Consider the following 96,343-nt stretch of genomic DNA (forward strand, 5'->3'; position numbering starts at 1 on the left):
CTTGAACTGCGGGTTGTCCCGCAGCTGCTGAGACGCCAGGTCCGCGAGCATCCGCGGGCTGAGGTGCAGCCGTTTGCCTGCCGCCAGCGTGCCGAGCGCGAACGCCAGCTTCGCCTTCTTCGTCCGTCCGAGGACGTATCCGGCCCCTAGTGCGAGGCCCAGTCCCATGCGGTTCATAGGTGTGTCCCCTTGTCAGTGCCCGCGCCTCGGCGCAGGGCGATCTCCAGCCGGTCGAGGAGTCCGTCCTCGAGCCGGTCGAACTCGTCCTCATCGATCTCCCCCGCCTCCAGCCGCTGTTCGAGGGCGGCCAGTTCGGCCCGGACCGCGGCGGGGTCGTAATAGATCCGCTCCGCCTCCTCCAGCACCTGTCTGATCACCCATCCGGCACCGCGCACGGGTGCCAGCGGGAGGAGCACCACCTCTCCAAGCAGCCCCATGTCATTGCTCCGATCCGTTCTGTGCGCCGCCCGCCGTGGTGCCCGCCGGTGCGGCCGGGCCCGGCTCGACGAAGCTGTACGGCGGCAGCGGCCCGTTGGCGCGCACCTCGAGGTGCGGGTGCCCGGCCCGGAACCGCTCGACGGCGGCCAGGAACGTCTCGGCCGAGTCCTTGGCCACCAGGAACGACACATTGGCCAGCCAGCCGGTGGACTCGGGGCCCGCGCTCACGGCGGCGGCCTCCGTCTCCAGGGCTTCGCGCAGTTCGACGGCGTCCTGGGCCTCGCGAGCCCGCACCGCGGCCACCACCATTTCACCGAGCTGCAGCCGCTGTTCGTAACTGCCGCCGCCCGCCTTGCGGTTGGCCTCGGCGAGGGCCCGCAGTTCCGGGTTCCCGGCCATCACCTGGTGCAGGACGGCCTCTTCGACGTGCGAGGCCTTGATGTTGTACTCGACCTTCCCGTCGAGCGTCCGCAGGCGCTCCGCGTAGTGGTCGGCGCGCTCGGCGAGCACACCGGTGACACTGTCGTCGTCGGGGGCGACGCTGCCGAACCGCATGGGCAGCACGGAGCCGGCCCCTCCGGTCTCGGCGAGCACGCTCTGGTGGGCGAGCAGTTCCTTGCGTTTGGGGCGCAGTTCCTCGGGGGCGTCGCTGACGACGGCCGCCAGGTCGCCCTCCTTCAGGATGCGCACCGGCCGCGGCGGGTCGCCGACGCCGCCCATGCCCTCGGGGAGGGAGGGGTGCGCGGCGGCCGTGATGCCGTAGACGTATGTGCTCACTCCTGTTCCTCCTTCCTGCGTGCGGTCCTGCGGGGCCGCGGCCGTGATTCGGCCTCGGCCTCGTCGCCCGAGCGTTCGTCACGTGCCTGCTTGAAGGCGTCGGAGACGGTCTGGGCGGCACCGGACAGCGCGCCCTTGGACTTGCCGCGCGCGCCGGATTCGGTGATCTCGCCGACCAGGTCGGGAAGGCCGGGGCTCTTGCGCGGGCCCGCCTCCAGGTCGAGCCGGTTGCACGCCTCGGCGAAGCGCAGGTAGGTGTCGACGCTGGCCACGACGACCCGTACGTCGATCTTCAGGATCTCGATGCCGACCAGGGAGACCCGTACGAACGCGTCGATCACGAGTCCTCGGTCGAGAACGAGTTCCAGCACGTCGTAGAGGCCGCTGCTGCCGCCTCCACCGCTGGCTTGTTGTGCGGGGACGACTGTCATGCCGACTGGTCCTCCTTGTCCGGGAAAGTGTCGGTCGCGGGCGGCTCGGCTAGCGGCCGCCCGGCCTATGTGCGTCGGACCGCCCCCGTTCGTAGCGGCGGGTCCGGTGATATCCGGTGAGCAGGCCCTTGGGGTCGAGGTCGACCTGGTAGCTCGCCATCAGGCTCATCGTGTCGGGCACGCGGGCGAGTTCGAGGACCTCCACCTCCAACGACCAGCCGTCCTCCGTCTGTTCGAAGGACGTGACAGACTCGGCGGCCATGCCCGTGAGCTCTGCGAGCTGGGCGCGCGCCTGGCGCAGCACCTCGACGGGGCTCGGCCGGCTGTCCGTACGGTCGGTGTCGGTGTCTTTTCGCGACTCCTGGGCGTTGTGTACGTTCCGTGAAGGCTTGGCGCTTTCTGTATCTTTTGTGTTCGTCGTGACCACCTCTTGCACCGGGTGGCCATCGAGCCGTGGACCAAACCTTTACGGGCGCTCTCAATCGCGCAGTGCCCCGAGACGGCGCCGCGCCGGTCCCAGCGCACGCCCCCGCCTCAGCACGCCCGCCCAGGGGTCGCTGCGTGCCTGGTCGGCGGCGTCCTCGACGGTCCAGCGGCGTGGGCCGAGGTCCGGGTCGTCGAGCTGCTCCCAGGAGACGGGCACGGCGACGGGGGCGCCGGGCCGGGCGCGGATGCCGAAGGGGGCGACGGCGGTCTGTGCGTAGGCGTTGCGCTGCACGTCGAGATAGAGCCGGTCGTCGCGGTCCTTCTTGCGGGCCGCGGTGGTGAGGCGGTCGGGGTGCTCGGCGGCGAGCAGCTCGGCGACGTCCCCGGCGAATGCGCGTACCTCGTCGAAGTCGTGACGTCCGTCGACCGGCACGACGACATGCAGTCCGCGCGATCCGGTCGTCATGAGCGCCGAGGGCACCTTCAGCTCGTCGAGCAGTTCGCCGAGCCACCGGGCCGCACGGCGCACCGCGCCGAAGTCGTCGCCGGCGGGGTCGAGATCGAACACCATCCGGTCCGGCCGGTCCGGGTGGCCGGTGCGCGAGAGCCAGCGGTGCAGGGTGAGGCAGGCCTGGTCGGCGAGGAAGACGAGGGTGGCGGTGTCGTCGCAGACGACGTGCGTGACCGTGCCGCCCTCCTTGGCCACCTCGGCGCGAGTGATCCACTCCGGGTAGCCGTCGGGAGCGTTCTTCTGCATGAATCCAGGGCCGTCGAGGCCGTCGGGGTACCGCTCCAGCATCAGCGGGCGACCCCGCAGATGCGGCAGCATGAACCGGGCGACGGCCCGGTAGTACTCGACGATGTCGCCCTTGGTGTACTCCTTCGCGCCTCCACCGCCGGGAATGAGGACCTTGCCGGGGCGGTGGACGGGCACCGTACGGCGGCCCGCCCGCACCCTCCGCTCGCCGTCGTCGCTCAGCGTACGACCGCCTCCTCCACCAGCAGCCGGCCGGCCGCCGCGATCGCCTCGGCGTCGATGCCCGCCGCGTGCAGCTGCTGGTCCGGCGCGGCCGAGCCCGGCATCGTACGGACGGCGAGCCGGACCAGGCGCGGCACGGGCCTGCCGTCGAGGAACGCATCGAGAACGGCGTCCCCGAGGCCGCCCTCCTCGCGGTGGTCCTCGACGGTGAGCAGACAGCCCGTCTCCTCCGCCGCCTGCCGCAGCGTGGGCCGGTCGACCGGCTTGACGGAGTACAGGTCGACGACCCTGATCCGGATGTCCTCGGCCTCGAGCGAATCGGCGGCGGCCAGCGCCTCGTGCACGGTGACACCGGCGGCGACCACGGTCAGCCGGTCCTCTTCCGAGGAGCGCAGCACCTTGCTGCCGCCGACCGGGAACTCCTCGTCCGGGTGGTAGACGACCGGGCTCTCGCCGCGCGAGGTGCGCAGATAGCGGATGCCGTCCAGGCCGGCCATGGCGCCCACGAGCTTCGCGGTCTGGTTGCCGTCGCACGGGTACAGCACGGTCGAGCCGTACACCGCCCGGAACATCGCCAGGTCCTCCAGGCCCATCTGCGAGGGTCCGTCCTGACCGATCGCCACGCCCGCGTGCGAGCCGACCAGATTGATGCCGGCGCCGCTGATCGAGGCCATGCGCACGAAGTCGTACGCGCGCGTGAAGAAGGCGGCGAAGGTCGAGGCGAACGGCACCCAGCCGCGCGCGGCGATGCCGACGGCGCAGGCGACCAGCTGCTGTTCGGCGATGTAACACTCGAAGAAGCGGTCGGGGTGCTCCTTGGCGAAGAACTCGGTACGGGTGGAGTCGCCGACCTCGCCGTCCAGGGCGACGACGTCGCCGCGGGCGGTGCCGAGCGCGGCGAGCGCCTTGCCGAAGGCGTCCCGGGTGGCGACCTTGTCGCCCCTGTCGTAGCGCGGGAGTTCGAGCGCCTCGGTGCTGACGGAGTGCAGCATCCGGGCGCCGGGCGGCTCCTGCACCCGGACGTGGAGGTCGCGCGGGCCGCCCAGCTCGGCGACCGCCTCCTCGGGGTCGGGCAGCGGCTTGCCGTGCAGTCCCTCGCGGTCCTCGACGGAGGCGACACCCTTGCCCTTGAGGGTGCGGGCGAGGATCACGGTGGGCTGCCCACTCGTGGACTCCGCCTCGCGGTAGGCACGGTCGACCGCCTCCAGGTCGTGACCGTCGATCTCCACGGTGTGCCAGCCGAAGGCCTGGAAGCGGCGTGCGTAGGCGTCCAGGTCGTGGCCGTGCCGGGTGGGCCCGCGCTGGCCGAGCCGGTTCACATCCACGATCGCGATCAGATTGTCCAGGTGCTCGTACGCCGCCTGCTCGGCGGCCTCCCAGACGGAGCCCTCGGCCAGCTCGCTGTCGCCGCACAGCACCCATACGCGGTATTCGGTGCGGTCCAGCCGCTTGCCCGCCAGCGCGATGCCGACGCCGACCGGCAGGCCCTGGCCGAGCGAGCCGGTGGCCGTCTCCACCCACGGCAGCCGCCGTGACGTCGGATGCCCCTCGAGCCGGCTGCCGAGCCTGCGGAAGGTGAGCAGTTCGGCGTCGTCGACGACACCGGCCGCCTTGTACATGGAGTACAGCAGGGGCGAGGCGTGTCCCTTGGACAGCACGAGGCGGTCGTTGCCCGGGTGGGTGGGGCGGTCGAAGTCGTAGCGCAGATGGCGGGCGAGCAGCACCGCCATCAGATCGGCGGCGGACATGGACGACGTCGGGTGCCCGGACCCCGCGGCTGCGGCGGCCCGCACACTGTCCACACGCAACTGCTGGGCGACTTCGGCGACTTCGGCGGTGTTCATGAGTCTCCTTCCGCGGGGATGTCGGCGCGCTTCACAGGGCCGGGGGCGAGGTGGTGCTCCGGACCGCCGGGTACCCGGGCCAGTTCCGGAGAGGCTGTGTCGAGGGGCACCGACCAGGACCGTACGAGCCCCAACTGGGTTCCCTGGCGCGGCAGTACGGCGTCCAGCAGCCAGTCGGCGGCGACGCGGACGCGGTTGGCGGGCATCGCCGCGAGGTGGTAGCCGCGGGTGACCGCGGCGGCCGGCAGACCGGAGAGGGACACGCCGAGCGGGTCGGCGGCGGCCTCGGTGCCGCCCAGATCGACCAGGAAGCCCAGGTCGCGATGGCGGTAGGGGCGGCTTTCACCGATGCCGAGCGACGCGGCCACATTGTTCGCGGCGACCTTTCCCTGCCGCCAGGCGTGCTGTGCCGTCATCGGCGTGAACGTCCCGGGGTTGTTCAGATCGGGTACGGCGGCCGCGTCCCCGCATGCGAACACCCCCGCCCCGCCCGGCACTTGCAGGTAGGGGTCGACGATGAGCCGACCCCGCTCCAGCGGCCGCCCCGTGGCCTCGACGAGCGGATCGGGCCGCACGCCGACGCACCAGACCAGGGACCGCGTCTCGACGAACTCGCCGTCGCTGAGCAGGACTCCGTCATGGGTGGCCTCCTTCACGGAGGTGCCCGTGCGGACCTCCACGCCCCGCCGCCGCAGCACGCGGTCGGCGGCGATCGAGAGCCGCTCGTCCATCCCCGGCAGCACATGCGGCGCCACGTCCAGGAGCAGCCAGCGCGGCCGCACCCCGGCCGGCAGCGGATGCCTGCGCGCCAGATCCTTGGTGAGCAGCTGCATCTGCGCGGCCACCTCGGTACCGGTGTAGCCGGCGCCGACCACCACGAAGGTGCACCGGGCCGCGGCGCTCTTCGGGTCGTCGGAGGTGGCGGCGAGCTCCATCTGCCGGGTCACGTGGTCACGCAGATACAGCGCCTCGGGCAGGCCCCGGAAGCCGTGCGCGTGCTCGGCGACGCCAGGGACCGGCAACAGCTTGTTGACGCTGCCGACGGCGAGCACGAGCCGGTCGTAGGCCAGGGTGCCGACGCCGCCCTCCGGGTCCGTGTAGTGCACGGTGCGCCCGTCGAGGTCGACGTGGTCCGCCTCGCCCAGCACCGGGCGCACATCGCGCAGGGTGCCGCGGAGGGAGACGGTGACCCGGCGCGGCTCCAGGATGCCCGCGGCGACCTGGGGCAGCAGGGGGAGATACAGGAAGTAGTCGGTCGGGTTCAGCAGGGTGACACCGGCCCGTTGCCTGGTCAGCCGGGAGAGGATGCGGGCCGTGCGGTACCCGGCGAAACCGGCGCCGACGATCACGATGCGGGGTCGACTCACGGTACGCCTCCGGCGGTGTGGCTCGTCCGAGGCATACCGCGTCCCCCTGACCGGGGCGCCCAAACGTGCGCACGTCGGCGCCCCGGGTGGTGCGGGCGAGGCGCCCGGCCGGTCTCACGCCCGGTGGTGCGGCGCCTCGGGGTCGCTGCCGGGCCAGTTCGGCGCCTCCGGAGGCATGGGCGGGTACTGCGTGATGCCGAGGCCGCCGGGAGGCCCGGCGGGCGGGGTGCCGCCGACCACGCGGGACGGGGGCGCGGGGTGCGGGTGCCTCGGCCTGGCCATGCCGCGCAGCGCGTAGGCGATCACGCCGAGGATCGCCGCGGTGATCAGCGCCGCCGCCCAGCCCGGCAGGCCGGTCGCGAGGGCCAGCCCGAGGGCGAGGGCGAGGGCACCGCCCGCGTACAGGGCGACGGCGCCGGACGCGCCGTACAGCATGGCCGTACGGCGCTGCTTGCGCGTCTGCTCGCGCAGCTCGTCGCGCACGGTCTCGCGTGCCACCTGCGCCAGCTCGTCCACCAGCTGCTTGTCGAGGTGTTCAAGATGATCCAAGGGCTCCATGCGGCTGCGGGTACCCGTACCCGCGGGACCGTAACGCGGCCACCGGGCGCGCCGTCGCCGCGCGGCCGATCAGCCGAAGCGATCTCCTCCCCGGGCCGCCGGAACTAGGCCCTGTCGTCAAATCCCCGCCTGCCCGGCGACGCCATGCACGCTCCCCCGAGCTCTCGGCTTCGCTCGAGCAGGGGGACCCCCATGACGCCTCCGGGCCCGCCCTCCGGGCGGACGACGGGGATTTGACGACAGGACCTAGGCTCGTGCGCATGGAGATTCTGGGCGCCTCGCTGCGCATCTGCGTCGACGACCTCGAAGCCGCGATCCCGTTCTACGAACGCCTCGCGGACGGCAGAGCTCTCCGGTTCGAGCGCGGTGGCGTCCAGGTCGCCGCGGTCGGCTCCTTTCTGCTGATGAGCGGCCCCGAGGCCGAGCTGGAGGTGCTGCGCAAGGTGGCGGCGACGATAGCCGTCAAGGACGTCGAGGACGCCCGTCGGACGCTGACCGAGCTCGGCGCCCGCATCGTCGCGGGGCCGGTGGCGACGCCGGCGGGCCGCAATCTGATCGCGATGCATCCGGACGGGGCGATCTTCGAGTACGTGGACCACGGGAGCTGAGCCACACCGGCGCCACCGGTGGGTCAGGACGCGTCCGGCCGCATGCGGAAGTCGTGGCGGCCGGGCAGCGGATCGTCGCCGAGGCGGGCCCACAGCCGGCCGATCGCCTCTTCCCCCTCCCGCAGGTCGGCCACCTCGAAGCCGTCGTCGAAGACGGCCCGGGCCTCCTCCCGCCGGCCCTCCACGAGCAGCAGCTCGGCCTCCAGGAGCCGGAACCGGCCCCGCTCGCGGACGGCCGGGAGCAGCCGCTCCCAGGCGGCACGCGCCTCGGCCGCCCGCCGGACCCTGAGCAGTGCCTGCAGGGTCTCGCGGCCCAGCGCGGCGGTGGCGGCTGTCCACTGGTCGCCGTCGTCGCGCCGCTCGTGGCACAGGTCGTCGAATGCCTCGGCGTACCGGTCGGCGGCCCGCTCGTGGTGGCCGGACTCCTGGTCGGCCACCGCCAGACAGCGCAGCAGCGGCCACAGCGAGGGCGCGAGCGGCAGGGCACGCTCCCAGCTGCGCACCGCCTGCGCCCGGTCACCGGCGTGCCACTGGGCGACACCGAGGTGGTACTCGGTGAGCGGGGTGGCGGGCGCGGTCTCCAGCATGTCCCGCCAGTGCGGTGCGACGAGGGTCTGGCCGGGCGGCTGCACCCGGCGCGGTTCGGGCAGGGAGCCGGAGCGCAGCAGCTCCAGCCAGGGCGACTGGGCGTCGCCGAGCGTGACCTCGTCGAACGGCGTGCCGGGCAGCTTCAGATCGCCGCGCAGCACCTCGAGCGCGCCCCAGCCGGAGCCGGTGGCGAGTCGCTCGCCCGGTTCGGTGTCGGCGCACCGCTGCCAGGCGGCGTACGCGGCATCCACGTCCGCCCGCGGCAAGGCCGCCTCCAGCCGCGCCTCCGCCGTGCGCAGCACCGAGGCCCACTCCCCCTCCGGCGGTGCGTCGAACGGGCCGTACGCCTCCAGCCAGGACACCTCGCTCTCCGCCTCCAGTCGGACATGCTCCAGCTGGGTGCGGGCGAGCCCGGCCTGGATCTCGCAGTAGCCGCCGGTACCGGGTTCGGTGAGCCACTCCTGCCAGCGCCGGCCGCCCGGCCCCGAGCCCCACACGAACAGCTTGCGGCCGCGCAGCCCGTCGGTCGACGTCTGCACGAGCCCGTGTCCGTCCGCGTCGAGCGCGGCGATCCAGCGGCGCCGCCCGTCCGGCACCTCGTAGAAGTAGTCGGCGGCGTACGGGCTGTTGAGCGGGTACGTGCGGTCGACTCCGTCGTACGAGGGGACCGGGACCCGGCGCAGTCGCCGCTCATGGCCGATGGGGGTACCGCCCACGCCCTCAAGGCAGTCGGGGAGCCAGGCTTCCTCCGCCGGGGCGAGCACCCGACGCTCCTCGGGCACGGCGATGTTGGACCACCAGTAGGCGGGCACGGGCCGCTCGTGAGGGTTGCGGATCCGGACGCCGACGAACAGGAAGTCGGAGCCGTCGGGCAGCCACAGGTCGACCTGGAAGGGCAGGTCGCGCAGCCTCTCCCATTCCCACAGGCGCAGTATCTCTCCCCCACTGCCTGAACGGCGTGGGTGGTGCCCCCATCCGTCGGGGGCGGGGACGCGGGCGGCGTGCAGGGGTGCGCAGGAGAGGGTGGTGTGGCCGGTGGCACCCGTGTTCCACTCGATGCCGCCGGAGTACCAGGCACCGTTGAGGGCGAAGTTCGCGGGCTGGAACACCGGGTTGCGGTAGAGGAGTTCACGGCCGGACGGCAGCTGGACCAGTGACACGACGCGGCCGCCGAGGCCGGGCAGGACCGTGGCGCGCAGCCGGTCGTTCTCGATCACGAGCGCGTCGACCGCACGGGGCTCGCGCGCCCTGCCGTAGCCGTCCCGGACGCGCACGGGCAGCAGGCTGCGCAGCGGCTCGTAACCGAGCTGCCGGGCCATGTCCCGGGGCAGGCCCCCCCGGTCACGGTCCTCGATGCGGTGCTCCCCCACGGCCTCAAGTGCGTGGGCGGTGCCCCCATCGGCGAGCGGCCGCAACGGGGGCAGCGGGTTGTCCGGCCCCAACTCCGCGGCGGGCAGCGTCAGTACCTCACGTCGGATCGTCGTCACGATCACCATGGAACCCGCCGACCGCCGAACCGGCCAGGGGACCTGCCGGTCAGAATTCCGCAAAGGCCGCCACGAGCCCGGGTTGGAGGGGCGACGGGCGCCGCGAAATTCCGTATGCGGGCGATCCTCGCCGACGTACAGTCGGTCGTTCATCGGGGTCGACGAGGGACGGAACGGCGCAATGAGCGAGCAGCACACCTACCGGGTCATCGTGCGGGGCACCTGGGACGGGCTGACCGACGGGAGCCGGGAGCGGCTGCTGGCCGAGGCGGCCGAGCACGGGCTGACCAGCATGCGGTTCACCGAGGAGGGCACGCTGTCGTACGAGCCGTCACCGCTGAAGCACTTCTCGATGCGCTACGTGGTGGTGTCGGACGCGGCCGACGGGGAGGAGATGGCGGGGGCGATCGCCGAGGACCGCGCCGAGGCCACGCTGCGCGGCCTCGGCCACGGCTTCACCGGTCTGAAGTCGACGGTCACCGACCTCGACACCATGAAGATCAACCGGAGGCCCGCATCTCGGCGGTGATCGCCCACCGCTCGTGGTCCCGCCAGGCGCCGTCGATGTAGATCATGTTCGGCGAGAAGCCCTCGAGCCGGAAGCCTGCGCCGCGGGCGAGGGCGATGGAGGCGGCGTTGCCGGGCTGTGCGTTGATCTCCAGCCGGTGCAGCCGCATCGGGCCGAAGGCATGCCCGATCACCAGGTCCAGGCCCTCGCGCATCAGCCCGCGCCCGGCCGCGTGGGCGAAGGCGCCGTAGCCGAGGGCCCCGCACTGGAAGCCGCCCCCCACGATGTTGTTGATGTTGATGAACCCGGCGATGGCCCCACTGTCCTTCTCGCAGACCAGGAAGCCGGCCTTGGTCGGGTCCTCGATCAGCCGCCCCGCATAGGCGGCGTACGCCTCCTCCGTGGCCGGCGGGAACAGCCACGGGTGGTGCAGGTCCTTGCTCTCCCGGACACGGGCCGCGAACTCCGGACCGTCGTCGTAGGTGAAGTGGCGTATACCGACGCGGGGGCCTTCGGCGAGATAGCGGGGTGCGGTGTGCGGCATCTCGCCACCCTACGGCCTGACCGGGGACCGCGCCGCCCGATGCGGCCTTCCGGGTGAGGGTCAGCGCAGGGCGGGCTCGTCCAGGGTCAACGTGCCCGCGTCCGCGTCGAGTTCGGCCGCGGAACCGAACGGGATCGTCAACGCCCCCTCGCAGTGGCCGAATCCGAACTCCTCCAGCACGGGAATCCCGAGGCCGCCGAGCCGGTCGGCGAGGACGGCCCGCACCCGCTCATAGGGGCCGCACCCGCTCCAGGACCCGAGCCCGATCCCCGCGACACCGTCCAGCCAGCCGGTGCGCAGGAGTTGGGTCAGCAGCCGGTCGATGCGATACGGCTGTTCACCGACGTCCTCGATCATCAGCAGCCCGCCCCGGGTACCCGGGTGGGCGTGCGGCGTGCCGAGGTCGCCGGCGAGCACGCTCAGACAGCCGCCCAGCGTGACCCCCCGGGCCCGCCCCGGCACGAGGGCCGTGCCGGGGGAGGTGAGGGTGCGGACCGTCTCCGGGGCGAAGAGGGTGGCCCGCAGATGCTCGCGCGCCCGCTCGTTCTTGATGAAGTCGACCCCCGCGGCCGCCGGGCCGTGCAGGGTGACCAGGCCCAGCCGGGTGGCGAAGGCCTGGTGCAGGGCGGTGATGTCGCTGAAACCCACGAACACCTTCGGACCGGCGGCGCGCATCGCCTCCCAGTCGAGGAGGTCGACCATGCGCTGTGCGCCGTATCCGCCACGGGCGCAGAACACGGCGTCCACGGACGGGTCGCACCAGGCGCGCTCCAGGTCCGCGGCGCGGTCGGCGTCGGCGCCCGCCAGGTGGCCGAGGGCCTCGTGCACGTCCAGGGCGTGGGGGGCGACCACCGGTTCCAGATCCCACCCGCGCAGCAGGTCGAGGCCGGACTGCAGGCGCTCCTCGGCGACCGGTCCGCTGGGAGCGACGACGGCCACCCGGGCGCCCGGGGCCAGCCGGGACGGCCGTAGGAGTTGTTTCACTTGGCCAGCTCCAGCTTCGGTACTCCGGGCGGGTTCAGCCCGAACACCTGAGCGTACAGCGAGAGCTCCGCCTCCAGCGCGCGCACCAGGGTGTCGGCCCGCCGGAACCCGTGTCCCTCCCCCTCGAAGGCGATGTACGCGTGCGGCACCCGCCGCCCCTCGATGCGGGCGAGGAAACGCTCGCACTGCGCGGGCGGGCAGATGACGTCGTCCAGGCCCTGGAGCAGCAGGAAGGGCGCGGTGAGCCGGTCGGCGTGCTCGACGGGCGAGCGCTCCGCGTACCGGCCCGGGACCTCGGCGAGCGGCCCGACCAGGCTCTCCAGATACCGGGACTCGAAGTCGTGGGTCTCCCCCGAGCCCCAGGACGCGAGGTCGAGCACGGGATAGCGGATCGTGCCGCACGCGTACACGTCGGTTCCGGTCAGGGAGACCGCGGTGGTCCAGCCGCCGGCGCTGCCGCCCCGGATCGCGAGCCGGGCCCGGTCGGCGGTGCCCTCGTCGGCGAGGGCCAGCGCCACCGCCGCGCAGTCCTCGACGTCCACGACGCCCCACTGCTCGCGGAGCCGCTCGCGGTACGCGCGGCCGTACCCGGTCGAGCCGCCGTAGTTCACCTCGGCGACCCCGATGCCGCGAGAGGTGAAGTAGGCGATGTCCAGGTCCAGCACCAGCGGCGCCCTGCCGGTGGGTCCGCCGTGCGCCCGGACGACGTACGGCGGCAGCTCGCCGGCGGGGGCGACGCAGCCGGGATGGTGGGGCGGGTAGATGTGGGCGTGCACCTCGCGTCCGTCGGGTCCGGTGAAGGTGCGGATCTGCGGTTCGGGGTAGTAGGCGGGGTCCACCGGGTCCTGGTGCGGGGCACCGGCCGGCCGGGCCCGGCCGGTCCGTATGTCCAGCTCCACGACCTCGTACGCGCTGCGCGGGCTGGCGCCGACGCCGACGACCCGCTCGCCGTGCACGGCGAGCGTGGGCGCGAACTCGGTCCACGGCCCGGCCGCGTCGACGACCTCGCCGGTCTCCGGGTCCAGTATCCCGAGGGCGGTGGTACCGCGGCCGTGCACGACGGCGATCAGGCCGCCCCGCAGCGGGGCGAACCAGCGGTGGCCGAGCATCCACAGCGGTCCGCCGAACTCCTCCTCGCGCGGGCACAGCGGTTCGCCGTCCCGGTACAGATTCCACCAGCCGCCGCGGTCGCTCGCGTACAGCAGCCGGCCGTCCGCCGACCACTCGACCTGGGCGACGGCCTCCTCGGGTCCCCCGGCCACCGTCCGCGCCCCGCGCAGCGTGCCGTCGTCGCCGATCTCGGCCACGACCAGCTCCGTCCCGTCCCACGGCATGCGCGGATGGTCCCAGGCGAGCCAGGCGGCGCGCCGTCCGTCGGGCGAGATCCGGGGACCGGTGACGAACCGGTGGCGTTCCTCGGTGAGTTCACGTACGGCACCCCGGTCCGCCGCCGCCGATCCGTCCAGCGGCACCGCGGCCAGGACACGGCGCACATCGCCGGGACCCTCTCCGGTGAACTCCTCGAGCACGCCCCACACTTCGCCGCGCTGCAGGTCCAACTGCGGCTCCGCCCAACGCAGTCCGCCTCCCACCGGGGATACGGGGGTCAGCGGGCGCGGCTCGCCGCCGGGCTCGTACCCGTACAGCCGCTGGTCCGCGAAGTGCGTGAACACCACGAACGGCCCCTCGCCCCGCACGGTCCCGGCCCACGGCCGTCCGCCGTACTCCATCACCCGGCTGCGCACGTTCCACGGAGCGGCCAGAACGGACTCCTCCCGGCCGTCCGCCCGCCGGCGCACCAGCGTCCGCCGGCCGTCCTCCTCGGGCCGCGGCTCGGTCCACCACATCTCGTCCCCGACGAAGTCCACCCACTCGGGGGATCCGTCGTGCGCGGCGGCCAGGGCCGCGTCGACGGGCGAGGGCCAGGAACCGTACGCCAGGGTCCGCACGTCGTCTCCCACCGCCTCTAGGCCGTCCGCAGGAAGCGGTCGAGGACCCGGACGCCGAAGTGCAGCGCCTCGACCGGGACGCGTTCGTCGACCCCGTGGAACATCGCCTGGTAGTCGAAGCCCTCGGGGAGCCTCAGCGGTGTGAAGCCGTACCCGGTGATGCCCAGCCGCGAGAACTGCTTGGCGTCCGTGCCGCCCGACATGCAGAACGGCACCACATGCCCCTCGGGCGCGAACTCCCGCACGGCGGCGCGCATCTTGGCGTACGTCGGCGAGTCCACCGGGGCCTGCAGGGCGACCTCCCGGTGATGGAACTCCCACTCCACGTCGGGTCCGGTCAGCCGGTCGAGGGTCGTACGGAACTCGTCCTCGCCGCCGGGCAGATACCGCCCGTCCACGTACGCGACCGCCTCCCCGGGGATGACGTTGACCTTGTAACCCGCCTCCAGCATCGTCGGGTTGGCGCTGTTGCGGACGGTGGCCTCGACGAGCTTCGCGGCCGGGCCGAGCTTCTCCAGGAGCCGGTCCACGCCGCTCAGGTCCGCCTCGATGCCGTACAGGGCCGCGAGTTCGGTGAGGGAGGCCCGCACGGTCGGGGTGAGCCTCAGCGGCCACTCGTGCTCGCCGATCCGGGTGATCGCGGCGGCGAGCCGGGTCACCGCGTTCTCCCGGTTGACCTTGGAGCCGTGCCCGGCCCGGCCGCGGGCGGTGAGCCTCAGCCAGCCGGTGCCGCGCTCGCCCGCGGCGATGGGGTAGATCTGCCGTCCGGTCCCGTCGTGGAAGGTGTACGCGCCCGACTCGCTGACGCCCTCCGTACAGCCCTCGAACAGCGCGGCGTGCCGGTCGGCCAGGAACCCGGAACCGTCCTCGGCGCTGGCCTCCTCGTCGGCGGTGAACGCGACCACGATGTCGCGCCGGGGCCGTACGCCCGCCCTGGCCCAGGCCCGTACCACCGCGAGGATCATCGCGTCCATGTTCTTCATGTCGACAGCGCCCCGGCCCCACACGACCCCGTCGCGGATCTCCCCGGAGAACGGGTGCACGCTCCAGTCCTCGGCCCGCGCCGGCACCACGTCGAGGTGTCCGTGCACGAGCAGCGCGTCGGCGGACGGGTCGGTGCCCTCGATACGGGCGACGACGTTGGTCCGTCCGGGGGTGCGCTCCAGCATCAGGGGCGCCGGCCCGGCCCCGGCCAGTTGCTCGGCGACGTACTCGGCGGCCGGCCGCTCGCGGCAGTCCCCGCCGCCCCGGTTGGTCGTGTCGATCCGGATCAGGTCCGAGGTGAACCGGACGACCTCGTCCAGCGCCTGCGCGTCAGCCATACTGCTCCTCCACCGCGGCCGAGACGATCGTGGTGACCGCCTTGAACGTCCGGATCCCCTCGTACATGGTGCCGCTGGTGTACGCCACCTTCCGCTCCCCGACCCGTGCGACGCCCGGTACGACGGTCGCGGCCTGCGCCAAGTGCTCGGCGTCGAATTCCAGCGCGATCGTGAACGGCCCGCCCCTCACGGGCTCGTGACGCACCGCCAGCGCGGCCGCCTCCTTGGCCGCGGCGCGGATGTCGGCGGCGGTCCTGGCCGGGGTGCGGCACACGGCCGCATACCGCGACACATGGTCCTTGACCGCGACCTTGAGCGCCTCCGGGGCGTATCCGAGCGCGTCCTCGCAGGCCACGTCGTCGCCGGTGACGAGCACGACGGGCACCCCGTATTCGGCGACGACATGCGCGTTCAGCAGTCCCTCACTGGCCCGTACGTCGCCCAGCCACACCCCGGTGATGGAGTTCGCGAGGTAGGTGTGCGCGAGGACGCCCTCCATGCCGGCGCCCGAGTGGTATCCGACGAACGCGATGCCGTCCACGTCCCCGTGCTGCACGCCCTCCACCATGGACAGCGACTTGTGCCGCCCGGTGAGCATCCGCACGCGCTCGTCCAGCCGCTCCAGGAGCAGGTTGCGCATGCTCCAGTGCGCCTCGTTGACGATCACCTCGTCCGCGCCGCCGTCGTAGAACCCGCGCACCGCGGCGTCGACGTCCGAGGTGAACATCGCCCGGCACCGCTCCCACTGCGGTGTCCCCGGCAGTACGTCCGCCGGCCAGGTGACACCCGTGGCGCCCTCCATGTCCGCACTGATGAGGATCTTCATGCTCCGTCACGTTACGCGCCGGAGGGGGAACCGGCCAGGAACCCGGCGGCCACCCTGCGGTATGCCGGGTGCGCCGCCACGGAGTCCCCGCCCCGGTCACCGCGTCCGGCCGGCCACCAACCACTTCGAGGGCAGCTCGATCCGCGTTCCGTCCGGTCGGAACTCGGCGGTCGTCAGCGGGAGTTCACCGCTCGCGAGGACGGTGAGCCCGGCCGACCGCAGATACTCGGGCACCGCGTCGTCCGCCACCTCGCCGGGAGCGATGCCATGGCGGAAGATCGGGGCCAGCTTGGGCGGCGGGCCCGACGGGCTCTGGGCCAGGCCGAGCAGGACGGGGCGGGCGGCCTCGGCGAGTTCGACGAGGAAGGCGCGGCCGCGCTCGCCGACCAGGGCCGCGATGCCGTCCACCAGCGGCTGGCGGTCGTCCGGCTCGCACTGGTGGAGCACACCCCGCATATAGACGTTGGCGTCGCCGAGCTCCGCGTGCAGCGTCTCGGTCTCGCTCTTCTCGGCGGCGTTCAGCAGCCGGTAGCTCGCCTGCCCCGCCCGGTCCGCGTGCCGGGCGTGGTCGAGGGCCGCGGCTGCGATGTCGGCGCCCACGACATGCGGGAAGCGGTCGGCGAGGAACCGGGTCTGGGTGCCGTTCCCACAGCCGAGGTCGAGCAGCGGCAGACCGGGATCCGTCAGGTGCGGCTCGAACAGGGCCAGATGGATTCCGGCCGACAGCGCGGGCTCCGCGTCCCAGAAGACGGCCCCCTGCTCGTCCGGCGCCTCGCGCCAGAAGCCCTCCCATGCCTCGCGGTACCGACTCGTCACGCTCATGCCCAACTCCCCAGGGTGCGACGCCGATCCGCCCGTAAGTGACGGGCCAGTACGGTTTATCGCGCCGGGGTTCCGGCGACAAGCGCGTGGCGCGTTCCTTCACTCCGTATTCGATACGAGTACGCCCTCGGGCGTGCGTCAGCGGCGCCTCAGGGTCAGTTCGAACCAGACGGTCTTCCCGGCACCCGTACGGCTCGTGCCCCACTCCCGGGCCAGTGTGCTGACCACGCGCAGCCCGCGCCCGGACTCGGCGTCGGGACCGGCGCTGAGCAGTGTCGGCAGAGTGTGGTCGTCGTCCTCCACCTCGCACAGCAGTGTGTCGCCCCGCACCAGCCGTAGCTGGACATGACGGCTGCGGGCGTGCCGTACGGCATTGGTGACCAGCTCGCCGGCCATCAGCTCGGCGTTGTCCGCCAGCCGGGCCAGCCCCCACTCGTACAGCTGCTCGCGGACCACCGCGCGGGCCCGGCCCGCCTCGGCCGGGTCCAGGGCCAACCGCCACTCGGCGACGTCCTCCGGCTCGATGCCGTTCAGGCGCGCCATCAGCAGGGCCACGTCGTCCTTGCGGCCGCCGCGGGTGTTGAGGGCACGGATGATGGTGTCGCAGGCGTCGTCCATGGAGGCCGCCGGGTGGGCGGCGGACTCGCACAGGGTCGCGAGGCCCACGCCGATGTCCTCGCCGCGCACCTCCACCAGGCCGTCGGTGCACATCACCAGCCGGTCACCGGGTTCCACGCGCACGCGAACCGCCTCGAAGGGGACCCCGCCGACCCCTATCGGTGCGCCCGTGGGCAGATCGAGCAGCTCGCTGCGGCCGTCCTCCGCCCTCACCAGCACCGGTGGGACGTGGCCCGCGTTGGCGATGTGCAGCTCGCTCTCGATCGGGTCGTAGACGGCGTACAGACACGTCGCCAGATAGGTGTCGCCGAGCCGCTGGGCCAGGTCGTCGAGATTGCGCAGCAGCTGGGCGGGCGGCAGGTCGAGGGCGGCCATGGTCTGCACGGCGGTCCGCAACTGGCCCATCATCGCGGCCGAGTTGAGGCCGTGGCCCATGACGTCGCCGACGACGAGGGCGGTGCGGGCGCCGGGCAGCTTCACCGAGTCGAACCAGTCGCCGCCGACCCGGCCGAGGAGGGTGCCGGGGAGGTAGCGGGTGGCGATGTCGCAGCCCGGCATGCGCGGCGGAATGTGCGGCAGCATGCTGTCCTGGAGCGTCTCGGCGACGCTCTCCTGGTACGTGTACATGCGCGCGTTGTCGAGCACGAGGCCCGCGCGGGCGGCGAGTTCAGCGCCGGTGACCCGGTCCATGTCGTTGAACTCGGCGCGCTCGGGATGGCGCAGCAGGATCATGAAGCCCAGGACCACGTTACGGGCCTTCAGCGGTACGACGAGCATGGAGCGGCCCGTGATCAGCGGCCGGATGTCGCGCTTCTCGAACTGCGAGGCGATGGCGTGGCCCATCTGCTCACTGATGCGCGGCACCAGGACCGGCTCGCCGGAGGTCATGCACTGGAAGAACGGGGTGTGCGCCGGGAACGGCATGGCCTCGCCGACGGGGACGACGTCGTCCCAGCGGCCGGGTTCGTCGGTGTGCTCGACGGCGACCCGGTGCCACATGGTGGTGGTGTCGGGCACACCGTCGGGGAACCCCTCGCCGGCGACGACCTGTTCGCGCAGATAGGTGCCGGCGACATCGGTGAAGCGCGGTACGACGGCCCTGCTGACCTCGATGATGGTCCGCGACAGATCGAGGGAGGTGCCGATCCTTCCGCTGACCTCGTTGAGGAACTCCAGGCGTTCGCGTACGGCGGTGTACTCCAGGTCCTCGACCTCGTCGCCGGCGAGTTGCTCCGGTACCGGCAGGCCCTGGGCCACGGCCCGGGCGGCCCGCTCCCGGCGTGCCTTGCGCTCGGTGCGCCGGGCGACACCCCAGTCGGGGGTGACGGGCACCCGGTCGTTCTGGCTGAACTCCAGCACGGGATACCCGAGTTCGAGGACCTGCGCGACGATACGGGCGCCCTCGCCGACGCTCATGCTGGGCAGGATCTCGGGCAGCCGGCGGGCGAGTTCCTCGGCACCGGGGAAGTCGGTGTGCAGGGCGAAGCCGGGCGCGATGCGCTCGAAGGCCGCGGTTCCGTACCCGCCCTCCGGCTCGCCGGGGTGCAGCCGGTCCGCGTCGGCGGCCAGCACCAGCAGCCGCTCACTGCCGGGTCCCACCAGGGGGTAGGCCCACCACAGCACGTCCACGCGGCCGCGGTCTCGCTCGGGCACGGTGATGCGGGCGCGGCCCGCCGCGGGGTAGTTCAGCCGTCCGTCGAGGGAGGACTCCAGGTTGGGGCCGAGGCCGTCGTACGCCGAGTAGGCGCCGTACGGGGTGATCTCGTCGTTCTCGGGGAGCGCTCCGGAGACGGGCAGTAAATCGAGGACGGACCGGCCGACCGCGTCCTCCTTGGGGGCGCCGAACAGCCTCCGGGCACCCGTGCTCCAGTGGGAGACGAGTCCGTCGCGGTCGACGACGACCACGGCCAGCGGGATGCGCCCGGCCGCGACGGTGTCCGCCGCGCCGCCCCCAGCTCCGCGGCTGGGAGGTGCGTCCCTCTCGGTGCCACGGTCCATGGCCAAGGCCCTCTCTCCCCACGGCTCCGCATAGATCTGTGCCGCCCGCCACTACCGTACGGGGACGGCTCGTCGCGATGTGTGGCAATTCTGGAATTGGTTTCACTTGATCGCCCGGGCGCCCGCCCGACGGTGCGTCAGTCCTCGTGTCCCAGCTGGAGATCTCGCTCCGTCCGTCCCCCGCCGGCCACTTGGAGCACGGTGGCAACCGGCGGGTAACCGGCCGCGATGACGGTGTATTCACCGGAGGAGAGGTCGACGAACCGGAACGTTCCGTCCGGGTCGGTGGTGAGGGTGTCCACGACGTTCCCGGCCGCGTCGAGCAGGGTCACGCGCGCGTCCTCGACGGGCCGTCCGTCGCCGGCCCGCACGGTGCCGCGCAGCAGGGCACCGCCCGCGAGCTCCACGTCCTGCCGGGTCTCCCGGGAGGCCTGCACGCTGACGGGGAGCGCGGCGGGCCGGAAGGCGGGCGCGCTGGCGGCGAGGGTGTACTCCCCGGCCACCAGCTCGCTGATGACGTATCCGCCCTCGCGCCCGGTGCGGGTGCTCGCGACGACCTCGCCGTGGACGTTGGTGAGCGTGACCGCGGCGTCCCGCACGGGAGTGCCGTCCGCGGTCAGCACGGTGCCCGCGAGGCGTCCGGCGCCGCCGAGGACCACGTCGAGTTCGACGGGCCGCTCTCCGACGGTCACGGACACCGCCTGTGGCTGGTGGCCACCCGCCGCGGCGATCAGCACGTACGCCCCCGAGCCGGGCGTGGACAGCGCATACCGTCCGTCCTCCCCGCTCGCGCCCCGGCCGATCTGCTGTCCCGCCACGTCGATGAGGGTGAGCGCGGCCCGGGGCACCACGGTCCCGTCGGAGTGCTGCACCGTGCCGCAGACGGGGACTCCGGCGGCGTACGGCGAGCGAAGCGAGATGGGGGTCCCCCCGGCCGAAGGCCGGGGGCGGGCCTGCGGGATCGGGGCGTTCACCGGTGCGGCCTCCTGGTGAGTGGCGGGGGCGTTGTGGGACACCAGCGGTTTCTCCTTGAGGAAGAAGGCGATGAGCAGGCCGAGGACGAGCACCGGGACGAGGTAGAGGAAGATCCGGGGCATCGCGTCCGCGTAGGCGCGGACGTAGGCGTCGCGCAGCTCCGGGGGCAGCGCGTGCACGAGCTGCGGGGTGAGGGACTCCGGGTCGGGGAGCCGGGCGCCCGCGTGCGCGGGGAGCCGCCGGTGCAGGGCGTCGGCGAGCCGGTCGGCGAAGAGGGTGCCGAAGACGGCGGCGCCGACGCTGCCGCCGATCTGCCGGAAGTAGTTGTTGGCGCTGGTGGCGGTGCCGAGGTCGGCGGGGCGCACGGAGTTCTGCACGGCGAGGATCAGCACGGGCATCACCATGCCGATGCCGGCGCCGAGGACGGCCATCCAGATGCTGTAGTGCAGCCGGGGCGTGTCGACGCCGAGCCGGGACAGGAGCCACATGCCGACGACCGAGAAAAGGCCGCCGAGGACGGGGAAGAGCTTGTAGCGGCCGGTGTGGCTGATGAGCTGTCCGGCGAGGATCGAGGCGCCGACGATACCGGCCATCATGGGCAGCATCAGCAGGCCCGACTCGGTGGCCGAGGCGCCGTCGACCATCTGCAGGAAGGTGGGCAGATAGCTGGCGGCTCCGAACAGGGCGACGCCGATCACCAGGCCGACCAGGCCGCTGACGTTGAAGACGGAGTCCTTGAACAGCCGCAGGGGGATGAGGGGTTCGGCGGCGCGGAGCTCGGCCACGAGGAAGAGGACGGCGGCGGCCACCGCGCCCGCGCCGAGGCCGAGGATCTGTCGCGAGCCCCAGGCGTATTCGGTGCCGCCCCAGCTGGTCAGCAGGACCAGGCAGGTGGAGACCGTGGCGAGGAGCAGCGCGCCGAGGACGTCGAGGCGCGCCCGGACCTGCGGCTTGGGGAGCCTGAGCACCACGGTGACGACGGCCAGGGTGAGCAGGCCGAAGGGCACGTTGACGTAGAAGCACCAGCGCCAGGAGAGATGGTCGGTGAAGTAGCCGCCGAGCAGCGGGCCGGCGACGGAGGCGAGGCCGAAGGCCGCGCCGATGAGGCCCATGTAGCGGCCGCGCTGCCGGGGCGGCACGATGTCCGCGATGATCGCCTGCACGCCGATCAGCAGGCCGCCGGCGCCGATGCCCTGGACCGCGCGGAAGGCGATCAGCTGGTCCATGCTCTGCACCCGGCCGGCGAGCGCCGAGCCGATCACGAAGACGGCGATCGCGAACTGGAAGACTCCCTTGCGGCCGAGGAGGTCGCCGAGCTTGCCGTAGACGGGCAGGCCCACGGTGGCGGTGAGCAGATAAGCGGTGATCGCCCAGGACATCCGGTCCAGGCCGTGCAGTTCACCGACGATCCTGGGCAGCGCCGTGGCGACGATCATCTGGTCCAGGGCCGCCAGGAGCAGGGCGAGCATCAGCCCGCAGAACACCAACCGGACGCGGTGCGGGCCGAGTTGGGCGACCGGACCCGGAGGCGGGACGGGCGCCTCCGGAGGTGCCACGGCCGGCTCGTCCTGCACCAGCGTCCCGCCCACGTACCGCTCCCCTCGTCGCGCTGCCGCACGAATTCCGCGTAAATCCACGCGTAAATCGACAACTGCGAGCAAGCGCGACGAGTTACGGCCACACAGGGCGGCGAAACGGAGATCCACTCGAACCGGTGAGGGATCAACCCGCCTTCCCCGTTTGCCCTTTGGGCTACTTCTCGACCTCGGCGGCGAGCTTGGCGAGGACCGCGTCGTAGATCCGGCCGAGACCCTTGGGCGCGAACGTCCTCTCGAAGAAGCCGCCGATGCCGCCGGCACCCTTCCAGGTGGTGGTCACCACGACCCTGGACCTGCCCTCGCCGGCGGGGGTGACGCGCCAGGTGGTGACCATGGAGGAGTTGCGGTCCTTCTCGACCAGCTCGCCGTCGGCCGGCTCGCCGACCTCCAGGAGGCAGTCGCGGACGCGCTTGCTGGTGGCCTGGAGCTTCCAGTGGACGAGGGTGCCCTCTCCGTCGCCGCCCTCGCGCACCTCGTACTCGCTGAAGTGCTCGGGCAGCAGCCGCTCGCGCGTGCCGGTGTAATCGGCGAGGGCGTCGAACACCTTCTCCGCGTTCGCCGCGACGATCCGCTCCGTAGTGGCCTCGACCTGCGCCATTGACTTCCTCCAGGACCTGAATTCTCGGGGTGGGGGAAAGCCAACCACCCCGGTCCCCGGCCGCCCAAATCGGGGTGCCTCCGACTGTCCGAAGCGATCGGAAAACACCCTTGCACGATCATGCGAACAGGTGTTCTATTCTGTGTGCAGCACTATCGAGGAGGCGTCATGCGCTGGGAGAACCTCACAGTCGAGCCCGAACACGGCCGGGCGGCCGATGCCGCGCTGTTCGGCGCGGACGCGGTGACCACCCGCACCTTCGACACGCCCGAGTTCCGCGGGATCACCTTCCACGAGATCCGGGCCCGCTCGATCCTCAACCGGGTGCCGGGCGCCTCGCGCATGCCGTTCGAGTGGACGGTCAATCCGTACCGGGGCTGCACGCACGCGTGCGTGTACTGCTTCGCACGCAAGACGCACAGCTATCTGGACCTCGACACCGGGATCGGCTTCGACACCCAGATCGTGGTCAAGGTGAACGCGCCGGAGCTGCTGCGCCGCCAGCTCGGCTCCCGCCGCTGGCAGGGCGAGCACATCGCGATGGGCACGAACGTCGACTGCTACCAGCGCGCGGAGGGCCGCTACGGCCTGATGCCGGGCATCATCTCCGCCCTGCGCGACCACGCGAACCCCTTCTCCATCCTGACGAAGGGCACCCTGATCCTGCGCGACCTCGACCTGCTGAAGCAGGCGGCGGAGGTCACGGACGTCGGCATCTCGGTCTCCGTCGGCTTCACCGACCCCGCCCTGTGGCGCACGGTCGAGCCGGGCACGCCCGCGCCCGAGCGGCGCCTGGAGGTCGTGCGGACGCTCGGCGAGCACGGCATCGGCTGCGGTGTGCTGATGGCGCCCGTGGTCCCGTTCCTGAGCGACGACCCGGCCCAACTGCGCGCCACAGTAAGGGCGATCGCGGCCGCCGGGGCCACCTCCGTGACCCCGCTGGTACTGCATCTGCGGCCGGGGGCCCGTGAGTGGTTCATGTCCTGGCTCTCGGCGCACCATCCGCATCTGGTGCGCCGCTACGAGCGGCTGTACGCGGAGGGCTCCTACGCGCCGAAGTGGTACCAGCGCCGGATCACCCGTCAGGTCCACGACCTGGCACAGGAGTACGGGATCGGCCCCACGCGCGCGGGGATGCCGCGCCGGATCCGCCCGCCCGAGCCCGCCGCGGCCGGGACCCCTGAGGCCGGAATGCCCGAACCGACCCAACTCACTCTGATTTGAGGGCGTTCGAGGGCAACATCCAACCCAATTGGGTCAATTATTGCCATAACATGTTCTTCCGGGCTCCCACTCCGGGACGATGCGGCGAGGACCGTGGCCCTCGCGGTCCGCACACCCTCCGTCCCGGGAGGACCCATGGGAACACGCGCAGCCGTGCTGTGCGCTGCCGCGGTCGTGCTGGCCGGTTCGTTCACAGCCGTCCCCGCGCAGGCGGCCCCGGCCGCGAAACTCAGCTGGAAGAAATGCGGCACCGCCGACTATCCGACGCTCGAGTGCACATCCGTGAAGGTGCCGCTCGATCACACGCACCCGTCCGGACGACAGATCACGCTCGCCATCTCCCGCGTCCCGCACACCGCCCAGACCTACCAGGGCCCCCTGCTGGTCAACCCCGGCGGCCCTGGGGCCAGCGGTCTGATGCTCGCCGGGTTCGTGGCGTCCGCGCTGCCGAAGACGGTGGCCGCCCAGTACGACGTCATCGGCTTCGACCCGCGCGGCGTCGGAGCGAGCACTCCCGCCCTGAACTGCGAGCCGGGGTACTTCAAGCCGGTGCGCCCGGACTCCTCCCCGCGCACGTCCGCCCTCGAGCGGGCGGGCGTCACGCGCGCGATGGGGTTCGCCGACGCCTGTGCCAAGAAGTACGCGGGCGTCCTGCCCTACATCGACACGGTCAGCTCCGCACGGGACCTGGACTCGATCCGGCAGGCGCTCGGCGAGAAGAAGATCAACTACCTCGGTTACTCGTACGGCACCTACCTCGGCGCCGTCTACGCCAAGCTCTTCCCGGAGCGGGTGCGCCGCCTGGTCCTGGACTCGATCGTGAACCCGAAGGGCGTCTGGTACGACGACAACCTCGCCCAGGACTACGCCTTCAACGACCGCCACCGCGCTCTCATGGCCTGGATCGCCAAGTACGACTCGACCTACCGGCTCGGCACCGACCCGGCGAAGGTCGAGGCCAAGTGGTACGCGATGCGGGCGGCGCTCGCCAAGAAGCCGGCCGGCGGCAAGGTCGGTGCCTCCGAGCTGGAGGACACGTTCATGCCCGGCGGCTACTACAACGGCTACTGGCCCTACCTGGCCGACGCGTTCGCGGCCTACGTGAACAAGAAGAACCCGGACCTGCTGGTCGCGGTGTACGGCAAGCTCGCCGCAGTCGACTCCTCGGGCGAGAACAACTACAGCGTCTATGCCGCGGTGCAGTGCCGTGACGCCTCCTGGCCGCGCACCTGGGACCGGTGGCGCAGGGACGGCTGGGCGGTGTACGCGAAGGCACCCTTCATGGTCTGGAACAACGCCTGGTACAACGCACCGTGCGCGTTCTGGCAGACGACCTCGCTGAAGCCGGTGAACGTCGCCAACGCCCAGCTGCCGCCGGCGCTGCTCTTCCAGGCGACGAACGACGCGGCCACCCCGTACGAGGGCGGTGTCACGGCCCACCGTCTGCTGGTCGGCTCCAGCCTGGTGGTCGAGGAGGGCGGCGGGAACCACGGCGTCACGCTGAGCGGGAACAACTGCCTGGACAAGCACCTGGCCACGTATCTGACCAACGGCAAGGTCCCGCGCGGCACCGGCGAGGCCGACGCGGTGTGCCGCAGGACACCCGACCCGAAGCCGCTGACCACCAAGGCGGCGTCCATCTCGTCCGGCGGCTCGGCCCTGCACGGCCTGCTCGGCGTCCGGCGCTGAGCGGCCGACGCCCCCGGTAATCCGCCGGGGGCGTTGTCAGACCCATGGTCCACCATGGACCCATGAGTGAGCCGACCAGGATTCCCGCCCCCGAAGGCGTCGCGCCCGCGGCCCAGTACAGCCATGTCGTGCTGGGCACAGGCCGTTTCGTCGCCGTCTCCGGCCAGCTCGCCCTGGACGAGGAGGGCAGGCTCGTCGGCGAGAGTGATCCCGCGGCCCAGGCACACCAGGTGTTCGAGAACCTGAGGCGCTGTCTGGCCGCCGCCGGGGCGACCTTCCAGAACGTCGTCAAACTCACCTACTTCGTCACGGACATGGCGTACTTGCCGGCGATCCGGGCCGCTCGCGCCGCGCACATACCCGACGACCTGCTCCCGGCGGCGTCAGCCGTACAGGTGGCCGCGCTCGTGGGGCCGCAGTTCCTCATGGAGATCGAGGCGTTCGCGGTCGTGGACGGATAATCACGGCCGGTGCGGCCGACCGCTCCCTAGAGTGCGGCCATGGACGGCACACCTCCTCCCATCCGCCCGATGACGCTCGCCGACTGCGACCGCGTCTCCGAGATACGCATCCGTGGCTGGCAGAGCGCCTACCAGGGGCTCATGCCGCAGACCTACCTCGACGGGCTCAGCGTGGCGGAGGACGCCGAGCGGCGACGCGCCCGCTTCTCCCCGCATGCCGTGGACGGGGTGGTGAACCTGGTCGCCGAGCTGGGCGGCGAGATCGTCGGCTGGGCGGCGCACGGGCCGTACCGCGACGGCGAAAGGCGCACCGGCGACGGCGAGTTGTACGCGATCTACGTCGACTCCGAGCATCTGGGGAGCGGGGTCGGACGGGCGCTGCTGGAGAGCTCGGTGCGGCAGTGCGCGCCCGTCCACGCCCGTATGTATCTGTGGGTGCTGAAGGAGAACAAGCGCGCCCGGCGCTTCTACGAGCCGGCGGGCTTCCGCGCTGACGGCACCGAGGAGCCCTTCGAGGTGGACGGCGTCGCCGTGCCCGAGGTGCGGTACGTGACGGAGCTGAGCCGGCCTTCGGTCACCTCGGCTTCGGGATCCGGGCCAGCGCGTGCACGGCCGCCTCGGCGAGCGTCGGGTGGGCCAGTGCCTCGCTGAGGACGCGTCTGGCCCGGGCGTCGCCGAGCGTGCCGAGGCCCTCCACACAGGCGAGGGCGACCCGGCGGTAGGGGTCGTGCGGACGCAGTCGGCGTTCCAGGGTGGTGATCAGCGCGGGCACGGCCTCCGGGGCGCGCAGCTCGACCAGGAGCCGCACGGGGTGCAGGGCATAGGCGACGCGCAGTTCGTTGGTGGCCAGAGCGGCGGCCGCGCGGGCCGTGCGGGGGTCGTCGAGCCGGGACAGGGCGTAGGCGGCGGAGGCGCAGCGCGGCGGATCGCGGTGGTTGAGCAGCAGCACGAGGGACTCGAAGGCCCGCCGGTCGCCCGCCACCCCCAGCCGGAACGCGGCCAGTTCCCGGGCCCACAGCGGCTGTCCGGGCGCGGTGAGCACGTCGGCCAGTTCGTCGTGGTCCTCGGTCGCCAGCAGACGCTCGTACGCCGCCGTGCCGCGCGACTCCTGTCGTAGACGCTCCGTGAGCGATCGCAACTCTTCGTCCACGAAGCCCACATTAGGCGGGTCGTGCGGCGGTGGGGACCTACATCACAAACTCGGGGGCTGGCGCGCTCGTTACCCCCCGGTTAAGCTCATACGAGCGAGTCACCCACTCGCACATCTGCTTACGACGGTTTGGTGACGCAGCCGTCGTGAGTGCAGGTCGGTTCGGTACCTCACGTACCACCAGTACGACTCGGCTTCGGGACAGAGCCGGTCGGTTCTCAGCCGCTCCCCGGGCGTGTGCACGCCCGTGGCGGCACCGGGCGTGTGCGCTTGCAGCCCGGCTACACCCGCACTCCTTTCCGCACCCGGTGCGCCCTTCGGCGCACCTGGGCGCGTTTACCAGTCGTCACCCTCATCTCCAGGAGTCCCGCGATGGCCACTCCCCTGTCCGACACCCCTCTGTCCCCGCTCAACACCATTGCCGTCGTCGGCCTCGGCACGATGGGCACCGGCATCACCGAAGTCCTCGCGAAGGCCGGCCGCCAGGTCATCGGCATCGACATCAGCGAGGCCGCCGCCGCCCAGTCGCTCGCCGCCCTGGAGTCCTCCACCGCCCGCGCCGTGCAGCGCGAGCGGCTCACCGAGCAGCAGCGCACGGAGCTCCTCGCCCGCGTCCGCACCTCCACCGACCTGCGCGCCGCCGCCGACGCCGACCTCGTCATCGAGGTGGTCCCGGAGTCGTACGAGATCAAGCAGCAGATCTTCCGCGAACTGGACGGCATCGTCCGCCCGGAGACGATCCTCGCGACCGGCACCAACGCGCTCTCGGTGACCCGGCTCGCCGCCGACTCGGCGCGCCCCGAGCGCGTGCTCGGCCTGCACTTCTTCAACCCGGCCCCGGCGATGCGGCTGGTCGAGGTCGTCTCCTGCGTGCTGACCGCGCCGCAGGCCGTCGCCGCGGTCACGGACCTCGCCATCGAGCTCGGCAAGGAACCGGTCGCCGTCGGTGACCGCCCCGGCTTCGTCGCGGACGGGCTGCTGTTCGGCTACCTCAACCAGGCCGCCGCGATGTACGAGGCGAAGTACGCCTCCCGCGAGGACATCGACGCCGCGATGCGGCTCGGCTGCGGTCTGCCGATGGGCCCGCTGGCCCTGCTCGACCTGATCGGCATCGACACCGCCCGTACCGTCCTGGACGCGATGTACGCCGAGTCCCGCGACCGGCTGCACGCCCCCGCTCCGATCCTCAAGCAGCTCAGCGAGGCGGGCCTGACCGGCCGCAAGTCCGGCCGCGGTTTCTACACCTATGAGGCGCCGGGCAGCGCCACGGTCGTGCGGGACGCGCTGACCCCGCTGGAGGGCGGCACCCTCACGCAGGGCCGTTCCGTCCGCTCGGTCGGTGTCGCCGGTTCCGGCACCATGGCCTCCGGCATCGCCGAGGTCTTCGCCAAGGCCGGCTACCAGGTGGTCCTCGCCGCGCGCAGCGAGGAGAAGGCGCAGACCGCCAAGGCCCGGATCGGCAAGTCCCTCGCCCGCTCCGTCGACAAGGGGCGCATGACCGCCGAGGCAGCCGCGCAGACCCTGGACCTGATCACCCCGGCGGGCTCCTACGAAGCCTTCGCCGAGGTCGACCTGGCCGTCGAGGCCGTCGCCGAGGACCTGGAGATCAAGCAGCAGCTGTTCGCGACGCTGGACAAGGTCTGCAAGCCGGGCGCGGTCCTGGCGACCACCACGTCCTCGCTGCCCGTCGTGGCCTGCGCCCGCGCCACCTCGCGTCCGCAGGACGTGATCGGCATGCACTTCTTCAACCCGGCGCCGGCCATGAAGCTCGTCGAGGTCGTCCGTACGGTGCTGACGGCCGACGACGTCCACGCGACGGTCCGCGAGGTGTGCGGCAAGATCAAGAAGCACGCCGTCGACTGTGGCGACCGGGCCGGATTCATCGTCAACGCGTTGCTTTTCCCGTACCTCAACAACGCGATCAAGATGGTGCAGGAGCACTATGCATCTCTTGACGACATTGACGCGGCGATGAAGCTGGGCGGCGGCTACCCGATGGGCCCGTTCGAGCTTCTCGACGTGGTCGGGCTCGACGTCTCCCTGGCGATCGAGAAGGTCCTGCACCGCGAGTTCCGCGACCCGGGCCTCGCTCCGGCGCCGCTCCTGGAGCACTTGGTGGCCGCGGGCTGCCTCGGCCGCAAGACCGGCCGTGGCTTCCGCGAATATGCCCGCCGCTGACCGCGGCGGCGACTGGTCCGAAGAAGACAGCGAGTGGGGCGGACTGCTCGGCCCCACGGGAGCACCCCCGCCCCTCCCGGGCGGGGGAAACCCCGGACATGCGCATCGAGCTGCGCACATGCAGTACGTTCGGGTCATGTCCCAGCCCGCCAAGTCCTCACGTACACCAGCTACGCCCGACGCGCCGGAAAGTGCCGCAGGCAGTCGCGCGGCCGCCCAGCGGCTCAAGATGCGCCGAGAACTGGCGGCCGCGGCGATGGAGCTGTTCGCGACCAAGGGGTACGAGGCGACCACCGTCGACGAGATCGCGGCCGCGGCCGGGGTCGCGCGCCGCACGTTCTTCCGCCACTTCCGCTCCAAGGAAGAGGCGATCTTCCCGGACCACGACGACACATTGATCCGCGCCGAGGCGGTGCTCAATGCCGCCCCCGCGCACGAGCATCCGCTCGACACCGTGTGCCGCGGGATCAAGGAAGTCATGAAGATGTACGCGGCCCGGCCGGAGATCTCGGTCGCCCGCTACAAGCTCACGCGCGAGGTGCCCACCCTGCGCGAGGCCGAGATCGCGTCGGTGGCCCGCTACGAGCGCCTCTTCACCCGCTATCTCCTCGGCCACTTCGACGAGCACGCGCACGACGACGACGCCAACGACGACCCGCTGCTCGCCGAGGTCGCCGCATCCGCGGTCGTCACCGCCCACAACCACGTCCTGCGACGCTGGCTGCGGGCGGGCGGCCAGGGGGACGTCGAGGCACAGCTCGACCACGCCTTCGCGATCGTGCGGAAGACGTTCGGCACCGGGATCGGCGCCGGGCGCACCTCGGTGCCCAAGCCGGCGGCCGTCCGGGCGGCGGTCGCCGCCCAGGGCGAGGTCCTGGTCACCGTCGCGCGTACCGACGCACCCCTCGACGAGGTCATGCGGACCATCGAGGAGGCACTCCGGGACCGCTGAGGCCTCCGCGCCACTGTGATGACGGCCACCCCACGGGGTGGCCGTTTTGGCATGTCAGGGGAGCTTTTCGAGCGGATTTCAAGAGCCGTTCGATCGATCATCGCTCATTTGTTACGTAAAGATTTCATCTGAGTTCAAGTTCTGGCACTCAGTGCCTTGCCGGATGACACGCGGTGTCATACGTTGATGTTGTCCGGGCGGCCGGCGCGCAGAGACCTTTCGTGCGTCGGCTGTCCCAGCAAGCCAGTGGCTTGCCCGCCCGGACGCCTGCGTCACAGGCAACCTCCCGCGCCACAAAGCGCTGCCGAAGCACCATCCCGCCGAACCGACGGCACTTCTCACCAAAACCCTCAGCAGCACAGACGAACCCTCAGCGCCCCTCCCTCAGGGCGCTCACCGCCGGAGGCAACACCGTGACCGTGAAGGACATCCTCGACGCGATCCAGTCGCCGGAATCGACGCCGGCCGACATCGCCGCCCTGCCGCTCCCCGAGTCCTACCGCGCGATCACCGTGCACAAGGACGAGACGGAGATGTTCGCGGGTCTGGAGACCCGCGACAAGGACCCGCGCAAGTCGATCCACCTCGACGAGGTCCCCCTGCCCGAGCTCGGCCCGGGCGAGGCCCTGGTGGCCGTCATGGCTTCCTCGGTCAACTACAACTCGGTGTGGACCTCGATCTTCGAGCCGCTGTCCACCTTCGGGTTCCTGGAGCGCTACGGCCGCACCAACGAGCTGGCCAAGCGCCACGACCTGCCCTACCACATCATCGGCTCCGACCTCGCGGGCGTCGTCCTGCGCACCGGCCCGGGCGTCAACGCCTGGAAGCCCGGTGACGAGGTCGTCGCGCACTGTCTGTCGGTCGAGCTGGAGTCCAGCGACGGCCACAACGACACGATGCTCGACCCCGAGCAGCGCATCTGGGGCTTCGAGACCAACTTCGGCGGGCTCGCCGAGATCGCCCTGGTCAAGTCCAACCAGCTGATGCCGAAGCCCGGCCACCTGAGCTGGGAGGAGGCCGCCGCCCCGGGCCTGGTCAACTCGACCGCCTACCGCCAGCTGGTCTCCCGCAACGGCGCCGGCATGAAGCAGGGCGACAACGTCCTGATCTGGGGCGCGAGCGGCGGCCTCGGCTCGTACGCCACCCAGTTCGCGCTGGCCGGCGGCGCCAACCCGATCTGCGTCGTCTCCAGCGACCAGAAGGCGGACATCTGCCGCTCGATGGGCGCCGAGGCGATCATCGATCGCAACGCCGAGGGCTACAAGTTCTGGAAGGACGAGAACACCCAGGACCCGAAGGAGTGGAAGCGCTTCGGCAAGCGCATCCGGGAGCTCACCGGCGGCGAGGACATCGACATCGTCTTCGAGCACCCCGGCCGCGAGACCTTCGGCGCCTCGGTCTTCGTCACCCGCAAGGGCGGCACCATCACCACCTGCGCCTCGACCTCGGGCTACATGCACGAGTACGACAACCGCTACCTGTGGATGTCGCTGAAGCGGATCATCGGCTCCCACTTCGCCAACTATCGTGAGGCCTGGGAGGCCAACCGGCTCATCGCGAAGGGCAAGATCCACCCGACGCTGTCGAAGGTGTACTCCCTGGAGGACACCGGCCAGGCCGCGTTCGACGTGCACCGCAACCTCCACCAGGGCAAGGTCGGCGTGCTGTGCCTCGCCCCCGAGGAGGGCCTCGGCGTGCGCGACGAGGAACTGCGCGCCAAGCACATCGACGCCATCAACCGCTTCCGCAACATCTGAGCGCCCCCCGAGCACCCCGAGGTCACAGATGACTGAGCGTCAGCCCGCCGAGGCGAAGCGGGAGAAGGACCGGCCGTGGCTCATGCGCACGTATGCCGGCCACTCCACGGCCGAGGCGTCCAACGAGCTGTACCGGCGCAACCTCGCCAAGGGCCAGACCGGCCTGTCGGTCGCGTTCGACCTGCCGACGCAGACCGGCTACGACCCCGACCACATCCTCGCCCGTGGCGAGGTCGGCCGGGTGGGCGTGCCGGTCTCGCACCTCGGTGACATGCGCCGGCTGTTCCAGGACATCCCCCTGGAGCAGATGAACACCTCGATGACGATCAACGCCACCGCCATGTGGCTGCTGGCGCTCTACCAGGTCGTGGCCGAGGAGCAGGGCGCGGACATCACCAAGCTCCAGGGCACGACCCAGAACGACATCGTCAAGGAGTACCTGTCCCGGGGCACCCATGTGTTCCCGCCGGGGCCGTCGCTCCGCCTGACGACGGACATGATCGCGTACACGGTCTCCCACATCCCGAAGTGGAACCCGATCAACATCTGCAGCTACCACCTGCAGGAGGCCGGGGCCACGCCGGTGCAGGAGATCGCGTACGCGATGTCCACCGCGATCGCCGTGCTCGACGCCGTGCGCGACTCGGGCCAGGTGCCGCAGGAGCGCATGGGCGACGTGGTCGCGCGCATCTCCTTCTTCGTCAACGCGGGCGTCCGCTTCGTCGAGGAGATGTGCAAGATGCGCGCCTTCGGCCGCATCTGGGACAAGATCACGCTCGAGCGGTACGGCATCGAGAACCCCAAGCAGCGCCGCTTCCGGTACGGCGTCCAGGTCAACTCCCTCGGCCTGACCGAGGCGCAGCCGGAGAACAACGTCCAGCGGATCGTGCTCGAGATGCTGGCCGTGACCCTCTCCAAGGACGCACGCGCGCGTGCCGTCCAGCTGCCGGCCTGGAACGAGGCCCTGGGCCTGCCGCGCCCCTGGGACCAGCAGTGGTCGCTGCGCATCCAGCAGGTGCTGGCGCACGAGAGCGATCTGCTGGAGTACGAGGACATCTTCGAGGGTTCGCACGTCATCGAGGCGAAGGTGGCCCAGCTGGTCGAGGACTCCCTCGCGGAGATCGACCGGATCCAGGAGATGGGCGGCGCGATGGCCGCCGTCGAGTCCGGCTACCTCAAGTCGCAGCTGGTCGCCTCGCACGCCGAGCGCCGGGGCCGGATCGAGTCCGGCCAGGAGAAGATCGTCGGCGTCAACATCTTCGAGACGACCGAGCCGAACCCGCTCACCGCCGACCTGGACACCGCGATCCAGACGGTCGACCCGGCCGTCGAGGCGCAGGTCGTCGAGGCGATCGGTCGCTGGCGCGACACGCGCTACCAGCCGCCCTTCAACCACCCGCGCCCGTGCAAGGCGCTGGAGCGGCTGAAGGAGGCCGCCAAGGGCACCGACAACCTCATGGAGGCCACCCTGGAGTGCGCCCGCGCCGGGGTCACGACCGGCGAATGGGCAGGCGCGCTCCGAGAGGTCTTCGGCGAGTTCCGCGCCCCCACGGGCGTCTCGTCCGCGCCGGTGGCCGTCCCCGTCGAACAGGGCTCGGCCCTCGCCGAGGTCCGCGCCAAGGTCGACGTCACCGCCCGCGACCTGGGCTCCGGCAAGCTCCGCTTCCTGGTCGGCAAGCCCGGACTGGACGGACACTCCAACGGCGCCGAGCAGATCGCCGTACGGGCCCGGGACGCCGGCTTCGAAGTGGTCTACCAGGGCATCCGGCTGACGCCCGAGCAGATCGTGGACGCGGCCCTCGCCGAGGACGTGCACGCGGTCGGCCTGTCCATCCTCTCCGGCTCGCACGCCCAGCTCGTTCCGGACGTGCTGGAACGCCTCCGTGTGGCCGGTGCCACAGATATACCGGTGATCGCCGGTGGCATCATCCCGAATGGTGACGCCGAAGAGCTCCGGGCCGCCGGAGTGGCCGCGGTCTTCACCCCGAAGGACTTCGACATCACCGGCATCATCGGCCGCATCGTCGACGAGATCCGGAAAGCGAACAAGCTCGACCCCCTGGAGGTCCCCGCATGACCACGCCCGTCAACCGTCTGCGTCCGCGGCGCTCCTGCCTCGCGGTCCCGGGAAGCAACCCCCGCTTCCTGGAGAAGGCGCAGGGCCTCCCGGCCGACCAGGTCTTTCTGGACCTGGAGGACGCGTGCGCGCCGCTCGCCAAGCCCGAGGCGCGGCACACCATCGTCAAGTTCCTCAACGAGGGCGACTGGACCGGCAAGACCCGGGTCGTGCGCGTCAACGACTGGACGACCGAGTGGACGTACCGCGACGTCGTGACGGTGGTCGAGGGCGCGGGCCAGAACCTCGACTGCATCATGCTGCCGAAGGTCCAGAACGCCGAGCAGATCGTCGCGCTCGACCTGCTGCTGACGCAGATCGAGAAGACCATGGGCTTCGAGGTCGGCAAGATCGGCATCGAGGCGCAGATCGAGAACGCGCAGGGCCTCAACAACGTCAACGCGATCGCGCAGGCTTCCCCGCGCGTCGAGACGATCATCTTCGGCCCGGCCGACTTCATGGCGTCCATCAACATGAAGTCGCTGGTCGTGGGCGAGCAGCCGCCCGGCTACCCGGCGGACGCCTACCACTACATCCTGATGAAGATCCTGATGGCCGCCCGTGCCAACAACCTCCAGGCGATCGACGGTCCCTACCTGCAGATCCGCAACATCGACGGCTACCGCGCGGTCGCGCAGCGCGCCGCCGCGCTCGGCTTCGACGGCAAGTGGGTGCTGCACCCGGGCCAGGTCGAGGCGTCCAACGAGATCTTCTCGCCCTCCCAGGAGGACTACGACCACGCCGAGCTGATCCTGGACGCGTACGACTACTACACGTCCGAGGCAGGCGGCAAGAAGGGCTCCGCGATGCTCGGCGACGAGATGATCGACGAGGCCAGCCGCAAGATGGCCCTGGTCATCTCGGGCAAGGGCCGGGCCGCCGGCATGCAGCGCACGAGCAAGTTCGAGACCCCCGTCAACTAAGGAGCCCTGAGCGCGATGCAGTTCGGACGCACCTACGAGGAGTTCGAGGTCGGGGCGACGTACAAGCACTGGCCCGGCAAGACGGTCACCGAGTACGACGACCACCTGTTCTGTCTCCTCACCATGAACCACCACCCGCTCCACATGGACACCAACTATGCGGAGAAGACGACGGACTTCGGCAAGAACGTCGTCGTGGGGAACTACATCTACTCCCTCCTGCTCGGCATGTCCGTGCCGGACATCTCCGGCAAGGCGATCGCCAACCTGGAGATCGAGTCACTCAAGCACGTGGCGCCGACCTTCCACGGCGACACGATCTACGGCCAGACGACCGTGCTCGACAAGTGGCCGTCCAAATCGAAGAACGACCGCGGCATCGTCTACGTCGAGACCAAGGGCTACAAGCAGGACGGCACCCTGGTGTGCGTCTTCCGCCGCAAGGTGATGGTGCCGACCGAGACCTACATCAAGGAGCGCGGCGGCGAGCAGCCCGGCCGCCCGGAACTGAACGCACCCACGGAAAAGACGGAGAAGTAGGCCATGGCCCGTCTCGCCCAGACCGCCGGTCTGACCGACATCCAGCAGGAGATCATCTCCACCGTTCGGGACTTTGTCGACAAGGAGATCATTCCGGTCGCGACCGAGCTGGAGCACCGCGACGAGTACCCGCAGCAGATCGTGGACGGCCTGAAGGAACTCGGCCTCTTCGGTCTGATGATCCCCGAGGAGTACGGGGGCCTGGGCGAGTCGCTCCTCACCTACGCCCTGTGCGTCGAGGAGATCGCCCGTGGCTGGATGTCGGTCTCCGGCATCATCAACACGCACTTCATCGTCGCGTACATGCTCAAGCAGCACGGCACGCAGGAGCAGAAGGACCACTTCCTGCCGCGCATGGCGGCCGGCGACATCCGGGGCGCGTTCTCGATGTCGGAGCCGGGCCTCGGCTCGGACGTGTCGGCGATCACGTCGAAGGCGGTCAAGGACGGCGACGAGTACGTCCTGAACGGTCAGAAGATGTGGCTGACCAACGGCGGCACCTCGTCGCTGGTGGCCGTCCTGGTCCGAAGTGACGAAGGCCACCCCGAGGGCACGGCGCCCCACAAGTCCATGACGACCTTCCTGGTGGAGAAGGAGCCCGGCTTCGGCGAGGTCCGCCCGGGTCTGACCATCCCCGGCAAGATCGATAAGATGGGCTACAAGGGTGTCGACACCACCGAGCTCATCATGGACGGTCTGCGCATTCCGGCCGATCGGGTGCTCGGCGGCGTCACCGGCCGAGGTTTTTACCAAATGATGGACGGAGTCGAGGTCGGCCGGGTCAACGTGGCCGCCCGCGGCTGCGGTGTCGCCCAGCGTGCCTTCGAGCTCGGCGTCCGGTACGCCCAGCAGCGTCATACTTTCGGCAAGCCGATCGCCCAGCACCAGGCCATCCAGTTCAAGCTCGCGGAGATGGCCACCAAGGTCGAGGCGGCGCATGCCATGATGGTCAACGCGGCTCGGAAAAAGGACTCCGGGGAACGAAACGACCTCGAGGCCGGTATGGCGAAGTACCTCGCCTCCGAGTACTGCAAGGAGGTCGTGGAAGATGCCTTCCGGATCCACGGCGGCTACGGCTTCTCCAAGGAGTACGAGATCGAGCGCCTCTACCGCGAGGCCCCGATGCTGCTGATCGGTGAAGGTACCGCCGAGATCCAGAAAATGATCATCGGGCGCAGGCTGCTCGAAGAGTATCGGTTCCAAGGCTGATTGTCCGGGTACGGGGTGTTTTCTTCGAGAAGAAGATCACACCCCGTCAACGCTCTTGGGCTGCCGACTCGGCTTCCTCGCTTGCCCAGTTACGGCCCGCGCCCGGTACGATCCCGGGAAAGCCGCCGTCCCCCGTTACAGCGCGGCATCATCCGCTACGAAGGTCATCCATGCCCCACAGCCAAACCTCTGCACATCGAGACAGCCTGGCCGGCGTACGCCTCGCGCGCGGAGCATCGCCGTGGCTCCTCCCGACCGTCGCCACCGCAGCCGTCAGCCTCCTGCGTGCCCGCCGCTCCGGCGCCGCCAAGGCCGTCGCCGTGCCCGCCACCGCGCTCGCCGCGGGCATGCTGTGGTTCTTCCGCGACCCCGAGCGCGAGATCGCCCCGGGCCGCGTCATCTCGCCCGCCGACGGTGTGGTGCAGAGCATCATGCCGTGGAAGGACGGGCGTACCCGCGTCGCAATCTTCATGAGCCCGCTCAACGTCCACGTGAACCGTGCGCCGCTCTCCGGCACGATCACGTCGGTCGAACACGTCCCCGGTGGCTTCGTTCCCGCCTTCAACAAGGAGAGCGAGAACAATGAGCGCGTAGTCTGGCATTTCGACACCGAACTCGGCGACATCGAGATGATCCAGATCGCCGGCGCGGTGGCCCGCCGTATCGTCCCGTACGTGCCCCAGGGCACGAAGGTCGAGCAGGGCGACCGTATCGGTCTGATCCGCTTCGGCTCGCGTGTCGACCTTTACCTGCCCGAGGGCGTGGAGGTCGCGGTCGAGGTCGGCCAGAAGACGGTGGCTGGGGTGACTCGCATTGACCGTGATTGATCCGGAGACACAGGCGGGCTGGGTGCCCGAGGCAGACGAGGTGGACGACGAGGAGGAGATGCCCCTCTCGCTCCGCCTCTCAATAGCGGACACCCTCACCCTCGGTAACGCCACGTGCGGCTTCATGGCGGTGTACTTCACCACCACCGGCATCCTGATCCCGCACCTGACGGGCAACGACGAGTCGGCCGGCATGGCTCGCCACTCGGCCGCCACCGCAGTCATCCTCATGCTCTGCGCGGCGGTCTTCGACCTGTTCGACGGCCTGGTGGCGCGCAAGCTGCGCAGCTCGCCGATGGGCGCGGAGCTGGACAACCTCTCCGACCTGATCAGCTTCGGCCTGGCGCCGGCGTACTTCGTCCTCGTCTACGGCATGGTGGCGGACGACGCGCACCAGAGAGTGGCGGCGCTCGGGGCAATCGTGGTGCTCTTGGCCGTCGTGCTCCGTCTGGCGCGCTTCTCGTGCGTGACGCCGAGGAACGGCGTGTTCCAGGGCATGCCGTCCCCCTTCGGCGCGCTGACGGTGGTCTCCATCGTCCTGCTGGAGCTTCCCTTCGTGGCGACGCTCCTGGCCATCCTGGGCACGGCGTGGCTGATGGTGAGCCGGGTGGAGTACCCGAAGCCGCGCGGCCGCCTGGCCGTGGCCATGCTGTCCTGGATCGTCCTGTCGATGGGCCTCCTGGCCGCCTGGGCCTTCGACGCCCCGAGCGGCCAGCTCCTCCTCCAGACGGGCTGCGCGCTGCAGCTGGTCATGGGCGCGGTGATCCCCCTGTTCGCCACGGCTCGCCGGGTGAACAACTTCCGCGACAATCGGCGGGAGGCGCGGGCGGCGCAGTTGCCGTGACGCGTAGCGCTTGCCACGGAGGGCCCCGGACCTGGGTTGGGTTCGGGGCCCTCCGCTTTCCGGTCACCCGGCGCTGATGCTGCCGTCCGCTGGGGGCCGCGCCCCCAGACCCGCTGTCGGCGTTTACGGCCTCGTCCTCAAACGCCGGACGGGCTGGGTTGTGCCGGCCGGATTCAGTTGCGCGGGATGGGCTCTGGGTTGTGCCGCGCGGACTGGACCGGGTTGTGCTGGACAGGCTGGAGTGTGGCGGGCGGGCTGGATGCTGCCGGACTGCTCAGGGAGCGGGGGCTGCGGTCTCCGCCGGGGACCGGGACGGAGCCCCGCGACGGCCACCGCTCGGACCACCGAGACGGACGGGCGGCTGCGAAACGCGGGTGGGAAACAGGGGATGCAGGGAACGCAGTCCCCGCCAGGGACCGGGACGGAGCCCGCGACGGCCACCGCTCGGACCACCGAGACGGACGGGCGGCTGCGAAACGCCGGGGGAAACAAGGGATGCAGGGAACACAGTCCCCGCCAGGAACCGGGACGGAGCCCGCGACAGCCACCGCTCGGACCACCGAGACGGACGGGCGGCTGCGAAACGCCGGGGGAAACAAGGGATGCAGGGAACACAGTCCCCGCCAGGAACCGGGACGGAGCCCCGCGGCGATCACCGCTCGGGTCAGCGAGACGGACGGGCGGCTGCGAAACGCCGGGGGAAACAAGGGATGCAGGGAACGCAGTCCCCGCCAGGGACCGGGACGGAGCCCCGCGGCGATCACCGCTCGGGTCAGCGAGACGGGTGGGCGGGGCCCCGGCGAAACCTCAGCGCAAGAAGTCCTCGGCGATGAGAGACGCGACCCGCTCGAGAATCGGCCCCGCATCCGCGATGCACTTCGCAACATCCGGCTCGACAGAGGTCAGCGGATAGGCCCGCGCAATCCCCGCACCCTCCAGCACCGCAGGAGCAAGCCCAAGCCTCCCGCACACAGCGACAACCTCTTTGCCCGCAGCCCGCGCAGCCGCAGCAACCCCCGCCGGAGCCTTCCCGTGCAGCGTCTGCTCATCCAGGGAACCCTCCCCGGTGATCACCAGCGACGCCCGCTCCAGCGCAGGCGCGAAGCCCAGCACATCCAGCATGACCTCGATACCGGGCCGGAACCGCGCCCCCAGCAGCAGCGCCCCGTACCCGATGCCACCGGCCGCCCCGGCTCCCGGCGACGCCGCGTACTCCGCCGCCCGCGGCCCGACCGCAGCCTCGACCACCTTCGCAAAGTGCCCAAGCGCTACGTCCAGCGCCTCCACGTCGTCCGGCGAAGCCCCCTTCTGCGGGCCGTACACCGCCGGCGCACCCTTCGACCCCGTCAGCGGATTGTCGACATCGCTCGCAAGCACCAGGTCGACCGAGGCCAGCCGAGAATCCAGACCGGACAGGTCCGCCCGCGCGAGACCGGCGAGTCCACCCCCGCCCGGCGGCACCGGCTCCCCGTCCTCGTCCAGAAAGCGCGCGCCGAGCGCGGACAGCATCCCCGCCCCGCCGTCCGTCGTGGCACTGCCCCCGACGCCGTACACGATCGTCCGCGCCCCCGCGTCCAGCGCGGCCCGCAGCAGCTCTCCCGAGCCGTACGTCGATGCCGTGAGCGGCGCGAAGACCCCGGCAGGCAGCCGCTGCAGCCCGCTCGCCTCCGCCATCTCCACGACCGCGGTGTCGCCGCGCAGCGCGAACGCGGCGGTGACCTCCTGCCCCAGCGGCCCCGCGACCCGGATCTCCCGCCGCTCGAAGCCGGCTGCGACCGCCGCGGCCACCGTCCCGTCGCCGCCGTCGGCCACCGGCAGCGACTCCACCTCCAGGCCCGGCACGACCCGGCGCAGTCCCGCCGTCACCCGCTCGGCCACCTCGACGGCCGTCAGTGAGCCCTTGAACTTGTCCGCGGCGATGAGCACCCTTCGGGTCTCGTTCACAGCAGCGTCCGCCACCTTGCATTCCCCTTGCTCTCCGGGCCCTCGCACAGCAGGGCCAGTCGCGCCGCTGCGACCATAACCGGAGGACGCCCCCGCCGTCATGCTCCGCCCGAACCCTGGGAAGCGCCTGGGAATCCCCTGGGAAGCCACTGGGAACCCCCTTTGCCACTCGCACCAAACAGCCCCCAATACGGCACGCCCGCCCTCGAAATCGGGTAAACCGGAGCCATGACCCCTGTGGGCACTGAGCCAGAGCTCGCCGACCGCATCCTCGGGGGCTGGCTCGGCCGGATCGCGGGCAACATGCTCGGTAAACCGGTCGAGCAGGGCGACCTGTGGACGCGCGACCGCATCGACCGCTACCTCCGGCAGGCCGCCGCCCTGCCCCTCACCGACTACCTCCCCGAGCCCGCCGACGACATCGACGGCCTCGAGCTGCGCCCGGAGTGGCGCCAGTGCGTCCGCGGCCATATCCACGGCAGCTGCCGCGACGACGACGTCGACTACGCGATCCTGGGTCTGCACCTCCTGGAGACCCACGGCTTCGAGTTCAGCACCGAGCAGGTCGGCGACCTGTGGCTGCTGCGGCTGCCGTATCTGCAGACCTTCACTGCGGAGCGGGCGGCCTATCGCAATCTCGCCAACGGTCTGAAGCCCCCGCTGACGGCGACGTACGAGAACCCGTACCAGGAGTGGATCGGCGCCCTGATCCGCGCCGACGTGTACGGCTGGACCTGCCCGGACGCCCCGCAGCGCGCGGCCTCCCTGGCCCGCCGGGACGCCGTGCTGTCCCACACCGGCAACGGTGTGTACGGCGCGATGTGGGCCGCGGCGCTGGTCTCGGCGGCGTTCACGGCGCCGACGGTGCGGCACGCGATCGACACCGCGCTGACCGTGGTTCCGGCGACCTGCCGCCTCGCGCGTACCGTACGCCGGGTCATGTCCCTCCACGAGACCCGCCTGACCTGGGAGGACACGCTCACGACCGTCTCCGAGGAGACCTCGGGCCTCGGCTGGATCCACACCATCCCGAACGCTGCCGTACTCACCGCCGGGCTCCTGTACGGCGACGGCGACTTCACCCGCACCATCACGCTCACCGTCCGCGGCGGCCTGGACACCGACTCCAACGGCGCGACGGCGGGTTCGGTGGCCGGGGTGCTGACCGGCGCGGCGGCCATCCCGGCCCAGTGGAAGGACCCGCTGGAGGACACCGTGCGCAGTGCGGTGTTCGGCTTCGACGGCGTCCGGATCAGCGACCTGGCGGAGCGGACGCTGCGCCTGGCCGGGGCGGCGGTCCAGCCGACCCATACGGCGGTCTAGCCGAGGTCCGGCAGACGGGTACGGCGGCCTACCCGCCCAAAGGACGACCGCCGAGGGTCACCCCCTCCCCGACCCGGCGCTCGTGCTCGACCGCTGCTTCGCGGCAGCAGGCGGCGTACGAGCCGGACAATCCGCGGTTCGCCGAACCGGTCGACGAACTCCTCGCCCCGTGCCCCGAGTTCGCCCCACTGTGGAAGGAAACGCCTGCGGAGGCTGGTTACCCTTCCTCGAGTGACCACCACTCAAGACTTCGCCACGTACATCGCGGGCCTCCCCCGCGTCCTCGCCGGGGCGGCCGCCCTGTTCCGCGACGCCGAGGGACGGGTGCTGCTCGTCGAGCCCAACTACCGCGAGGGCTGGGCGCTTCCGGGCGGCACCATCGAGTCCGACGACGGGGAGACACCACGCCAGGGCGCCCGCCGTGAGACGGCCGAGGAGATCGGCCTCGACCGCGAGCTCGGGCGACTCCTCGCGGTGGACTGGGTGCACGGCACGGGTCGGCCGCCGCTGGTGGCGTATCTGTACGACGGCGGTGTCCTCGCCGAGTCCGAGTTCGCGGCGATCAAACTCCAGGAGGAGGAGCTCCTGTCCTGGCGCCTGGTCCCCCGCGAGGAGCTCACCGCCCATCTGCCCGGCGCCCTGGGCCGCCGTGTCCTTGCCGCGCTGGACGTCCTGGCACAGGCGTCGGGGACGGCAGAGCTGGAGAACGGCCACCGGGTGACCTGACGACGCCCCCGCGGCTGTGCCGGTCGCGGGTCAGGCGGGCGGCAGGGGCTGCTCCGTCCAGACGGTCTTGCCGTCGTGGGTGTAGCGGGTGCCCCACCGCTCGGTGAGCTGCGCGACCAGGAAGAGCCCGCGTCCGCCCTCGTCCGTGCTTTGGGCCCGTCTGAGGTGCGGGGAGGTGTGGCTGGTGTCGGACACCTCGCAGATCAGGTTTTGCGTACGGATCAGGCGCAGTGTGACGGGGCCCTCCGCGTACCGGTAGGTATTGGTGACCAGCTCGCTGGCGACCAGCTCGGTGGTGAAGGCCAGCTCCTCCAGCCCCCACTCGGTCAGTTTCGCCGTCGCCAGCTCCCGCGCGCGGGCAGCGGCGGTCACTTCCAGGGGCAGCTGCCACGAGGCGACGTTCTCCGGCGGCAGCACCCGGGTCCGGGCGATGAGCAGCGCGATGTCGTCGCCGGGGACGTTGCCGACGGGCAGCAGCGCTTCGATCACGGCGTGACAGGTGTGCTCAAGGGGATCGGCGGCGCGGGCGAGACATGCGCGCAGGTTCTCCAGCGCGGCGTCGATGTCGCCGCTGCGCGCCTCCAGGAGGCCGTTGGTGTAGAGGGCGAGCAGGCTGCCCTCGGGGAGGTCCAGGTCGTACGTTTCGAACGGCAGGCCGCCGAGGCCGAGCGGTGGCCCCGCGGGCGGGTCGAGCACGGTCACCTCGCCGTCCGGCGTGGACGCCAAGGGGGCCGGGTGGCCGGCGCGGGCCAGGGAGCAGTGCCGGGAGACCGGGTCGTAGACCGCGTAGAGGCAGGTGGCCCCGAGCACCTGCTCGTCCGCCGACCCGTGGCCGTCGGCGTTCGCCTCCAGCTCGGTGGCCAGCAGACTGACCAGATCGTCCAGCCGGGCCATCACCTCGTCGGGTTCGAGGTCGAGGCTGGCCAGGGTGCGCACGGCGGCCCGCAGGCGGCCCATCGAGGCCGCGGCGTGAATCCCGTGGCCGACCACGTCCCCCACGACGAGGGCGACCCGGGCTCCCGACAACGGGATCACGTCGAACCAGTCACCGCCGATCCCCGGTTCACCGCTCGCCGGGAGGTATCGGCAGGCCACCTCGACCGCCGGCAGGTCGGTCGCCGCGCTCGGCAGCAGACTGCGCTGGAGGGTCAGCGCGGCGTTCTGCTGCTGGGTGAAGCGGCGCGCGTTGTCGATGCAGACCGCCGCACGCGAGGAGATCTCCTGGGCCACCGCGGCATCGTCGTCCTCGAAGGGCTCCGAATGGCGTGATCGCCACAGGCTCACCACGCCCAGGATCAGGCCGCGCGCGACCAGGGGCACCGCGATCAGCGAATGAACGCCGAGACCCGAGGCGACCTCGATCCGTCGCCGGTCCATGACGTACCACTCGGGGCGCAGGGACAGTTGCCGTTCGAGAACCGTGCGCCGCTCGGCCAGGCACCGCGCCTGCGCGGATTCCGGAAGGAGCGGGACCACCTCGCCCTCCTGAAACGGTATCCGGCGCTCCGGGGGCGAGAGAGCCACTCGGAGCAGCGGACCCGTCACACCGGGGGGTGGTTCGTCACCCAGTGTCACCGGCTTCAGGAGGTCCACGGAGCAGAGATCGGCCAGGCCGTCGACGGCCACCTCGGCCAGTTCCCGTGCGGTCCGGATCACGTCCAGTGAGTTTCCGACCCGGGCGCTCGCCTCGTTCAGCAGGGCGAGCCTGCGCTGAGCCCGATAACGGTCGGTCACATCCTCGATCGTCTCGGCCACGCCGAGAACCCGGCCCGAGGGGTCTTCCATCCGGAACGCGGAGACGGACACGATCCGTTCCCGACCGGGATCGTGGCGTGCCCGGGCGGACTGCTCCGTGAAGATCAACGGCTCGCCGGTCTCCAGGACGTGCCGTACCCGCTCATCGGCCGGACCCGCGTCCTCGTCGACCATGAATTCCCGGGGGCGATGGCCCACCGGCGCCTCGGCCGGTACGCCGCTCGCCTTTGCGACCGCACGGTTGACCCGAAGCACTTTCCGGTCCGGGCCGTAGGTGACCAGACCGATCGGGGACCGGCGGTACAGGCCGTCCAGCAGCGCACGGTCCCGCTGCCAGGCAATGACCTCCGCGGCAGGGGCTCCGACCAGCACCCACTCCCGGCCGTCACCGTCCCGGGTGACCGCACGGGCCCGGAAACCCACCTCCACACGCCGTCCGTCGCGGTGCCGGACGGGCAGGACCCCGAACCAGCCCCCCATCCTCACGGCATCCACGACGACGGACCGCGCGGCAGGCAGATCACGGGCGTCGATCAGGACGTCCCGCCACGCCCGCCCGATCACTTCCTTGGCCGAATAGCCCAGCAACTCCTCTGCACGCGCACTCCAGCCGACCACTGTGCCGTGATCGTCGAACACAGCCGAGGCGCCATGCCCGAGAGCGAACGGATCCTCCGGACTCTCACTGAAAAGCATCGACGGCGTCCCCATTAGCCACCACCTTGCCTCCGTGACTCCGATGTTCCTCCCCCCGGTCTCCGTCCGCGACTCCCGGCCCCTCCCGGTTCCGCGGTTCCCCGCCCCGAATAAATCGGTCACGGCCGGTGGCTGGGGTTGCTTCACGTGACGTACAAGACCGCGAACGGTGAGGCCGGAGTTGCGTCGACAGGCGGCTGACCCATGGAACGTTCACGGGCGGCCGACCTAGGGAAAGGGCCCGGCACACGGCCCGTTACTCGTGGGGTCAAGCTGCCTTGGGACGCGCCGCACGCGTGCCCGACGCGGGCTCCTGTGCATCCTCGAGCGGGAAGGTCTCGGCTTCCCCGAAGTCCGGGGCCTGGAAGGGGTTCGTCGCCGGAGGCGGCGACGCTGCAGTGGAGCAGCGGGGTTGTTCTTCCAGGGCGGAGAACAGCGACGTCGAATCGATGAGAGGTCTCTCTTTCGTTACAGGTCCCTGAAGGGGCCTGGAGTGCCGTGACCGGGCACAGCGGTCCTACAGCTTGGTCATCTTGGCGTAGGGGCTCAAGATCCGCATCTGCGCTGAGCCGAAATCCACGAGCGCCGCGATTCCGTCCTCGATGCCGATCACCCGGCCGAGGCCGTACGTGTCGTGTGTGACCTGGTCGCCCATGGCGAAGTGCTTGGGAGCCGGTGTAACCGGGGCCTTGAAAGGGCTGGTGGGCAAATGACGCTTCGGTGCCGCAGACTTTGTCATGGCTCAGTATGAGCCCACGTGCATCCCGCTCGCTGTGGCCGTCGGCACAGATCCAGACGGGACCAACCGCGTCACGCCGCTGACCTGGGATTTCGAGACCTGGTGAGGCGAAAACTCGACCAGGTCTCCTTCGCTCGACAGAACTCGGGACTCCACGGAAGATCACTGGTCGACAGCCGACAAGTGAGTGGCCCGCCCCGATATCCGCTCGCTCCGAGCAGGCAAGCGTCCTACTCTCGGGCCCATGAACAGGCCACTCGTCGCCATCCTCAGTGGCGCAGGGATCTCCACCGATTCCGGCATACCTGATTATCGCGGTCCGAACGGACTGTGGCGGCGGGACCCCGAGGCCGAGAAGCTCGTGACGTACGAGTACTACATGCGCGATCCCGAGATCCGGCGCAGGTCATGGCAGATGCGGCGCAAGAACCGCGCCCTGAAGGCCGAGCCCAACGCCGCGCACCTGGCCGTCGCCGAGCTCGAGAAGTCCGGGATCCCGGTGCGGGTGATCACGCAGAACGTGGACGGGCTGCACCAGCTCGCCGGGATGCCCGCCCGCAAGGTGCTGGAACTGCACGGCACCGCACGCAGTGTCGTGTGCACGAAGTGTCACGCCCGCGGACCGATGGAGGACGCCCTGGCGCGGGTCGAGGCCGGCGAGGAGGACCCGCCCTGTCTGGAGTGCGGCGGGATCCTGAAATCGGCGACCGTCATGTTCGGGCAGCGGCTCGACCCGGTGGTCCTCGGTGAGGCGCTCGCCATCACCAAGGCCTGCACCGTCTTCATCGCCGTCGGCACCAGCCTCCAGGTACAGCCCGCCGCCGGACTCGCAGGCGTCGCCGCCGACAACGGCGCACGGCTCGTCATCGTCAACGCCGAACCGACGCCGTACGACGACCGCGCCGACGAGGTGATCCGCGAACCCATCGGCACCGCCCTGCCCGAGCTGCTGCGCCGGCTGCGCTGATGACCAGCCCTTCCCGGGCGGACGACGACGGCCGCCGGAGGCGCGGCAGCCCGGGATGGGTCTTGGGCGGTTGGGCCCACCGCCCTGCCCGGCGCCTACTTGCCGCGGGCCTCTGCGAGGGTGTGGGCGACCAGGGCGTTGGCGTGGCCGTGGCCCAGCCCGTGTTCGGCCTTGAGCCAGTTGACGAGCTCCATGTGCTTGGTCAGCGGCGAGGAGTGGATGAGGTCCTTCCACTCCGCTATCGGGCGGCCGTACTTCTTCTCGATGGAAGGGAAGTAGCTGGCAGGGCCCTTGACGGTGTCGGTCATTTCGGCAGTGTCCCCTCTGTCTCTGCTCGATGTTGTCGCTCTTGAGACCGATGGGCGTGCCTGGAGTCATCGGTCGGTGAAGGTGTGCTGCGTCACACTTGCCTCTCCAGCCGGACCACTCCCGCTTCGGCGACGAGGAGGCTGAAACAGCGGCGTTCCCCGTTCGAGGTCCAGCAGTCGTCGCTTGCGGTCCAGGCCGCCGCCGTAGCCGGTGAGGCTGCCGGTGGAGCCGATGACGCGGTGGCAGGGGACGATGATGCCGATGGGGTTGCGGCCGTTGGCGAGGCCGACCGCGCGGGACGCCCTGGGGTTGCCGAGGGCGTCCGCCAGTTCGCCGTAGGTGCGGGTCTCGCCGTAGGGGATGGCGGTCAGCTGCTGCCAGACGCTGCGCTGGAACGACGTTCCCTGCAGGCGAAGTTGGAGGGTGAACTCCTTCAACTCGCCTGCGAAGTAGGCCGACAGCTGCTCCTCCGTCTCGGCGAACGGTGTGTCGTCGCGATCGCCGAAGGTCTCCTCCGGTGGACGGTGGCGCTGGTCGGTCATGTAGAGGCCGCACAGGACGCCGTCGTCGGCGACGAGCGTCAGGGGGCCGTACGGGCTGTCGATCACGGTGTGCTGTTTCTTGGTGCTCATCGTGTGTCCTACGTCCTTACACAGGCAGGAAGTTGATCGGGTGGCTGTCCGTCGCCCACAGGTACTGCACCGCGTAGGCCCGCCACGGCCGCCAGGCCGCCGCGCGCGCGGTGAGCGCTGCGGGGGTCGAGGGCAGGCCCAACTCCTGTGCAGCACGGCGGATTCCGAGGTCGGTGGGGAGGAAGGCGTCGGGGTCGCCGAGGGCGCGCATGACGATGACATCGACCGTCCAGGGGCCGAAGCCGGGCAGCGACAGCAGCTTGGCTCGGGCCTCCGCCCAGTCGCTCTCCACACCCAAGTGGAGGTCTCCGTCGGCCAGTTGACCGACCAGTGTGGTGAACGTGGTGCGGCGGGTGCGTGGCATCGCCAGCTGCTCCGGGTCGAGGGCGGCGAGCGCCTCGGGGGCCGGGAAGAGGTGCGTCAGGCCGCCCTCCGGGTCGTCTACCGGTTTCCCGTACGCGGTGACCAGGCGGGCCGCATGGGTGCGGGCTGCCGCGGTGGAGACCTGCTGGCCGAGTACGGCGCGGACGGCGAACTCGGCCTCGTCGACGGTGCGCGGCACACGCCGGCCCGGAGCCTTGTCGACCAGGGGCGCGAGGAACGGGTCCGTACGCAGCTGGTCGTCGACCGCGACCGGGTCGGCGTCCAGGTCGAGCAGACGCCGGCAGCGGCTGATGGCGACGGTCAGATCGCGCAGGTCGCTGAGGGTGAGGCGGCACGCGATGTGGTCGGGCTTGGGGGTCAGGGCCACGATTCCGTGGCCGTACGGCAGGCGCAGTGTCCGTCGGTAGGCGCCGTCCCGCCACTCCTCGACGCCCGGTACGGCGGTGGCGGCGAGGTGGCCGAAGAGGTTGTCGGGGTTGAGGGGCGCGCGGAAGGGCAGGCGCAGGGACAGCGCTCCGGGGGCGCTTGCGGCGTGCTTCTTCGGTGCGCGGGCGCGCAGCTCGCTCGGGGAGAGGGCGAAGACCTCGCGCACGGTGTCGTTGAAGGTACGGATCGAGGAGAAGCCGGCCGCGAAGGCGATGTCCGCCATCGGCAGCGGGGTCGTCTCGACGAGGATCCGGGCGGTCTGGGCGCGCTGGGCGCGGGCGAGCGCGAGGGGACCGGCGCCCAGTTCGGCGAGCAGCTGGCGTTCGACCTGCCGGGTGCTGTAGCCGAGGCGGGTGGCGAGTCCGGGCACGCCCTCGCGGTCCACCACACCGTCGGCGATCAGCCGCATGGCGCGGGCGACCAGGTCGGCGCGCTGGTTCCACTCCGGGGAACCGGGGCTGGTGTCGGGCCGGCAGCGCTTGCAGGCCCGGAATCCGGCCTGCTGACAGGCGGCCGCGCTCGGGTAGAACGTCATGTTCTCCGGCTTGGGCGGTACGACCGGACAGCTGGGCCGGCAGTAGATGCGTGTCGTCAGTACGGCCGTGAAGAACCATCCGTCGAACCGCGCGTCCTTGGACTGCACGGCCCGCACACATCGGTCCCGATCGAGGTGCATCCCTTTCTGCATGCGTCCAGCATCGGCCACGGGCCGGACGACCGCTGGCGAGAATCCGACACCTACCTTGCCCGACCAGGAGAGCAGGTCGGGCCGGGCCGTGTCCCGTGGGTAGGATGCGCGCCATGGGTGCAGCATCCGCCCCTCGGCGGCAGTGACACGGCCGAGCAGCGCGCCGCCCGGCCGGCCCCCGGCGCGCATGTGGCCGCTGTACGCGGCCGGTTTCACCACCGCGTTCGGCGCGCACGGCGTCGCGGCGAGCCTGGGCGCCCGCTCCGTGGACGCGGTCACCTCGCTCCTGGTCCTCGGCGGGCTCCTCGCCCTGTACGACGGTGCCGAGGTGATCCTCAAACCCGTGTTCGGCACGCTCGCCGACCGGATCGGCGCGCGTCCGGTGCTGCTGGGCGGCCTCGCCGCCTTCGCCGCCGCCTCCGCGCTGTACGCCGTCGCGGGCAGCCCCGGCTGGCTGTGGGCGGCGCGCCTCGGTCAGGGCGCCGCTGCCTCCGCGTTCTCGCCTGCCGCCTCGGCGCTGGTGGCCCGGCTCAATCCGGCGGCCAAGCGCGGGCGGGCGTTCGGGAGTTACGGCTTCTGGAAATCCGTCGGCTACACGCTGGGCCCGCTGCTGGGCGGGGTGCTGGTGTGGGCGGGCGGCCTGCGGCTGCTGTTCGCCGTGCTGGCGGGGCTGGGCACGGTGGTGGCGGGGTGGGCCCTGGCCGCCGTACCGCAGGTACCGCCGCTCCCCCGGGCCCGGCAGACCCTGCTGGACCTGGCTCGGCGCCTGGCCGACCCGTCCTTCCTGGTGCCGACGGGCGCGTTGGCCGGGGCGACCGCCGCGCTGGCCGTCGGCGTGGGCTTCCTGCCCGTCTCGGGAGCGGCGGCCGGGCTCGGTACGGTGGCCACCGGTGCGGCGGTGTCGGTGCTGGCCGCCTGTGCGGCGGTGGTCCAGCCACGTGCCGGGCGGGCGCTGGACGCGGGGCGGCTGACATCGCGCACCGGCCTGGGCTGCGGGCTGCTGCTCGCCGCGACGGGGCTGGCCTGCGCGATGCTGCCCGGTCTGGCCGGTGTCCTGCTCGCCGCCGCCCTGATCGGCGTCGGCACCGGCCTGATCACACCGCTGGGCTTCGCCGCCCTGGCCTCGGCGACCCCCGAGGAGCGGCTCGGGCAGACGATGGGCGCGGCCGAGCTGGGGCGCGAACTCGGCGACGCGGGCGGGCCGTTGCTGGTCGGCGGGGTCGCCGCGGCGGCGAGCCTGTCGTACGGCTTCGCGGCGCTCGCGGTGCTGCTCGCCACGGGACCGGCCGTCGCGGTGCTGGCCGGTGCCGTCAGGAGCAGGCGTAGCTGAAGGTCGCTTGCGCCTCGACCGGCTTTCGCTGGTGCGCAATCCGCAGGTCGGCGGTGCCCCGGAAGCTGCCGGGGCCGCGGACCGTCCAGCGCAGGTGCACGGTGACACGACGGTCTCCGCGGTGGGCCATGTGCACCAGCTCGCCGGAGTCATGGCCGTCGCTGCGCAGCCAGTGGTACGTCACCGGGCCGCCCCGGCCGTCGGTGGTCACGACGCCCACCAGATCGGCGGTCTGACCGCAGTGCAACAGCCCGGCGGGCGCCTGGACCCGGACGGCCGTGACCGTCGGGGCGGGACTCGGGCGCAGAAGCAGCCAGAGCAGGACCGCCGCGATCGTCAGAACGGCGGTCGTGGCGATCCAGCCCCGGCGTCTTCGGCGTTGGCGGCGGTCGGGCGGCAGGTGCGCGGTGCGCCACTGCGCGCGGAGAGCGTCCTGGGACTCGACGGGGATGCCGGGGCCGAAGCGCAGGAGGATCTCGCCGTCGTCCTCCGAGGGCGGGAACGGTGCGGTCGCCGGGGATTCGGCCGGGCCGCGGTTGCGTCTGCCGAGGACGGTGGCCTGGTCGTCCGGGGCGGCGGTGGGGTGGGCCCGGTACGGAACGGCGCGGGATTGGGCGCGGCTGGGCATGGTGAGCTGCTCGTCCGGCACGGGACGGCGATCCGCCACGGCACGCTGGTCCGCTTCGGGTGCCGCGGGCTCGGAGGCGGTGGAGGCGGTGGAGGCGGTGGAGGCGGTGTGGGTGGGGTCGGAGTCGGCGTCCCGGGGCTCCGCGCCCGCGGGTCGCGTTGCCCGGCTGTCCGCCCCCGCCCCCGCGCCCTCCGCCGATGGCGATGGCGATGGCGCCGCGGTGATCTCCGGTGCCGCCGCTGCCACCGCCGCGCGGAGTGCCGTACGGCGCAGAAAGTCCGCCGGAAGCGCCGCTCGCCCGGCGACCAGTGCCGCTCGGGCCGCCGCTAGGCCCTCGGCAGCGGCCGCGGTGGAACAGTGCGCGAACAGGGCCGCTGCGGGGGTACCGCCGGGCGCCCAGGCCTCGCCGAGGGTGCGGGACAGCCCGGCCCAGGCCACGATGTCGGCCTCGCGGCGCGCGCGGTCCGGGGCGTCGCCCAGCACCGTGCCCAGCGCGGCCCCGGCGAGCAGGGCGACGCCGTCCGGGGCGAGGACGACGGTGTCCGTGTCCAGCGCCCCGTGCGTGAGGCCTGCCTCGTGGAGCGCGAGCAGGGTCTGCGCGGTCTCGTTCAGGACGCTGGCCGCGCTGCCCGCGTCGAGGGCCGGACCGCCGCCGGCCAGCAGGTCCGCGAGCGTGGGAGCCGGCGGCCGGGCGGTGATCAGCCAGACCTCCCCCGCCTCCGCGACGAGGTCGACCGTGCCGAGCACCCCGGGCAGCCGGAGCCTGGCCACGGCGAGCACCGCGGTCGCGAGCCGCTCGCGCGTGCCCTCCGGGGCGAGCAGGGCGCGGTCGATGCGCAGCGCGCCGAGCACGGTCTCGCCGGACTGGGCCGGGAGCAGCGCGTGCCAGGTGCCGTGGCGGGCGTCGCGCGACCAGCCCGACAGGGGTCGCCCGGCGACGGTGGTGGCTGTCGTCATGTCGATCCGTTCTCGTTCTCGCTCGGTACGGCGCTCAGCACGGCGGCGCGTCCAGGGAGGCCGTCTGCGGTCCGTTCGCGGCCGCCGGAGTGCTGGTGAGCGTGACCATCCAGGTCCCCCGGCACGGGTGGTTGGAGAAGTCGGCCACGAAGGTCACGGGGTAGTGCGTGCTGCCGGACAGCTCCTGGGTCTGGTTGCCGTAGGGATCGGCGGGCGTGTCCACGTAGTAGTCGGCCGTGACGGTCACGGGACCGGTGCCGGTCGTGTCGACGGTGACGTCGGCGACCAGAGTGCCGGGGGCCTGCCCCCGCTGCCAGGAGCCGATGGTGATCGTGACCGTGCCGGGTGTGGGCGTGGCCGGGCTCGCGGTCGTCGGTGTGGGGGACTCCGTCGGCGGGGCGGCGCTCACGGTGGGGGTGGGTGAGTCCGTCGGGCTGTCCGAGGGGGTTCCGGTCGGGGTGGTGCCGGCCGTGGGGGAGGCACCGGTTGCGGACGCGGAGGGTGAAGGGGTCGGCAACGTCGGCGAGTTGACTTCCGAGGGCACCGAACTGGCCACCGTCGTCGATGTGTCGTGCGGACGGGCCGCCACGGAGGTCAGCCCGCCCGCGACGACCGCCAGGGCGGCGGCTCCGGCGGCGGCCTTCCATCCGCTGCGCCTCAACCGGCCGAGCAGTGTCAGGGCCTGGGCCGGAGCGTCGAGGGTCGCCGTCGCGGTGAACGGGAACAACAGGGCCAGCAGCGTGGTGAGTTCGGCGAGTCTGCGGCGTCCGCGCTCCTCCCAGTCGGCGCCGTACCCCTCGACGGCGGACCGCTCCAGGTCGGCGAGGAAGGCCTCGATGCCCGGCCGCTGCGCCGGGTCCTTGGCCATCCCCCGGCGCAGCAGCCCGCGTACGGGCACGGGTATGTCGTCCAGGGGGACGGGAGCCCTCAGGTGCTGCAGTCGCAGGGCGGTCACGTCGTCGCCGGTGAACGGGCGGCGCCCGGTCAGGCACTCGTGGAACACCGCCGCCGCGGCGTACACGTCGCCCGCCGGTCCCGCCGGTTCGCCCTGCCACTGCTCGGGCGCCATATAGGCGGGCGTGCCGGCGGCCTCGGCCTCGCGTCCGGTGCGTACGGCGATGCCGAAGTCCGCGAGCGCGCTGGTGCCGTCGGCGCGGACCAGCACGTTCTCCGGCTTGTAGTCGCGGTGGACCACCCCGGCCGTGTGAGCCGCGCCGAGGCCCAGCAGCGAGCCCTTGAGCAGGACCAGGGCGGCCTCGGGGCCGGTCGCCCCGTGCCGGCGCAGCAGTTGGCGCAGGCTGACGCCGTCCACCGCCTCCATCACGATCGCGGCACCGCCGCGCGCCTCGACGTACTCGTACAGCCGCACCACGCACGGGTGCCGCAACTCGCCCAGCAGCCGGGCCTCCGCGCGGAAGCGGGCGAGGAACTCGCGGTCGCCGCGCAGGCGTTCGCCGAGGTACTTGATCGCTACGGGCACTCCGGTCGCGGTGTGCCGGGCCAGTACGACCCGTCCGCCGGCTCCCTCGCCGAGCGTACGCACCTCTTCGTAACCGGGGACGGCCCACTGGCCGGGCCCGCCGGTGTCCTCGGTCATGCCGTTCCCTCCACGGCCGCGCCCATCGCCGGAGCCGGTACCGCGCCCCGGGCATCACGCCGGCGCCGCACCCGGCGGGCCAGCCACCGCACCGGCGCGGACCACACCGGGAAGGCCACCAGGGCGACCACGACGACCTCGATGACCGTGGTCCACGCCGGGGAGAGCCACCCGTCCAGCAGGTCGCCGATCCGGGAGCGCCAGGCCAGCAGGGCGAGGACCAGGAAGCCGTAGGTCCCGACGACGACCGCGAGGCCGTACGCGGCCATGCCCGCCTGCCGCGGGCCGGGCCGGCTGCCCGCGCGCAGGTCCTGCCAGAGGCCCTTGCGGAAGTACGCGCTTGCCTCCTCGCGCAGGCGCGGCACCCGCAGTGCGTCGGTCAGGGCCTGGTAACCGTCCAGCGGCATCAGGGGGTTGAAGTTGTAGAGCGTGTTCAGATAGAGCCCGAAGGCCAGCTGGAAGAGCACGGCCGAGGCCGGTCCGGCGGGCAGGAAGGCCGCGCCCGCCGCGCACCAGCCGGCCAGTGCCGCCGTCGACAGCGGTCCGGACAGCGCCACGACGACCCGCGACCAGCGGGTGCCGAACCACATGTCGCTGGTGTCCACGAACGCGAACGGCATGCCCATCATGAGCAGGAACCCGCCGCGCCGGACCGTGCGGCCGTACGACTTCACTGCCAGGGCGTGTGTCAACTCGTGGACGACGAGGGCGGAGATGTATCCGGCGGCGAGCAGCACCGGACCCCAGACGCCCGCTCCGCCGAAGTCCAGCAGGTGCTGCCGGCCCTGGGCGACGAAGAACGCGGCGAGGCCGCCGACCACCGACAGCCAGACCAGCGTCACGCCGGTCCGGGTGAAGAACCGCCAGCCGACGGCGTGGTAGAGGCGGGTGACGGACCGGTCGAGGCCGGGGACCGAGATCTCCAGCTTCAGCAGCGCCCGGTACACGGCGTGTCCCACGCGCCGCCAGCCCTTCCGCTCCGCCTCCTCGGGGCGGCCGGGCAGGCCGCGCAGGAGTCCCGCGTTCGCGAACGCCGAGAGGGCCGCCTCGATGCGCGGGAGGGCCAGCTCGCCGAAGCGGTCGGCGTAGGCGAACAGCAGGTCCCGTACGGTGTTCTCGCCGTCGACGGCGTGCCAGAGGAAGACCTCGCGCTCGTCCAGCTCCAGGTACACGCCGGTGCGGGTGTTGTTCAGCACCCAGCGGGGTTCGCCGCGGTCGGTGGGCACCTGCTTGAGCGCCCAGCCGGAGCGGCGGCGCGGACGTGCGGTGAGCGGGCCGTTCGCCTCCGGCACCGCTTCCTGTACGGCGGCGGGGAGTTGGGTGAGCTGGGTGCCGACGACCTGGGTGCGCTGGCCGATATGGGCCTCACGGGGCTGCTCGAACAGCAGGCGTACGTCGCCGACGGACAGCTCGGTGCCGTCGGCGAGGTGGGCCGCTCCGCCGTGCAGATCGACGCCGGCCACGGCCGTGCCGTTGAACGAGTCCAGGTCCTCGACCCGGAATCCCGACTCGGTGCGGACGATCCGGGCGTGGCTGCGGGACACGCTGGCGTCGGACAGGACGACGTCGTTGTCCGCGCCCCGGCCCAGCGTGGTGACCGGGCCGGTGAGCGGGACGAGCAGGGTGGGGTCGTCGAGGCCGCGCAGGTGCGGCGCGGCGTACGACGTCGGTGCCGCACCGCGGCGCAGGGTGCCGCAGTGCAGGCAGTACGGGAAGTCGCGCCGCACATGGACGCGGCAGGCGTGGCAGAGCATGCGTCGGCTCAGCCCGCGCCGGATCCGCTGATGAACGTTCCGTCGGTGAATCCGCCGTCGGTGTCGGCGCCGGGCGCGGAGGGCGACAGGTGTGTTGCGACGTCACCGATGCGGGAGGCGCCGGGGAAGTTCACACCGCCGCGCACGGTCTCGGAGCCGCCGCCGATGGTTTCACGGCCGCGGCCGCCGTTCTCGCCACCGCCGGGCTCACCGCCGCCGGAGGGACGGTCACCGTTCTCACCGCTGCCACCGCCGCCTTCGCCACCGCCGCCGCCTTCACCGCCACCGTGGCCGCCGCCACCGGAGGGACGGTCACCGTTCTCACCGCTGCCACCGCCGCCCTCGCCACCGCCGCCACCGCCGCCTTCACCGCCACCGTGGCCGCCGCCACCGGAGGGACGGTCACCGTTCTCACCGCTGCCACCGCCGCCTTCGCCGCCACCGCCACCACCTGCGCCGCCGCCCTCGCCGCCACCGCCGCCCTCGCCGCCACCGCCGCCCTCACCGCCACCGTGGCCGCCGCCACCGGAGGGACGGTCACCGTTCTCACCGCTGCCACCGCCGCCCTCGCCACCGCCACCACCGCCGCCGCCCTCGCCGCCACCGCCGCCCTCACCGCCACCGTGGCCGCCGCCACCGGAGGGACGGTCACCGTTCTCACCGCTGCCACCGCCGCCCTCGCCGCCACCGCCACCACCTGCGCCGCCGCCCTCGCCACCGCCACCGTGGCCGTCGCCCTCGTCACGGTCGAAGATGCCGCCGTGGCCGAAGTGACCGGCGTCGCCACCGCCCTCACCGCCGAAGCCGCCGCCGTGACCGCCGAGGTCTCCGAATCCGCCGGATCCGCCGAGGTCGCCCCCGGAGCCGAACCCACCGTCGCCGAACCCACCGTCACCGACACCGCCGAGACCGCCGTCGGCACCACCGTCACCGAAACCGCCGAAGCCGCCGTCGGCGCCGCCGCCGAAGCCGCCCGGACCCCCGGCCTCGCCGCCACCGAAGTCGCCGAACCCACCGAAGCCGCCCTCGGCCCCTCCGGCATGTCCGCCGAGCCCGCCGAGATCCGACCCGTCCGCGTTCCCGAACCCGCCGAAGTCACCGGCCTGCCCGAACTCACCGAATCCACCGTTCACCTCGGTCGGCGCCCCGTGGACCAGCCCCCCGCCGAGCAGGCTCTGGGCGCCGGTGGCCGACGCGTCGAGGCCGCCGGCGGTCTCCTGACCGTGGGCGGGAAGTGCCGGGTCCGCAGAGTGGTCGACGGATGTGTGGTCGACGGTGGCGTGGTCGGCGGACACATGGTCGACCGGAACGTCCGGAACGTCGTGGTGGGCCAGCGCATGTGCCGCACTGCCGAAGAACAGGGACGACTTGGACAGCCGCTGGTCGAGTGCGGCCGGTCCCCCGTCGGTACCCGACTCGACACGGAGCGAGCGGAGCTCCGTGACCTGGGCGGGTGTCAGGCCGAGTCTTCGGGCCACCTCCTCGGTGTCGCCGTCGAGTTCGGCTCTGAAGGCCGGATCGACGGCCAGGCGGGTCATGGCGTCGCGAAAGGCGTTGTCGGTCATGTCCTCGGTCTCCGTGGGTCTGGATGCACTGATGCCGATCCCGGCGGAGCTGAGGATCCCCCCTGGTCGGCGGCAACTGCCATTTCCGGCCATCCCCACCGATGCCTGCAGGGACGGTTATAAGGGGCATGACATGAACCGCGCAAGGCCGGGAGCAGGGCATCCTGGGCGCATATGCCACCGGAAGGGTCCGTCGCGCCTGTCGGTCACCGATCGGATACGGCCAGCGGTCCCCTCGGTCGTCCCCGCCCGCCGCACCGCCCGAGCGGGCCTCGCGTCAGTCTTCCTCGCGGAACCGGGCGATCCATTCCGAGGTCGCCCGCAGCCCGCCGAACGTGTAGAAGTGCACCTTCAGATCGCCGTGGCGCCGGACGTCGTACTCCCGGGCCAGTGTGCGCAGGAAACGGTCGGGTCCCGCCGTACCCACGAGGCTGGTCAGCGAGAAGCCGTACTTCCGGGCGATGGAGGCGCTGGTGCCGACGCCGAAGCGGGTGGCGTAGCCGATCAGACGGCGTACTCCGGCGGGCCCGGGGACGCCGATGCGGATCGGCAGGCCGACGCCGCGCTCACGCGCCCGCTCCACCCAGGTGAGCACCCGGTCCGCGTCGAAGCCGAACTGGGTGATGACGTCGCCCGCGAGCCGCTGGGCCCCGAGGACCGCGCTCTTGTCGGTCAGCGCCGACCACAGGGCGTGCTCGCTGATGGCGGGGTGGCCCTCCGGGTAGCCGCTGATGCCGATGTGCCGGACACCGTGGCGCTGGAGGAGTCCGGTGCGGATGACGGTGAGGGCGTCCTCGTACGGTCCCTCGGGGCGGGCGGGGTCGCCCCCGACGACGAACACGTTGTCGGCGGTGCCGTCGGCCCGGAGCCCGGCGAGGAACTCCTCCAGGTCCGCCTGCGAGCCGAGGCGGCGGGCGGATATGTGCGGGACGGGGACGAAGCCGAGGCGTTTGACCGCGCGGGCGGCGTCGAGGCGCATGCCGAGGTTCTCGTTGCCGAGGAAGGTGACGTTGATGCGGGTGCCCCGGGGGATGGTGGCGCCGGCCTCCTCCAGTCCGGGGATGTCCTTGCCGGTCATCTCCAGGGAGAAGTCCTCGAGCAGCGCGGTGATCGGCGCCACCGGCGGGGCCGTGGGACCCGGGTTCATCGTGCTCCTTCGTCTCGCGCCGTCCCGGGCGTCGTGCCGGTACGGGGTGAGCACGATCCGGGGTCCTGTGGCCCCGCCGATGATGTCACGCGCGTCGGCGGCGTCACGGAGGAGGGTGCTTCCGCCGTCCGATGCCGCCGGGCACCCCGACCGTGTGGGCCCCGATCCGCTCGGCCATGGTGCGCTGGGCAGCCATGCCCGGTCACGCATCGCGTGGCGCTCCAGCACCTCGTCCGGGCCGGCACCCGGGTCCGGCACAGGCAGCTCGGCAAGGGGCTCGGCCGGCCGGGAACCGCGCAGCAGCGTCCGGCACTTGTTGCGCACGATCATCCGCAGCCACGCACCGACCGCGCCCGGATCGCGCACGTCGGCGATGCGGGCCAGGGCGACCAGGGCGGCATCCTGCAGGACGTCGTCCACATCCGGACCAGGGTGACGCGGGCCCACCATGGCGAATCACCTCAAGTGCGCGCGGTCATTGCCCGACGGCCCTGCTCGCACGACGGTAGCGGCAACACTCATCGCGACGGCTCGGGAAAGACCACCCGCAGTGTTCGCACCCTTCTGTCGCGGCGGACCATGAGCCAGGCGAGGGTCGGCGGGCAGGGCTTGACGGCACCGGCGGGGTTGACGACGTCCATTTCCCAGATGGTGAGGTCCCGGCTGGCCAGGACATGGCGCAGGTGCTGACGCACCCCGGCGTCCCGGTTCTGTCGCATGGCCGGGTAGGGATGGGTGCGTTCTCCCGGCGGGCTGAGCGCGCCGACCAGTTCGGCCTCCGCCGGCTACAACTCGGCTATCTCCCGGGGCAGGGTGCCGACCGCGGCGCCCCGCAAGGTCGCCAGGGCCTCCTGCCTGCTGTCCCCGGTGAGAGCGGAAGCGTCGTCGTGCGCTTGGGCGGCGGTCGACAGCAGCACCTGGGCCAGGTTCGCCCTGGCCCGGTCGAGTCGGCTGCGCACCGTGCGGACCGGCGTCTCGCAAGCGGCGGCGATCTCCTGGTAGGAGGTGATGCCGCTGAAGTGACGCAGCATCAGCACCAGCCGTAGCCGCTCCGGCAGTTCCTCCACCGCGTCCCAGATCCAGTCCCGCATCGCGTGCTGCTCGACGAGCCGCTCCGGATGCGACGGCTCGTGAGCGCGCGGGTTCAGGCGGTCGAGACCGTCCAGTCCTGGTGTCTCCCGTGCGGCGCGCAGACGCATGCGGGAGGTGTTGCGCACGATCGCCCGCGGCCACGCTCCCACGGCGGCGGGATCCCGTACGTCGCCGATGCGCCGCAGCGGTCAGCGCGGCGTCCTGCATAGCGTCCTCCGCGTCGGGGCCGTGGCCGAGCAGGCTCAGCGCCACCGCGCGCATCGGCGCCTGATGCCGAGCCGCAGCAGCCCGAGGGCTCCGGTCTCGCCCGGCCTGCGTCCTGCGGGTGAGTTCCTCGTCGGTGGGTGGCACTCGGGCAACAACGAAAACCCCGAACCACGGTTCCGTCAGCGAAGCCGCGTGGCGAACGCCTCGTAGGCCCGGTCGTCGAAGAGGACGAACCTGACCTCCTCGACGGCCGTGCTAGTGGCGCGCACCGTCTCCACCGCGATGCGGGCGCCATCGTCCATCGGCCAGCCGTAGATGCCGGTGGAGATGGCGGGGAACGCGACCGTACGGGCGCCGAGTTCGTCGGCGACCTTCAGTGACTCCCGGTAGCAGGAGGCCAGCAGCTCCGAGCGGTCCTCGGAGGACGACCAGACCGGCCCGACCGTGTGGATCACCCATCGCGCGTCCAGCTCCCCCGCGGTCGTGGCGACTGCCTGGCCCGTGGGCAGACCCTTGCCGTAACGGGAGGCCCGCAGGGCCCGGCACTCCTCGAGGATCGCGGATCCCCCGCGCCGGTGGATCGCGCCGTCCACGCCTCCGCCGCCGAGGAGCGAGGAGTTGGCCGCGTTGACGATCGCGTCGGCGGTCTGCCGGGTGATGTCGCCCTGGGCGAGCGTGATGGTGGTCATGGCTGCCTCTATACCAGCCGGGGCCCGTACGGCGCTCGCGCAGTACAGGGCGACGGCGGCCGCGTCACGGCTCCTGTCGCAGCCGCCGCCAGACCGCCTTCGCCGCGTTGTGGCCGGACATGCCGTGCACTCCGGGGCCCGGCGGGGTGGCCGAGGAGCAGATGAAGACCGCCGGGTGCGGGGTGTTGTAGGGGAACAGGGAAATCTTGGGGCGCAGCAGGATCTGGAGGCCCGAGACCGCGCCGGAGCCGATGTCGCCGCCGACGTAGTTGGCGTTGCGGGCGGCCAGTTCGGGCGGACCGGCAATGGCCCGCGCGAGGACGCGGTCGCGGAAGCCGGGGGCGAAGCGCTCCAGTTGGCGCTCCATGTTGTCCGTGAGGTCGCCGGTCCAGCCGCTGGGCACATGGCCGTACGCCCAGAAGACGTGCTTGCCCTCCGGGGCGCGGGTGGGGTCGACGACACCGGGCTGCACGGTGATCATGAACGGCCGCTCGGGCGCGCGGCCCTGGCGGGACGCGGCGCGCAGGGCGGTGCCGATCTCCGCGGCGTCGGCGCCGATCTGCACCGTGGTGGCGGCGCGCGCCTCCGGGGCGGTCCAGGGCACCGGGCCGTCCAGGGCGTAGTCGACCTTGAAGACGCCGGGGCCGTAGCGGTAGCCCTCGTAGTAGTTGCCGAAGCCGGCGATGCGGGCCAGGGCGGTGGGCGAGGTGTCGAAGACATAGGCGCGGGCGGGCGGCAGGTCGTCCAGCCGTTTCACCTCGTAGTCGGTGTGCACGCTGCCGCCGAGGTCCTTGAGATAGGCGGCGAGCGCGTCGGAGATCGACTGGGAGCCGCCGCGGGCCACGGGCCAGCCGCGGGCGTGCGCGGCCAGTGCGAAGACCAGGCCTACCGCGCCGGTGGCGAAGCCGCTGAGCGGAGCCATGACATGCCCGACCAGACCGGCGAAGAGGGTCCTGGCCCGCTCGTCGCGGAAGCGGCGCATCAGCCAGGTGGAGGGCGGCAGGCCGGTCAGGCCGAAGCGGGCGAGGGTGACCGGGTCGCGCGGGAGCGCGGTGAGCGGCAGCGACATGAAGTCCTGGACCAGGGTGTCCCACTTGGTGAGGAACGGCGCGACCAGCCTGCGGTACGCCCCCGCGTCGCGCGGTCCGAAGGAGGCGGCCGTCAGCGCCACGGAGCGGGCGAGCACCGCGGCCGTGCCGTCCGGGAACGGGTGTGCCATGGGCAGGTCGGCGTGCAGCCACTCCAGGCCGTACCGGTCGAGGGGCATCGCGCGGAACGCGGGCGAGTTGATGCCGAGGGGGTGGGCGGCGGAGCAGGGGTCGTGGCGGAAGCCCGGGAGGGTGAGCTCTTCGGTGCGGGAGCCTCCGCCGACGGTGTCCCGGGCCTCGAACAGGGCGACGGAGAATCCGCGGCGGGCGAGCTCGACGGCAGCCGTCAGTCCGTTAGGCCCCGCTCCCACCACGACCGCATCGAACATCGACGGCACCTTGGGACCCCTTCGTCAGCCGACGGCCACTCGGGATCAGGATATGCCGGGGGACTGACAGCCCAGGGGGCGCGGGTGGGCTCGGCGGGGCGCCCGGGGGGCGCATCCGGGCGGGCCCCTAGAGCGGAACCGGGGCGCGCGGGGTGGACCGGGCCGTCTGAGGGACGGCCGGGGGTCGGCGCCCGAAGCGGAATCCAGCGGTACGGGTGCCCTCGCCCCGCTGGGAGCCGCAGCTCAGCCGGCGCCGCCCAGCAGTTCCACCACCCGGTGGGCCGTGGCCGCGTCCCGGGCCGCCGTGAACGGGAGGGCGTTGCCGCCGGTGATGCTGAACGGCTCTCCGGTGCGGGTGAGGTGAGCGCCGCCGGCCTCCTCGACGAGGAGCAGGCCCGCCGCATGGTCCCAGGCGGCCTCCCAGCTGAAGGCGGTGGCGTCCAGCTCGCCCTTGGCGACGGCGAGATACTCCAGTCCGGCGGAACCGCAGGCGCGGGGCGCGACGCCCTCGGTCCACAGGCCCAGCAGGGCGCGCTTCTGCTCGTCCGTCGTGTAGTCCGGGTGGGAGGTGGCTGTCTCCAGGTCCCGCCCCGGCGTGGGCGCGCCCGCGATGAGCCGTTCCCCGTCGAGGAAGGCGCCGTGGCCCCGGACGGCCGTGGCCAGCTGGTCGCGGGCCGGTGCGTAGGTCCAGGAGGCGAGCAGGACGCCCCGGTGGGCGAGCGCGACCAGCGTGCAGAAGCCGGCGTCGCCGTGCACGAACTGCCGGGTGCCGTCGACGGGGTCGACGATCCAGACCGGCGCGTCGCCCCGTATCGCCTCGTACGTCGCCGGGTTGGCGTGCACGGCCTCCTCGCCGACCACGACGGAGCCGGGCAGGAGGGCGCCGAGTGCCGCGGTGAGGTACTCCTCCGCGAGCCGGTCGGCGTCCGTCACCAGGTCGTGCGGTCCGCTCTTCTGGTCGATCTCGTGCTCGGCGAGGCGGCGGAAGCGGGGCAGGATCTCGGTCGCGGCGGCCTTGCGCACCGCCTCTTCCACGTCGGCCGAGTGGCGGGCGAGGAACTCTCCCACAAGGGCTTCGTCCAGGGGGGACCCCCAGGTTTCGGTGTCTCCGATCATGTCCCCATGAGAGCACGCGCCTCTGACAATCCCCACCGGCTCGGTGAACGAGAGATGGAATCCGGACGAACAGCAGGGGCCGATGATCAGCGGCCCACCGCGTATCCCTGCATGCCCCGCGGATTGGCGGCCGCCGAGAGGATACCGGTCTCCGGGTCGCGGGCCACCGCGCACAGCCGGCCCTCGGACCAGCTGTGGGCGACCGTGACGTCGTGGCCGCGCCGCCGGAGCTCGTCGACGACACCGGGGGCCGTGCGGGACTCGACGGTCACGCTGCCCGGCCGCCATCCGCGCGGGTAGAAGGAGCCGGGGAAGCCGTCGTTGTGCCAGTTCGGGGCGTCGATCGCGCCCTGGAGGTCGAGGCCGCCGCGGACGGGGGCGCGCAGGGCGACGGCCAGGAAGAAGTGCAGCTGCCACTGGTCCTGCTGGTCGCCGCCGGGCGTGCCGAAGGCCATCACCGGGATCCCGTCGCGCAGCGCGACCGACGGGCTGAGGGTGGTGCGGGGGCGGCGGCCCGGGGTGAGGGAGTTGGGCAGGCCCTCCTCCAGCCAGGTCATCTGGAGCCGGGTACCGAGCGGGAAGCCGAGTTCGGGCACGACCGGGTTGGACTGCAGCCAGCCGCCGCTGGGCGTGGCGGCGATCATGTTCCCCCAGCGGTCGACCACGTCGAGGTGGCACGTGTCGCCGCGGGTGCCGCCGTCGGCGGCCACCTCGGGCTCGGCCGGAGTCCTCGCGAGGGTCGGTTCCCCGACGCCCATCGGGTCGAAGCCGGGTTCGTCGGCGGCCGCCCCGCGTGCGTGCACACTCAGCCGGGGCGCGCGTCCGCCGGGGCTGCCGGGGCGCAGCTCGTTCGAGGCCTTGCCGCCGACGAGCGCCCGCCGCCCGGCGTTGTAGGCGTCCGACAGCAGCTCGCCGAGCGGTACCTCGGCCGCGTCCCCGTACCAGGCCTCCCGGTCGGCCATGGCCAGCTTGCAGCCCTCGACGAGCAGGTGCAGGTAGTCGGCGGAACCGTACGGGGGAAGCTCGGGAGGAAGCAGCGCGAGCTGCTGGAGGAGGGCGGAGCCCTGGCTCCAGGGGCCGGCCTTGCAGAGGGTCCAGCCGTTCCAGTCGTACGTCGCGGGGCTCTCGTAGGTCGCGGACCAGCCCGCGAGGTCGGCGGCGGTGAGCGTGCCCGTGTGCCGCTCGCCGCTGGTGTCCAGGGTGGGCCGCGCGGCCTGCCGTCCCAGCGCCTCGGCGATGAAGCCGGAGCGCCACACCTCCCGGGCGGCGTCGATCCGCGCCTCCCGGTCGCCCGCCCCCTCCGTCTCGGCGAGCAGCCGCTTCCAGGTGGCGGCGAGGGCGGGGTTGCGGAACAGCTCGCCGGGCCGGGGCGCCTTTCCGCCCGGCAGGTACACCCGAGCCGACGAGGTCCACTCCGTCTCGAAGAGCTTCCGCACGCTCTCGACGGTCGCGCCGACGTTCTCCACGGGCGCGTGCCCGTGCTCGGCGTACCCCACGGCGTACTTCAGGACGTCGGCGAGGGACTTGGTGCCGTGGTCGCGCAGCAGGAGCAGCCAGGCGTCGAACGCCCCCGGCACGGCCGCGGCCAGCGGGCCCGTGCCGGGCACGAGATCAAGACCGAGCCCCCGGTAGTGCGCGACCGTCGCCCCCGCCGGTGCCACGCCCTGCCCGCACAGCACCCGCACCGCACCGCCGGCCGGGGCGAGCAGGATCGGGACCTCACCGGCGGGCCCGTTGAGATGCGGCTCGACGACGTGCAGCACGAACGCGCCCGCGACCGCGGCGTCGTAGGCGTTGCCGCCGTCCTCGAGCACCGCCATCGCCGACTGCGAGGCCAGCCAGTGGGTGGAGGACACCATGCCGAAGGTGCCCTGGAGGGTGGGCCGGGTGGTGAACCGCATCTGTCACCTCACTGGTCGCGATCGCGCGTCGCTCCCATCGTCTCAGCGCAGCTGAGTCGAAGGCGTCGAGCGGGCCATGTACGCCAGCCCGTCGTACTCCCGGGCGAGCACCGTCGCAGTCGGGTGGAAGCGGTACGTCACGCGCGGCACCGAGGCGCCGAAGGACCGTACGAACTGGCGGTCCTGCAGCCACTGGGCGACGGCGGGCAGTGCCCGGCCGCCGCGCAGGTCGACGATGTGATCCTCCGGTGTGACCGAGGCGAGCCGGCCCTCGACCGACCGCGGGCCCGCCGAACCGATGGTGTGCTTCCTCGGCGCGCGCGTCGCGGAGTTTCCGGGGCGGCCGCGGAAGGCGCCCTCGCCGAAGAGCAGGCCGAGGGCGTAGTAGCGCTCCCCGTAGTGGCTCCTGAGGTGCCGCCCCATCGCGGGTATGTCTCCCGCGTAACAGTCCGTCGCGACATGGCCGTTGTGGGCCCGTACGGCCACCTTGCCGGGCGACCGCTCCTCGAGGGAGATGACTCCCTGCGCCAGGTACCGGTCCCGGACCGCCGGCCCGCCCGGTTCCTCGCCGTCGCCGCGCAGCGGGCGCGAGGCCACGTCGGCCGCCGCCACGATCATGTGTGCGTGGCCAGCGCGTCGTCGACCGTTTCGGCTCCGGCGCGTGCGGCGAGTCCGGGCCGGTCCTCTGCACGGCGGAGGGGGCAGTCGGCGAGTGACGACAACGCCTGGGGTCCCCCTGCTCGAAGAGCTTGAGAGAGTGCGCGCCAGCCCCCACGACGCGGGCCTGATCCGAACGACACCCCCTAGCCGCGTCGGGTGATCCGGAAGTCGAAGCCGAGGGTCCCCGGATCGAGGGCCGTCGCACCGCCGTCGACGGTGAGCACCGAGCCGTTGACGTACGACGCCGCCGGGGACAGCAACCAGTCGATCGCTTCGGCGACTTCACGCGGTTCGCCCGGCCGGCCCATGGGCAGGAGCGCGGTGGCCTTCTCGTAGGCGGCGTCCATACCACCCTCGAGGCCCGCTTCCGCGGCGAAGCGCGTCATGCGCCGGTCGGCCATCTCGGTGCGCACCCAGCCGGGGCACACGATGTTGGCACGCACGCCCTGACGTCCGTAGTCGACGGCGACGGAGCGGCAGAGCTGGAGCAGGGCCGCCTTGGAGGTGGCGTACGGGGCGTTGCTCGTGCCGTTGCGCAGCGCGGACACCGATGCGACGGCGACCACCGCTCCGCCCGACTCCAGCAGGTGCGGGAGCGCCGCGCGCAGGAGCATCAGCGGGCCGGTGAGGTTGGTGCGCATCACGTCGTCCCAGTCCTCCAACGACAGGTCGCCCACGGCTCCGCCGCGGCCGATGCCCGCGTTGAGCACCAGTCCGTCGAGTCGTCCGTGGGCGGCCAGGGCTGCCCGGACGAGACCGTCGGCCGCCTCGGGGTCCCCCACGTCGGACGGATGGGCCAGTACCCCGGTCTCGGCCTCGAGGCGGCGCAGGGGCTCGCTGCGCCGGCCGCAGACGACCACGTGGTGGCCTCCCTCGCTCAGCAGCCGGGCCGTAGCCTCCCCGATGCCCGAACCTCCGCCGGTCACGATGACAACTCGCTTGTCCGCCACTGCTGTTCAGCACCCTCCTGCGGGATCACAAAGCACGTCCGAGCCTAGATCCCGACGATCGGTCCCTGACGACTTTGAGACAGCGCTCGGTCAGGACAGACGGAGGAGAACACCTGGGCCGGTCTGCCCGCGGTCAGCAGTTGTCCGCTCACGCCGAGGAGTGACGGCTCGGACTCGACGCGTCGGGTGGCCGCCAGGACGGCCTCACGGCGGTCGGGGTCGTCCAGCCAGGTCTCGGCAGTCCTCCCGTGGAGAGGGGCGCCTGCCGTGCTCGGACACCACGTCGGTCCGTGCAAGGAGGGGTACGGGATCGAGGAGTTCGACGGTGTGCCCGTCCCGCACGAGCCACTGGGCGTGCACTCCGCTGCCGCCGCCGACGTCCAGCACGTGTGCGGGCGCCGCGGGCAGCAGCCGTCGCAGCACGTCCCGAGTGCGCCAGAACTCCAGCCGTCCGGCGCTGATGCGGCCGTCACCAGACGGCGGCGCTGCGCACGGCCGCCGCCGCGGGCGCGGGCCTCCTCGACACCGAGGACCGGGCCCTCGTACGCGACGCCCTGCGCGCCTGGGACGGCTCGCACCCATCGCTCACCCGGCCCGCCCCGCCGGACCGTGCCGAGCGTCCGGGGGCGCGCCTGGCGCTGCTGGCGGCCCTGGTGCCGTACCGCGTCACGGACGAGGACGTGGCGGCCCGGAGCCGCCGGGAGCACGCCGACCACCGTCTGGTGCATCCCGTCGCATACGGCGCGTTCGCCGCCGTCGACCGCATCGAAAGCACCCTTACCGCACGAATCACCCAGGAAACATCGTGAATCGGTCGGCAATCCCCGTCCGGCGGAGGCCCGGAACGGCACGGTGGGCCGGCCGGCCCGGGCACGCGGTCGGGGTCGACATCTCGGCACCGCTTGTGGACCGCGCCCGCCGGAGCGGCGCGGACGAGGGCATCACGAACGCCGCCCATGAACTCACCGACGCGCAGGTGCAGCCGTGCCGGCCCGCCGGATACGACGTCGTCATCAGCCGAGGTGGGTCATGTTCTTCGCGGAACGCACGTCCGCGTCCGGCGATCCGGCGCGCGCGTTGCGGCCGGACGGGCGGTTCGCGCGGCGGCTCCTCCGTGTCCGGTCCCGGCGGCAGGAAGTCGGCGGCGTCCGGAATGTCATGGCCGCACACCGTCCCGGTGGTGACCGGGCCACCGTCACCTCCTCGTATCCCGCGAGGACTTCACGGATGCGGTCCGGGTCGGAGAGCGGCGCACACGGGCCGTCAACACTCCAGCGTCACCGCGCAGGCACGGAGCGAGTTTTCACTACCGCCTCACAGGGAGTCGTGTGACACTGGCGTCCCGTCCGCAGTGTGGACTCCCTCCGCACCCCTCCCCCACGAGAAGTGCGCCTTGCGTGATCTTCCTCTGCCGCTCGCTCTGACCGCGCGTCTGTCGCCGGTCGCCGTGCTCGCCACGGCAGGCTGGGCGCTGGCGTCCGGTCCGTTCGCCGCGACACCGGCGGCCGAGCACCGGTCGGACCAGAAGACGGCCGGCCAGTCGCCCACCGCCCCGTCGTCGACGGCGGTGTCGAAGTCGTACGCCGACGCGCCCGCGCCCTGCACCAGCGTGGCGGTCAAGACCATCTCCTCCCTGGTGCCGGGCGCCAAGACGGCCGGCAAGGAGATCCCGTCGACGGACACGAAGCTGCGCCGCACCTGCTCCTGGAACGCGCTCAAGGGGTACGACTACCGCTGGCTCGATGTCTCCTACGAGATAACCGACTCCGACGAAATCGCGCAGAAGCAGTACAAGGATCGCATCGGGGAGAAAAGCGGCGGAGGGGATGTTCCGGGCCTGGGTGACTCCGCCTATTCCGTGGTGAACGTGACCACGGAGGACAAGCAGCAGACACGCGAGGGCGTGGTGATCGCCCGTGTCTCCAACGCGCTCGTCGTGGTCACCTACAACGGCAGTGACTTCGAGACGAAGAAGGCACCCGACTCCGACGTGATCAACAAGGGCGCCATCAAGGCCGCCAGGGACGCGGTCGCGGCACTGGAGGGCGGCCAGAAGAACTGACCGCCCTCCGCGCCGGACCGTGCGTCGTCAGACGGCGGCCTCCTGCTTCCGGCCGCCGGTCAGCAGCATCAGCGCCAGATACAGCACGAGCGATGTGCCGAGCCCGACCGCCCAGCCGTAGTCGGCGAGGGAGGAGAGCGCCGGGACGGGTCTGCCGTCGATCAGCGGCTTGAAGCTGGCGCCGCCGACGGCCAGCACACCGCCGGCCAGGAAGGCCACGACCGCCCGCCAGTTCCAGCCGCCCGCGTACCAGTAACGCCCGCCGGAGCGGTACAGGTCGGTGAGGTCGAGGCGGGTGCGGCGCAGGATCCAGTAGTCGGCGATGAGGATGCCCGCGACCGTGCCGAGCAGACCGCCGACCAGGCCGAGCCAGGTGAAGATGTAGCCCTGCGGGTCGGAGTACAGCTTCCAGGGGAAGATCAGCACGCCGAGGACGCAGGTGGCGAGGGCACCGGTGCGGAAACTGATCCTCCTGGGCGCGATGTTGGAGAAGTCGAACGCGGGCGAGACCAGGTTGGCCGCGATGTTCACGGACAGCGTCGCCACCAGGACAGTGACCAGGGCATACAGCAGACCGACCACGTTGTCGGTCTTGGCGGCCAGCTGGACCGGGTCCCAGACCGGCTTGCCGTACACGGCCTGCGAACCGGACGTGACCAGCACGGAGAGGAAGGCGAACAGGGTCATCGTCGTCGGCAGACCGAGGGCCTGTCCCCACGTCTGTGCCCTCTGGCTCTTGCCGTAACGGGTGAAGTCCGGGATGTTCAGGGACAGGGTGGACCAGAAGCCGATCATGCCCATCAGGGACGGCCAGAACAGCTTCCAGAAGTCCTCGCCCCAGCCGAGCTTGGAGGGCTGGTCGAAGAGGGGTCCGACGCCGCCCGCCTTGTTGCTCATCCAGGCCAGCATCACGAACGCGCCGACGAGCACGAAGGGCGCCGCCCAGTTCTCGAAGCGGCGGATCGTCTCCATGCCCCGGTAGATGATCGCGACCTGGATCACCCAGAAGATCGCGAACGACAGCCACATGGTCCAGGCGTAGCCGCCGATCGCCGAGGCGCCCGTCCAGCTGTCGCCGATCAGCTTCCCGGCGAGGAAGTAGATCGCCTCGCCGCCGATCCAGGTCTGGATGCCGAACCAGCCGCACGCCACCAACGCCCGTACGACGGCGGGGAGGTTGGCGCCGCGGACGCCGAAGCCGGCGCGGGCGAAGACCGGGAAGGGAATGCCGTACTTCGGTCCCGCGTGCCCGGTCAGCAGCATCGGGACCAGCACGATCAGATTGGCCAGCGCGATGGTGAACACGGCCTGCTTCCAGTCCATGCCCACCGCGATGAGCCCGGAGGCCAGGGTCCAGGAGGCCGTGTTGTGGGCCATGCCGACCCACAGCGCGGAGAAGTTGTACGTGGTCCAGGTGCGCCGCGAGACGGGGACCGGGAGCAGGTCCTCGTTGGCGTACGGGCCGCTGGGCTGCGGCGAACCGGGGGCAATCTCCACCCGGCCGTCGGCGAGGGTGACTTGAGCGGTCAACGGTATCGCTGTGGGAGCGGTGTCGGTCATGGGCAGGCCAATCGGAGAAGGCGGGACGGGAGAGGCCGTGCGGGTCCGAGGGGGGTGCGCGTCCCATGACACAGAAGCCGGGAGCGCCCTGGGCCCCCTTCCCTGGACGGCGGGAAGGGGGAGATCGCGGGGAAGGGGGACGGTCAGCCGTTGACGGCCGGGATCACCTGCGCGCCATAGGCGTCGATGGTGGCTTCCTGTGCGTCGTGCATGTCGTACACGGCGAACTGGTCTACGCCCAGCTCGCGCAGTGCCTCGAGCTTCTCGATGTGCTTCGCGGCCGGTCCGATGAGGCAGAACCGGTCGACGATCTCGTCGGGCACGAACTCGGTGTCGGGGTTGCCGCTGCGCCCGTGGTGCGCGTAGTCGTACCCCTCGCGCGCCTTGATGTAGTCGGTGAGTTCCTCGGGCACCTGGGCCGAGTGCTCACCGTACTTGGAGACCAGGTCGGCCACATGGTTGCCGACCATCCCGCCGAACCAGCGGCACTGCTCGCGGGCGTGGGCGAGCGCCTCGGGCGAGTCGTCCTCGGTGACATACGCCGGGGCGGCGACGCAGATCTTCACCTCGGACGGGTCGCGCCCGGCGGCCACGGCCGCGTCCTTCACGGCCCTGACCATGTACTCGGTCAGATAGAGGTCCGCCAGCTGGAGGATGAACCCGTCGGCCTCCTCGCCGGTCATCTTCAGGGCCTTGGGGCCGTACGCGGCCATCCACACGGGGACTTCGGCGCCCGGCTTGATCCACGGGAACTTCACCACCGTGCCGCCCAGGTCGGCCTCCTCGCCACGGCCGAGCGCGCGGATGACCTTCATGGCCTCGCTGATCCGGGCCAGGGTGTTGGGCTTGCGGCCCGCGACCCGCATCGCCGAGTCGCCGCGACCGATGCCGCAGACCGTGCGGTTGCCGAACATGTCGTTGAGGGTGGCGAAGGTGGAGGCGGTGACCTCCCAGGTGCGGGTGCCCGGGTTGGTGACCATCGGGCCGACCGTCAACTTCGAGGTGTTGGAGAGGATCTGACTGTAGATCACGAACGGCTCCTGCCACAGTACGGCGGAGTCGAAGGTCCAGCCGTAGGTGAAGCCGTTGCGCTCGGCCCGCTTCATCAGGCTGATGACGCGGGAGGCCGGCGGGTCGGTCTGCAGGACGAGTCCGAAGTCCATGGGCGCCACTCCTAGTTGAGGTACTGACAGGTGGAGCGCGGGGTGTAGACGCCGTGGCCGGCGTGTCCGGTGTACTCCCGCTCGGTGATGACGAGTTCGCCGCGCGAGAGCACGGTCTCCACGCGGCCGGTGACGCGCCTGCCCTCGTAGGCCGAGTAGTCGACGTTCATGTGGTGCGTCTCGGCGGACAGGATCTGCTCGGCGTGCGGGTCGTAGATGACGACGTCGGCGTCGGCGCCCGGGGCGATGGTGCCCTTCTTCGGGTACATGCCGAACATCCGGGCCGGGGTGGCACAGGCGATCTCGATCCAGCGGCGGCGCGAGATGTGCCCGTCGACGACGGCCTGGTGGAGCAGGTCCATACGGTTCTCCACGCCGGGAAGACCGTTGGGGATCTTGGAGAAGTCGCCGCGGCCGAGCTCCTTCTGGCCCACGAAGCAGAAGGGGCAGTGGTCGGTGGAGACCACCTGCAGATCGTTGGTGCGCAGGCCCTTCCAGAGCTGGGCCTGGTGCTCCTTGGGCCGCAGCGGGGTGCTGCACACGTACTTGGCGCCCTCGAAGTCGGGCTCGGCCAGGTTGTCCGTGGACAGGAACAGATACTGCGGGCAGGTCTCGCCGAAGACGTTCAGCCCCTCGTCGCGCGCCCGGGCCAGCTCGGCGACCGCCTCCATCGCCGAGACGTGGACGACGTACAGGGGCGCGCCGGCGACCTGGGCGAGCCTGATCGCACGGTGGGTGGCCTCCGCCTCCAGCAGCGCCTTGCGGACCTCGCCGTGGTACCGCGGGTCGGTCTCGCCTCGTGCCAGCGCCTGCTCGACCAGGACGTCGATCGCGATGCCGTTCTCGGCGTGCATCATGATCAGGCCGCCGTTCTCGGCGGAGCGCTGCATGGCGCGCAGGATCTGGCCGTCGTCGGAGTAGAAGACGCCCGGGTAGGCCATGAACTGCTTGAAGCTGGTCACACCCTCCTCGACGAGGAGGTCCATCTCCTTGAGCGTCTCCTGGTTCACATCGGAGACGATCATGTGGAAGCCGTAGTCGATCGCGCAGTTGCCCTCGGCCTTGGCGTGCCAGGTGTCGAGGCCCTCGCGCAGGGTGTGGCCGACGCTCTGCACGGCGAAGTCGACGATCGTGGTCGTACCGCCCCAGGCGGCCGCCCGGGTGCCGGTCTCGAAGGTGTCGGAGGCGAAGGTGCCGCCGAACGGCAGCTCCATATGGGTGTGGGCGTCGACCCCGCCCGGGATCACATACTTCCCGGTGGCGTCGATGACCCTCTCGGCACCGAACGCCTCGGCGGCCGGGGTGCCGGAGGCGGCGAGGGCGGCGATTCGGCCGTCCTCGATCAGGACGTCGGCATGGATCTCGTCGGACGCGGTGATGACGAGACCGCCTCGGATGACGGTACGGCTGCTCATACTCCCTCTCCTGCCGTGTTCAACACTGGTGTGGTGCAGGTCGGTGCCGCCGGTCCGGCCCCCCGCGCCCCGGACCGACGGCCGTGCAGGCCGGTTACGGAGCCGTCAGCGGGCCGTACGCGTCGGGACGGCGGTCCCGGTAGAACTGCCAGCGGTCGCGGACCTCGCGGAGTTTGGCCAGGTCCAGGTCGCGGACGACGAGTTCGGTCTCCTTGTCGCTCGCCACCTCGCCGACGAACTGGGCCTCCGGGTCGACGAAGTAGGTCGTCCCGTAGAAGTCGTTGTCGCCCAGGTCCTCCACGCCGACCCGGTTGATCGCGCCGACGAAGTACTCGTTGGCCACGGCCGCCGCCGGCTGCTCCAGCTGCCACAGGTAGCGGGAGAGTCCGCGCGAGGTGGCCGACGGGTTGAAGACGATCTCGGCGCCCGCGAGCCCCAGGGCGCGCCAGCCCTCCGGGAAGTGGCGGTCGTAGCAGATGTAGACGCCGATCCGACCGACGGCGGTCTCGAAGACCGGCCAGCCGCTGTTCCCGGGGCGGAAGTAGAACTTCTCCCAGAAGCCGGGGACCTGCGGGATGTGGTGCTTGCGGTACTTGCCGAGGTAGGAGCCGTCCGCGTCGATCACGGCCGCGGTGTTGTAGAGGACTCCCGGCTGCTCCTCCTCGTACATGGGCAGGACGAGGACGATGCCCAGTTCCCTGGCCAGCGCCTGGAAGCGCTTGACGATCGGCCCGTCGGGGATCTGCTCGGCGTACTCATAGAAGGCCTTGTCCTGTACCTGGCAGAAATACGGTCCGTAGAACAGCTCCTGGAAGCACAGGACCTGAGCACCCTGCGCGGCCGCGTCGCGGGCCGCCTGCTCGTGTACCTGGATCATCGATTCCTTGTCGCCGGTCCAGGCGGTCTGGAAGAGGGCGGCACGGATCACTCTGCTCATCGGGACCTCCGGTCGCTCGGTGTGCTGGGGCGGGTGCCGGAGGTCGCGCCGTACGCCCGGAGGGCGGGCCCTGCGGCGTCCGGTGCGTGCTCTCGGCGTGCCGGGCGCAGGTCCTCGTACGGGATGTACTCGGGCCTGCGTCCGGTGCGGCGAGTGGGTGTCCCCCCTGCTCGGAGAGCTTGGGGGAGCGTGCCGGGCGTCGCGGGGCAGACGCGACCTCCGGCACCCGCCCCAGGAGCCTAGAAAGTCCGAAAGCAGGCTTTGAGTTGCAGCGTGTCACGTCTGCGGGCGTCCGGCGTGTCACGGTGTCACGACTTCGTCCGCCCATGTTTCACCGCCGTTTTCCCAGGTCATCGTTTGTTTCAACCCTGTTGCGCGTCATGCGCGAGGAGCGCGATGTGCACCGACGCCGCCTGCTCGAAGTCGTCGAGGTCGACGCCCAGCCGCGCCTGTATCGCCTCGAGACGGCGGTAGAGCGCGGGCCGGGAGACATGGTGGAGCTGGGCGGTCCGGGATTTGTTGCGGCCCGTGGCGAGGTAGGTCCGCAGCACGTCGAGCAGGTCCTGGCCGGGATCGCACAGCAGCCCGTCCAGCTCCCGCTCCGCGAAGGACTGCACATGCGGGTCGTCCCGCAGCAGCCGTATCAGACCCCGCAGATGTACGTCCTTGAGACGTACGACGGCCGGGAGGTCCAGGGCGTCCGAGGAGTCGGCGACGGCGTCGGCGACATGCTGGGCCTCGCGCAGCCCGGCGGGGACGTCGTCCCAGACGGTGCGCGGGCCGGCCGCGGCGACGACCGTACGGGCCTGTGCGGACTCGGTGCGCAGCCGCGCCGCGAAGTGCGCCGCGAGGGCGTCGGCGTCCTGGTCGCGGGCGAGGCTGAGCAGCACGGCGGTGGCACCGTCGGCGAGCTCGGCGACGAGCCCCGGGAGCCCCAGCATCCGCAGCACGCGGTCGAGTTGGGCGGGTTCACAGTCCCGTACGACCAGGGGCACGAAGGCCCGCCGGTTGACCGGCAGTCCGGCGGCCCGGGCCCGTGGCAGCAGCTGCCGGGCCGGTACGACGCCGGAGACAAGGTCGGTCAGCAGGCTCTGCGCCGACTGCTCCTCCCAGGTGTGGGCGGAGCCGTCGCCGAGCATGCGGTGCAGGACGAGCGCCTCGGCGCCCCGGTCGGCGAGCAGCCGCCCGGTTGCCGTGTCGCCCCGGTACCCGCACAGCACGATCCACCCCCAGCGCTCCCCACGTCCGCCGAGCTCGGCCCGGATCCATCCGTCGCCCTCGCTGCCGCCCGCCTGCCGGGCGATGCGCTCCCAGTCGCGCAGCACGTCGTCCACCGCGGACCGCTCGCCCGCGGTGGCCAGGACGCGATGGGCGAGGTTGCTGGCGACGACGGGACAGCCGCTGTGCTGGGCCACCTCGTCGAGCAGGTGCTGCAGCGGGGCGCCCGTGGTGATAAGCCCGGTCAGGGCCGTCCGTACGGACTCCGAGAGGCTGACGGCCGCGAACTTCCGCCGGACCAGCCGGGACTGGACCTCCTCCGTCAGCTCGGCGAAGGGGAAGGGCCGATGGAGGACGATCATGGGCAGCCCGCACCGCTCGGCGGCCCGGCGCATCACGTCCGGCGGGGCCGGGAACGCCCGGCCCAGGCCGAGTACGACGGCCGCGGCTTCCGCGCGGTGCAGCGACTGGATGTACTCGGCCTGCTTGGCCTCGTCACCGGCGAGCAGCACCCCGGTGGTGAGCACCATCTCGCCGCCGGTGAGCATCACGCCGACATCGGCGGCCTCGGCCACATGCACCCAGCGCACGAGCCGGTCCAGCTGGCCGGCGCCGGCCACCACCTCGGGCTCTCCGGCCAGTACCCGTTCCAGGCCTAGGACCTGACGGACCGACAGGGCGGGTTCCGGTGCCTCTGCGGTTCCCCAGGGCTCCAAGGTGGTGGTCATGCCGGTCTTCCCTTGTCCAGGTCGGTGCTAGAAGGTGCTCCTCAGAGCGCGTTCGAGGATCGCGGCGCCCTCCTCGGCCTCCGCGACGGTCAGCGACAGCGGCGGTGCGATGCGCAGCGCGCTGGTGTTGTGCCCGCCGCCCTTGCCGATGAGCAGCCCGCCCTCACGCGCCGCCTCCAGGACCGCGGAGGCGGCCCGCGGGTCGGCCTCGTCGGTGCCCGGTCCGACCAGCTCGACGCCGATCATCAGCCCTCGCCCGCGCACCTCGCGTACGCCGGGCAGCTGTGCGGCGACGGCCCGCAGCCGCTCGATGAGCAGTCCGCCGACGCGCCGGGCGTTGCCCTGGAGGTCGTGTTCCAGGAGGTAGTTGAGGTTGGCGAGCCCCGCGGCCATGGTGATCTGGGTGCCGCCGAAGGTGGAAATGCTGTTGGCGTCGAGGCAGTTCATGATCTCGGCGCGGGCGACGACCCCGCCGATGGACGCGCCGTTGCCGATGCCCTTGGCGAAGGTGAGCATGTCCGGCGGCCCGTTCTGGCCGTGCGCCTGCCAGCCCCAGAAGTGCTCGCCGGTGCGTCCCCAGCCGGTCTGCACCTCGTCGGCGATCCACAGGATGCCCTGCTCCTGGAGCACCTGCCGGAAGGCCGCGTACAGCCCGTCGGGCGGCGAGGTGAAGCCGCCGACGCCCTGGATGGGCTCGGCGATCAGCGCCGCCGGCGGACGGGTGTGGCCGAGGAGGTCCCTGAGGTCCGCCACACAGGCCGAGATGAACTCGGGGTCGCTCAGCTCGGCGAACGGGCCGCGTGTGCGCACCCCTCCGTGGACGTACAGCGTCTGGAGCGGGGACAGCGAGGTCGGGGACCAGCCGCGGTTGCCGGTGATGCCGACCGCGCTGAAGGAGCGGCCGTGATAGCTGTTGCGCATCGCCAGGATCGTGTTGCTGCGCCGGTAGGTGGTGGCGAGCAGCAGGGCGGTGTCGTTGGCCTCGGTGCCGGAGGTGGTGAAGAAGACGCGCGCGTTCGGGATTCCGCTCAACTGGGCGATGCGTTCGGCGAGTTCGACCATCGGCCGGTTGAGGTAGAGGGTCGAGGAGTGCAGGATCCGCCCGGCCTGCTCGCTCACCGCCTTCGTCACTTCGGGCAGCGCGTGCGCGGTCATCGTGGTGAGGATGCCGCCGAAGAAGTCGAGGTACCGGTTGCCGTCGGCGTCCCAGACGTACCGGCCCTCGCCATGGGTGAGTTCGAGCGGGTCCTCGTAGTAGAGGGCGAGCCAGTCGGGGAGGACGTTGCGATGGCGGTCGTAGAGGTCGTTCATGGCCGCACCAGCCCTTCGTACGCGTCGGGGCGCCGGTCGCGGTAGAACGCCCACTGCTGCCGGACTTCCTCGATCAGGTCGAAGTCGAGGTCGCGGACGACGAGTTCCTCGGCCTTGTCGCTGGCGGTCTCGCCCACGAACTGCCCGCGCGGGTCGACGAAGTAGCTCGTGCCGTAGAAGTCGTTGTCCCCGTACTCCTCCTGCCCGACCCGGTTGATCGCGGCGACGAAGTACTCGTTGGCGACGGCGGCCGCGGGCTGCTCCAGCTGCCACAGATAGGCGGACAGACCGCGGGAGGTGGCGGACGGGTTGTAGACCAACTGCGCGCCGTTGAGCCCGAGTTGCCGCCAGCCCTCTGGGAAGTGCCGGTCGTAGCAGATGTAGACGCCGACCTTGCCCACGGCGGTGTCGAACACGGGCCAGCCGACGTTGCCGGGCTTGAAGTAGTACTTCTCCCAGAAGCCCTTGACCTGCGGGATGTGGTGCTTGCGGTACTTGCCGAGGAAGGTCCCGTCTGCGTCGATCACGGCCGCGGTGTTGTAGTAGAAGCCGGACTGCTCGACCTCGAAGACGGGGACCACGATCACCATGCCGGTCTCGCGGGCGAGTTCCTGCATACGACGCACGGTCGGGCCGTCGGGCACCGGCTCGGCCCAGCGATAGTGCTCCGGCTCCTGGACCTGGCAGAAGTAGGGGGCGTTGAAGACTTCCTGAAATCCGATGATCTTCGCACCCCGGCGGGCCGCCTCGCGGGCGTGCTCCTCGTGTTTCGCCACCATGGACTCGGTGTCGCCGGTCCAGGTGGCCTGGACCAGGGCGGCACGTACGACGTTGGCCATGAGCTGCTCCTTCGGCGGGACGTCAGAGCCTCTACGCCCGTAGACGCAGGCCGTAGAGGGACGAACGTAAGCCTCGGGGAGAGCCTTGCCAAGACCATTGCCGTTAACCCGCGGAGTCGATCACGTTTCACACTCCAGTGGGTGAGTCGCGGCCCGTTCAGGCGGACTGACCGGCCACCCGGAAGGCATGGACCAGGTCCCAGTGGCGCTCGTCGGAGACGCCCCGGGCCGCCTCCAGCAGGAGCGGGACGAGCCGCTGCGGGTCGGGGGCGACGCTGCGGACCGCCTCCTCCGGGGTGCGCATACGGACGTACGCGTCGAGAAGGGCACGCACCTCGCGTGTCCGCCCCTCGGCGGCCAGCGCCAGCACGGCCTCGCCTATGTCCGCGGCGGGGCGTACGACGCCCTGGCGCAGGATCTGCTGTCCGTCGGTGCCGCGACCGGCCGCGACCAGTGCGTCGGCGGCCGCGACCAGCCGGTCGGCGGGCAGCGAGGAGGCCTCCCAGAGCAGGGTCGCCCAGTCGGCGCCGAGCCCGGCGCGCTGCAGCTCCGCGGCGAGCAGCGGCAGGCGGGCGGCGGGCCAGTGGGCGATCTCGACCAGCAGGGCGTGCGCCTCGCCGGTACGGCCCTCGCCGCGCAGCCGCTCAAGCGTCTCCACGGCGTCGGCGACGGCCCGCCCGGCCGCCGCGTCCGGCGGCTCCACCTTCGGCCGCCTCCGCTCCGCCGACTGGGCGGCACCGGCGAACCGGGCCCCTCGCGGGGTCCGGCCCCCGGCGGCGTCCGGTGCGGGCAGCGACGGCACGGGGGTCTGCGGTACGACGGCGGGCGCGATGTCGTCCTCGGCCAGGCCGGCGAAGCGGGCACTGCCTCGGCGACGTTTGCGCTGTTTGGCGGTGGTGGGGGTGGACTCGGGCGGGGTCTCGGGGTGCGGGGCGGGTGCGGGGGCCGCGTCGCCGTACGAGGCTGCGCTCCCGTCGTCCGGCACCGCCCAGGCGGGCCCACCCGACTCACCGGTCCGGGGCACGCCCCCGCCGGCTCCCCGCCGGTCCGACTCGGCCATGCGGGACCGGAGTTCCGCGCACCGGGCAGTCGCCCGTTCGTGGTCGTCGCGGGCCCAGGCCAGGTCGAGCCGAATGGCGTCGGCCTCGTCCGGGGTGGTCGCGGCGGCGAGCGCCCGGCCCAGCTCCGCCTGCCGTTCGGCCGCGTACCGCTGCTCGCGGAGCATGACGTCGAGCCGGTCCCCGAGGGCGTCGCGGCCGCCCGGCCGGGCGTCGTACGCGGTGAGCGCGGCCGTGTGCAACGCCCGGGCCCGCTCCGCCTCCACCCCGGCGACCGCGGCGCCGTACGCCGCCGCGAGGTCCTGCAGAAGCGCGCCCACCACGTCCCACGGGGGCACCTCACGCCCCTCGAGACAGGCCTGCATACCGTCCGGATCACGCTGCCAGAACACCCCGCACCAGCCGTCACGCTGGTCCAGGCGCGCCAGCAGACCGTCCAGGTAGTTCGCGAACTCCCCTACCCGCCGGGGGAGTTGATCCACAGCCATCACCCAACTCCCGCCAGACCGGAGCCACTCCGGCTCTGTAGAAAACACCAGCAGTGTTACGGCACGGCTACGGGGAGTTTTCAGCGCGAGTGCACCGATCTCTCCGTCCGGAGACACTTGGGTGATGACACCCGGCACCGCGACCGCCACGCAGGGTGCCCAGCAGGCACCTTTCCCAGCCTTGACCCACGGCGGACGATTCCTTCACGGAACGGGCCGCGCGTCCTTCACGGAACGGGCCGCGCGTCCTTCACGGAACGGGCCGCGCGGCCGGCGGCGAGGGTCACATCCCCCACGAGGAACTGTGGCGGGCGGTCCGCCGGTGCCCGACGACGGCCGAGGTGGGCGGGTCCGCTCACACCTCCAGTGGGACGCAGCGGTCCGCCAGCTCGTCCATGGACAGACCCAGCGCACGGGCGAGCGCGGCGATGGTGAAGAACGCCGGGGTCGGAGCCCGGCCGGTCTCGATCTTGCGGAGGGTCTCCGCCGAGATGCCCGCCTCGGCCGCGACGTCCGTCATGCTCCGGCCGCCGCGGGCCTCGCGCAGCAACCGTCCGAGCCGCTCGCCGCGTTCGCGTGCTTCGGGGGTGAGTGGGGTGCGTACCATGCCGTCATTCTAATACCGGTATAGTAATTGGCATGGTGGAGCTGAAGACGGACACGTCGATCAACGCGATGCACGCGGCCGGCCAGGTCGTCGGGCGGGCCCTGACGGCCGTGCGGGAGGCCGCGGCCGTCGGCGTCTCGCTGAAGGAGCTGGACGAGGTGGCACACGAGGTGCTGCGCGGGGCCGGTGCCTCCTCTCCGTTCCTCGGCTACCGCCCCTCCTTCGCCCCCACCCCCTTCCCCGCCGTCATCTGCGCGTCCGTCAACGACGCGATCGTCCACGGCATCCCGGGCCGCTACCGGCTGCGCGACGGCGACCTCGTCTCCATCGACTGCGGCGCCGAGCTGGACGGCTGGGCCGGCGACTCGGCGATCAGCTTCGTCGTGGGCAGACCGCGCCCGGCGGACGTACGCCTGATCGCCACCGCCGAGCGGGCCCTGGCCGCGGGCATCGCGGCGGCCGTCGTCGGCAACCGCATCGGCGACATCGCCCATGCCGTCGGCTCGGTGTGCCGCGCGGCGGGATACGGCGTGCCGCAAGGCTTCGGGGGCCATGGCGTGGGCCGCCGTATGCACGAGGACCCCGACGTGCCGAACGAGGGCCGGCCCGGCCGGGGCCTGCCGCTGCGGCACGGCATGGTCCTGGCGATCGAGCCCATGCTGATCGCGAGCGGCCGGGACGGCTACTTCGCGGCATCGGACGGCTGGACGCTGCGCACGAACGACGGCTCCCGCGCGGCACACGTGGAACACACGGTGGCGATCACCCGGACGGGCCCACGGATTCTCACCGAGCGGCGGGCCGGCAGGACGGCCTGCCCGTAAGGTGCCCTCCGCCCCCATCCGTGCCAAGGTGTTATGAACGAGCACCAAAGGAACGGAACGTCATGACCGACGGCTACCCTCCCGACCCCTTCGGTGAGTTCCTGTCCCGGTTCTTCGGCGGAGGCGGCCCCCAGCAGGGCCCCCGCCACATCGACATAGGCCGGCTGCTGAGCCAGCCTGCCAGGGAACTCGTGCGCGGCGCGGCCATGTACGCCGCCGAGCACGGCAGCCGGGACCTGGACACCCAGCACCTGCTGCGCGCGGCCCTGTCCACCGAGCCCACCCGGAGTCTGCTCAGCCGCGCGGGCGCGGACCCGGACAGCCTGGCGACGGAGATCGACCAACGGTCCGGCCCGGTGCAGCACCCGCCGGGCGATGTCCCGCCGCCCACCTCGCTCTCGCTCACCCCGGCCGTCAAACGGGCCCTGCTCGACGCCCACGACCTGGCACGGGCGAGCGGTGCCGGGTACATCGGCCCGGAGCACGTGCTCAGCGCGCTCGCCGCGAACCCGGACTCGGCCGCCGGGCACATCCTGGGCGCCGCCCACTTCGCGGCCACCGGTATGCCGGCCGACGCGCCCGAGACCGACCGGACACGCACCGGAACCGACCGGCAGCGGCCCGCGTCGACGCCGACCCTCGACAAGTACGGCCGCGACCTGACCGAAATGGCCGCGCAGAGCCGCATCGACCCGGTCATCGGGCGCGGCGAGGAGATCGAGCAGACCATCGAGGTGCTCTCCCGGCGCGGCAAGAACAACCCGGTGCTGATCGGCGACGCGGGTGTCGGCAAGACCGCGATCGTGGAGGGGCTCGCCCAGCGGATCGCCGACGGGGACGTGCCCGACATACTCATCGGCCGCCGTGTGGTCTCCCTGGACCTGCCCGGCGTGGTCGCCGGGACCCGGTTCCGCGGGGACTTCGAGGAGCGGCTGAACAACATCGTGGGCGAGATCCGCGCCCACTCCGACCAGCTGATCGTCTTCATCGACGAGCTGCACACCGTGGTCGGCGCCGGGACGGGCGGCGAGAGCGGCGCGATGGACGCGGGCAACATCCTCAAGCCCGCCCTGGCCCGCGGCGAGCTGCACATCGTGGGTGCGACCACCCTGGAGGAGTTCCGCCGGATCGAGAAGGACGCGGCGCTGGCCCGGCGCTTCCAGCCGATCCTGGTGCCCGAGCCGACGGTCGAGGACACGATCGAGATCCTGCGCGGGCTGCGCGACCGCTACGAGGCCCATCACCAGGTCCGCTACACCGACGAGGCCCTGGTGGCCGCCGTGGAGCTGTCGGACCGGTATCTCACCGACCGCCGGCTGCCGGACAAGGCCATCGACCTGATCGACCAGGCGGGCGCGCGGGTGCGCCTCGGCGCCCGGACGAAGGGCACCGACGTGCGCGCGATGGAGCGCGAGGTCGAGCAGCTCGTCCGGGACAAGGACCAGGCGGTCGCGGACGAGCAGTACGAGCAGGCCACCCAGCTGCGTGACCGCATCGCCGGGCTGAAGGAGCGGATCACCGAGACCAGCGGCGGCGAGGAGGCCGACGAGGGACAGCACCTGGAGGTGACGGCCGAGGCGGTCGCCGAAGTGGTGTCCCGGCTGACCCACATCCCGGTCAGCCGTCTCACCCAGGAGGAGAAGGAGCGGCTGCTCGGCCTCGAGCAGCATCTCCATCAGCGGGTGATCGGGCAGGACGAGGCGGTCGCCGTGGTGGCCGAGGCGGTACTGCGCTCCCGGGCCGGGCTGGCCAGTCCGGACCGGCCGATCGGCAGCTTCCTGTTCCTCGGCCCGACCGGCGTCGGCAAGACCGAGCTGGCCCGGGCGCTGGCCGAGGCGCTGTTCGGCAGCGAGGACCGCATGGTCCGCCTCGACATGAGCGAGTACCAGGAGCGGCACACGGTCTCCCGGCTGGTCGGCGCCCCGCCCGGGTACGTGGGGCACGAGGAGGCCGGCCAGCTCACCGAGGTGGTGCGCAGGCATCCGTACTCGCTGCTTCTGCTCGACGAGGTGGAGAAGGCGCACCCCGACGTCTTCAACATCCTGCTGCAGGTCCTGGACGACGGCCGGCTCACCGATTCCCAGGGCCGCACGGTGGACTTCACCAACACGGTCATCGTGATGACCAGCAATCTCGGCTCCGAGGCGATCACCGGGCGGGGTGCGGGCATCGGGTTCGGGAGCGCCGGGGAGGAGGCGGACGAGGAGGCGCGGCGCGAGCGGATCCTGCGGCCGCTGCGTGAGCACTTCCGGCCGGAGTTCCTCAACCGCATCGACGAGATCGTCGTCTTCCGTCAGCTCACCACCGAGCAGCTGCGGCAGATCACCGACCTGCTCCTGGAGCGCACCCGCCGGCTGCTGCACGCCCAGGGCATCTCGGTCGCGTTCACCGATGCCGCCGTCGGCTGGCTCGCGCAGCGCGGCCATCAGCCGGAGTACGGCGCCCGGCCGCTGCGCCGCACCATCCAGCGCGAGGTCGACAACCAGCTCTCCCGCCTCCTGCTCGACGGCACGATCACCGAGGGCAGCCGCGTGACGGTGGACGTGGCGGACAGCCGACTGACGTTCCACGCCGAGCCGAATCAGGAGCCACCGGCAGCACCGGTCGCGGAGCCGGGCGGGGCGACCCCGGATGCGCAGACGACCCGGGAATCACCCGACGCGCAGGCCGGCCCCGCGGCGGCGGACACGGACGCCGACGCGCCTACGCCGGGGGACCGGGACAGCCGGTAGCCGCGCAGGGCACAGGCGGGGAGACGCAAGCCGGGCCGCGCTCGCCGGATGGCCAGGCGGCGTGTGTCCAGCGCGAGCCGGGCCATGTGTGCCCGACGGGTGAGCCGGTCTGTCCGCGGCTCACCCGCACGCGGAACGTACCCCGGAGCCGCCTGCGTTCCCGGGCCCCGGCACCTACCCCGCCGGTCGCACCACCATCGCCGAGCCGCCGCCCCGGCGTACCTTCTCCGCCGCGGCCAGCCACCTGCCGTCCGGCAGGCGCTCGACGCCGGTGACCGCGCCGATTTCGGGGTTCAGCTTGAAGCTGTGGCCGATGGCCTCCAGCCGGGCCCTCAGGTCGCTGTTGTAGAGGCCGGGTTCGAGTTCGGTCTGGGCGGCGTTGCGCTGGCTGGCGCGTGGAGCGGCGATCGCGTCGACGAGCGGCAGCCCGCGGTCGAGGAACTCGGTGAGGGTCTGCAGCACGGTGGTGATGATGGTCGCGCCACCGGGCGAACCGAGGGCCACGACGGGCCGGTTGTGCCGGTCGAGCACGATCGTGGGGGAGATCGAGGAGCGCGGCCGCTTGCCGGGACCGGGCAGGTTCGGGTCGTGCACGGTCGGGTTGGCCGGGGCGAAGGAGAAGTCCGTCAGCTCGTTGTTGAGCAGGAAGCCACGGCCGGGGACGGTGATCGCGCTGCCGCCGGTCTGCTCGATGGTGAGGGTGTAGGAGACGACGTTGCCCCACTTGTCGGCGACCGTGAGGTGGGTGGTGTTCTCACCCTCGTAGGTCGTCGGTGCCGCCGTGCCCGCGGTGGAGCAGGCCGCCGGGTTGCGCGGGTCGCCGGGCGCGAGCGGGCTGGTGAGGACGGCGTCGTCCTTGATCAGGCAGGCGCGCGAGTCCGCGTACTTCTGCGAGAGCAGTTCCTTCGTCGGTACGTCCTCGAAGGCCGGGTCGCCGACCCAGCGCCCGCGGTCCGCGAAGGCGATGCGGCCGGCCTCGATGAAGTGGTGCAGGTACTGCGTCTCGGAGACCTTCGAAAGGTCGGTCTTCTCAAGGATGTTGAGGGCTTCGCCGACCGTGGTGCCGCCCGAGGAGGACGGCGCGATCGAGTAGAACTTCAGCCCGCGGTACGACGTCTTCGTGGGCGCCTGCGGCTTGGCGCGGTAGGCGGCCAGGTCCGCGGCGGAGAGCCTGCCGGGGCGGGCGTTCCAGCCGGAACCCGGGTCCACCGGGGGGTTGTTCACGGTATGGACGATGTCCTCGCCGAGAGCCCCGTCGTAGATCGCGCCAACACCCTTTCTGCTCAACTCCTCGTAGGTGCGGGCGAGATCGGGGTTCTTGAAGGTCGACCCGACGACCGGGAGCTGTCCGCCGGGCAGGAACAGCTTCGCGGTGGCCGGAAAGTAGCGGAAGCGGCTCTCGTTGGACGCGGTCTGGCTGCGGAAGGTGTCGTCCACGGTGAAGCCGTCGCGGGCGATGCGCTCGGCGGGCTCGAGGACCGTACCGAGATGTCTGCTGCCCCACTCGTCCAGGGCCGTCTGCCAGGTGGCGGGCGTGCCCGGGGTGCCGACGCTCAGGCCGCTGCTGACGGCGTCGGCGAAGGCGAGGGGCTTGCCGTTCTGCAGGAAGAGGTCGGAGCCGGCGGTCAGCGGCGCGGTCTCCCGGCCGTCGATGGTGTGGACCGTGCGGGACTTGGCGTCGTAGTAGACGAAGTAGCCGCCTCCGCCGATACCGGAGGAGTAGGGCTCGGTGACGCCGAGTGCGGCGGCAGTCGCCACGGCCGCGTCCACGGCGTTGCCGCCCTTCTTCAGGACCTCGATGCCGGCGGCGGAGGCGTCCGCGTCGACGCTGGCGACCGCGCCGCCGTAGCCGACGGCCACCGGAACCTTCGCCGCCGTCCCCGCCGTCGGGTCCGGTGGCGCCGCCGCCCCCACCGACACCACGGCGGCCGAAACCGCCAGAACCGTCAGTTTCCGCGCGGCAGAGCGACGCATCCGTACCTCCAGGCAGCCTTGATGGGGCGGTTCGCCTCCGGGGGCGCCCCTTCGGCTCACCCGCCCGGACAATCCGCGCAGCGTAGCCACACAGACACCGCCTCGACAGGCCCATTCAAGGCAATTGTCACGCGAACATCACACATCGAACACGGGTACGTTCCGGCCACCCGGGACCGCTACCATGCGCGCCCATGAATGACGACGTCCGCAACATCGTCCTGGGCGTGATGGCCGCCGGTCTCAGCGCCGGTCTCGGCTGGCTCGCCCGCACCTACCTGTGGAAGCGCAAGCTCCGGCGGAAGCAGGCCTTCTTCGGTCTGCCCGACAACTCCGAGTCGCTGCTCGTCGTGAACCGCGAGGCGGGCGGCCCCGAGCTGACGGTGATGCGGCACGACGTGTTCGCGCTCCTCGAGCTCGCCGCCCTCATCAAGGACTGCAACGCCAACGCGCAGGTCGTCGCCCACGACGCGGCCCAGCAGGGCTTCGGCGAGCGCACCGAGTTCTGCGTGGGCGGACCCGCGTCCAACCGCCGGATGGCCGCGCACCTCGCCTCCCTGCTGCCCGGTGTGCGCGTCAACGTGGACGCGGAGCCCGGCCCGGACCGCGGCGCCTTCCAGATCGGCAGCGAGCGCTACCGGCTGGAGTCCGGGAAGGGTGAGTACGTGCTGCTCGCTCGGCTCACCGCGGGCCAGCGGCGCGACGCCCGCCCCGTTTTCCTCTTCTGCGGCCAGCGCGCCATCACCAACCAGGCCGCGACCCGCTATCTCGCCCGCAACCACGAGCGGCTGGCCCGCAAGCACGGTGACAACACCTTCGTACTCCTGCTGAAGGTGGTCAATTCGCAGGCGTACGGGCCCGACGTGGTCGAGCTGGTCGCGGACGTGACGCGGACCGCGCAGGCGCCGCTGCCGAAGCTGGAGGCTCCACGCGCCTCCCACCGGGCCTCCTAGGGAACAACACACTCCAAATAACTTTACCCGCACGTAACTTACCGACGGGTTACTTAGGGTAAGGCGTCAAGGTTACCGTCGGGTCACTTTGCACTGACACGAGTGAGGAGTGACCCATGGGACACGGTCGCACCACCTTGCGCACCTCCGCCGTCGGAGCCGTCTCCGCGGCCCTGATCGCCGGCAGCGTCGTGGGCCTGGCTCCGGCCGCGCAGGCCGCCGCCTCGGTCCGCTTCGTCGACATCACCGGCGACGGCGGCACGACGCTCAAGGCGAACGTCGTCACCCCGGCGGACGCCGACGCCTCGCACAGCTACCCGCTCATCGTGCTGCCCACGAGCTGGGGCCTGCCCCAGGCCGAGTATCTGGTGCAGGCCCAGAAGCTCGCGAACTCCGGGTACATCGTGCTCACTTACAACGTCCGCGGCTTCTGGCAGTCCGGCGGACAGATAGAAGTGGCCGGTCCGCCCGACATAGCGGACGCCTCCAAAGTGATCGACTGGGCCCTCGCCAACACCCCCGCCGATCCCCGGCACATCGGCATGGCGGGCGTCTCCTACGGCGCCGGGATCAGCCTGCTCGCCGCCGCCCACGACAAGCGGATCAAGGCGGTCGCCGCGCTCAGCGGCTGGGCGGACCTGATCAGCTCCATCTACTCCGGCCGCACCCAGCACGTCCAGGCGGCCGCCCTGCTGGACGGCGCGGGCGTCATCACGGGCCACGAGAGCCCCGAAGTGCGGCAGATCTTCAACGACTTCTACGCCTCCAACCTCGCCAAGGAACAGGAGATGATCGACTGGGGGAAGAAACGTTCGGTCGCGACCTATGTCGACCAGCTCAACAAGAACGGCCCGGCCGTGATGATGGCCAACGCCTGGGGCGACACGGTCTTCCCGGCCAACCAGTACGCCGACTTCTACGAGAAGCTCACCGTGGCGAAGCGGCTGGAGTTCCGCCCCGGCGACCATGCGACCGCCGAACTGACCGGCCTGTTCGGGCTGCCCAACGACGTGTGGACCGACACCGAGCGCTGGTTCGACCACTATCTGATGGGCGCCGACAACGGCATCGACCACGAGCAGCCGGTGCAGCTCAAGTCCCGTACCTCCGGCGGCTACGAGGCCTACCCGGACTGGAAGTCGGTCGGCGCCACCCGCCGGAAGCTCGACCTCGCCGGCTCCACCACGATCCACGCGAACGTGGACTCGGGCGCCGACGGGGGGATCGTCTTCCTCTCCAGCATCCTCGACCAGGTCGCCCAGATCCCGCCGATCGCCTCGATCCCGCTGCTCCCCCGCCGCTGGGCCGCGGTCTGGAAGTCGGAGAAGTACGACACCGCCCAGCAGGTGCGCGGCACCGCGAAGTTGCACACCACCCTCACCCCGACCAGGGAGAGCGGCACCCTCGTCGCCTACCTCTACGACGTGGGCCCGCTCGGCTTCGGCAAGCTGGTCACCAACGCGCCGTACACCTGGTACGACCGGACGCCCGGCCAGCCGTTCGACGTCGATCTGGATCTGTTCTCCACGGCCTACGACGTCCCGGCCGGGCACCGGCTCGCCCTGGTCGTCGACACGGTCGACCCGCTCTACATCGAGCACAACCCGTCCGGCGCGCAGCTGACCTTCTCCTCGCCGGCGGACGACCCGTCATACGTGTCCGTTCCGCTGCGCGAGCAGTGATCTCCGGCTGCCGCCGGCCGGGCCTGGCCCTGTGAACTGCCGCCCCCCTCATGGTCTCGGGGCCGTGAGGGGGGTTCCCACCCGGCAGCAGCGCCCCTGGTTGGGCCGTGGCGACCGCCACGGCCTCGGTCTCGGGACTGCGCCGCTCACGGTGGGACACCCGGCCGGTGAACCACGAAAGCAGCGCGCACATCCCGATGCGGGATGAACGGCCCATCGTAGTCGACGTTCATGAGCCGGCCCGGCCGAGCGTCCCCCCAAGGGAATTCGGGGGGCCCGGCGGCTGGATGCCTTGCGCCACCCGGTGGTTGGGGGGTCCTCCCGGCGCCGGGGCCTCGACGGGCCGGCCGCCGTGTCTGCCGCAGGCGGCCGCGACGAGCGCAATGGCGAGCGCCGCCGGGGCGATGGACACACGTGTGGTACGGATCATGGTCGCGCCCCCGCTCAGTACGTGGGCTCGATGACGCGGCCGTACTTGTCGACGTCACGCAGTTCGATCAAGGGATCGACGGCCATCCGCAGCCCTACTCACTCTCAGCTGTGTCGTGGTTGCCGCAAACTATCCAGACGGCAGGGGACTCGACACACGACACGCACTTATCGGGCATAAGCCGTATTTACACCGTCTTTAGGTCGCGATGCCGTCCTCAGTTCTCGGCGACCTCGGCATAGAGCTGCGACAGCTCGGGCGCACCGCTCGCGGCCCACTCACGGCCCGTCTCGACGACGTCGAACTCACGGCCCGACGCCAGCCGTACGACGGCCTGCCCGCCGGGTCTGAGGTCCCAGCGCGCGCCCGGCACGGTGCGCACGATGACCGTGCCCAGATAAAGCCCCGCGTCGTTGCCCAGCCAGGGCAGGCTCTCCTCGTCGTCGCGCCAGCGTGGCAGCAGCTGGTCGAGCGCCTCGAGCGAGGCCGCGGAGTCGTCGAGCAGGACGCCCTCCCGGGACGCCTGCGCGCGCAACAGCTCACACTCGGACAGGAGCTCGGCGACGCCCTCGGGGTCGACGGCGAGCACCGCCTCGCCGCGTTTCTTGTGCCGACTGCCCAGGAACGGGATGTTCATACGCCCAGCGTGACATTCGCACCACCGTGCGCACCACAGCCCGGGCGCGGGTGTCGCGTCCTACACCTCCAGGTCGACGACCACGGGCGCGTGGTCCGAGGCGCCCTTGCCCTTGCGCTCCTCGCGGTCGACGTAGGCGTCCTTGACGGCCTTGGCGAACGGCGCGTTGCCGTACACCAGGTCGATGCGCATGCCGCGGTTCTTCGGGAAGCAGAGCTGGCGGTAGTCCCAGTACGTGAAGGGGTGGTCGTACTTCAGGGGGCGCGGCACGACGTCGGACAGGCCCGCCTCGCGCAGGGAGGTCAGGGCGGCGCGCTCGGCGGGGGTGACATGGGTGAGGCCCTCGAAGGCGGCCACGTCGTAGACGTCGTCGTCCGTCGGTGCCACGTTGTAGTCGCCCAGGACCGCGAAGGGGCGGCTGCCGCCCGCGTCGCCCGCGACGGCGGCCTTCAGAGCCTCGAACCACTGGAGCTTGTAGGCGTAGTGCGGGTGGTCCACCTCGCGCCCGTTGGGCACGTACACCGACCAGACGCGGACCGGGCCGCAGGTCGCGGAGATCGCGCGGGGCTCCTCCAGGCCCTCGTAGCCGGGGTCGCCGGGCAGGCCTTTGACGACGTCCGCCAGGCCGACGCGGGAGAGCACCGCCACCCCGTTCCACCGGCCCGTGGCGTTCACCGCCGCCTCGTAGCCCAGCTCGCGCAGCTGGTCGAACGGGAACTGCTCCTCGGCGAGCTTGGCCTCCTGCAGGCAGAGCACGTCCGTGCCGCTGCTCTCCAGCCAGGCGAGCAGCCTCGGCAGGCGGGCGGTGATCGAGTTCACGTTCCAGGTCGCGATGCGCATGCCTCACAACCTACCGGGCGGGACCGACAACGCCGCCCCGCCCGGTTCCGGCTCAGACGTCGGCGGAGTCCCCCGGCGCGAGCCGCAGGTGCTCCGAGCCGCCCAGGGCGCCGATCTGGCGGTCGTAGATCGGGCGGGCGAGGTCGGTGAGGAGGGCGTCGTGAATGTCGTAGGCGCGCTGCGGCTTGACCTCGCGGACGTAGTCGATGACCTCGGCGATCTTGTTCCAGGGGGCCATCACCGGGAGCATCAGCGTCTCGACCGGGTGGTCGGGGACGGTGAGGGCGTCGCCCGGGTGGAAGACGCGGCCGCCGTCGATCAGGTAGCCGACGTTGGTGATGCGCGGGATGTCCGGGTGGATGACCGCGTGCAGCTCGCCGTGGACCTGGACGTCGAAGCCCGCCGCGGTGAAGGTGTCGCCGTGGCCGACGGTGTGCACGCGGCCCGGGAAGGCGGCCGTGAGCTGCTCGGCGACCGACTTCAGGGTCCAGATCTCGGCGGCCGGGTCGGCCTCCAGAGCCGCCCGCAGCCGCCCCTCGTCGAAGTGGTCCGGGTGCTCGTGCGTGACCAGGATCGCGTCGGCGCCGACCGCGGCGTCCCGCTCGCTGAACCCTCCGGGGTCGAGGACGAGCGTCCGCCCGTCCTTCTCCAGCCGGACACAGGCATGCGACTTCTTCGTGAGCTTCATGAACCCCATCCTCTCCCCCGCCGCACTCGGTCGCTCTGCGCCGCTCTCCGCCTGTCACTCCGCCGGTGTGGTCTCCTCGCGGATGACCTGCTGGGCCACCCGGAACGCGCTGTTCGCCGCTGGCACCCCGCAGTACACGGCCGCCTGGAGCAGCACTTCCTTGATCTCGTCCGGGGTCAGCCCGTTGCGCAGCGCGGCCCGGGTGTGGAAGGCGAGCTCCTCCAGGTGGCCGCCCGCGACCAGCGCGGTGAGCGTGACACAGCTGCGCGAGCGCCGGTCGAGGCCCGGCCGGCTCCAGATCTCGCCCCATGCGTACCGGGTGATGAACTCCTGGAATTCCCCGGAGAAGTCGTCGGCCTGGGTCAGCGCCCGGTCGACGTGCGCGTCGCCGAGCACCTCCCGGCGGATCTTGAGCCCCGCCTCGTACTGATCGGGCCACCCCGGGGGCTGCGGCGGTACGACGGCGGGGGCGATCTCGGCGATGGGCGCACCCTGCGGAGCGATCTGCGGCGCGGCGGCGAGGACGGGCACTGCCGGGGCCGCCACGATGGCCATCTGGCCGGTGGACGAGTCGAAGGCGGGCTGCCAGGCGGTGGAGAAGTGCCGGACCAGGAGCTCGGTGACGGCGGCGGGCTGCTCGACCGGCACGAGGTGGGAGGCGCCGGGGACGACCGCGAGCCGGGCGTCCGGGATGCCGGCGACCAGGGTGCGGGCCTCGGCTGGGCCGGTGACCTGGTCCTCCGAGCCGACCAGCACGAGCGTCGGCACCCCGACCCGGGCCAGTTCGCCCCGTACGTCGAACCCGGCCAGCGCCTCGCAGGCCGCGATGTAGCAGCCCGGGTCTGTGGTGCGCACCATCTGCACGGCCCACTCGGTGATCGCGGGCTGCGCGGACGCGAATCCGTCGGTGAACCAGCGGTCCGGCGCGGTCCGGGCGATCGGGTCGAGCCCGTTCGTGCGCACGATCACCCCGCGCTGCCGGAACTCGTCCGCGGACCCGAACCGCGGGGAGGTCGCGACCAGCGCGAGCGAGGCGACCCGCTCGGGGCGGCGCAGGGCCAGTTCGATGCCGAGCGCACCGCCGAGCGCACAGCCCGCGTAGCCGAACCGCTGTACGCCGAGCCCGTCGAGCGTGACGAGCAGCCTGGCGGCCAGCTCGCTCACCGAGCCGGCCGGGTACGCGGGGGCGCCGCCGTGCCCCGGCAGATCGAACCGGAAGACCCGCCACTGCTTGGTCAGTTCCGGGATCTGCCGGTCCCACATGTGCCATGTGGTACCCAATGAGGGTCCCAAGATCAGGACGGGAGCCTCTTCTGGCCCGTCAAAGCGGTATTGAAGGGTGCTGGGCGTACTCTCACTCACCCGACTCACGCTCCCACATCTCACAATTTCTCACGTACCGGGGTCGGAACCCCGTGCAAGCCGTCCCACGTTGTGGCCGCCTCGCGAAGATCTTCTACGTCGGGCTTCACATACCACCTCTTCGTGGTCCTCACGTTGGTGTGTCCTGCCCAACGCGCAAGGATGTGGTCCGGCACCCCGTTGTTGGCCAGGTACGTGAGGCACGACGAGCGTGCATCGTACAGACGCACCCTGCGGAGCTTCAGCCGGCCCGCGTCCACCGCGCCAGATTCCCTGACGCCCGGCCACGCCCCGAGGGAGGATGAGCCCATGGCGAAGGACAGGCCTTGGAACCGGACGTCGCCGTACGCGAGCGCGCTGCGGGAGTGGGTGCCGCCTGCGGCGCGTTCCTGCCGGACAGCATCGGAGACCGCATCGGCTCCGGCGTCTTCGCCGTACTCCTCCTATGGTTCGCTCGCGAAGTCTGGCGCGGCCCTAAGACTCCGAAGCCCGATGAGCGCCGTGGTGCGCCGCTGCTGGGTCATCTGCTGTGGTGACCCGAAGAGACTTGCCTCCTGCGGGCGATGCGGGAGCGGCTGCCCAACTGGCAGGCCTACGTGAGGAACTGGTTCGACCGATACGAGCCGGACCCGGCCGACGAGGTCCTGCGGGGAGGGCGGGGTGCTGGTCAAACGATTCGACCAGCACCAACCGAGTAATGGGTCCTACGAAGGCTGGCTGGAGGTACGCCTCTTCTGGATCTTCCATTGCTTGTGCCACTCGGCATCGCGACGGGCTCGATCCTCGGCACGTTCCTTTGCCCTTTGTGTTCCGTGTCTGTGCGGCTTATGGGCCACGAGCCCGAGTGCCAAGGAGCCGGCGAACAGTGGACCGAAGGCTGCGTAGGTGCCCGCGTTGGACATCCAGGCCGCCAGGAGCGCGAGAGTTCCTGAGGTCAGATACAGCAACACCGTCAGGGCCGTCAGTGTCCAATCACAGAGCAGCGCCTTGGCTTCTCTCTGCAAGTCTTGTTGAGGTGCCGGTGGCACAGGGTCAGAGGGCATATTGTCCGTCACGTGGTCTTTCTCCTTCACCAGGGGTAGGCAGATCACAGGGAAGGGCTTCGTGCGAGCTTCCGTGGCAGGTGGAGCGCGCGAGGCCCTTTCGCGCTGTCGGGAAGATGAGACGGTCCCGGGTGCCGTGCCTCCCCCTCCCCGAAGGCGAGGTTTGGCTGCGGCGTGCGGTCGGCTGGGCAGAGGTCACCGTTGACGATGCCGTGGCCGAGTGAACCGTTAAACCATGGCGGATTTGAGGCGATTTGGACACCTCGTGTCCGGTGTGAAAAACCGTACCTGCCGTGCTGGGCGCACCACGCTGGGTATAGCTACGAATCGGATATCTCATCCACGATCTGCCATGAAGTGCCATCCTCTGCGGTGGACTTTTGCGGTTGTGATTGACAAAGCCGAGCGCGTCGGGGCGGTGATGGCGGGCAGAGGACCAGCGTCAAAGGACCCGGAGCGGCGCCAGCGCCGTAACACGGCGCAGGACCTCGCCGTCGTCTCCGCGGCCCTCGAGGAAGCCGCCGAGATGCCTGCTCCGCCGTCGGGGCTGCTGAAGGCGACGCGGGAGCGGTGGGCGGCCTACTGGTCGTCGCCGGTCGCGAAGCTGGCCGACTCCGTGTCCGATCTGCCTGCGCTGGAGCGGCTGTTCCGGCTGTACGACGACCTGGAGCGCAGCAACGCCGCGGTGCAGAAGCGTGGCCACATGGTGACGGGCTCGCAGGGGCAGGGCGGTGATCAACCCGCGCTGCGGCACATGGCAACCCGCCCGGGCGCAAGCACGAGGGGAGGCGCGGCCGAGGAATCAGCGAGAGGTCAGGCCTCGCCTGGCACGGCTGATCACGTTCTGAGCGTCCACTCCGTACACCGCCGACTCCCGCAGCGTGTCCCAGACTCGAAGGTACGTGGCCACCGTGTCGGTGTCGTCGAGCCACAACTCCGCGTGCCAGTCCTCGACGACGACGCGGCGTTCGTCGTAGATCCAGAAGCCGTTGCCCGGGTAGATCTTCAGGGAGGCGGTGAAGGGGACCACACCGAGCTCCAGCGTGTCCAGGCCGATGACGCTGGCGAGCCGGTCGACCTGGGCGGCGAGTACAGAGGGCGGGCACACCAGGGCGTGCAGTGCGCCCTCCCACATCAAGATCCGGTACTTCCTTCCCTTGCTGTACAGCCCCTCTTGGCGGCGGATCCGGGCACGTACCGCGTCTTCTGTGTCCCGCGGGGACTGCATGAGGTTGGCGTGTCTGGTGAGGACGTGGCGGGCGTAGTCGGCCGTCTGAAGCATGCCGGGGACGAGGTTGTTCTCCCAGATGGTCAGGACCCGGGTGCGGTCGTGCTCGGCGGTGATGGCCTCCTGTACGGGCCGGTGGCCCGATGCCAGCTGCCGGCGCCACGACCGAATGTGGGATTCGAAGCCGCGGAGCTGGGCGAGCAGACCGTCGTAGGCGTCCGGGTGCCCGGTGTTTTCGGCCCAGGCCTTGAGTTCTTCGGCCTCGGCGGTCTGCTTGCCGTTCTCCAGCTTGCTCACCTTGGACTTGGTCCACCCGGGGCCGAGGCGGTCGGCGAGTTGCGCGCCGGTGAGCCGACCGTCACGGCACGTGAAGCGCAGTTCCCGAAGCCGTAGGCCCAGGGCCTCTCGCGCCTGCTGATAGTCGGTGCTCACCAAACCTCACGTCACTTCTGGTCGGGCTTGAACTCGTCGTACGGAACCGCATAGTGCCAGGCGGCGTCGCGCACCTGGCAGTAGCGGTTCACTGCGGACGGCTCCGTGATGAGTTCGAGGCTGACCAGGTTGTCCTCGTCGTCGAAGTGGAGGCGGGCGACCAGCCGGGAGTCGAAGATCCAGAAGTCCTCGGCGGGCAGGTGCAGCCGCTCGGCGGCGGCTCGCGAGAGGTTGCGGATGTCCTCGCCGACGGTGCAATTCCGCACGGCGTTGTTCAGCAAATACAACTGGCCCTGTGTGGCAGGGGAATCGACCAGGCGGACTCGCTCGAACCGCTTGCCCTGTGCTGTCTGGGCCCGCACGTTGCGGCACCAGGAGTCTTCGTAGTCCCACTGCACGGGCTCGCCGGCCGTGAACTGGGCCCAGGTGCCGGTGCCCTCGTCGCTGGCGTACCTGCGCCGCGTCTCCAGCCGCCAAGCGGTGTGCTTGAACGTCGCGAACAGGCGGTCGAACTCGTCCTCGGCGTTGATGATCCGAGGCGTCTCATCGCGCGGCCCGAAGTCGACCAGCGTGTTGCGCGGCACGACCACGGCGACCTCGCCCTCATCGAAGTGCTGCAGCTGCGCCAGGTCGCCGGGGTTGGTGATCGGAGGGCCATGAACGACGACTTCGCCCGTGTCGAGGTCTTCGTGTACGCCGGGGCAGCCGCCGCCTCCTGAGCCCGTGCCGTTGAGCCGAAGCCGTCGCATGGTCTTCCCTTCCGTTCGGAGCCTTGGTGTGGAGCCAGCCTCCCCGAGGACAACGGCCCGGTCACGCAGCTGAGTTGGCCGCCATGGGAAACATCGCGCAACGTGGCGGTCCGGTCAAGAAACTTTGAGAAACTGGCAATGCGGGAAGCGACTCAGCGCTTTTACCGTCCTGTTCATGGTCAAAACACCCGAGTCGCAAGACGTCGACGCCTTTACGGCCATGGAGTCCTTGAGGGCGGCCCTCGATCGGGCCGGCATCGTGCTGCCGTCGCTCGGAGTGGATCCGGCCTCGCCGCGCCTGGGCCTCGTCGAGCTGGGGCGGGTACGCGCGGACGTGGCCTTGCGGCTTGCGCACGCACTCCGGCGAGGGGACCCGGCAGCATGAGTACGAACCAGAACACCGACATCGTGGACGCCGGTCAGACCGGTCCCGGCGCGGAGCACGACGCGCGCCCGGCGTGTGTCGCGACGATGCGCGAGACCGCTCGGCTCCTCCTTGCCCCGGATGCCGCTCCGGAAGCGCTGCCTGCCGGCCCCGACGAACTGGACACGCTCACCGCGACTCTGCGCGGGCACCTGGAGCTGCTTGCCCCTGAGGTCGAGCGGGCTGCCGGGAGGCTTCCGAAGGGCAGCATCCCCCGCTACTGCGCGCAGGCGTGCGTGGGGGAAGCGCGCGGGAAGCTGCGTGCCGAGCCGAAGCCCGGGCTGAGCGGGGCCGTCGCGCACGCGCGGCGCCTGGCCCGCGTACTGAACGCCCTGTGCGACCACTACGAGGCTCTGGGCGGCGATCCCCGGTGACCGCGCAGACCGAGGCCCAGTCCCTGTCGGCCGAGTGCACGCTCGCGAAGCGGCCGGACTACCGGGCGCTGCACCGCGACTGCACGCAGACGGTCGACGTGCCGCTGCCCCACGCCACGGGAATCCTGCTCCAGCGTCGCTGCGGCTGCTCCTGCCATGACCGACGGGGAGGCACGGCGTGACCGCAACGCTGCACGTGTGCCGCCCACTGCGACGGTCTGATCACGGACCCGGAGGAAGCGGTGCTGGTCGGCCACGAGCCGGGCAGCTCCGGTCCCGGCTGGGACATCTGGGCGCACCGCGGGCACGCGTCCCTGGTCGGTCCGGACCCGGCCGCGGTCCGCATCCTGGCGCGCGTCCTGATCACCCGTGCCCTGCGGTCGCACGACTGACCGCACGCCCAGGGGGTACCCGCGACCCCCGTCCCGCCGGTAGATGGGACTCCTCCGACGGGACGGTCACCGGCCCCGTCCGTCAGCCCCCGTGGCGGATGGGCGGGGCCTTTCGCACCCCGTGTGAGCAGCGTGCACGCGCATATGCCGAACGCGCGGTCCTGAAGGGCTTGTTCCGCTACGAGGGTGGAACCCGAACGACCGGTCCCGTCGCGTGGAGGTCCCGGAAAACCTCCTTGGGTTCTAGTGGTCGTCGCAACACCCCAGCTGGTGGGGTGCGATGGACTTCAAAATCCGGGAGAACCGGGGCAAGGCTCAGGGCCGCAAGATCCTGGTCCGTGAGCGGGAGGAATACTTCCGGCTCATGGATCAGGGCCTGAGCAGCGCCGAAGCCTGCAAACGCGTCGGGATCAACTACC

General features: G+C 71.6%; 85 protein-coding genes and 5 pseudogenes (1 of these 90 cut by a window edge). 32 read left to right on the forward strand and 58 right to left on the reverse strand.

What is annotated here, in order from left to right; all coding sequences use genetic code 11:
• From Q8A52_RS25605 to Q8A52_RS25645, 9 genes are all read right to left on the reverse strand, one after another.
• Positions 1-177, reverse strand: the 5' portion of a protein-coding gene (locus Q8A52_RS25605; RefSeq protein WP_316755598.1) for a DNA primase. Its footprint begins 489 nt before the window's first position; the window shows 177 of its 666 coding nt (coding positions 1-177); it begins with the start codon at positions 175-177; its stop codon lies beyond the left edge, outside the window.
• Complete coding sequence (locus tag Q8A52_RS25610) at positions 174-437, reverse strand: gas vesicle protein GvpG (protein ID WP_316755600.1); 264 nt, start codon at positions 435-437, stop codon at positions 174-176. The genes Q8A52_RS25605 and Q8A52_RS25610 overlap by 4 nt, the downstream gene beginning before the upstream one ends.
• A gap of 1 nt (position 438) precedes the next feature.
• Positions 439-1,215: a GvpL/GvpF family gas vesicle protein gene (locus Q8A52_RS25615; protein WP_316755602.1), complete on the reverse strand. Its 777-nt coding sequence runs from the start codon at positions 1,213-1,215 to the stop codon at positions 439-441.
• A complete protein-coding gene (locus Q8A52_RS25620) occupies positions 1,212-1,646 on the reverse strand; it encodes a gas vesicle structural protein GvpA (protein ID WP_316755604.1) in 435 nt (144 codons plus the stop codon). Before Q8A52_RS25620 ends, Q8A52_RS25615 begins: the two co-directional genes overlap by 4 nt.
• 49 nt (positions 1,647-1,695) lie before the next feature.
• Complete coding sequence (locus Q8A52_RS25625) at positions 1,696-2,073, reverse strand: gas vesicle protein GvpO (RefSeq protein ID WP_316755606.1); 378 nt, start codon at positions 2,071-2,073, stop codon at positions 1,696-1,698.
• A 51-nt stretch (positions 2,074-2,124) separates the two neighbouring features.
• Positions 2,125-3,051 carry a non-homologous end-joining DNA ligase gene (ligD, locus tag Q8A52_RS25630; RefSeq protein ID WP_316755761.1) on the reverse strand — a complete coding sequence of 309 codons (927 nt, stop codon included), beginning with the start codon at positions 3,049-3,051 and terminating at the stop codon, positions 2,125-2,127.
• Positions 3,048-4,895 (reverse strand): transketolase, encoded by a 1,848-nt coding sequence (locus Q8A52_RS25635; RefSeq protein ID WP_316755608.1) that lies wholly within the window; start codon positions 4,893-4,895, stop codon positions 3,048-3,050. Before Q8A52_RS25635 ends, ligD begins: the two co-directional genes overlap by 4 nt.
• A complete protein-coding gene (locus tag Q8A52_RS25640) occupies positions 4,892-6,262 on the reverse strand; it encodes an NAD(P)/FAD-dependent oxidoreductase (RefSeq protein WP_316755610.1) in 1,371 nt (456 codons plus the stop codon). Before Q8A52_RS25640 ends, Q8A52_RS25635 begins: the two co-directional genes overlap by 4 nt.
• A 114-nt stretch (positions 6,263-6,376) precedes the next feature.
• The gene (locus Q8A52_RS25645) at positions 6,377-6,820 is read right to left on the reverse strand and encodes a phage holin family protein (RefSeq protein WP_316755612.1); all 444 of its coding nucleotides are present in this window, start codon (positions 6,818-6,820) and stop codon (positions 6,377-6,379) included.
• 260 nt (positions 6,821-7,080) lie between these two features.
• On the opposite strand from Q8A52_RS25645, the gene Q8A52_RS25650 reads away from it, so the two are divergent.
• The gene (locus tag Q8A52_RS25650; RefSeq protein WP_316755614.1) at positions 7,081-7,428 is read left to right on the forward strand and encodes a VOC family protein; all 348 of its coding nucleotides are present in this window, start codon (positions 7,081-7,083) and stop codon (positions 7,426-7,428) included.
• Between the two features lie 23 nt (positions 7,429-7,451).
• Here the strand turns inward: Q8A52_RS25650 and Q8A52_RS25655 are convergent, their stop codons facing one another.
• A complete protein-coding gene (locus tag Q8A52_RS25655; protein WP_316755616.1) occupies positions 7,452-9,512 on the reverse strand; it encodes a DUF5107 domain-containing protein in 2,061 nt (686 codons plus the stop codon).
• Between the two features lie 172 nt (positions 9,513-9,684).
• On the opposite strand from Q8A52_RS25655, the gene Q8A52_RS25660 reads away from it, so the two are divergent.
• The gene (locus Q8A52_RS25660) at positions 9,685-10,032 is read left to right on the forward strand and encodes a DUF6204 family protein (RefSeq protein WP_316755618.1); all 348 of its coding nucleotides are present in this window, start codon (positions 9,685-9,687) and stop codon (positions 10,030-10,032) included.
• Here Q8A52_RS25660 and Q8A52_RS25665 read toward each other — a convergent pair.
• From Q8A52_RS25665 to Q8A52_RS25705, 9 genes are all read right to left on the reverse strand, one after another.
• Complete coding sequence (locus Q8A52_RS25665) at positions 10,004-10,555, reverse strand: GNAT family N-acetyltransferase (protein WP_316755620.1); 552 nt, start codon at positions 10,553-10,555, stop codon at positions 10,004-10,006. The two genes, Q8A52_RS25660 and Q8A52_RS25665, sit on opposite strands and share 29 nt — an antisense overlap.
• 60 nt (positions 10,556-10,615) lie before the next feature.
• Complete coding sequence (locus tag Q8A52_RS25670; protein ID WP_316755622.1) at positions 10,616-11,539, reverse strand: S66 peptidase family protein; 924 nt, start codon at positions 11,537-11,539, stop codon at positions 10,616-10,618.
• Positions 11,536-13,488 (reverse strand): S9 family peptidase, encoded by a 1,953-nt coding sequence (locus Q8A52_RS25675; protein ID WP_408649244.1) that lies wholly within the window; start codon positions 13,486-13,488, stop codon positions 11,536-11,538. Before Q8A52_RS25675 ends, Q8A52_RS25670 begins: the two co-directional genes overlap by 4 nt.
• A gap of 17 nt (positions 13,489-13,505) precedes the next feature.
• The gene (locus Q8A52_RS25680; protein WP_316755626.1) at positions 13,506-14,810 is read right to left on the reverse strand and encodes a M20/M25/M40 family metallo-hydrolase; all 1,305 of its coding nucleotides are present in this window, start codon (positions 14,808-14,810) and stop codon (positions 13,506-13,508) included.
• Positions 14,803-15,636: a M55 family metallopeptidase gene (locus tag Q8A52_RS25685; RefSeq protein WP_316755628.1), complete on the reverse strand. Its 834-nt coding sequence runs from the start codon at positions 15,634-15,636 to the stop codon at positions 14,803-14,805. Before Q8A52_RS25685 ends, Q8A52_RS25680 begins: the two co-directional genes overlap by 8 nt.
• A 96-nt stretch (positions 15,637-15,732) precedes the next feature.
• Positions 15,733-16,458 carry a class I SAM-dependent methyltransferase gene (locus Q8A52_RS25690; RefSeq protein WP_316755630.1) on the reverse strand — a complete coding sequence of 242 codons (726 nt, stop codon included), beginning with the start codon at positions 16,456-16,458 and terminating at the stop codon, positions 15,733-15,735.
• A gap of 138 nt (positions 16,459-16,596) precedes the next feature.
• Positions 16,597-19,074 carry a SpoIIE family protein phosphatase gene (locus tag Q8A52_RS25695; RefSeq protein ID WP_316755762.1) on the reverse strand — a complete coding sequence of 826 codons (2,478 nt, stop codon included), beginning with the start codon at positions 19,072-19,074 and terminating at the stop codon, positions 16,597-16,599.
• A 137-nt stretch (positions 19,075-19,211) separates the two neighbouring features.
• A complete protein-coding gene (locus Q8A52_RS25700; RefSeq protein ID WP_316755632.1) occupies positions 19,212-21,638 on the reverse strand; it encodes an MFS transporter in 2,427 nt (808 codons plus the stop codon).
• A gap of 163 nt (positions 21,639-21,801) precedes the next feature.
• On the reverse strand, positions 21,802-22,245 hold the full coding sequence (locus tag Q8A52_RS25705) for an SRPBCC family protein (protein WP_316755634.1): 444 nt from the start codon (positions 22,243-22,245) through the stop codon (positions 21,802-21,804).
• A 168-nt stretch (positions 22,246-22,413) separates the two neighbouring features.
• Here Q8A52_RS25705 and Q8A52_RS25710 point away from each other — a divergent pair, with 168 nt between their 5' ends.
• From Q8A52_RS25710 to Q8A52_RS25725, 4 genes are all read left to right on the forward strand, one after another.
• On the forward strand, positions 22,414-23,469 hold the full coding sequence (locus Q8A52_RS25710) for an Rv2578c family radical SAM protein (RefSeq protein ID WP_316755636.1): 1,056 nt from the start codon (positions 22,414-22,416) through the stop codon (positions 23,467-23,469).
• Between the two features lie 135 nt (positions 23,470-23,604).
• Positions 23,605-25,158, forward strand: coding sequence for an alpha/beta hydrolase (locus Q8A52_RS25715; RefSeq protein WP_316755638.1), 1,554 nt, complete (start codon positions 23,605-23,607; stop codon positions 25,156-25,158).
• A gap of 62 nt (positions 25,159-25,220) precedes the next feature.
• On the forward strand, positions 25,221-25,619 hold the full coding sequence (locus tag Q8A52_RS25720; protein WP_316755640.1) for a RidA family protein: 399 nt from the start codon (positions 25,221-25,223) through the stop codon (positions 25,617-25,619).
• A 39-nt stretch (positions 25,620-25,658) separates the two neighbouring features.
• Positions 25,659-26,270: a GNAT family N-acetyltransferase gene (locus Q8A52_RS25725; protein WP_316755642.1), complete on the forward strand. Its 612-nt coding sequence runs from the start codon at positions 25,659-25,661 to the stop codon at positions 26,268-26,270.
• Here Q8A52_RS25725 and Q8A52_RS25730 read toward each other — a convergent pair.
• Positions 26,194-26,769 (reverse strand): adenylosuccinate lyase, encoded by a 576-nt coding sequence (locus Q8A52_RS25730; protein ID WP_316755643.1) that lies wholly within the window; start codon positions 26,767-26,769, stop codon positions 26,194-26,196. The genes Q8A52_RS25725 and Q8A52_RS25730 overlap by 77 nt on opposite strands.
• 372 nt (positions 26,770-27,141) lie before the next feature.
• Between Q8A52_RS25730 and Q8A52_RS25735 the strand changes: the two genes are divergently transcribed.
• From Q8A52_RS25735 to pssA, 9 genes are all read left to right on the forward strand, one after another.
• Positions 27,142-28,947, forward strand: a complete 1,806-nt coding sequence (locus tag Q8A52_RS25735) for a 3-hydroxyacyl-CoA dehydrogenase family protein (protein WP_316755646.1) — start codon at positions 27,142-27,144, stop codon at positions 28,945-28,947.
• Between the two features lie 136 nt (positions 28,948-29,083).
• The gene (locus Q8A52_RS25740) at positions 29,084-29,899 is read left to right on the forward strand and encodes a TetR family transcriptional regulator (RefSeq protein ID WP_316755648.1); all 816 of its coding nucleotides are present in this window, start codon (positions 29,084-29,086) and stop codon (positions 29,897-29,899) included.
• A 413-nt stretch (positions 29,900-30,312) separates the two neighbouring features.
• Positions 30,313-31,656, forward strand: a complete 1,344-nt coding sequence (ccrA, locus tag Q8A52_RS25745; RefSeq protein WP_316755650.1) for a crotonyl-CoA carboxylase/reductase — start codon at positions 30,313-30,315, stop codon at positions 31,654-31,656.
• Between the two features lie 28 nt (positions 31,657-31,684).
• Entirely contained in the window at positions 31,685-33,733 is a 2,049-nt protein-coding gene (locus Q8A52_RS25750) for a protein meaA (RefSeq protein WP_316755652.1), read from the forward strand.
• Positions 33,730-34,695: an HpcH/HpaI aldolase/citrate lyase family protein gene (locus tag Q8A52_RS25755; RefSeq protein WP_316755653.1), complete on the forward strand. Its 966-nt coding sequence runs from the start codon at positions 33,730-33,732 to the stop codon at positions 34,693-34,695. Before Q8A52_RS25750 ends, Q8A52_RS25755 begins: the two co-directional genes overlap by 4 nt.
• 15 nt (positions 34,696-34,710) lie before the next feature.
• Positions 34,711-35,235, forward strand: a complete 525-nt coding sequence (locus Q8A52_RS25760) for a MaoC family dehydratase (RefSeq protein WP_225827565.1) — start codon at positions 34,711-34,713, stop codon at positions 35,233-35,235.
• A 3-nt stretch (positions 35,236-35,238) separates the two neighbouring features.
• Positions 35,239-36,444, forward strand: a complete 1,206-nt coding sequence (locus tag Q8A52_RS25765; RefSeq protein WP_316755657.1) for an acyl-CoA dehydrogenase family protein — start codon at positions 35,239-35,241, stop codon at positions 36,442-36,444.
• A gap of 170 nt (positions 36,445-36,614) precedes the next feature.
• Positions 36,615-37,271, forward strand: a complete 657-nt coding sequence (locus Q8A52_RS25770; RefSeq protein ID WP_316755659.1) for a phosphatidylserine decarboxylase — start codon at positions 36,615-36,617, stop codon at positions 37,269-37,271.
• Between the two features lie 22 nt (positions 37,272-37,293).
• On the forward strand, positions 37,294-38,115 hold the full coding sequence (gene pssA / locus Q8A52_RS25775) for a CDP-diacylglycerol--serine O-phosphatidyltransferase (RefSeq protein ID WP_316755764.1): 822 nt from the start codon (positions 37,294-37,296) through the stop codon (positions 38,113-38,115).
• Between the two features lie 807 nt (positions 38,116-38,922).
• On the opposite strand, the gene Q8A52_RS25780 is transcribed toward pssA, so the two are convergent.
• On the reverse strand, positions 38,923-40,059 hold the full coding sequence (locus tag Q8A52_RS25780) for a glycerate kinase (protein ID WP_316755661.1): 1,137 nt from the start codon (positions 40,057-40,059) through the stop codon (positions 38,923-38,925).
• A 228-nt stretch (positions 40,060-40,287) separates the two neighbouring features.
• On the opposite strand from Q8A52_RS25780, the gene Q8A52_RS25785 reads away from it, so the two are divergent.
• Positions 40,288-41,382, forward strand: coding sequence for an ADP-ribosylglycohydrolase family protein (locus Q8A52_RS25785; protein WP_316755662.1), 1,095 nt, complete (start codon positions 40,288-40,290; stop codon positions 41,380-41,382).
• Between the two features lie 231 nt (positions 41,383-41,613).
• Positions 41,614-42,108, forward strand: a complete 495-nt coding sequence (locus tag Q8A52_RS25790) for an NUDIX hydrolase (RefSeq protein ID WP_316755663.1) — start codon at positions 41,614-41,616, stop codon at positions 42,106-42,108.
• Between the two features lie 30 nt (positions 42,109-42,138).
• On the opposite strand, the gene Q8A52_RS25795 is transcribed toward Q8A52_RS25790, so the two are convergent.
• Positions 42,139-44,574 carry a SpoIIE family protein phosphatase gene (locus Q8A52_RS25795; RefSeq protein WP_316755664.1) on the reverse strand — a complete coding sequence of 812 codons (2,436 nt, stop codon included), beginning with the start codon at positions 44,572-44,574 and terminating at the stop codon, positions 42,139-42,141.
• 502 nt (positions 44,575-45,076) lie between these two features.
• Entirely contained in the window at positions 45,077-45,298 is a 222-nt protein-coding gene (locus Q8A52_RS25800; RefSeq protein ID WP_316755665.1) for a hypothetical protein, read from the reverse strand.
• Between the two features lie 244 nt (positions 45,299-45,542).
• On the opposite strand from Q8A52_RS25800, the gene Q8A52_RS25805 reads away from it, so the two are divergent.
• Entirely contained in the window at positions 45,543-46,265 is a 723-nt protein-coding gene (locus Q8A52_RS25805; protein WP_316755666.1) for an SIR2 family NAD-dependent protein deacylase, read from the forward strand.
• Between the two features lie 95 nt (positions 46,266-46,360).
• On the opposite strand, the gene Q8A52_RS25810 is transcribed toward Q8A52_RS25805, so the two are convergent.
• The 3 genes and pseudogenes from Q8A52_RS25810 to Q8A52_RS25820 all read right to left on the reverse strand — a co-directional run bounded on the left by Q8A52_RS25810 (position 46,361) and on the right by Q8A52_RS25820 (position 48,692).
• Positions 46,361-46,573: a DUF4287 domain-containing protein gene (locus Q8A52_RS25810; RefSeq protein WP_316755667.1), complete on the reverse strand. Its 213-nt coding sequence runs from the start codon at positions 46,571-46,573 to the stop codon at positions 46,361-46,363.
• A 144-nt stretch (positions 46,574-46,717) separates the two neighbouring features.
• Positions 46,718-47,206 (reverse strand): annotated as a pseudogene (locus Q8A52_RS25815) (methylated-DNA--[protein]-cysteine S-methyltransferase); the annotation flags it as partial.
• A 16-nt stretch (positions 47,207-47,222) separates the two neighbouring features.
• Complete coding sequence (locus Q8A52_RS25820) at positions 47,223-48,692, reverse strand: AlkA N-terminal domain-containing protein (RefSeq protein ID WP_408649247.1); 1,470 nt, start codon at positions 48,690-48,692, stop codon at positions 47,223-47,225.
• 199 nt (positions 48,693-48,891) lie between these two features.
• Between Q8A52_RS25820 and Q8A52_RS25825 the strand changes: the two genes are divergently transcribed.
• Positions 48,892-50,034, forward strand: a complete 1,143-nt coding sequence (locus Q8A52_RS25825) for an MFS transporter (RefSeq protein WP_316755766.1) — start codon at positions 48,892-48,894, stop codon at positions 50,032-50,034.
• On the opposite strand, the gene Q8A52_RS25830 is transcribed toward Q8A52_RS25825, so the two are convergent.
• From Q8A52_RS25830 to Q8A52_RS25840, 3 genes are read right to left on the reverse strand one after another with little or no spacing between them, the layout of a single operon-like run.
• Positions 50,015-51,619, reverse strand: coding sequence for a protein kinase family protein (locus Q8A52_RS25830; protein WP_316755671.1), 1,605 nt, complete (start codon positions 51,617-51,619; stop codon positions 50,015-50,017). The genes Q8A52_RS25825 and Q8A52_RS25830 overlap by 20 nt on opposite strands.
• 34 nt (positions 51,620-51,653) lie before the next feature.
• Complete coding sequence (locus Q8A52_RS25835) at positions 51,654-53,216, reverse strand: serine/threonine-protein kinase (protein WP_316755673.1); 1,563 nt, start codon at positions 53,214-53,216, stop codon at positions 51,654-51,656.
• Positions 53,213-54,970, reverse strand: a complete 1,758-nt coding sequence (locus Q8A52_RS25840; protein WP_316755675.1) for an FHA domain-containing protein — start codon at positions 54,968-54,970, stop codon at positions 53,213-53,215. Before Q8A52_RS25840 ends, Q8A52_RS25835 begins: the two co-directional genes overlap by 4 nt.
• A gap of 89 nt (positions 54,971-55,059) precedes the next feature.
• Here Q8A52_RS25840 and Q8A52_RS25845 point away from each other — a divergent pair, with 89 nt between their 5' ends.
• Entirely contained in the window at positions 55,060-56,658 is a 1,599-nt protein-coding gene (locus Q8A52_RS25845) for a hypothetical protein (protein WP_316755677.1), read from the forward strand.
• A 154-nt stretch (positions 56,659-56,812) separates the two neighbouring features.
• Here Q8A52_RS25845 and Q8A52_RS25850 read toward each other — a convergent pair whose 3' ends face one another.
• The 11 genes and pseudogenes from Q8A52_RS25850 to Q8A52_RS25900 form a co-directional block, all read right to left on the reverse strand.
• The gene (locus Q8A52_RS25850) at positions 56,813-57,682 is read right to left on the reverse strand and encodes a methylenetetrahydrofolate reductase (RefSeq protein ID WP_316755767.1); all 870 of its coding nucleotides are present in this window, start codon (positions 57,680-57,682) and stop codon (positions 56,813-56,815) included.
• A gap of 300 nt (positions 57,683-57,982) precedes the next feature.
• Positions 57,983-58,132 (reverse strand): annotated as a pseudogene (locus tag Q8A52_RS25855) (RNA polymerase sigma factor); the annotation flags it as partial.
• 68 nt (positions 58,133-58,200) lie between these two features.
• Positions 58,201-58,401: a hypothetical protein gene (locus Q8A52_RS25860; protein ID WP_316755679.1), complete on the reverse strand. Its 201-nt coding sequence runs from the start codon at positions 58,399-58,401 to the stop codon at positions 58,201-58,203.
• Positions 58,402-58,467: 66 nt separating this feature from the next.
• Entirely contained in the window at positions 58,468-58,923 is a 456-nt protein-coding gene (locus tag Q8A52_RS25865) for an RNA polymerase sigma factor (RefSeq protein WP_316755681.1), read from the reverse strand.
• A 237-nt stretch (positions 58,924-59,160) separates the two neighbouring features.
• On the reverse strand, positions 59,161-59,670 hold the full coding sequence (locus tag Q8A52_RS25870) for an O-acetyl-ADP-ribose deacetylase (RefSeq protein ID WP_316755682.1): 510 nt from the start codon (positions 59,668-59,670) through the stop codon (positions 59,161-59,163).
• Positions 59,671-59,734: 64 nt separating this feature from the next.
• Complete coding sequence (locus Q8A52_RS25875; protein ID WP_316755684.1) at positions 59,735-61,147, reverse strand: phytoene desaturase family protein; 1,413 nt, start codon at positions 61,145-61,147, stop codon at positions 59,735-59,737.
• A gap of 243 nt (positions 61,148-61,390) precedes the next feature.
• Positions 61,391-62,263: an inositol monophosphatase family protein gene (locus tag Q8A52_RS25880; protein WP_316755686.1), complete on the reverse strand. Its 873-nt coding sequence runs from the start codon at positions 62,261-62,263 to the stop codon at positions 61,391-61,393.
• Positions 62,264-62,349: 86 nt separating this feature from the next.
• Positions 62,350-64,164, reverse strand: a complete 1,815-nt coding sequence (locus Q8A52_RS25885; RefSeq protein ID WP_316755688.1) for a gamma-glutamyltransferase family protein — start codon at positions 64,162-64,164, stop codon at positions 62,350-62,352.
• A 42-nt stretch (positions 64,165-64,206) separates the two neighbouring features.
• Positions 64,207-64,953: an erythromycin esterase family protein gene (locus tag Q8A52_RS25890; protein WP_332845898.1), complete on the reverse strand. Its 747-nt coding sequence runs from the start codon at positions 64,951-64,953 to the stop codon at positions 64,207-64,209.
• A gap of 14 nt (positions 64,954-64,967) precedes the next feature.
• A complete protein-coding gene (locus Q8A52_RS25895; protein ID WP_316755692.1) occupies positions 64,968-65,774 on the reverse strand; it encodes an SDR family NAD(P)-dependent oxidoreductase in 807 nt (268 codons plus the stop codon).
• A gap of 204 nt (positions 65,775-65,978) precedes the next feature.
• A complete protein-coding gene (locus tag Q8A52_RS25900; RefSeq protein WP_316755694.1) occupies positions 65,979-66,197 on the reverse strand; it encodes a methyltransferase domain-containing protein in 219 nt (72 codons plus the stop codon).
• A 56-nt stretch (positions 66,198-66,253) separates the two neighbouring features.
• Between Q8A52_RS25900 and Q8A52_RS25905 the strand changes: the two are divergent.
• Positions 66,254-66,583: pseudogene (locus Q8A52_RS25905) on the forward strand (carboxymuconolactone decarboxylase family protein); the annotation flags it as partial.
• A gap of 584 nt (positions 66,584-67,167) precedes the next feature.
• Positions 67,168-67,836, forward strand: a complete 669-nt coding sequence (locus Q8A52_RS25910) for a hypothetical protein (RefSeq protein ID WP_316755696.1) — start codon at positions 67,168-67,170, stop codon at positions 67,834-67,836.
• Between the two features lie 27 nt (positions 67,837-67,863).
• Here Q8A52_RS25910 and Q8A52_RS25915 read toward each other — a convergent pair whose 3' ends face one another.
• From Q8A52_RS25915 to Q8A52_RS25955, 9 genes are all read right to left on the reverse strand, one after another.
• Positions 67,864-69,396, reverse strand: coding sequence for an NCS1 family nucleobase:cation symporter-1 (locus tag Q8A52_RS25915; protein ID WP_316755698.1), 1,533 nt, complete (start codon positions 69,394-69,396; stop codon positions 67,864-67,866).
• 143 nt (positions 69,397-69,539) lie between these two features.
• Positions 69,540-70,559: a TIGR03842 family LLM class F420-dependent oxidoreductase gene (locus Q8A52_RS25920; RefSeq protein ID WP_316755700.1), complete on the reverse strand. Its 1,020-nt coding sequence runs from the start codon at positions 70,557-70,559 to the stop codon at positions 69,540-69,542.
• 11 nt (positions 70,560-70,570) lie between these two features.
• On the reverse strand, positions 70,571-71,974 hold the full coding sequence (gene hydA / locus Q8A52_RS25925) for a dihydropyrimidinase (RefSeq protein WP_316755702.1): 1,404 nt from the start codon (positions 71,972-71,974) through the stop codon (positions 70,571-70,573).
• A 94-nt stretch (positions 71,975-72,068) separates the two neighbouring features.
• Positions 72,069-72,911 (reverse strand): nitrilase-related carbon-nitrogen hydrolase, encoded by an 843-nt coding sequence (locus Q8A52_RS25930; RefSeq protein ID WP_316755705.1) that lies wholly within the window; start codon positions 72,909-72,911, stop codon positions 72,069-72,071.
• 362 nt (positions 72,912-73,273) lie between these two features.
• Entirely contained in the window at positions 73,274-74,857 is a 1,584-nt protein-coding gene (locus Q8A52_RS25935) for a PucR family transcriptional regulator (protein ID WP_316755707.1), read from the reverse strand.
• A gap of 27 nt (positions 74,858-74,884) precedes the next feature.
• A complete protein-coding gene (locus Q8A52_RS25940) occupies positions 74,885-76,168 on the reverse strand; it encodes an aspartate aminotransferase family protein (RefSeq protein ID WP_316755709.1) in 1,284 nt (427 codons plus the stop codon).
• Complete coding sequence (locus Q8A52_RS25945; protein WP_316755711.1) at positions 76,165-77,007, reverse strand: nitrilase-related carbon-nitrogen hydrolase; 843 nt, start codon at positions 77,005-77,007, stop codon at positions 76,165-76,167. The genes Q8A52_RS25940 and Q8A52_RS25945 overlap by 4 nt, the downstream gene beginning before the upstream one ends.
• Before the next feature lie 157 nt (positions 77,008-77,164).
• Complete coding sequence (locus tag Q8A52_RS25950; protein WP_316755712.1) at positions 77,165-78,553, reverse strand: hypothetical protein; 1,389 nt, start codon at positions 78,551-78,553, stop codon at positions 77,165-77,167.
• 355 nt (positions 78,554-78,908) lie between these two features.
• Positions 78,909-79,160 carry a helix-turn-helix domain-containing protein gene (locus Q8A52_RS25955; RefSeq protein ID WP_316755714.1) on the reverse strand — a complete coding sequence of 84 codons (252 nt, stop codon included), beginning with the start codon at positions 79,158-79,160 and terminating at the stop codon, positions 78,909-78,911.
• Positions 79,161-79,192: 32 nt separating this feature from the next.
• Between Q8A52_RS25955 and map the strand changes: the two genes are divergently transcribed.
• Entirely contained in the window at positions 79,193-79,984 is a 792-nt protein-coding gene (gene map / locus Q8A52_RS25960) for a type I methionyl aminopeptidase (protein ID WP_316755716.1), read from the forward strand.
• A 62-nt stretch (positions 79,985-80,046) separates the two neighbouring features.
• Entirely contained in the window at positions 80,047-82,716 is a 2,670-nt protein-coding gene (locus tag Q8A52_RS25965; protein ID WP_316755718.1) for an ATP-dependent Clp protease ATP-binding subunit, read from the forward strand.
• 174 nt (positions 82,717-82,890) lie between these two features.
• On the opposite strand, the gene ggt is transcribed toward Q8A52_RS25965, so the two are convergent.
• Positions 82,891-84,690: a gamma-glutamyltransferase gene (gene ggt, locus Q8A52_RS25970; protein ID WP_316755720.1), complete on the reverse strand. Its 1,800-nt coding sequence runs from the start codon at positions 84,688-84,690 to the stop codon at positions 82,891-82,893.
• Positions 84,691-84,884: 194 nt separating this feature from the next.
• Here ggt and Q8A52_RS25975 point away from each other — a divergent pair, with 194 nt between their 5' ends.
• Both Q8A52_RS25975 and Q8A52_RS25980 read left to right on the forward strand, forming a co-directional pair.
• Complete coding sequence (locus tag Q8A52_RS25975; protein ID WP_316755721.1) at positions 84,885-85,643, forward strand: hypothetical protein; 759 nt, start codon at positions 84,885-84,887, stop codon at positions 85,641-85,643.
• Positions 85,644-85,759: 116 nt separating this feature from the next.
• Entirely contained in the window at positions 85,760-87,325 is a 1,566-nt protein-coding gene (locus Q8A52_RS25980) for an alpha/beta fold hydrolase (protein ID WP_316755723.1), read from the forward strand.
• Between the two features lie 647 nt (positions 87,326-87,972).
• Here the strand turns inward: Q8A52_RS25980 and Q8A52_RS25990 are convergent.
• The 5 genes and pseudogenes from Q8A52_RS25990 to Q8A52_RS48930 all read right to left on the reverse strand — a co-directional run.
• Entirely contained in the window at positions 87,973-88,392 is a 420-nt protein-coding gene (locus Q8A52_RS25990; protein WP_316755725.1) for a DUF6278 family protein, read from the reverse strand.
• A gap of 60 nt (positions 88,393-88,452) precedes the next feature.
• Positions 88,453-89,232, reverse strand: a complete 780-nt coding sequence (locus Q8A52_RS25995) for an exodeoxyribonuclease III (RefSeq protein ID WP_316755727.1) — start codon at positions 89,230-89,232, stop codon at positions 88,453-88,455.
• A gap of 52 nt (positions 89,233-89,284) precedes the next feature.
• Positions 89,285-89,920, reverse strand: coding sequence for an MBL fold metallo-hydrolase (locus Q8A52_RS26000; RefSeq protein WP_316755729.1), 636 nt, complete (start codon positions 89,918-89,920; stop codon positions 89,285-89,287).
• A 54-nt stretch (positions 89,921-89,974) separates the two neighbouring features.
• The gene (pcaDC, locus tag Q8A52_RS26005) at positions 89,975-91,282 is read right to left on the reverse strand and encodes a bifunctional 3-oxoadipate enol-lactonase/4-carboxymuconolactone decarboxylase PcaDC (RefSeq protein WP_316755731.1); all 1,308 of its coding nucleotides are present in this window, start codon (positions 91,280-91,282) and stop codon (positions 89,975-89,977) included.
• A 20-nt stretch (positions 91,283-91,302) separates the two neighbouring features.
• Positions 91,303-91,527, reverse strand: a pseudogene (locus tag Q8A52_RS48930) (tyrosine-type recombinase/integrase); the annotation flags it as partial.
• An 81-nt stretch (positions 91,528-91,608) separates the two neighbouring features.
• Here Q8A52_RS48930 and Q8A52_RS26010 point away from each other — a divergent pair.
• Complete coding sequence (locus Q8A52_RS26010) at positions 91,609-91,818, forward strand: hypothetical protein (protein WP_316755733.1); 210 nt, start codon at positions 91,609-91,611, stop codon at positions 91,816-91,818.
• Positions 91,819-91,986: 168 nt separating this feature from the next.
• On the opposite strand, the gene Q8A52_RS26015 is transcribed toward Q8A52_RS26010, so the two are convergent.
• The 3 genes from Q8A52_RS26015 to Q8A52_RS26025 all read right to left on the reverse strand — a co-directional run bounded on the left by Q8A52_RS26015 (position 91,987) and on the right by Q8A52_RS26025 (position 94,734).
• A complete protein-coding gene (locus tag Q8A52_RS26015) occupies positions 91,987-92,337 on the reverse strand; it encodes a hypothetical protein (RefSeq protein ID WP_316755736.1) in 351 nt (116 codons plus the stop codon).
• 790 nt (positions 92,338-93,127) lie between these two features.
• Positions 93,128-93,985 (reverse strand): helix-turn-helix domain-containing protein, encoded by an 858-nt coding sequence (locus Q8A52_RS26020; protein ID WP_316755738.1) that lies wholly within the window; start codon positions 93,983-93,985, stop codon positions 93,128-93,130.
• Between the two features lie 11 nt (positions 93,986-93,996).
• Complete coding sequence (locus Q8A52_RS26025) at positions 93,997-94,734, reverse strand: DUF6879 family protein (protein ID WP_316755739.1); 738 nt, start codon at positions 94,732-94,734, stop codon at positions 93,997-93,999.
• A 175-nt stretch (positions 94,735-94,909) separates the two neighbouring features.
• Between Q8A52_RS26025 and Q8A52_RS26030 the strand changes: the two genes are divergently transcribed.
• From Q8A52_RS26030 to Q8A52_RS49435, 5 genes and pseudogenes are all read left to right on the forward strand, one after another.
• Positions 94,910-95,119: a hypothetical protein gene (locus Q8A52_RS26030; RefSeq protein ID WP_316755741.1), complete on the forward strand. Its 210-nt coding sequence runs from the start codon at positions 94,910-94,912 to the stop codon at positions 95,117-95,119.
• Entirely contained in the window at positions 95,116-95,532 is a 417-nt protein-coding gene (locus tag Q8A52_RS26035; protein WP_316755743.1) for a DUF6415 family natural product biosynthesis protein, read from the forward strand. The genes Q8A52_RS26030 and Q8A52_RS26035 overlap by 4 nt, the downstream gene beginning before the upstream one ends.
• Complete coding sequence (locus tag Q8A52_RS26040; protein ID WP_316755744.1) at positions 95,529-95,714, forward strand: hypothetical protein; 186 nt, start codon at positions 95,529-95,531, stop codon at positions 95,712-95,714. The genes Q8A52_RS26035 and Q8A52_RS26040 overlap by 4 nt, the downstream gene beginning before the upstream one ends.
• 60 nt (positions 95,715-95,774) lie before the next feature.
• A complete protein-coding gene (locus Q8A52_RS26045) occupies positions 95,775-95,924 on the forward strand; it encodes a hypothetical protein (protein WP_316755746.1) in 150 nt (49 codons plus the stop codon).
• 280 nt (positions 95,925-96,204) lie between these two features.
• Positions 96,205-96,343: pseudogene (locus tag Q8A52_RS49435) on the forward strand (IS30 family transposase); the annotation flags it as partial.

The sequence above is a fragment of the Streptomyces herbicida genome, from assembly GCF_032656585.1.
In the GTDB taxonomy this organism is placed as follows: Bacteria; Actinomycetota; Actinomycetes; order Streptomycetales; family Streptomycetaceae; genus Streptomyces; species Streptomyces herbicida.

What these genes read in the sequence shown, in the direction of transcription:
- Q8A52_RS25735 (WP_316755646.1), top strand. Translation starts at nt 27,142, where the DNA reads ATGGCCACTCCCCTGTCCGACACCCCTCTGTCCCCGCTCAACACCATT.
- Q8A52_RS25835 (WP_316755673.1), bottom strand. Translation starts at nt 53,216, where the DNA reads ATGACCGAGGACACCGGCGGGCCCGGCCAGTGGGCCGTCCCCGGTTAC.
- Q8A52_RS25655 (WP_316755616.1), bottom strand. Translation starts at nt 9,512, where the DNA reads ATGGTGATCGTGACGACGATCCGACGTGAGGTACTGACGCTGCCCGCC.
- Q8A52_RS25950 (WP_316755712.1), bottom strand. Translation starts at nt 78,553, where the DNA reads ATGGCTGTGGATCAACTCCCCCGGCGGGTAGGGGAGTTCGCGAACTAC.
- Q8A52_RS25635 (WP_316755608.1), bottom strand. Translation starts at nt 4,895, where the DNA reads ATGAACACCGCCGAAGTCGCCGAAGTCGCCCAGCAGTTGCGTGTGGAC.
- Q8A52_RS25800 (WP_316755665.1), bottom strand. Translation starts at nt 45,298, where the DNA reads ATGACAAAGTCTGCGGCACCGAAGCGTCATTTGCCCACCAGCCCTTTC.
- Q8A52_RS25740 (WP_316755648.1), top strand. Translation starts at nt 29,084, where the DNA reads ATGTCCCAGCCCGCCAAGTCCTCACGTACACCAGCTACGCCCGACGCG.
- Q8A52_RS25720 (WP_316755640.1), top strand. Translation starts at nt 25,221, where the DNA reads ATGAGTGAGCCGACCAGGATTCCCGCCCCCGAAGGCGTCGCGCCCGCG.
- Q8A52_RS25785 (WP_316755662.1), top strand. Translation starts at nt 40,288, where the DNA reads ATGACCCCTGTGGGCACTGAGCCAGAGCTCGCCGACCGCATCCTCGGG.
- Q8A52_RS25765 (WP_316755657.1), top strand. Translation starts at nt 35,239, where the DNA reads ATGGCCCGTCTCGCCCAGACCGCCGGTCTGACCGACATCCAGCAGGAG.
- Q8A52_RS25795 (WP_316755664.1), bottom strand. Translation starts at nt 44,574, where the DNA reads ATGGGGACGCCGTCGATGCTTTTCAGTGAGAGTCCGGAGGATCCGTTC.
- Q8A52_RS25935 (WP_316755707.1), bottom strand. Translation starts at nt 74,857, where the DNA reads ATGACCACCACCTTGGAGCCCTGGGGAACCGCAGAGGCACCGGAACCC.
- Q8A52_RS25645 (WP_316755612.1), bottom strand. Translation starts at nt 6,820, where the DNA reads ATGGAGCCCTTGGATCATCTTGAACACCTCGACAAGCAGCTGGTGGAC.
- Q8A52_RS25955 (WP_316755714.1), bottom strand. Translation starts at nt 79,160, where the DNA reads ATGGTACGCACCCCACTCACCCCCGAAGCACGCGAACGCGGCGAGCGG.
- Q8A52_RS25715 (WP_316755638.1), top strand. Translation starts at nt 23,605, where the DNA reads ATGGGAACACGCGCAGCCGTGCTGTGCGCTGCCGCGGTCGTGCTGGCC.
- Q8A52_RS25975 (WP_316755721.1), top strand. Translation starts at nt 84,885, where the DNA reads ATGAATGACGACGTCCGCAACATCGTCCTGGGCGTGATGGCCGCCGGT.
- Q8A52_RS25650 (WP_316755614.1), top strand. Translation starts at nt 7,081, where the DNA reads ATGGAGATTCTGGGCGCCTCGCTGCGCATCTGCGTCGACGACCTCGAA.
- Q8A52_RS25690 (WP_316755630.1), bottom strand. Translation starts at nt 16,458, where the DNA reads ATGAGCGTGACGAGTCGGTACCGCGAGGCATGGGAGGGCTTCTGGCGC.
- Q8A52_RS25840 (WP_316755675.1), bottom strand. Translation starts at nt 54,970, where the DNA reads ATGCTCTGCCACGCCTGCCGCGTCCATGTGCGGCGCGACTTCCCGTAC.
- Q8A52_RS25725 (WP_316755642.1), top strand. Translation starts at nt 25,659, where the DNA reads ATGGACGGCACACCTCCTCCCATCCGCCCGATGACGCTCGCCGACTGC.
- Q8A52_RS25870 (WP_316755682.1), bottom strand. Translation starts at nt 59,670, where the DNA reads ATGACCACCATCACGCTCGCCCAGGGCGACATCACCCGGCAGACCGCC.
- Q8A52_RS25830 (WP_316755671.1), bottom strand. Translation starts at nt 51,619, where the DNA reads ATGACGACAGCCACCACCGTCGCCGGGCGACCCCTGTCGGGCTGGTCG.
- Q8A52_RS25880 (WP_316755686.1), bottom strand. Translation starts at nt 62,263, where the DNA reads ATGATCGGAGACACCGAAACCTGGGGGTCCCCCCTGGACGAAGCCCTT.
- Q8A52_RS25665 (WP_316755620.1), bottom strand. Translation starts at nt 10,555, where the DNA reads ATGCCGCACACCGCACCCCGCTATCTCGCCGAAGGCCCCCGCGTCGGT.
- Q8A52_RS25875 (WP_316755684.1), bottom strand. Translation starts at nt 61,147, where the DNA reads ATGTTCGATGCGGTCGTGGTGGGAGCGGGGCCTAACGGACTGACGGCT.
- Q8A52_RS25660 (WP_316755618.1), top strand. Translation starts at nt 9,685, where the DNA reads ATGAGCGAGCAGCACACCTACCGGGTCATCGTGCGGGGCACCTGGGAC.
- Q8A52_RS25770 (WP_316755659.1), top strand. Translation starts at nt 36,615, where the DNA reads ATGCCCCACAGCCAAACCTCTGCACATCGAGACAGCCTGGCCGGCGTA.
- Q8A52_RS25620 (WP_316755604.1), bottom strand. Translation starts at nt 1,646, where the DNA reads ATGACAGTCGTCCCCGCACAACAAGCCAGCGGTGGAGGCGGCAGCAGC.
- Q8A52_RS25750 (WP_316755652.1), top strand. Translation starts at nt 31,685, where the DNA reads ATGACTGAGCGTCAGCCCGCCGAGGCGAAGCGGGAGAAGGACCGGCCG.
- Q8A52_RS25995 (WP_316755727.1), bottom strand. Translation starts at nt 89,232, where the DNA reads ATGCGCATCGCGACCTGGAACGTGAACTCGATCACCGCCCGCCTGCCG.
- Q8A52_RS25825 (WP_316755766.1), top strand. Translation starts at nt 48,892, where the DNA reads ATGTGGCCGCTGTACGCGGCCGGTTTCACCACCGCGTTCGGCGCGCAC.
- Q8A52_RS25680 (WP_316755626.1), bottom strand. Translation starts at nt 14,810, where the DNA reads ATGGCTGACGCGCAGGCGCTGGACGAGGTCGTCCGGTTCACCTCGGAC.
- Q8A52_RS25850 (WP_316755767.1), bottom strand. Translation starts at nt 57,682, where the DNA reads ATGAACCCGGGTCCCACGGCCCCGCCGGTGGCGCCGATCACCGCGCTG.
- Q8A52_RS25990 (WP_316755725.1), bottom strand. Translation starts at nt 88,392, where the DNA reads ATGAACATCCCGTTCCTGGGCAGTCGGCACAAGAAACGCGGCGAGGCG.
- Q8A52_RS26000 (WP_316755729.1), bottom strand. Translation starts at nt 89,920, where the DNA reads ATGAAGCTCACGAAGAAGTCGCATGCCTGTGTCCGGCTGGAGAAGGAC.
- Q8A52_RS25610 (WP_316755600.1), bottom strand. Translation starts at nt 437, where the DNA reads ATGGGGCTGCTTGGAGAGGTGGTGCTCCTCCCGCTGGCACCCGTGCGC.
- Q8A52_RS25930 (WP_316755705.1), bottom strand. Translation starts at nt 72,911, where the DNA reads ATGAGCAGAGTGATCCGTGCCGCCCTCTTCCAGACCGCCTGGACCGGC.
- Q8A52_RS25805 (WP_316755666.1), top strand. Translation starts at nt 45,543, where the DNA reads ATGAACAGGCCACTCGTCGCCATCCTCAGTGGCGCAGGGATCTCCACC.
- Q8A52_RS25755 (WP_316755653.1), top strand. Translation starts at nt 33,730, where the DNA reads ATGACCACGCCCGTCAACCGTCTGCGTCCGCGGCGCTCCTGCCTCGCG.
- Q8A52_RS25940 (WP_316755709.1), bottom strand. Translation starts at nt 76,168, where the DNA reads ATGAACGACCTCTACGACCGCCATCGCAACGTCCTCCCCGACTGGCTC.
- Q8A52_RS26030 (WP_316755741.1), top strand. Translation starts at nt 94,910, where the DNA reads ATGGTCAAAACACCCGAGTCGCAAGACGTCGACGCCTTTACGGCCATG.
- Q8A52_RS25810 (WP_316755667.1), bottom strand. Translation starts at nt 46,573, where the DNA reads ATGACCGACACCGTCAAGGGCCCTGCCAGCTACTTCCCTTCCATCGAG.
- Q8A52_RS25885 (WP_316755688.1), bottom strand. Translation starts at nt 64,164, where the DNA reads ATGCGGTTCACCACCCGGCCCACCCTCCAGGGCACCTTCGGCATGGTG.
- Q8A52_RS25695 (WP_316755762.1), bottom strand. Translation starts at nt 19,074, where the DNA reads ATGGACCGTGGCACCGAGAGGGACGCACCTCCCAGCCGCGGAGCTGGG.
- hydA (WP_316755702.1), bottom strand. Translation starts at nt 71,974, where the DNA reads ATGAGCAGCCGTACCGTCATCCGAGGCGGTCTCGTCATCACCGCGTCC.
- Q8A52_RS25965 (WP_316755718.1), top strand. Translation starts at nt 80,047, where the DNA reads ATGACCGACGGCTACCCTCCCGACCCCTTCGGTGAGTTCCTGTCCCGG.
- Q8A52_RS25980 (WP_316755723.1), top strand. Translation starts at nt 85,760, where the DNA reads ATGGGACACGGTCGCACCACCTTGCGCACCTCCGCCGTCGGAGCCGTC.
- ggt (WP_316755720.1), bottom strand. Translation starts at nt 84,690, where the DNA reads ATGCGTCGCTCTGCCGCGCGGAAACTGACGGTTCTGGCGGTTTCGGCC.
- Q8A52_RS25945 (WP_316755711.1), bottom strand. Translation starts at nt 77,007, where the DNA reads ATGGCCAACGTCGTACGTGCCGCCCTGGTCCAGGCCACCTGGACCGGC.
- Q8A52_RS25860 (WP_316755679.1), bottom strand. Translation starts at nt 58,401, where the DNA reads ATGCGACAGAACCGGGACGCCGGGGTGCGTCAGCACCTGCGCCATGTC.
- Q8A52_RS26035 (WP_316755743.1), top strand. Translation starts at nt 95,116, where the DNA reads ATGAGTACGAACCAGAACACCGACATCGTGGACGCCGGTCAGACCGGT.
- Q8A52_RS25760 (WP_225827565.1), top strand. Translation starts at nt 34,711, where the DNA reads ATGCAGTTCGGACGCACCTACGAGGAGTTCGAGGTCGGGGCGACGTAC.
- Q8A52_RS25915 (WP_316755698.1), bottom strand. Translation starts at nt 69,396, where the DNA reads ATGACCGACACCGCTCCCACAGCGATACCGTTGACCGCTCAAGTCACC.
- Q8A52_RS25685 (WP_316755628.1), bottom strand. Translation starts at nt 15,636, where the DNA reads ATGAAGATCCTCATCAGTGCGGACATGGAGGGCGCCACGGGTGTCACC.
- Q8A52_RS25920 (WP_316755700.1), bottom strand. Translation starts at nt 70,559, where the DNA reads ATGGACTTCGGACTCGTCCTGCAGACCGACCCGCCGGCCTCCCGCGTC.
- Q8A52_RS25710 (WP_316755636.1), top strand. Translation starts at nt 22,414, where the DNA reads ATGCGCTGGGAGAACCTCACAGTCGAGCCCGAACACGGCCGGGCGGCC.
- Q8A52_RS26025 (WP_316755739.1), bottom strand. Translation starts at nt 94,734, where the DNA reads ATGCGACGGCTTCGGCTCAACGGCACGGGCTCAGGAGGCGGCGGCTGC.
- Q8A52_RS25705 (WP_316755634.1), bottom strand. Translation starts at nt 22,245, where the DNA reads ATGGCGCAGGTCGAGGCCACTACGGAGCGGATCGTCGCGGCGAACGCG.
- map (WP_316755716.1), top strand. Translation starts at nt 79,193, where the DNA reads ATGGTGGAGCTGAAGACGGACACGTCGATCAACGCGATGCACGCGGCC.
- Q8A52_RS25820 (WP_408649247.1), bottom strand. Translation starts at nt 48,692, where the DNA reads ATGCACCTCGATCGGGACCGATGTGTGCGGGCCGTGCAGTCCAAGGAC.